This is a genomic window from Methylomarinum vadi (genome assembly GCF_000733935.1).
Taxonomy (GTDB): Bacteria; Pseudomonadota; Gammaproteobacteria; order Methylococcales; family Methylomonadaceae; genus Methylomarinum; species Methylomarinum vadi.
Genome location: NZ_JPON01000001.1, coordinates 1954972 through 2070314, shown reverse-complemented (window position 1 = coordinate 2070314; position 115343 = coordinate 1954972). Strand labels below are relative to the sequence as shown.

The window sequence follows — 115343 nt, the reverse complement described above, 5'->3', positions numbered from 1 at the left end:
ATCGCCAATCAAAAAGGGCTATTGCCTTTTTTACGCCAGATCGAGACGGTTAGGCAGTTGCCTGATGCGGTGGCGGAAAGGGTGAAGCTGGGGCAGCAACTGCATGCCGGCTAGAGTTGAGTGCATTTCATGCACCCAATTCTTAAAACAAGCCTAATTGCACTTGGGCGACTTCCGACATCATTTCCCGCGACCAAGGCGGGTCCAGGACGATCTCGACATTGACCGAGTCGACGCCGGGCAAGGCGCGGACCGATTTCTCCACATCGCTTTGGATGACCGGTCCCATGCCGCAGCCGGGGGCCGTCAGCGTCATCATGATATGCACATCGTTACCGCCCTTGTCGTTAGGCGTGACATTACAATGGTAAACCAGGCCCAAATCGACGATATTGACCGGTATTTCCGGGTCGTAGACGGTCTTCATGACTTCCCAGCAGTTTTTTTCGACGGCTTCGGGGTCGGTTTCGGAAACCAATGTGTGAAGTTCGTGCGATTCCTTGCCCAAGGCGTCGGCGTCGCTGCTGGCGATGCGTACCATGTGGCCGTGTTCGGTCACGACGGTAAAGCTGGAGCCCAGGGATTGATGGATGGTGACTTCATGGCCCTTGCTCAGGGTGCCGTGATTACCATCCGGTACGGTGATGACATTGACATCTCGGGTTAATTGGACAACTTCTCTTTCAGACATAACGCTATCGGGTTGTGAATGTTTGCGCATCGATGGTCTGGCCGCTAATTTCCAGGCTATCGTTGCTGAATAAATAAACGTATACCGCATCCAACGAATCCATCGCCGGTAGCCGGGTTTTATCCTCGGCGGGATAAACTTTCTTGCGCAACGGCGAATCGACCGGGCCGGGAACCAATGTGTTGACGCGGATTTTTTGACCGGCTTCCAATTCCTCGGCCAGGATTTTGGCGAAGCCTTCCAGGGCTATTTTCGCCACGCCGTAGGCGCCGCTGTAAGCTGGCGCCTTGCGGGCCGAGGAATCGGACGTGAACACGACCGAAGCATGTTCGCTCTTCTGTAGTACCGGCAACAACACCCGGGTCAACAGAAACGGCGCATTCAGGTTAACATTCAGGCTGTGGCCCCATTCCTGCGTCTTGATATTACAGACAGGGGAGTAAGCGCTCAGTTCCACCGCGGAATGCAGCAGGCCTTGCAGGGAACCGTATTGTTTATCGATGACCTCGGCCAGCTCAAAATATTGAGCTTCATTGGCGCCGGCGAGATCGAACGGGTACATGACCGGTTCCGGGCCGCCTTGACCAACGATGGCGTCGTAGACCTTCTCCATTTTGGGAATGCTCTTGTCCAGTAGGATGATGTGCGCGCCTTGCTTGGCCAATGCCAAAGCCGCCGTGCCGCCGAGGCCGCCACCCGCACCGGTGATTAAGATGACTTGATCTTTTAATAGCATGCTGATGATTGAATCCAGGAAGTCAGTTGTTCGGGAGACGAAATCAAGCCGTCGGCCCCCCAGGTGTCGGGGCGGTCATCGTCTTTCAGATAACCGTACAATGCCGCCAGCGTTTTCATGTTGGCATTTTTGCCGGCGGTGATGTCGTGGCTGGCGTCGCCGATGTAAAGGCAATGCTCCGGTTCCACTTGAGCGTGCCGGCAGGCGGTCAGCATCGGTTCGGGATGGGGCTTGCTGTTGGCCGTGGTATCGCCACTGATGATGCAGGCGGCCCGTTCGGTCAGTTGCAATGCCGCCATCAACGGCAACGTGAAGCGTTCCAGCTTGTTGGTAACGACCCCCCATTTCAAGCCGTTGCATTCGATGAAATCCAATGTTTCCGCGATCCCGGCGAAAAAACGGCTGTGCGCGGCGATATTGTTCTGGTAATCGTCCAGCATGTCGGCCAGCATAACGCGCTGCAGCCGCTCGTCGGACCCTGTCGCGGCCTGTTTGATCATGGCCGCGGCGCCGTGGGAGATAAAGGGCCTGATTTCGGCAACGTCGACCGAACGAAAACCGTGTTTGCCGATCGCCCGGTTCAGGCAAACGACCAGATCCGGCGCGGTATCGACCAAGGTACCGTCCAAATCGAATAGCACGCAGGCCAGCTTGAATTTTCGGCTCATGGTTATTCGGGACGTTGAAAGGCCGCGATGTAATTGACGTCGATGTCCTTGCCCAGACTGAAACGTTTGCTGAGCGGGTTGTATTCGATGCCGATCAGGGATTGCAGCTCGAGTCCGGCGTGACGGGCGGCCTGGCTCAATTCCGACGGTTTGATGAAGGTTTTGTAATCGTGGGTCCCCTTAGGCACCATTTTCATGAGATATTCGGCCGCGACGATTGCCAGCAAATAAGCTTTAGGCACCCGGTTTAAGGTCGAAAAAAACACCATACCGCCCGGCTTGACCAATTTGGCGCAAGCGCCGATGATCGAGCCGGGATCGGGGACATGCTCCAGCATTTCCATGCAGGTGACCAGGTCGAAGCTGCTCGGTTGTTGTTCGGCCAACGCTTCGGCGCTGATTTTCTGGTAACGGACGTTGACGCCGGATTCCAGACTATGCAAGTCGGCAATATCGATCAGGTCTTCGCTCAGGTCGATGCCCAGCGCGTCGGCGCCGTGTTTGGCCAGGCCTTCGGTCAGAATGCCGCCGCCGCAGCCGACATCGACGGCTTTTTTGCCTGGCAAATCGACATGCTGCTGGATGAAACGCAGGCGCAAGGGGTTGACGTCATGCAGTGTTTTGAATTCACCGTGAGGGTCCCACCAGCGTTCGGCCTGAGAGCCGAATTTATGTATTTCGTGGGCGTGTACGTTTTCTGTCACTGTCATAGGCTTGAGTGTTTTTGGTTGGCTATAGTGTACTATATTACTAGGTTTTTGTTTATTTGTTGTCGTCGGCAAACAGGCGTTGCTGCCAAACATCTATCCTGGCGCGGAGATCGTCGAGATCGAGCGTGGTCAGGCGCCTTTGTTTCAACAATTGCCGGCCGGCCACCCAGACATCGGTGACCTGGTGGCGGCTGGCCGAATAGACGATTTGCGCCAGCGGATGATATAGCGGCTGGGTTTCCAGTTCGCTAAGGTCGATGGCGACCACGTCGGCCGCCTTGCCAATCGTCAGCGACCCGGTCAGTTCGTCGATGCCCAAGGCCTTGGCGCCGTTGAGCGTAGCCATCTGCAGCGCGGTTTGCGCCGGAACGGCCGAGGCGTCGCCGCTGACGCCCTTGCCGAGCAGCGCGGCGCTGCGCATTTCCGCCAGCATGTCGAGATCGTTGTTACTGGCGGCGCCATCGGTGCCCAGCGCGACATTGATTCCGGCGTCCAGACATTGCGCCACCGGACAGAAACCGCTGGCCAGTTTCAGGTTCGATTCCGGGCAATGCACGATATGGCCGCCGCTTTCGGCGAAGCGGGCGATTTCAGCAGGCGTCAATTGGGTCATGTGCACCGCTAATAGCGAAGGACTGAGCAGGCCGAGTTCTTCCAGACGTTGCAATGGCCTGCGTCCGGTCTTTTGTTGTTGTTCCTCGACTTCATGCCGTGTTTCGTGTACATGTATATGCACCGGCAGGTTCAGTTCGTCGGCGAACATGCGTATTTTGCGTAATGGTTCGTCGGAGACGGTGTAAGGTGCATGCGGTGCAAAGGCCGTCGTGATCAACGGTTCATGGCGTAGTTCGTCATGCAAAGCCAGGCCCTTCTCGATATAAGCTTCGCTGTTTTCCGCCCAGGCCGAGGGAAAATCGACGGCGATCAGCCCGATGCTGGCGCGGATGCCGTGATGGATGGCACGATGCGCGGTGACCTCCGGGAAAAAATACATGTCATTGAAGCAGGTGGTGCCGCCGCGGATCATTTCGGCAATGGCCAGGTCGCTGCCGTCCCTGACGAAAGCTTCGCCGACCCATTTATGCTCCAACGGCCAGATGTGGCGTTGCAGCCAGTCCATCAGATGCAGGTCGTCGGCGATGCCACGCAACAGCGTCATGCTGGCATGAGTATGGCAATTGATCAGCCCCGGAATCAGCGCATGAGAATGAAGTTTGTGCACTTTGTTGGGCTGATAACGTAGTAATGCCGTTTCCTGTGGCAGTATCGCAATTATTTTACCGTCGTCGACGACCAGGCTGTGGTTTCTGTGGATTACGGACGCCGGTTCAACGGGTATAATCCAGCGTGCTTCGATAATGAGATCAACTTGCATGATGTGTTCCTTATAATGTCGAGCGGAATTATAACTTTTTGACGATTTTTTAAATACAATGAGCGAGATTAAGCAATTGAGCGTACAGGCGCTGGAATGGACCGGGAAGAGTTTGCGGGTATTGGATCAGCGTCTGTTGCCCGAACAAATCCGTTATCATGAATACCACGACGCCGAAACGGTCGCCGAGGCGATCAGGTCCATGCAAGTGCGCGGAGCGCCGGCGATTGGTATCGCCGCCGCCTACGGAGTAGTGTTGTCGGTAAAAAGGCATTATCGAGCCGATTGGCGGGAAAGAGTCGAGCGGGATATTCAATTGTTGGCCGAGTCTCGGCCGACCGCGGTCAATTTGTTTTGGGCCTTGGATAAAATGCGCGCGGCTCTGGCGGCGGCGGAAGACCCGCTGGTTGTCGCGACCGAGGCCGCCCTGCGAATACATCAAGACGACCTGGAAGCCAATCTGCGCATGGGGGAATTGGGCGCCGACGTGTTGGGCGAAGCCCGCGCCGTCATGACCCATTGCAATGCCGGTTCGTTGGCGACCGGCGGGTACGGTACCGCCCTTGGCGTGATTCGCAGTGCCTGGAGGCGAGGGCTCAAGACCGTTTATGCCGGAGAAACCCGGCCGTGGCTACAAGGGGCTCGCTTGACCGTGTGGGAATTGGCCCAGGATGGCATTCCGTCCACGTTGATCGCCGACTCGGCCGCGGCTTGGCTGATGAAGAACGGCGCGCTGGACTGGATCATCGTCGGCGCCGACCGGATCGCCGCCAACGGCGATGTGGCCAATAAAATCGGCACCTATTCGCTGGCGGTGTTAGCCAAACAGCATGATGTTAAGATGATGGTGGTGGCGCCGATGTCGACCATCGATTTCTCGCTGGCGAATGGCAATGGTATCGAGATAGAGCAACGCCATCCGGCCGAATTGCTGCCGGATTGTTATTTACAGAAGGGTTCCCTGGTCCAGGCCTGGAATCCGGTTTTCGACGTGACGCCCGCGCAACTTATCACGGCAATCGTGACCGAGCGCGGCGTGGTATTGAACCCGGCCGAACACGGCGGAGTGAGGAGTTTAAAGACATGATGAGAATGGCCGATAAAGGCAAAAACCCGGTTTACGCCCTTCAATGTTTGCTGAAGGGCTTGGCGATGTTGCCGCGTAAGGAATTGCGCAAATATTTGTTGATTCCCCTGCTGATCAATGTGCTGTTATACAGTACGGTGCTGGTGTTGGGCTATTATTACATGTCCGATTTGATCCAGCAGTTCATACCCGGCTGGTTGTCCTGGCTGGAGTGGATTCTGTGGCCGCTGTTTTTCGTCAGCTTTCTGATCACCGGTTTTTTTACCTTCACGATACTGGCCAACCTGATCGCCGCGCCTTTTTACAGCCATCTTTCGGCCCGAGTTGCCGAACTGTTGTCCGGTGATAGCATCGATGTCGTCGAACAGTCTTGGCCCAAAGTGTTGCTGGCGGAAATCAAACGCGCCGGCTATTTGTTGAGCCGGATGTTGCCGTTGCTGATACTGTTCATCATCCCGGTCGTGAATGTCGTCGCGCCGATCGTTTGGGCCTTGTTCGGCGCCTGGAGCATGGCATTGGAGTTTATGGCTTATCCTCTGGAAAATCGCGGATTGCTGTTCAGCGAACAAAAAGCACTGTTGAAAGAGGTGCGCATCGCCGGGTTGAGTTTTGGAGGCCTCACGGTATTGGGCTTGTCGTTACCTATATTCAACCTGATCGTGTCGCCGGCCGCGGTGATCGGTGCGACGGTGTATATTTACACGCTCGCTGAACAACAAGAGCAGTAAAGCATTGTTGACCCGATGCAAATGGTGATTTCGTATCAATTAGGTATTGTGGCGGCAAGTTTAATGCCGTTACAATCTTCGTATCGAGATACTGAACTGCCTTTAGCGGTAGCGAATCGACGAATATCGGCCCATCGATTGGAATAATCATCATGCATGAAATGTCGCTGTGCGAGAGCATTCTGGATATCATCGAGCAGCAGGCGCGGGAACAGCAATTCGCCAAAGTGAAAACGGTGCGGTTGGAAATCGGCGCCTTGTCGTCGGTGGAACCGGAGGCGATGCGTTTTTGTTTCGACGCGGTCATGCAAGGTTCATTGGCCGGTCAGGCGCGGCTGGAGATCATCGATGTTCAGGGACAGGCCTGGTGCATGCAGTGCGGTCACAATGTCGTCATCGAACAACGTTACGATCCCTGCCCAAGCTGTGGCGGTTTTCAGTTGCAAGTAAATGGCGGCGAAGAAATGCGAATCAAAGAGTTGGAGGTAGAATAATGTGTACCGTATGCGGATGTGGTGAAGGCGAAACCACGATCGAACACTCCCATGACCATGATCACAACCATAGTCATAGCCACTGTAGCAGTCATTCCCATTCTCACCATGAGCATCACCATGATGGGCATAGCCATAGTCACGATTACGGCCAGGGGCCGGCACACGCCCATGCCCCTGGCATGTCCCAGTCGCGGATGGTGCAGGTCGAGCAGGATATCTTGGCCAAGAACAATCAATACGCCGCAGCCAATCGCGATTATTTCGCCAAGCACGGCATGCTGGCACTGAACCTGGTTTCCAGCCCCGGTTCCGGCAAGACGACGCTGCTGACCGAAACCATCGCATTGTTGAAAGACGAATTGAGCATCGCCGTGATCGAGGGAGACCAGCAGACGACACAGGACGCCGACCGGATCAGGGCGACCGGCGTCAAGGCCCTACAGATCAACACCGGCAAGGGCTGTCATCTGGACGCCCATATGGTCGGCCATGCCTTGGACGAATTGAAACCGGAAGAGCAAAGCCTGCTGTTCATCGAAAACGTCGGCAACCTGGTTTGTCCGGCCAGCTTCGATCTGGGCGAGGCACATAAAGTCGCGATCCTGTCGGTCACCGAAGGCGAAGACAAGCCGCTGAAATACCCCGACATGTTCCATGCCGCCGATCTGATGATCCTGAACAAGACCGACCTGCTGCCGCACCTCGACTTCGACGTCGAGCAATGCATCGAGTACGCGAAACGGGTCAACCCGCGCATTAAAGTCCTACAATTGTCGGCCAAGACCGGCGAAGGCATGTCAACCTGGCTGCAATGGCTCAAAGCGACCCGCGCCCTGCATCTGATCGAATATCAAGCCGAAGCGGTGGCTTGAAGATAGTCAAAAAATGCTACGGCGCTGTAGCGTAATGCGCCGTATTTTTTCCCGGAAAAGGAATTGCAGTTTGTTCGAAAGGAATTGTTCGGCATTAATATCAAGCCTGAATTTATCGGAATTGTCGGTTCATCAAGGCAAACATGCCTGTTTTTACAGATACGCAGGCCAATTTTCCTGAATTAGCGATTATTATCAACTTATCAGGGAAAATTGACCTGATAATCAATGGTTAGCCTTGAAAAGCAATGAAATATGCAAATAGAGAATGGTGGTACGACTTCAGAGAAATACCATCAGCATTTCAGGAAGAAAAATGCGGATTGGTCGTGGCCAACATGCTCGCTCGATATAGCAAGATAACAAAAAGTTGGTCGCCCGAGCTGAATTCAGAGTGGTTGTGTAGAGCATACCTGGCCGCCAAATTGATTATGCAGTCAACCCTTACGATAAACTCCATGCACTATGCGCAAGAGAAAAATCTACGAGTTGTCGTTCCTTATCTAAGGTATTACTCAGCGCTTTCCCTCATCCGCGCAGTCGTTCTGATGCTGCCGGAACAGGCATGGAACAATGGTCGAATTATTACACTAGGGCATGAGAAGGTGCTAAACATTGTTATCGCACATATTGTCGAATTTGATCCTAACTTTGCTTCCTTTGTTAAAAATAATGTCCAATCGTTACGGGCATCTCGTGAGCTTATTTCATATCGTGCGCCATCATCTGGAGATGAAGCAATTCCTGATATAAAGGAGTTCTTAGGAATGTGTTCCTTTCTAGCTGAGCTAGCCCAGCTTGATTCAGAGCTAATAGAATCCTCAATAAATAAGAACGCTGATCCAAATGCCTTCGTTATACTACCTGAGTATATGTGCGAATTGGCAAATGTGTCTCTTGGCCCACACACGTTCGGAGATACGGAAGATGCGTATAGATTGGATTACTTCAGAAGAAAACAACCACATATGCTTAACATTCGCTTTTTAATGCGCGAAGGACATGTGGATGATTTCTTCGGCGCATGGTCAGATCCAGAAGAGACAGAAGGTGCATTTGATCCAGATGAGATGAACGGAGTAATTTTTGATATCCCATAGGCTAACAATCGGCTGCACAACGACGCCAAACTCTCCGCTGCGCTACGAGTTTGGCGCCTGTGAGCCGTGGCGTTATGTGTAAAAGGTGAAATACAAATGGGCTACGATTTCTCATTCTTGCGGTTTAAAAATAAGCCGAATTCATTTCCGTTTTCGCCAGATAAAGAATTTAAATTCCTTGAAGAAATTAAGGATGTGCTATCTCCAAAAGAAATAGTGAAGCATCTGGAATCCAAAGATGGATTTATACCAAATGGAAAGAATGATGATGGTGTTGTTTGGTATTGGTGGAACACACCAGATGGTGGGAATCTTGATATTCAAATAAGGCCAGATTGCACTGCAATCTTCGTAGACACCCATGCTCACTGGGCATATGTGCTTGAATTATTAAAATATCTCCAATTGATTATGGATGATTTGCTAGTGCTCGATAATCAAACGATGCTTATTTATAATAAAGAAGCATACCGAGACTTTATAGAAAGGATGCAAAATGAAACGAAAAACACATAACAAGGCGCTCGTGTGGGACGCTGCGCCGCATTGCGGCTCGCGCCCCACAGCTTGTCGTTGGGCGCCGCCAGCGACCTTTGGTATTGCGCCTGGACGCACTACAGACCATGCGCACCCAAGAAAGCAACCGTTTGCAGGTCGCTCGCGAAGCAGTACGCGAGGATATTGAGCAGCATCTGAATTGGTAAGACACTGCTATCCAGCAGTTGATTGACGCTATCAACGATCATATCGATCACCATCCCGGTCTAAAGCAACAACGCGATCTACTCGACAGCATTCCCGACATTGGTGAACGCACCAGCGCGATCATTTTAGCGTTTTACGCCGATACCTCGCGCTTTGCCAATAGTCGGCAGGCCGCGGCGTTTGCCGGGCTCGACCCCAGGCAATACAAATCGGGTAGCAGCATCAAGGGCTAGCCCAGGCTCTCTAAAATAGGCCACTCGTTCTTGCGAAAGCAATGTGTATGCCAGTCATGTTGACGCTGTATAAAACAGCCTGGGGAAAGCAGTTTAGAAGCCGACTAGCGAGTAACGGCAAACCCAATAAGTTGATCAGAGGCGCCATGATGCGAAAATTGAATCAGGTGGCGTTTGGTGTTCTAAAATCAGCTAAACCCTTCGATTCGTCTATTCATTTGACTTGACGTGGATAACAGTATCTTGCGTGATCTATACGGGGCATTGCCGGACTCATTGACTCAACCATGACGGCGGCGTGATAAAGCCAAACCCTCAGAAAAAACGCTTGATCGGGAAGGGAACTGATTCATCGCCTAATGTCATTTTGAAAATCTGGACGGTGTGAGTCGAAAATCGGTGACAGATCATTACAAACAAAAAAACCCAATAGCGCGGCAACGCAGGGGGGGGCTTAAAAGGAACAATGAAATCTAACATCAGCGGATTTGAAAAATATCGGAAGAAACCCTGTAAAGAGCAATTTCTTGATTTACATAACACTGATTCAATCTATCGGATCCTGCGGCGGAAGAAGCTTTGTACGATTCCCGGGCAATGAGGAATTTTGTCGGCATCGATCTGGGGGGGGAGAGGCGCCCCTGGACAAAACCTCGATCGGAGGAGCTTGACTATACATGCAGGGAGCCTTGGCAGTGGTTTTAGTGAGATAGATTGCTTCATTTCAATTGAGACAATGTGGGATTTGACGCAATCAAGATAAGTTATTTGCCGCAGTCTTTATTGTAAAAATTAAGTCTAGGATAAGGAAGCTTTATTTGTAAGCGCCTAACTATTTATTTTGTAATAAATTTATTACAAATAATCTCTAAATTAAATTTGGCATGATACTAGCTTGGTATTTGGCTCGCCTTAAATTCTAAAATTAAATTAGGAGATTTCATGCTTAAAAACAAAAAAACCAAGTTCACGGAAAAGAACTTAGCAATGCAGAGGTATTCCCTGGCTTTTGTGAGCCTGCTGATTTCACTACCGCTAAGCGCTCAAACCACTCTGATGCAATCAGATTTCGATAATGGCACCTACATTATTGACCAACCCGGCACATATGTTCTCGGCGAAGATATCTCATTCAACCCGCACCCCGTCGGCTCACTCGGGCCAGACGGGGTAACGCCACTTGATGCCTACACCGCAGGGCTTCCCTTTCCCCAGCAGCTTGGCATGGAATATGACCCTGCTGCTTTTGGTATAGGTTTTTTTGCGGCTATCACAATTGAAGCTGATAACGTCACCCTGGACCTTAACGGACACACCCTTGAGCAAAGCCCCGAACATGCGTTGCTGCAACGGTTTTACGCCAACATTGAACTGGCGGACCAGCCTTTTGTTCCATCACAGGGGCCCTCGGATTTTGGCGACGAACTGAAAGCGGCCAAGGAAGTGTCCATCATCAATGGCGTCATAGGCAGAAGCTCACATCATGGCATACATGGTAACGGTAACAGGAATCTTGTAATAAAGGACGTTAGGTTCAAGGACTTTGAAGTCGCGGCGGTTGCGCTGAACGGAGTTAACGGAGTTGATATTATCAATAGTACGGCCAGCAACCGGGAAGATGTGCCCATCATCGGCACCTTCTCAAATGCCCGTTTTATCTCTGCCTATGTTGACTGGCTGGTAATGAGTGGATCAACGACCACGCTTAAAGTCCAAGGCGTTGAGCTGAACGCTGGCGATATCCAGGCGGCATTACGCACTTCTATCAACAATGTCTATGATGACGTTATCACTAAAGGCCTGGGATTTATTGATGAGAACGCACACCCGGATGAATACGCCCTCTATCACAACAAGTTTGGTGTTATCGACGGTAATTCTTACGGGTTCCTGGTGAATCCACTGGGTGTTGCGGTGAATGGTTTTCCGACTTCCCCGATCAATATGTCCATGTATGTTAATTTCCGCAATGTAGACGTCACCAGCCAGAAAGCGTTTATTAATGAGGTCGTCGCACTTCAACAAGGCGGTAAAGCGGCCATTGATCCCATCGGAGCTGTTTTTATGGTGAGAAATGTGCATCCTGATACTGGATTACCGGTTACCACCTCCTCTTTAGATGAATCGGTAGCCACCTATAAGGGTAATGCACTGGCCAATGCACAGGCACTGGTTGCCAAAGCCGCATTAAACGGTGAATTTCCATCCTTCCTGGATGTAAGCCGGTTGAATATCACGCAAGACATGATTGACTGGATTGAAAACGAAAGCACGCTTGACTCTCTGGTATCGTCACCCGCTGATTATCTATGTAACGGCGATACGATGTTTCACGTTAATAAGGGTGTGATCGGCTTCAAATTGGACGGAGCAAAATTTGTCAGTGTAAAGAATTCAAGTGTAGATAACCTTGTGAATCTCGGTGCTGTCGGCTCCGGAGATTGCGGAAATTACGCCATCTCTCACCCAGCCGCAACACTCAATGGCTATGGTGGCGCCAAGGTTAGAGGCTTTTCCATTGCCGCTTCCGATGACGTCAGTATCATGAAGAGCTCGGCCACTAACCTGACAGCCTCTAATGGCAGTGTGATCGGTATCGATATTCTTACCGATAGTAAGGAAGTGGCAATCAAAGGTAACAACATCGGCAACATCGAGGCCGGGCTGTCTTTTAATGCCAATGGCGGGCCTAACGAAGCGCCGGATGCTGTTGGTGTACAGGTCGGCGCGGATGCGAATAACGTGTATATCTGGAACAACGACATAACCGGCTTGGATGCATTTGATGAAGCCGTGGAGATCAGAGATTTGAGTGGCAGCGCAGATTATTAGTCAAAATAAATCTGGAAAATCCGGCCGGGTAATACCCGGTCGGTACTGGCAATATAAACCTTTCAAATTGTTTGCCTCTTTTTTTGTGTCAATGTGTACTGACTTCAGGCCGGTAGGTATTCAACTTTTTCACGCATGTCTTAAGAAAAGTGTCGCAAGTTGCGACACTTTTACGATAGTTGATCGTTTATTAATTTCTCAAGCGGTTCAACAGAGATGATTTCCAAACCAAAGGAAAGCAAAGAGGGTAGGCTCGATTTTTAACCTTTCTGGCCCTTTCTGATGGCCTGTCCCCCTCGGCTTTGTTTTTTGCTTGACCGCTGTATAAGCCGTTCGATTTCCACCTGAAGGCGACCGTCTCCCAAAACCCAGGTTTTTTTGTCGCTTCCCGTCTCTCATTGAGCACCGAGTCCGACCAACGCCCCATCTCGGACAAAAAGTATCAAAGGGGTTAGGCTCGAATACTGCTTACTTAAGAGTGAGTTGTCTATAGTATTCAATGAGATAAGCCCGGTAGGATGATGCGCTGAGCAGCTTGAATAATTACGACATTCAACAAGCGGTATTGCCGTCAAGAAGCGATTTGGATGAAATCGACTTCGAGGTGCACAATGATTCCGCAAGTCGAACAGAATTGGCGAACAGTATCGAGATCGAACCGATTCAGCTGAGCGATGAGGAAATTGCATATTTGATCGAGTTCTTGCGCGCCCTGACCGATCCGGCCAGTCTAGATTTGCGTTCCACGGTTCCGACTAGAGTGCCAAGCGGGCTGCCGTTGAGAGATTAAGATATTAATTCGGCTTAATTGGCAAATAAGGAGCGGGAATTTTTCCCGCTCTTTTAGTTGATATGGCAGCTCGCTAACCCTCTCCGCAAGTCGGGCAGGCTGGATTTCTTCTCAGCTTCATCGTGTTCCACTCCATCGTCAAGCCGTCGAGCAGTAATAATCGGCCGGTCAATGTCTCGCCGATCGCCATGATGATCTTCATGGCTTCCAATGCCTGAATACTGCCGACGATGCCGGTAATCGGCGCGATCACGCCATTGGTCGCGCAGTTTTGCGGGTCTTCGCCATCGTGGTTGTACAGGCAGTTATAACAGGGGCTGTCGTAAAAACCCGGAGTAAACACCGAGACCTGACCCTCGAAACGGATGGCGGCACCGGATACCAAAGGTATTTTATGTTTAACGCAGGCCGCGTTGATGGCAAAGCGGGTTGCGAAATTGTCGCTGCAATCTAGCACGACATCGGCGTTTTTTACCTCCTGTGCGAGGCGCTCTCCAGTCAAGCGTTCATTATGAGCGACCGCTTGCGTATCCGGATTTAATTTTTTCAGGGTATTGAGGGTTGAAATTACTTTGTCCGTCCCTATATCGGAGGTGTAATGCGCAATCTGTCTTTGCAGATTCGACAAATCGACCTGGTCATCATCATACAACGTGATGTGACCGATGCCCGCCGCGGCCAGGTACATCGAGGCAGGAGAGCCGAGGCCTCCAGCACCGATAATTAGTGCCTTGGCGTCGAGCAGTTTTTGTTGTCCGGCAATATCGACTTGCGGCAGCATGATTTGTCGACTGTAGCGGAGTAATTGGTGGTCATTCATTTGTCATGTGAGGGCAATAAAATGGATGGGGAATGATGCCAAAGAACTTGACAGAGTGCAAAAGCTTATTATTATTAGCACTCATTACTAGCGAGTGCTAATAATTTTTTAAACCTTTGTTTTTAATGTTAGGAGATCTTGATGAAAATTCGTCCTTTGCACGACAGAGTGATTATCAAACGTGTTGAAGAAGAAACCAAAACCGCGGGCGGTATCGTTCTGCCGGGCTCGGCAGCCGAGAAACCAAGCCAAGGCGAAGTGCTGGCGGTAGGCAACGGCAAATTGCTGGATAACGGCGAAGTACGCGCGTTGGATGTCAAAGTGGGCGACAAAGTGTTGTTCGGCAAATATTCCGGCACCGAAGTCAAAGTCGATGGCGAAGATGTCATCGTGATGCGCGAAGACGACATCATGGCGGTTTTGAGCTAAGTCCGCGTTTTGAAAAATCATTTCGGTTAACATTAATTAGAGTTTAGGAATAAAAATGGCAGCAAAAGACGTAAAATTCGGTACTGATGCACGCACATTAATGGTGGCGGGCGTAAACATCCTGGCAAATGCCGTTAAGGTAACTTTAGGCCCTAAAGGTCGCAATGCGGTTCTGGACAAAAGTTTCGGTGCACCGACCATCACTAAGGACGGCGTGTCTGTCGCGAAAGAAATCGAATTAAGCGATAAATTCGAAAACATGGGCGCGCAAATGGTCAAAGAAGTGGCTTCTCACACTTCCGACGTAGCCGGTGACGGTACCACCACCGCGACCGTTTTGGCACAATCCATTCTGAACGAAGGCATCAAATCAGTTGCCGCGGGCATGAACCCAATGGATCTGAAGCGCGGTATCGACCAAGCGGTTTCTGTTGCGGTTAAAGCGATCGAAGAAGCGGCGACGCCTTGCGCAGACAGTAAGTCCATTGCCCAAGTTGGCACCATCTCGGCAAACTCCGACGAATCTGTTGGCAGCATCATCGCCGAAGCGATGGAAAAAGTCGGTAAAGAAGGCGTCATCACCGTCGAAGAAGGTTCGGGGTTGGAAAACCAACTGGACGTCGTAGAAGGTATGCAGTTCGACCGTGGTTATTTGTCACCATACTTCATCAACAACCAAGACAACATGAGTGTGGAGTTGGAAAACCCCTACATCCTGTTGCACGATAAAAAAATCTCCAACATCCGCGACATGCTACCAGTGCTGGAAGGCGTTGCCAAAGCAGGTCGTCCATTGTTGATCATCGCCGAAGACGTCGAAGGCGAAGCGTTGGCGACTTTGGTTGTCAACAACATGCGCGGCATCGTCAAAGTGGCGGCCGTTAAAGCACCTGGTTTCGGTGATCGTCGCAAAGCCATGCTGGAAGACATCGCGATTCTGACTGGCGGCACCGTCATCTCCGAAGAAGTCGGACTGGCTTTGGAAAAAACCGAGCTGGATCAACTGGGTACCGCGAAAAAAGTACAAATCAGCAAAGAAAACACCACCATCATCGATGGCGCGGGTTCAGAAGACAGCATCAAAGGTCGTGTTTCTCAAATTCGTGCGCAAATCGAAGAAGCGACTTCCGACTACGACAAAGAAAAACTGCAAGAGCGTCTGGCTAAACTGGCCGGCGGTGTTGCCGTGATCAAAGTTGGCGCTGCGACCGAAGTTGAAATGAAAGAGAAGAAAGCTCGCGTTGAAGATGCGCTGCATTCAACTCGCGCCGCGGTCGAAGAAGGTGTCGTTGCCGGTGGCGGTACCGCTCTGGTTCGTGCGTTGAAAGCTCTGGAAGGCTTGAAAGGCGCCAACCACGATCAAGACGTCGGTATCAACATTCTGCGTCGTGCGATGGAAGAACCTCTGCGTCAAATTGTTAAAAATGCGGGCGACGAATCTTCCGTCGTATTGAACGAAGTAGCGAAAGGCGAAGGTAACTATGGCTACAACGCTGCAACCGGCGAATACGGCGACATGATCGAAATGGGTATTCTGGATCCTGCCAAAGTAACCCGTACCGCGCTGCAAAACGCGGCTTCCGTTGCCGGTCTGATGATTACAACCGAAGTAATGGTTGCCGATGAGCCGGCTGACGAAAAAGGCGCTCCTGCAATGCCTGACATGGGCGGCATGGGCGGCATGGGTGGTATGGGCGGCATGATGTAATTGCCGGCTTCAAGCCTTTTAGCGGTAGGTTGCGCTAAGCGCAGCGCACCTTGCCAAGAGCCCCGGTTGCTTCGGCAGCCGGGGCTTTTTTATGGATGCTGGTTTGAGAGAAAATACGAAAGACGGAGGTAGTGGTGAATGCGCGGTTCTCGGCGCGAACAAAGATGTATAAAGAGACGCCTACCGGAAAATAGCTCCGGAGTTCGGATACATAGCCGCGGCATTTCCTCGATGATATCTCGATAGATGACTTCGTTCGAAGACTTTCCCCGTTTTACCAAGCAGGAATGTGGCAGTTATCTAGGGACGCGCTGAATAAATCCCTCCTGGATTTCTCCGGTCGTGCGCCTCTGCACTCCAGTAAATGCTGAATTAATCAGCATTTCCCTGGCAATCACCGGCGCTACCCAAATCTGTTGGTTCTCTATCTGGCAAATTGCGATAGAGCGCCTGGATGCTGTCGTTTTTTCGTAAGGCATCGATCACGACCGGTAAGGGACGTGGATAGATCTCGACGAAATCCCATTCCATTTGCTGAAAAATGTCAAACGCCAAATATTCTCGCGGAGGGTCGAAGCGGGCATCGACATCGGCCTTGTTGCCGCGCGGATCGACACGGTACCAACCATGTTCCTGCAAATAAACCGCAGTTAGGCCGTGCAGGCAATAGGGCGAACCGTTCCCTTCCAGACTTAGGCGTTGATAGCACAAACCGGCGGCAATGCCGTTCGCGCGAAGCAGGGCCGCCAGCAAATGCGCTTTGGCGTAACAAAATCCTGTTCCATGACGCAATACTTCCGACGCGCGGCAGGTAACAGGACCCTGGCGATAATCCCAGCTGTGCCTGATTTCGTCCCTGACCCATTCGAAACAACGCTGCGCGATAGCCTTCTCCGAATTCAAGGAGTTAGTCAACCGGCGAGCCTGTTCGAGCACTTGCGGCTGGCGCCAGTCGATGATAGCGCAGGGTTGCAGATAGGGCTTTTGATTGCTGGCGACAGGTTTAAGCTTCATGAGACATCACCCGTAATTCAGTTAAAATGCCATCGAGTATTTCGATCATGCGATCGATGTCCTCTGGGGCGACGTTCAATGCCGGCATGAAACGTAGGCAGTTAGGCCGTGGCGCGTTTAGCAGCAGATGCCTCTCCAGTGCCATTGTTACGATTTGCGTCGCATCCAGGTCTCGGGTTTCTAGCGCTAGCAACAACCCCTTGCCGCGCACGGTGCCCAATGCATACCGGTTTGATAGAACTTGCAGGTGCCGGATTAGGTAATCGCCTAGTTCGCGGACCCGGTGCAGAAAACCTTCCGCCAGCACTTCGTTGATCACGGCGAAACCGGCGGCGGCCGCTAATGGGTTGCCATTGTAGGTGCCGCCTTGATCGCCGAATTCGAAGCAACTGAATTCTTGTTTCGACAATAATGCGGCCAACGGCACGCCGCCGCCCAGGCCTTTGCCCAATGTCATAATATCCGGTTCGATGCCGAAATGCTGATAGCAAAACAGTTCGCCGCTGCGGCCGATCCCGGTCTGGATTTCATCGAAAATTAGCAACAAATTATTGTCATCGGCCAAGCGCCGCAGCGACCGGATGAATTCGACAGCGGCCGGCAGCACGCCCGCTTCGCCTTGAATCGGCTCCAGCATCAGCGCCACGGTTTGATCGTCGATCGCTTGTGCGACCGCTGCCGAGTCGTTATAAGGCACTTTGATGAAGCCCGCTACCTTCGGTTCGAATAGCCCATCCCAGCCGGCCTTGCCCGAGGCCGACATCGTCGCCAACGTGCGGCCGTGGAAACCGTTTTCGAACGTGATGATTTTATGGGCCCCGTTTTTATAACGGGCGCCCCATTTTCTCGCCAGTTTGATCGCTCCTTCATTGGCTTCCGCGCCGCTGTTGGCGAAAAAGACGTGGTCGAAGGCGCTGTTTGCGGTCAGTCGTTCGGCCAATTGCAACATCGGTTCGTTATAAAAAGCGGGGCTGGGATTGATCAGCGTTTGCGCCTGGCGTTGAATCGTCTCGACCAGAGCGGGGTGATTGTGGCCCAGCGTGTTGACGGCCCAGCCCTGGATAAAATCCAGATAGGTGTTACCGTGCAGGTCTTCGAGATAAGAACCCCTGCCGGAGACGAAAATGCAGTTCGGCCTTGGGGCGGTTGGCATGATTGCCGCAATGGATGGGTTCATGTGCTTGTTTTCCTGGTTAGTCATAGTTTTAGTCGCTCATTATTCGCAACATGTGCTTGGGGCCGATTTGAAACTCATAATCGACCCTTTCGATGTTGGCCTGCAAGCCTGCTTGCTTTAATTCCGCCAACACCGGCTGCAGGTGCGGCGACGTTTGGTGCGATAAGTCGAGCAGTGGAAAAATACGTATTTCTCGGGCGACTCGGTACAGCTCCATGACTGAACGCAGGTGAAACTCCTGCTCTAGCTGTTCGCTGTACAAAAACAGCAAATGCGAGCACAAGGCCAGATCGAAGCTATGGTCGGCAAAGGGGAGATCGGGGAATTCCGCGCTCAAATAGCGCCTTTCTCTCTTGCCGCCCTCGAAATCCCGTAAAAAGCGTTCCATCGCCCGCAGGCGCACTTGCCCCAGGGCGGCGGCCGAGCCGAATCGCTCCAGCCGCAAGTGTTCGGCATTGGCGGCGACCTGTTCGATCGTATCGTCATATATTTCCTCGATACGGCCGCGGATTTGCTCGCCGCTGAAAGCATAAACCGGATCGGCGGATAGCATTCTTCCGCCGCGCTCGTGGATTAGCGCGTTGAACGAAGCCGGGCCGTCGCCGATGCCGAGTATGAACTTTTGCAAGTCCACCTCGCTCAACGCGAACATAGCGACATATTCTTCGAAGGAGCGTCCCCACGGGACGACTTTTTCCAATGTAAACCCCATCATTTTCTCCAGGCGAAAAAAAAGGCCGCAGATTCGGGTGAACCTGCGGCCTTGGTGAGCGATCGTGTAGTCAGTTAGATCATTCAATCATTTTCAATGCGCACAGATTCACCGCCGGCATGCCGCGTCGCAGCCAGCGCCAAAAAGTCGGTCTGTGGTTGAATGAAGTCTTGATCATGGGGGGAAGTATCGATAAATTCATTCGATCGGTCAACAAAAAATGCCGAGGCTTGTCGTTTGTTAGCGGATTTTTCAAGATGGCGGCTTCTTTAACTCGGTTATTTGAAGACGTTGAAGAACCCGCGTAGGCTCTGTTAAAGTTGGGAACATGTCTTCATTCAAGGCCATTTATCAATTACTGCTCGGCATCGCGTTGATCATGTTGGGCATCAGCCTGTTGGGTACGTTGCTCGCCTTGCGGGCTCGCGCCGAAGGCTATTCATTGGCATTGACCGGCACGATTATGTCGAGTTATTTCATCGGCTATGTCGCCGGCAGCTTCATCGCTCCGCCCGTTATCAAACGTGTCGGTCATATCCGAGCCTTCGCCGCCTTCGCCGCGATGATTTCGGCCGTCATTCTCGTTTATGCCCTGTGGCTGGATCCTTGGGTTTGGGCCTTATTGCGAGTCGTCACCGGCATCGGCATGATCGGCATTTTTACGGCCATCGAAAGCTGGCTCAACGTGCTGGCACCGAATCGAGTGCGCGGTCGGATATTCGCCGTGTATATGACGGTAGTCTTATTGTCGCTAGCGGCGGGCCAATATCTGATACTGGTCGACGATATTCGTCATTTCACGTTGTTTGCAATCGCCGCGATGTTTATGTCGCTCGGCTTGATGCCGGTTGCATTGACCCGGGTCGAACAACCTCCCCCCGCGGAGGTGGCGACAATGTCGCTGCAACAAATGTTCGCTATTTCCGCGCTGGGCATGCTGGGGGTGTTTGTCGCGGGGTTGGTGGCGGGTGCTTTCTGGGGCATGGGGCCGTTATTTGCGGTACGCGTCGGGTTGAACGAACAGGGGGTCGCCGCTTTCATGGGCTTGTTCGTGTTGGGCGGAGCGCTATTGCAGTGGCCTATAGGCGGGTTGTCCGATCGTTTCGATCGACGCAAGGTGTTATTGATCGTTTCCCTGTTGGGAACGATGTTGTCCGTCGCTAATTTTTTTCTGGCCACGGATTCGCATCGTGCCATGTTGACCGTCAGTTTTTTCTGTGGCGGGGCTTTCTTCTCCACTTATAGTTTAAGTGTCGCTCACTTCAATGATCATTTGCAGTTGTCGGATGCGCTGGAAGCCAGCAGGGGGCTGTTGTTGCTTTACGGCATCGGCTCTGCGGTGAGTCCCGTGTTGGCCGCTTTTTTCATGGCTTGGCTGGGAGACGGTAGCTTTTTTCTCTATTGCGCGTTGGCGTTCGTAGTCCTGACGCTGATCGGTTGGGTCTTGCTGTTTTCCCGTAAACCCGAGGTGGTCCAAGAACAAAATGAATTCATACCGATGGTGCGGACCTCTGCCACCGCATTGGAAATGCTGCCCGAGACCGTCGCCGAGCAGTCGCAAAATACGCCTAAACAATAGTGGGGGCTGGAGGCCGGTTGAGGTAAAAAACGGCTTCCGAAGGAAGCGGGTCCAGTCAACTGCGTCGAATAATTATTCTGGGGGCTTAGTTAAGGCGGAGTGTCAGTAAACAATAATCGTTCTCATTTGTTGAGCTTTAGAAAAAAAAGAGTAGTCTGAGAATAGTGAAGAAAGAACAAAAGAGGAGGGTTGTGATGAACGGACAACTAGCAACAACAATGAAGAACGTGGCGATCGCCTTAACCTCGCTCATGCTCGGATTAGCCGCACTTGGCGCCGGTGCGAGCGAAAATTCCAGCTTAGCTGAGGGGACGCAATTGATCTATAACTCCCATTCGGCGAATCACGGCATCCATACTTATCCGAGCAATCTGGTTGGGGAGGTGTCTCTACATCCGGAAATTATATACGTCAGTCAGGCTTATGGGCCGGCCATTCATAGCTACCACCATACGGGCTCTGAAACTAGCGTGCCCTGGAATGTCGAGTATGTCGACACCGCCCATGGCCAGGCCATCTACAGCTATGAACGTGTTCGAGCCGAAGGCTCGCTGGAATTACTGCCCGTCGCCCGGTATTAAAAAACGACAGGTGCCGAAGACATTGCCTTCGGCACTTATGTGCCTCCTAAGGAAGCGCTGAATAAATCCGTCATGGAATTCTCGGCGCCCGGTTCGAGAAAATTCGATTTCCCTTGGCGATCGATTTTGTTCGCGCGTCCCTGCACTCAATGAAATACTGAAATAATCCGCATTTCCCTAGCGATCATTGTCGTAACAACGCCAGAATTTCCTCTGTTTTCTGTTCCATCAACGTATTGTCGCCCCTCGATTCGACATTCAAGCGGACGACCGGCTCGGTGTTGGACGAGCGCAGATTGAAGCGCCAGTCGGAAAATTCCAGGCTGATGCCGTCGGTCTCGTCGACAACCTGTGCATCCGTCTCGAAATGTTTCCTGACGCGGTCGATGGCCGCCGCAGGGTCAGTCAGCTTGGAATTGATCTCGCCGGACGACGGGTAGGCGGCGATGCGTTCGGCGACCGTTTCCGACAGTCTCTGCCCCTTGACGCATAACAACTCGGTGACCAACAGCCAAGGGATCATGCCGCTGTCGCAGTAGGCGAAATCGCGGAAGTAATGGTGCGCGCTCATCTCTCCGCCGTAAATCGCATCTTCCTTACGCATGCGCTCCTTGATGAAGGCGTGACCGGTTTTCGACATCACCGGAATGCCGCCGGCGGCCTCGACCACGTCGATCGTGTTCCAGCTCAGGCGCGGATCGTGGATGATCTTGCTGCCGGGCACCTTGTGCAGGAAGGCTTCCGCTAGCAGACCGACGATGTAATAACCCTCGATAAACCGTCCCTGTTCGTCGAACAGAAAGCAACGGTCGAAATCGCCGTCCCAGGCGATGCCCATGTCGGCTCGGTGTTCGATGACGGCGTCGGCGGTGTCCTGGCGGCATTCCGGCAATAACGGATTGGGGATGCCGTTGGGGAAAGTGCCGTCCGGCTGGTGATGGACCTTGATGAATTGGATCGGCGCTCCGGTCTGTTTGAGCCGAGCTTCCAGCGCATCGATCACATGGCCGGCGGCACCGTTGCCGGCATTGACGACCAGCTTCATCGGTTTCAGCTTGGCGACATCGATGTAGCCCATCAGGTGGTCGACATAGGCGTCCAGGTGGTCGAGACGTGTCAGTTGGCCGCGACGGCCAACAGGGCCGAAGGCATTGGTTTCGGCCAGACGCCGGATTTCGTGCAGGCCGCTGTCGCCGCTGATCGGCTTGGCGTTCTCGCGCACCAGTTTCATGCCGTTGTAATCCATCGGATTGTGACTGGCGGTCACTTCGATGCCTCCGTCCACGTCCAGTGCCTGGGCGGCGTAGTAGATTTCCTCGGTACCGGTCATACCGATGTCGATGACGTCGACGCCGGCGTCCATCAAGCCTTCGGCCAATGCCTGCTTCAATGGCTCCGAAGTCAGGCGCACGTCGCCGCCGACGACGATGGTTTGGGCTTTAAGATGTTCTCCGGTAGCGCGGCCGATGCGATAGGCGATGTCTTCGTTCAGCTCCGCGCCCAATTGGCCGCGGATGTCGTAGGCTTTGAAACAGGTCAGTTTTTCCATGATGTTAAGGGCATTTGGTTGTTAATAAAGAGTTGATTTTTCTCGTTCCAACGGTTTCCTCTTTATACTATTTTTTGGATGTCTCAAGATGCGTCGGTTTGGGATGAAGTCCGACACATTTAGACATTTCGGAAATGTTGGGCTTCGCTATCGCTCAGCCCAATCTACGGTTATTTGTGTATTACGAAAAGCGATCGCCGTAGGCGCGGTCGATTAGATTTATTCGGTAACTACAGGAATCTTGCCGATCTTCGCTTGCCACAACCTAGGCGCGCTGACGTGTATCGAATCGCCGCGGCTGTCGACCGCGACCGTGACCGGCATGTCCTCGACGACGAACTCGTGGATCGCTTCCATGCCAAGGTCTTCGAAGGCGATGACGCGGGCATGGCGGATGGCCTTGGACACCAGGTAGGCGGCGCCGCCGACGGCGATCAACGAGACCGCCTGGTGTTTCCTGATCGCCTCGATCGCCTGCGGTCCGCGTTCGGCCTTGCCGATCATGCCCAGCAGCCCGGTATGTTCCAGCATCGCCTCGGTGAACTTGTCCATCCGTGTGGCCGTGGTCGGTCCGGCCGGACCGACCACTTCGTCGCGCACCGGATCGACCGGGCCGACGTAATAGATGAATTTATTGGTGAAATCGATGTTCGCCGGCGGAGTCTCGCTGCGCTCGAACAGGTCGACCAAGCGTTTGTGCGCTGCATCCCGGCCGGTCAGCAGCGTGCCGCTTAATAGCAGCGTTTCGCCCGGTTTCCAGTCTAGGATGTCCTCCTTGGTCAGACTGTCCAGGTTGACGCGGCGCGCGGTTTCCCCTGCATCCCGGCTGATGATCGGCCAATCTTCCAGTTTCGGTGGCTGCAATTGCGCCGGGCCGGAACCGTCGAGGACGAAATGGGCGTGGCGGGTCGCGGCGCAGTTAGGGATCATCGCCACCGGTTTGTTGGCGGCGTGGGTCGGATAATCCTTGATCTTGACGTCGAGCACCGTGGTCAAGCCGCCGAGCCCCTGCGCGCCGATGCCGAGGGCGTTGACCTTGTCGAACAGCTCAAGGCGCAATTCCTCCAGGGCATTGTCAGGGCCGCGGGCGTGCAGTTCCTGGATATCGATCGATTCCATGCAGGCCTGTTTGGCCAGCAGCATCGCTTTTTCCGCCGTCCCTCCGATGCCGATGCCGAGGATGCCGGGCGGACACCAGCCGGCTCCCATCGTCGGCACGGTTTTTAACACCCAGTCGACGATGCTGTCGGACGGGTTGAGCATGGCGAATTTGGATTTAGCCTCGGAGCCGCCGCCCTTGGCCGCCACTTCGACCTCCACGGTGTTGCCCGGCACGACTTCCATGTGCACGACGGCGGGGGTGTTGTCGCCGGTGTTGACGCGTTTGCCGGCCGGGTCGGCCAGGATCGAGGCGCGTAGCACATTGTCCGGATGGGTATAGGCCCGGCGTACGCCTTCGTTGATCATGTCGACCACGCTCAGCTTCGCGTCCCAGCGCACGTCCATACCGATTTTCAGGAAGACCGTGACGATGCCAGTGTCCTGGCAGACCGGGCGTTTCCCTTCGGCGCAGAGGCGGGAATTGATCAGGATTTGGGCGATTGCGTCCTTGGCCGCCGGACTTTGTTCCTTTTCGTAGGCGGCGTGCATGGCCTGAATGAAGTCCCGCGGATGATAATAGGAAATGTATTGCAGCGCGTCGGCAATGCTGTCGATGAAATCGTCCTGACGGATTATGCTCATATTAAAGCTCTCAGATTGGTTCAAACTGTTATCCGTTATTTCGTTTTCCGCCGCGTCATGGGTGTTCGGCGATAAACCTTTGTAAAGTGGATTCGTCGAACGGCCAGCTCAATTCCTGCCCGCTGCTTAAGTGGTAAAGCACGGGAATGCGTATGCCGTAGCGCTCCAGCCATTCCGGGGTATCGGCGATATCTTTTTTCTGATAGGCGTCAGCGATGGCCGATTGTTCGAGCAACCGTTCCGCTTGTTCGCACAAGTGGCAACCGGCAGTCGAGAAAAGGTAATAGCCGCTCATTTATGCTTGGTCAATTTGTCCAGAAAGCCGAGCATCAATGCCGAGGTCACCAGTGTCAGATGAATGACCACATACCACAGCAATTTGCTGTTGTCGGTGTTTTGCACATTCATGAAGATTTTCAGCAAATGGATCGAGGAGATGGCGACGATCGATGAGGCCACCTTCATCTTCAACGAGCTGTAATCGTGGGTGCCCAACCACCCTAATTTTTCCGCATTGGGCCCGATGTCCATTTGCGAGACGAAATTCTCGTAACCGCTGAACATGACGATGACCGTCAAGCTGCCGACCAGGGTCAGGTCGATCAGGGTCAATAGTTTGAGGATCATCTCGGATTCATCGATTTCCAGAAAATGCGGCAAGAAATGGTAGAGTTCCTGGAAAAACTTGATCGATAAGGCGAGCAGTACGACGCTCAGGCCCAGGTAAATCGGCGCCAGAATCCAACGGCTGGCATACATGGCACGTTCCATCGAGCGTTCAATCACCTCTTTTGCTGCCATCTGCTCTTCCTCGGTGGTTATTGGTGCAAATGCGCCGCCAGCCAGCGTTCCGCCGCTTCATCGCTCATGCCCTTACGCCGCGCATAGTTTTTCAATTGATCCTGGTCGATCTTGCCGATGTTGAAATATTGCGATTCCGGATGGGAGAAGTACCAGCCGCTGACCGCCGCCGCCGGCGTCATCGCGTAGCTTTCCGTCAGTTCGATGCTGGTGCTTGGAGTCACGTTCAGCAAGGCGAACAATTTCCCTTTTTCGGTATGGTCGGGGCAGGCCGGATAGCCGGGCGCCGGGCGAATGCCCTGGTAGGCTTCGGCGATCAGGGCCTCGTTGTCATGCTGTTCTTCCTGGGCGTAGCCCCAGTACTCTTTTCTGACCACTTCGTGCAGGTATTCGGCGAAGGCTTCGGCCAAGCGGTCGGCCAGCGCCTTTAACATGATCGCGCTGTAATCGTCGTGATCGCGTTCGAATTCTTCCAGCTTTTTCTCGATGCCGATGCCGGTGGTGACGGCGAAACCGCCGATATAATCAGGCTTGCCGCTGTCGACCGGGGCGATGAAATCCGACAGGCAGTAATTGGGGCGTCCGGGCGCCTTGGCGTTCTGTTGACGCAGATGATGCAGGACTTCCCGTTGTTCGCTGCGGGTCTCGTCGGTATAGAGGATGATGTCCTCGTCGCGGCTGTTGGCCGGGAAAAAGCCGATCACGGCTCGCGCTTCCAGCCATTGCTCGGCAATGATTTTATGCAGCATCACCTGGGCGTCATCGAACAGCTTTCTCGCTTCCTCGCCGATGACCTTGTCCTCGAAGATTGCCGGATAGCGGCCGGACAGTTCCCAGGTATGGAAGAACGGCGTCCAGTCGATGTACCACACCAGGGTTTCCAGCGGGAAGCGATTGATCACCTTGGTGCCCAGAAATGACGGCTTGACCGGTTGGAAACCGTCGTAATCGAATTTATTGGCCCGGGCTTGTTCCAATGTCAATTGTTGGGTTTTGGCCTTGCGTCCCTTATGGTGTTCGCGGACCTGTGCGTATTCATCGCGGATTTTCGCGCTATAGGTCTCTTTCATGTCGGTGCTGAGCAGGGAGCTCACCACGCCGACGCTGCGCGAGGCATCGGCGACATAAACGGTCGGGCCGTGATAATTCGGCTCGATCTTGACCGCGGTATGGGCGCGCGAGGTGGTCGCGCCGCCGATCAACAGCGGGATGTCGAAGCCCTGGCGTTCCATTTCCTTGGCCATATGCACCATTTCATCCAATGACGGCGTGATCAGGCCGCTCAGTCCGATCACGTCGACCCGTTGCTCGCGGGCCGTTTGCAGAATCTTTTCCGCAGGCACCATCACGCCGAGGTCGATGACCTCGTAGTTGTTGCATTGCAGCACCACGCCGACGATATTCTTGCCGATATCGTGAACATCGCCCTTGACTGTCGCCATCAGTACCTTGCCGTTGGCCTGGCGTTCCTCGGATTTTTCCGCGTCCATGAACGGCATCAGATAGGCGACCGCCTTTTTCATGACGCGCGCCGACTTGACCACTTGCGGCAGGAACATTTTGCCGGCGCCGAACAGATCGCCGACCACGTTCATGCCGTCCATCAGCGGCCCTTCGATGACCTGCAGCGGCTTTTCCGCTTCTTGCCTGGCTTGTTCGGTATCTTCGTCGATATGATCGGTGATCCCCTTGACCAGGGCGTGTTCCAGGCGTTTGTTGACCGGCCAGCTACGCCATTCGAGATCTTCCTGTTTGGCGACACTGCTGCCGTCGCCGCGGTATTTTTCGGCGATTTCCAATAGCTTTTCGGTGGCGCCGGGATGTCGGTTCAGCACTACGTCCTCGACCGCGTTACGCAACTCTTCGGGGATGTCTTCGTAAATCGCCAGCTGGCCGGCGTTGACGATACCCATGTCCATGCCGGCGTTGATGGCATGATAGAGGAACACCGCATGAATGGCCTCGCGCACCGGGTTGTTGCCGCGGAACGAGAACGACACATTGGAGACTCCGCCGGAAACCAGCGCATGCGGCAGCGTGCGCTTGATCTCTTGGGTCGCCTCGATGAAGTCGAGGCCGTAGTTGTCGTGTTCCTCGATCCCTGTGGCGATGGCGAAGATGTTGGGGTCGAAGATGATGTCTTGGGCCGGGAATCCGACTTGTTCGGTCAAAATTTTATAGGCGCGCTGACAGATCTCGACCTTGCGCTCGAAGGTATCGGCCTGGCCTTGTTCGTCGAAGGCCATGACGATGACGGCCGCACCGTATCTGCGCACCAGCTTGGCGTGTTCGATGAAGGCCGCTTCGCCTTCCTTCAAGGAAATAGAGTTGACGACACCCTTGCCCTGGATACATTTCAATCCGGCTTCGAGGATTTCCCATTTCGAGGAATCCAACATCACCGGTACCTTGGCGATGTCCGGTTCGGCGGCGATCAGGTTTAGGAAGCGCACCATCGCCTGCTGGGAGTCGAGCATGCCCTCATCCATGTTGATATCGATGATCTGGGCGCCGTTTTCGACCTGTTGCTTGGCGACATCCAGCGCCGTTTCGTAGTCTTCTTCGACGATGAGGCGTTTGAATTTCGCCGAGCCGGTGACGTTGGTACGTTCGCCGACATTGACGAACAATGTGTCCGGGCCGATCGACATCGGTTCCAGGCCGGCCAGATGGCAACGTTTTTCCAGTTCCGGCACCTTGCGCGGCGCATGTTGTTGCACCGCCTCGACGATCGCCCGGATATGCGCCGGCGAGGTGCCGCAGCAACCGCCGATGATATTCAGATAACCGCTGGCCGCCCAGTCGGCCAGTTCTTGCGCCATGGCTTCCGGCGTTTCGTCGTATTCGCCAAATTCGTTGGGGAGTCCGGCGTTGGGGTGGGCCGAGACATGGGTGTCGGCGATATGGCTCAATTCTTCGATGTATTGGCGCAGTTCCTTGGCCCCCAAGGCGCAGTTGAAACCGATCGAAATCGGTTCGGCATGGCTGAGCGAGGTCCAGAAGGCCGCAGCGGTTTGTCCCGACAGGGTTCGGCCGGAAGCGTCGGTGATCGTGCCGGAGATCATTATCGGCAACTTGTAACCGATTTGTTCGAAATGTTGCTCGATGGCGAATATCGCCGCCTTGGCGTTCAGCGTATCGAATATCGTTTCGATCAGGATGATGTCGGCGCCGCCGTCGACGAGCCCTTTGACCGCCTCGCTGTAGGCCTCGGCCAGGTCGTCGAAGGTGATGTTGCGGAAGCCGGGGTCGTTAACGTCCGGCGACATCGAGGCGGTGCGGTTGGTCGGTCCCACGACACCGGCGACGAAGCGTGGCTTGTCGGGAGTTTGGGTGCTGACTTCCTGGGCAACTTGTTTGGCCAGTCGCGCCGATTCCAGATTGATTTCATAGGCCAACGATTCCATCCGGTAGTCGGCCATCGCAATGGTTGTGGCGTTGAAGGTATTGGTTTCGATGATGTCCGCGCCGGCATCCAGATAGGCCCGGTGTATCGCCTTGATGATGTCCGGTTGGGTCAGCGACAGCAGGTCGTTGTTGCCTTTTAGATCGCAATTCCAATCGGCAAAGCGTTCTCCCCGATAATCGTTTTCTTCCAGCTTATAACTTTGTATCATCGTACCCATTGCACCATCCAGGAACAAAATACGCTGCGCTAATTGCTGTTTCAGTAATTCGTGATTATTCATGTTGCTTTGATAAATCCGGGAAGCTGTTTTGATTCAAGGAGTTGTGTTAGAGGTATTGCCTAAGCGTTAATCAAGGTATATTATAAAATTCTAATATTTATTTGGGAGAGTGTTATGTCAAAACCAGGCATCCTACATGTCATCAAGAGCGTCATCGCCGCCGGTGTCGGTGTGCAGAGTAATAAAAACCGGGAAATCGATTTTCAGCACGGTTCTTTGGCTAGCTACATTGTCGTGGGATTTGTCGCGACGATATTATTCATCATGACGCTCGTGTTCATCGTCTCTCATGTTACTTCATGAAGGGAAATAACCGTCCGATTTTAACAAAAAAGCCCGGGTTGTACCGGGCTTTTTTGTTGACAGGCGTGCCTGCGTTTTATTCTGATGTTTTGAAGCTGTTTTTGATACTGGTGAACATTTCCTTGATGCCGCCGAACAGGTTGGCGACGCTCAGTGCTTCGTTTAGGATGAATTTCATGCGGACGAAGGCGACGGCCAGGAAACCGGCCAATGGAGGCAGCAATTCGTAAATGATGTTCAAAAACATGCCGCCGGAACCTTTTTCATTCAAGTTGCGGTCACCGACACTGGTCAGGGAACGGTCGTACTCGGCACCGATATCCTCACCTTGGTAGGTGTCGATGATTACAATGTTTAGTTGAACGAATAGCCATTGAACGGCAAAGAACAGAGCAACGCATCCGGCAACCCAAAACAAACCATGGGGTTTTTTAATTTGTAAAACAGCCTGGTAGACCCAGATTGCTGTCAGAACCATTATAATACCACCGATCATTTTTCTTCCTCTTTGTTGTTTATTATATAGTTATACAAGCAAATAAATGCTCATACTACTCATATTCGGAGCATAAGGCAATTTAGGAAATGTTCTTGCCAGTCCAAATTCCGAAGTAAAATGATGAGCCATTATAAATCGGAATGTTTGGGTATGGTCAAACCTCTCGATTTCATTGATCTACTGAAATGCGGTTTGATGACGGTAATTTCTTGATGTAGCCGAGCCAATAGTAAAGCGGAATCGATAGCAGAATGGCATTGCCGGGAGTAATGGTGCGGGAATTTAGATAAAATCTCGTAAAATTAACAGATTAGTGATTTCCGCTGGACGGGGCGGCATTGGTTTTAGTCGTTATGATGATCAGTTATCCGAGTCCTTGGGGGGGATTTAACTGACGAATTACTTGACTTTATATGGTTCTAAAGTAACATAGGGCCCTCGGATGCCATTGTTTTGGCACATTTATTTACAACAACTATTAAAGGTAGGACACTCATGGGAGCGATCTTAGACTTAACAGAAATGTTAAAAGAGCCAGCAGGTATGATTGGAGCGGTTGTAATTATCGCTGCAGGATATTTTTTCGTTAAATGGGTTTTCTCTGAGCCTAAAGACGAAGAATAAGCTAAAAGACTAGCTTTGAAAGTATTCTAAAAGGCCGTTACTGGCATCAGTAACGGCCTTTTTCATGTCTATGGCATAGCTCTTGTTCGGATAAATCCCTTATAATTTGTACATTTTTGTCTGTCTGTTAAAACAATGTACAAATTTCTCTACAGCCGTATCTGCAGTCTTTACCAGCAACAGGCGCCTGCGACGGGCGTCGGTTTGTTTCGTTTGTTGTTCGGCTTGGTCACGTTGCAGGAAACCCTGTTTCTGCTTTATTTCAATCATCTGATCTTTGATCCGATTCCGTATCTGGATGTCGAATTTCCGATGATCTATCTTTTTATCTGCTTTTGGGCGGTGGTCGCTTGTTGCGTCACGGTGGGGTACCGCTGTCAGCAATCCATTATCGCCAATTACATTTTCTGGCTCGTGTTCGTTAATTTTACGCCGATGCAGCGTGATTTTGACGGTGGCTTCGATCTGTTCATGATCGGAACTAATTTTTTTCTGATCTTCATGCCGACCGATAAGGCGTTCGCGATCGACGCGTTGAGAAAAAAATTAGCCCGCCCCTTTGTGCATTATTCGAAATATCCGCAAGAAACGGTATCGAAGCTGGCTTATTATGTGCCGGTCGCAATCTGTTTGGGATTTCTCTATTTCGACTCGGCCATACACAAAATGTTTGCGGAACATTGGCGCAATGGTCTTGGGGCCTGGCTTCCTTCCTCGATGCCTTACTATGTGTCCGCGCTGGATATGTCGTGGTTGTTGAACAATGAAATTCTGCAGAAAACCATCGGTTATACGATCATTGTTTTTCAATTTACCTTCATCTTCTTGTTTCATGTGCGTCGGTTGCGACCGCTTTATTTTGTCATCGGCGCCGGCTTGCATCTGGGAATAACGTTGACCTTCAATATTTACCCCTTCGGTTTGGGGATGTTGATTTTTTATACCCTGGTGGCGCCGTTTTCCTGGTATCGCATTGTCGGATCCTGGTTGCAGGCCGAAAGTCCCGCGTTAACGGTGTTTTATGATGAGCGGTGCCCGCTGTGCAATCGGACTGTGTTGGTTCTCAATCATTTCGATGTGTTCAAGTGCATCGATTTTAAAGGTGCGCAGACTTATGCGCAGCAGTTTCCGGCACTGAAATCCGTGAGTGAGGCGGAGTTGATGACCGATCTCTATGCGTTGGACGGGCAGGGGCATTTATATTCCGGGGTCGATACCTATGCCCAGATTCTCAGAAAAATGCGTTATACGTTTTTGCTGGGGTGGTTCATGCAGTGGCCGGGAATTTATCAAATTGCCCGAGGCTATTATCGAAAAATCGCCGATTCCCGGGCGCGTGTTGGATGCGACGAGAGTTGTCTTTATGAGAGCGAAGCCATTAAGGCTACATTGTATGATCGCTATTTTACCGCCAAGGATGCAAAAACCGTCAGACGTAGCTGTCATCGGCTCAGCAAGTTTTTGCTGTTGTTGTTTGTGCTGCAATTAAATAGCAGTCTTCACTACGGCATCGTTTATCGACTCGATTGGGGTGCCAAGCAAAATGCCTTGAGTCATGCGCTGGTCAATGCCAGTAATTCGCTGATTATGTTGTCGCAGACCTTCTTGGGTATCACCCCGCATGCGCTTTATCTGCATGATCATTTCGAAGGTTACAATCATTTGATCGCATTGACCTATCTCGATAACAATGGCGAGGAGCGTTGGCTGCCGTTCGTCAATGAACAGGGTAGGCTTTTGGCGCCAAACTGGGGTAGGGTGCATTCGATGTGGGCCAACATTGCCGTGACGCCGAATATCGATGATTTGCGCTTGCGTAAATTCATCATGAAAGTGACGGCGTTTTGGGGTATCAAGTCGGGCTTGAATTTGGATGCGACGACTTTTTTAGTGAAGTTGAAAAAAATCGACGCTCCTTTTACTTGGCGCAAGAATTTGCGCAACGATAATTTGTCCGGCACTTGGGATACGATAGGTAAGGTGCGATGGCAAGGTAAAAGGGTTGACATAAAGTTGCCCGAAAACATCAATTTGTTGTGATAAATAAATTGTTGCGTTGATCAATTAGCCATGTTATAAATTAGCCCGTGCTTAACCACTAGTACATAAATATAAAAAATAAAAACTTTTATTGGAGGATGTTATGAAAAAAGTATTGTCCCTATTAGCTATGACTTTAATGATCGCAGGTCTGACAGGTTGCATGGACGATCCAGACGGTTCTAAACAAAAAGTTTCAAGCTCTACCTCTTCTATTCAGCTTTAATTTCTGAGCTAGTAGATAAAAAAAGACCTGTCTATATGGCAGGTCTTTTTTTTGCCTAAAAGTTTTTAAAAAATTCAGGCTTCATTCGCCTTCCTGTTCGTTCTCGTCTTCTTCCTTATGGATTTCTTGCAAGGAAAGATTGGCCAAGCTTGAGGATTGACTCGATGCCTCCCCTTTTTCCTCCGTTGCAGAGCCACGGCCTTCGCTTAGATTGATTTTTAATTTCAGGTTATTGGGCGAGTCGGCATTACGCAACGCTTCTTCCAGCGAAATCGTGCCGGCTTTGTAAAGTTTCAACAAGTGGCTATCGAAAGTCTGCATGCCGATGTTTTCCGATTTTTCCATAGCTTCCTTGATGGCGTGTATTTCACCCTTGTGGATCAAGTCGCTGACCAGTTTGGTACCTAACAGGATTTCGATCGCGGCGGTACGTTTGCCATCGACGGTCGGTATCAATCGCTGCGAGACAAAGGCTTGTAAATTCAACGACAAGTCCATCAATAACTGACCGCGGCGTTCTTCCGGAAAAAAATTGATGATGCGGTCCAATGCCTGGTTGGCGTTATTGGCGTGCAGGGTGGACAGGCACAAGTGACCGGTTTCGGCGAAGGCCAGCGCATGTTCCATTGTTTCCTGGCTACGGATCTCGCCAATCAGGATAACGTCCGGCGCCTGTCTCAACGTGTTTTTCAAGGCGTCCTCGTAGGAGCAGGTGTCGACGCCGACCTCGCGCTGATTGACCAGGCATTTTTTGTGCGGATGCACGTATTCGATTGGGTCTTCGATGGTGATGATATGGCCCGAGGAATGGCTGTTGCGATGGTCGATCAACGCCGCTAACGAAGTGGACTTGCCGGAACCGGTGCCGCCGACAAACAGAATGAGGCCGCGTTTTTCCATGATCTTGTCTTTCAATATCTGCGGCAGACCCAAGTCGTCGGCGTTAGGAATGTCGACCTTGATGTTGCGGATTACCATGGCGTAGCTGTTACGCTGTTTGAAAATATTGACCCTGAAACGGCCGATGCCGGTTTCGGTGATGGCCAGGTTCATTTCCGGCACATGTTCGAATTGTTCGCGTTGCTCGGCGTCCATGATGCTATCGGCAATTGTTTTAATGCGTTCCTTGGTCATGATCGTGCCTTCCAGCGGTTTCAAGGCACCGTGAAATTTTGCCGCGGGCGGTGCGCCGACGGTCAAATAGAGATCGGAACCCTCTTTGTGGGCAAGGATTTTTAGGTAGTCTTTGAATTCCATCAATATTTTCCGTTTTAGTGTTAAGCCGCTTGAAGTTTAGTTAATAATGCGACAAGGTAAAGCCAGATGCATTGCAAATCAGTATAATAGTGCCATTTTTCTATAGGCTGTTTGCCGGTTTAGATTGTTAGAGATTATGAGTAAACAAAGAAAAGCGGTGGCGTTGATTTCCGGCGGGCTGGATTCGATGCTGGCGGCTAAAGCCGTGATGGAACAGGATGTACATGTCGAAGGTATCAATTTTTTCACGGGTTTTTGTGTCGAGGGTCATACGCATGCCATCAGACAAAAGGACAAAGCCAAGCCGAAACGCAACAATTCGTTGTGGGTCGCCGAGCAATTGGGGATCAAGCTGCATATCGTCGATATCATCGAAGAATATAAGGATGTGCTGATCAATCCCAAGCATGGTTATGGCGCCAACATGAATCCGTGCCTGGATTGCAAGATTTTCATGGTCAACAAGGCCAAGCAATGGATACAAGAAAACGGTTTCGATTTCATCATCACCGGGGAAGTGATGGGGCAAAGGCCGATGTCGCAACGCAAGGACACCATGCCGATCGTCGCGGCCGAATCGGGCGCCGACGATTTGTTATTACGGCCGTTGTGCGCCAAAAACCTGCCGCCCACGTTGCCGGAGCGGGAAGGCTGGGTAGACCGGGAAAAACTGTTCGATTTCAGCGGGCGCACGCGTAAGCCGCAGATGGCGCTGGCCAAACAATACGGGTTTGACGATTATGCCCAGCCGGCCGGTGGTTGTTGTTTCTTGACCGATGAAAAATATTCGAAAAAACTGGTCGACTTGTGGCAAGCGCGCGGAAGAAAGGATTATGATTTGGACGATGTCATGCTGTTGAAGGTCGGCCGGCATATTCGCCCGCAACAAAATTTTAAGGTTATCGTGGCTCGGGAGGACGGCGAGGCGCGTTTCATGCAAGGTTATAAAAAAGACTTTATCAATATGAATTGCGCCAGTCATCGCGGTCCGCTGGTATTGGTCGATGGTGCGCCGACGGAAGAGGATCTGCAGTTGGCGGGCAGGATCACCGCCCGTTATGGACAAGGCCGGGACGCCGACGTCGTCGGCATCGCTATCCGAGAGCCAGGCAAAGAGGAACGGGTTATCCAGGTCAAGCCTATTGCGGCGGACGAGATTCCACAGGAGTGGTTTGTATGAGCCAGGAAACCTTGAATGCAAGGCGCCTGTTGTGCCCCTTGCCGGTCATCCGCACCCAGGATAAGGTCAAGAGCTTGAAAAGTGGCGACCAGTTGACCGTCATTTGCACCGATCCGGGGGTGATGCAGGACATTCCCGCCTGGTGCCGGATCAACGGCCACCGGGTCGTCGAAACGCGAGCCGAGGACGGGGAATATATCATCGTTTTAGAGGTCGGTTGAGGTGGTCGCAAATCCTGGGGAAGATCAATTTGCCGGCATGAAGGCGCGTGTCACCTACGTCGCGGCGGCCGTCAACGTCTTCTTGACGCTGATCAAGGTCGTTTTCGGCATCTTAGGTCAATCCGCGGCATTGATCGCCGACGGAGTTCACTCGCTGTCCGACCTGTTGAGCGATTTGTTCGTCATCGTGGCGATCAAGATGGGCAGCCGCGAGGCCGATTATGAACACCCCTACGGCCATCGTCGTTTCGAGACGATGGCGACGGTATTGTTGGGGCTCGGTTTGGTCGTGATCGCCGGCGGCATCGCCTGGGATGTTTCGGAACGCATCCTGCATCCGGAAACCTTGATGATACCGAACCGCGACACCATGGCCATCGCAGTGATTTCGATCTTGGCCAATGAGTGGCTGTACCAATATACCAAACGTGTCGGGAAAAAAACCCGTTCTAAATTGTTGTTGGCCAATGCCTGGCACCATCGCAGCGACGCCATCTCGTCGATAGTCGTGTTGTTCGGTATCGGCGCGGTTCTGCTGGGCTACCCCTTCGCCGATGCCGTGGCGGCGATAATCGTTTCGTTGATGATCGCCAAAATCGGTTTGAAACTGGTGTTGGAGAGCATCAACGAATTGGTCGATACCTCGTTGCCTGAGCCGTTAGTCAAGGAAATCAGACGTGCGATCAAGACGACCGATGGCGTAAACGGCATCCATTTGTTGCGTACCCGTCAGATGGGTGAAGATGCTTATGTCGATGCCCATATCGTCGTGGATCCGCGCATTACGGTCTCGGAAGGCCATCTGATCGGCGATATCGTGCGGGATAAATTGAAAAATGAATTCGACGATGTTGTCGATGTGTTGGTACACGTCGATCCCGAAGACGATGAATTCAAGGTCGTCGACGACCTGCCGCTGACGCGAAAGGAAATCGAGACCCAACTGGAAGAATATCTGGGCGAACTAAGCGAATACATCGATGAATTCAGAATTCATTATTTGGACGGTCTGCTCGAATTGGAGGTGATGTTGCCGCCGGTTTTATTCGGCCAGCAGCAATTGATCGAGCAGATCAAGCAGCATTGCGCCTTGCTGGAAAAAAAGGTCGACCAGATCGCCAAGGTTTATGTTTTTTTCAAAGCCTGACTATTCAGGGGATAAATAGGAATAGGAAGTGAAATGGCAGTAGGAAATTGTGATTTTCCGCAAATGCATCCAGTCGAGGGCATTAAGCTGGGAACCTGTAACGCCGGCATCAAACAGGTCGAGCGCGATGATATATTGGTGATCGAAATGGTGGAAGGCGGCCGTTGCGCCGCGGTATTCACCCAGAATGCCTTTTGTGCGGCGCCGGTCCATGTGGCCAGGGAGCACCTGGGGCGTAACCCGCGCTGGTTGTTGGTGAATTCCGGCAATGCCAATGCCGGCACCGGCGAACGTGGCATGCAGGATGCCCGGCAGAGCTGCCAAAGCCTAGCTGAAATTGCCGGCGGTGAGGCGGACCAGGTGTTGCCTTTTTCCACCGGGGTGATTGGCGAGCATTTGCCTATCGAGAAGTTTGTGGCAGCTTTGCCGAAAGCGGTCGGTAACCTGAAGCTCGACGGATGGAAAGAGGCGGCGCGGGCCATCATGACCACCGATACCTTTCCCAAAGGCGCCTCCATGGTTATCGAACTGGACGGCGAACCGGTTACGATCACCGGTATTTCCAAAGGGGCCGGCATGATTCAGCCCAATATGGCGACCATGCTGGGCTTCATCGCGACCGACGCGAAAATCGCCCAACCGTTGTTGCACCGATGCCTGGCGCAGGCGGTGGAGCAGTCGTTCAACCGTATTACCGTCGACGGCGACACCTCGACCAACGATGCCTGTGTGCTGTTGGCCAGCGCGACGTCTTCCGCACCGGAAATCGAGCCGGACAGCGATCATTATCAAGTTTTTTCGGCCGCCGTGCTGGCTGTTTGCAAGCAGCTGGCCGAAGCCATCGTCAGGGATGGCGAAGGCGCGACCAAATTAATCCGCATCGTCGTCGAACAGGCCGCCGACGATGCCGAGGCGGTGAGGGTCGGTAAAACCATCGCTCATTCGCCCTTGGTTAAGACGGCCTTTTTCGCCAGCGACCCGAATTGGGGGCGGATTCTCGCCGCAGTCGGCCGGGCCGGAGTGGAAAACATGCTGTTGGAACGGGTCGAAATTTACTTGAACGATGTCTGTATCGTCGAACACGGCGGCCGCGCGCCATCTTATACCGAAGCGGCGGGGCAGGCGGCGATGCGCCAGGAAGAGATTACCGTACGGGTGCTGCTGGCGCGGGGAGAGGCAAGCCAGGAAGTGCTGACCTGCGACTTTTCTTATGACTATGTCAGGATTAATGCCGAATATCGTACCTGATCGCCAAACGCGGAACGATCCGCCCTTGCATGTCGCCGTCGGCGTGATTGTCGACGATGTCGGGCGGATTTTAATCGCGAAAAGGCCCGACCATCTCCACCTGGGCGGATTGTGGGAGTTTCCCGGCGGCAAGGTCGAAGCCGGCGAGTCGGTGAATGAGGCTTTGCGGCGCGAGTTGGCCGAGGAATTGGGCATTCGCACAAGTCATGCCGAACCGTTGATCAAGATCGGGCACCGTTATCCCGACCGTAGCGTCTTGCTCGATGTTTGGCGCATCGATGATTTTGCCGGCCTCGCTGTAGGCCTGGAAGGGCAGGAGGTCAGGTGGGTCGAACCTGCAGAACTCAAGGACTACGATTTTCCGGCCGCGAATCGACCGATCGTCAATGCGGCCGTCTTGCCATGCTTTTACGGGATTTTGGAAGGCAGCGATCAGACGCAAGTGCTGGACAATTTACGCTTAATGCTCGAGCGCGGTGTCAGACTGATACAACTGCGCCTGAAAGCCTATGAAACGGCCGTCACGGAACCATTATTGCAACGCATTGCGGCCGAATGTCGGGATTTTCGCGTCCAACTGCTGCTCAACTCGGCTTTGTCATGTAATTCAGGCGGCGTCGCTCAAGGCATTCATCTGACCAGCCTGGACTTAATGCGATGCAATCAACGACCGCCTGGATATCGATGGGTTGCGGCCTCCTGTCATAATTTGCAGGAGTTGCGACAGGCCGAGAAGATCGCTGTCGACTTCATCGTGCTGGCACCGGTGCGGAAGACCCGCAGTCACCCTTCAACCGAACCGCTAGGGTGGCGGCAATTCGCCGAGTTGACCGAGCAAGCAAAACTTCCGGTCTTCGCCCTGGGGGGGGTGCAACTGGCCGATCTTGAACGGGCGCGACTGGCGGGGGCGCAAGGCATCGCCGGAATCAGTACCTTTCAGGCTGGTTAAATGGTCGATTCGACCCAGCGGACAATTTCCGCGCCGCCCATCGCGCCCGATTGACGGGCAATTTCACGGCCGTTCTGGAAAACGATCAGCGTCGGAATGCTGCGAATGCCGTAACGGGCGGCGATCGTTTGTTCCTGTTCGGTATTCAGTTTGGTCAGGCGCAAGCGAGGTTCCAGTTGCGCTGCGGCTTGGGCGAAGGCGGGAGCCATCATTTTGCAAGGACCGCACCACGGCGCCCAGAAATCGACCAGCACCGGAATATCGTTGCGAGAGATATGACGGTCGAAATTTTGTCCATTCAATTCGAGGGGATGGGCGGTGAATAGGGCTTGCTTGCATTTGCCGCACTTGGCCGCATGCCGTATTCGTTCGGCATCAACGCGGTTAATTGTGTCGCAGTGTGGGCAGACGATATGAATGGGCTCCATGGTTATAATTTCCGGCAATTATTGTCAATGGAAAAAGCTATCCGGTTCGTCTTCGTTCGGAATGTAAGCCGGTTCACCTGGAATCTTTTTCTCTTCCGTCGCCCATTCTCCCAAATCAATCAATTTACAGCGTTCACTGCAAAACGGTCTGAATGGTTCTTGCTCATTCCAGGTGATTGTTTTCTGGCAGGTCGGGCATTTTACGGTTAACGGTTTATTCGTGTTCATCAGAACATGCAACGGGTCAAGGCAAAAGGAACGTCTTCGGATAGTTGGGTTGGGCGACTCTCATCGCTCGACGGTTTCATGAAGCGTATCGTAAAACGGTGCTTGCCGCCGCTGATTTCGGCAAAACAGGGAAGGTCGGCATCCACCAGTACCCGCAATAATTGCACGGGATGGGTGGTATCCAGGCTCATCTGAAAAAAGCCCGCTTTCGCCAGTTCCTGGGTAGGGTTGCAGCTTTGCCGGATGAAGTTCAGAATGAGGTCGATGGCTGTGCGAATATTCAGAAACGGTTGGGTCCAGCGTTTAAGGTCTTTCTCTTGTTCGTCGGTATCCTGTTCGAGCCAATAATGAAAAGCGGGCAGATCGAACGAACAACTGCCTCCCGGTATGGAATTACGCTGGGATATGCTCTGGAAAAGGTCGCTTTCCATGACGTTGATACCGATTTTGCCGCTGGCCTGATAAAGGTTCTTGCTGACTGTAGTGAGTTGGGCGAGTATTTGTTGTAATTTTTCGGTATCGACGCCTTGACTGTGGGAAACTTGATTCAACACTTTGATGTGCCGGTCCAATTCTTTTAACAGCTCCGATTTTAGGTCATTGCGGCTGAATATCATCAGGATGTCGAGTAAAACCGATATGGCAGCCCGTTTATCATAAATGGTGGGGCCGGAAATAAAATGATTGAGTTGTAGGAACAGCTGTTCCAATCGCATGAAGACGCGAATCCGTTCATTGAGCGGAAATTCGTAGATGGTCTGTGTATTCAAAGCCGGCTTTGCCCTAACAGTTAGCAATACAAATTGAATATTTCCACGGTTGTTTCACCTCATTGGTAAATGATGCCCATTCCGTTCAACGAAAAGGAGGCAGCATTCAAAAAATTTCGATGACTATGACCGCTTTAAGTATAAATTGTGAAGCTTTTTGACCTGTTCTGCAAGTTGGGCAGCTGGTTTTGAATTGTCGATGACGTCATCGGCGCAAGACAGTCTTTCTTCTCGAGAGGCTTGGCTGGCGATAATCGAGCGAATTTGTTCGTTGGGCAAGCCGTCACGATTCTTTACCCGCTCGATCTGAGTTTCTACCGGACAATCGATCACCAGTACCCGGTCTACAAGGGATGTCATCTTGGTTTCCAGTAACAGGGGAACGCTGAGGATACAGTAAGGACTGTCCAATTTTTCTATTTCTTCTTCAATCCTCCGGTAAATCAAAGGATGAAGTAGCTGCTCCAAACGTTTTTTTTGCGCCGGCTCGGAAAAGACCAGTTTTCTCAATTCGGCCCTGTTTAGGCGGCCATCCGCGTTGAGAAATCGTTCCCCGAAAGTCTGCGCCAATTGTATCAGGGCAGGTTGGCCCGGTTCCACGATTTGATGGGCGATAAGATCGGCATCGATGACCGGAATGCCGAGTTTCTGGAATAATTTGGAGACCGTTGATTTACCGCTGCCGATGCCGCCGGTCAATCCGATTCTAAGCATAAGGCTTATAGGCCAACCGTATGTAAATAAAGGCGATTGATGTCCTCGCCCCAAAGCATTGCTAGCCAACCGGCCGCAGCTAGGTAAGGCCCGAATGGTATTGGGGTGTTACGGTCGTGTTTGACCAGAATAACCATGGCGATGCCGATGACCGCGCCCACCAGCGACGATAACAGGATAATCAGCGGCAAATATTGCCAACCTAGCCAGGCGCCGAATAACGCCAATAATTTAAAGTCGCCGAAGCCCATGCCTTCTTTTCCGGTGACAAGTTTAAACAACTGATAAACCGTCCATAAACTTAGATAACCGGCGATAGCGCCGATGATGCTGGAGGCGCTGTCGGTATATACGGAAAACAGGCTCAAAAACAAACCCAGCCACAACATCGGTAAGATTATACTGTCTGGCAACAATTGTTGGTCGATATCGATAAAACTGGCCGCGATCAGGGACCAGGTTAGCAATAAGCCGAATAGCATGGCAACGCTAAAACCGAAATGCCAAGCAACCAGTGCCGAGCAAAAGCCGGTAAATGCCTCGATCAAAGGGTAGCGTATAGAAATAGGGTAGCCGCATTGAGCGCATTTGCCGCCTAGAAACAGATAACTTAAAACCGGAATGTTTTGATAAGGTTTAATTTCAGTTTGGCAATGCGGACAATGTGAAGCAGGTACCATCAGGTTGAATGGTTCGCTTTCTCCCGCTTCGGTTTCCAGTTCCAAGTATTCGCGGCATTCCTTGCGCCAATCGCGGTTCATCATGACCGGCAGGCGGAAGATTACGACATTGAGGAAACTGCCGACCATCAGGCCGAGAATAAACACACAAGAAATAAGCAACGTAGGCGATTGTTGCAGGGCATCTAATAATAATTGCATAGTAATAAGAAAAAAATAATGCCCCGACGATTCGTGGGGCACAAGGGGGAAATATCCGTATGGTTTTAGCCGATGGCGGCACCGAGTTTGAAGATAGGCAAATACATCGCGACAATAAGGCCGCCGACCAATATACCCAAGACTACCATGATCAGTGGTTCCATCAGGCTACTTAGATTATCGACCAGGTTGTCGACTTCTTCTTCGTAAAAATCGGCCACTTTATCGAGCATCGCGTCGATCGAGCCCGATTCCTCGCCGATCGCGACCATTTGTATCACCATGTGAGGAAATAAATCGGCCTGGGTCATGGAAAACTGCAGTTGTTGGCCAGTGGAGACGTCTTCGCGCATTTTCATGACGGCATCATGATAAATGATGTTGCCGGTCGCGCCGGCCACCGACTCCAGGGCATCCACCAGGGGCACGCCGGCCGCAGACATGGTTGCCAGCGTGCGGGCAAAACGGGCCACGGCCGATTTATCGAGAATCATGCCGACCACGGGGATACGCAGCAGCGTGCGGTCGAGAAAATGATTGAAGGCGCGCGAGCGCTTCCTGAAATACACAAAAACATAGGCCGCGATGCCGATAGCGCCGAACACCGCCCACCACCATTCCTGGGCCCATTCCGACAAGCCGATGACGAATTTGGTGAAAGAAGGCAGGTCGGCGCCAAAGCTTTTAAACAGGTCTTCGAATACCGGCACGACAAAAATCAATAAAATGGCGGTGACAATAAAGGCCACGACCAGAACGGCGATCGGATAGGTCAGCGCTTTCTTGATTTTTTTCTTGATCGATTCGGTTTTTTCCTTATAGGTGGCGATCTTATCCAGCAGGGTTTCCAGTACACCGGCCTGCTCGCCCGCTTCTACCAGGTTGCAAAACAAATCGTCGAAATACAGGCTTTTTCGGCGCAATGCCTGGGCCAGAGAGTCGCCGCCCTCGATATCGGCTTTAATTGACAACAACATTTCCGCCATGCTGGCGTTGTCATGACCCTTGCCGATAATCTCGAAGGATTGCACCAGCGGCACACCGGCTTCCAACATGGTCGCCAATTGTCGGGCGAAGACGGCGATGTCGGCGGAGGTGATGGATTTCTTCCGGGAGCCAAATAGCGGTTTGGGTTTGGGTTTGATTTTGACGACACGAACCCCGACGCGGCGAAGGTCCGCCCTGGCAACCGTTTCGCTTTTTGCGCTGATTTCGCCCTTGGTTCTCTTTCCCTGCTTGTCTACGCCTTCCCAAATAAAATCGATTTGCTCTTCTTTCTTTTCTGCCATGTTTATTCCTTAGTTACCCGGTCGATTTCTTCCAGGGTGGTGATGCCTTGCTTGACTTTCAGCAGGCCGGAGGCTCTCAAATCGTTGATACCTTCGCTTTTGGCCAGTTCAGCCATTTCCATCGCATTGCCGCCTCTCAGAATCAAGGCCCGCATTTGTTCACTGATCGGTAATACCTGATAAATCCCCACCCGACCTTTGTAACCGCCATTGCAGTGTTCGCAACCGACATGTGTATAGATTTGCATATCGGGAATCTCTTCTTTCTTGAATCCAGCATCCAGATAGACTTTTTCCGGATAGTCGGCCGGTTGTTTGCAGTGTTCGCATAAACGCCGGGCCAGCCGTTGTGCCATGATCAGATTAACCGCGGAGACGATGTTGAAGGGCTCGATTCCCATCTGCATCAAGCGGTTGATGGTTTGCGGAGCGTCGTTGGTATGTAATGTCGATAATACCAGGTGACCGGTTTGCGCAGCCTTGACGGCGATGCTGGCGGTTTCCAAGTCACGAATCTCCCCGACCATGATGATGTCTGGATCTTGCCGTAAAAAGGCCTTGAGCGCCTCGGCGAAGGTTAGGCCGGCTTTCGGGTTGACGTTGACCTGGTTAATGCCTTCCACGGTGATTTCCACCGGATCCTCGGCGGTGGAAATATTGCGTTCCATACTATTAAGAATGTTTAGCCCGGTATAAAGCGAAACCGTTTTACCACTACCGGTTGGGCCGGTGACCAGTACCATGCCGTAAGGTCGGTGAATGGCCTGGAGAAAGAGTTTCTGTTGTTCCGGTTCGAATCCCAGCTTCTCGATGCCGATCTGCGCGCTGGTCGGGTCGAGAATCCGCAATACGACCTTTTCGCCGAACAGCGTAGGGCACGTGTTGACCCGGAAATCGATCGCGCGGTGCTTGGATAATTGCATTTTGATCCGACCGTCTTGGGGCACCCGGCGTTCGGCGATGTCCATTCTGGACATGACCTTGATGCGGGAAATAATCCGGTTGGCGATGTTGGCGGGGGGGCTGGCAGCTTCGTAAAGAATGCCGTCGCCGCGGAAACGGATGCGGAATTTTTTCTCGAAAGGTTCTAAATGAATATCGGAAACGCCCTTTTTGATTGAGTCCAACAGGATTTTGTTGACAAAACGGACGATCGGCGCATCGTCGACATCGGAGGTCGATTCCTCCTTGGGCATTTCATCTTCGCCTGCTGAGATATCGATATTATCCAAGTCTTCGTCAAGCAAGTCCGACATCGAGGTGTCGGCAGCTTCAAGCGCCGTATCGATGGCCTTGCCCAGTTTATTTTCCTCGACCAGGATATTTTCGATATTTAGGCGGGTATGGAATTTTATTTCGTCCAGGGCCTGAAAATTGGTAGGATCCGAGGTAGCGATAAACAGTCGGTTGCCGCGTTTGAACAAGGGAAGGGCATGATGTTGCCGGATCAGCTTTTCCTCGACCAGTTTGATGGGGATAACGCTGAAATCCAGGGAATCCAGGTCGAAAAAAGGCACGCCGAATTCGACCGAGGCAAGGGAAGCGATGGTTGTGCTGTCGACATGATTATTATTGACCAAGTAACTGATTAACGGAATTTTTTGCTTTTTGGCCTCCTTAATCGCTTCCTGAGCGGTTTCTTCGCTGAGCACACCTTCTCTGATCAGGCATTTGGTCAATCCGCTGAATTGTAAATCACTGGCTACTGTCGACATGAAACGGAGTGTTCAAATTTGTTTACGTAAAGAAAAATATAGATGAAATAGGTATTTTGTCCACTACCCAACTCGCTGAGAATTGGCAGTTTGTGGATTTTGTCAAGAAAGCGCAACACTCAATTGAGCAGTTGCATGATGATATTTTTGATTGACGCCGGTTCGAAAGGTTTATCCAAAAGAGCGGACACTCCGGCTTTTTCCACTGCGGCCAGGCGGCCCTGATTTTGTTCGCTGGTGATCATCAGAATCGGTATCGATCGTCCGCTCGGTTGATGGCGAATATGTTGAGTCAATTGCAGACCGTCCATTTCCGGCATATTGAGATCGGTGACGATTAAATCGAAGTACTGGCTTTGTAGTATATTGACCGCTTGCCTGCCGTTTTCCGCAATGGTGATCAATTCAATACCCAAGTCATTCAGAATGCGACTGATGAATTGCTGTGATAAATGGCTGTCGTCAACCACCAAGACATTCAGGTCTTCGATATCGAAATGATCCAGCCTGACCTTGCGTGGATTGAGGTAGTCTAGTGTGGCGGAAAGGACAATATCCAGTTCCTGGGAAGTAAAAGGTTTGGGTAGAATGCCAATAGCTCCGGCTTGCCTGATGGGCTCAAGATAGCGGATATTGGTTTCGCTGGAGACCAACAAAAAAGCCATTTCATAGGATGAGTCGTGTTCACGAATGGCGTGAACCAATTCCACCCCGGTCATATCGGGCAGGTACATGGCGCTGATAATCAGATCGGGAGGGTTGTTTGCCAACATCGCAAGGGTGTCTTGCCCCGTTGTCTGGGTCAAGATGTCGACGATGCCGAAGTCGGTCAAATGATGTTTGATGATGAGCTGCTGGGTATGGGAAGGCTCTACCAGTATAACCTTGAGATGAATGAGTTCTTGATTAATCATGGTTTGCAAGGCTTCTCATGCGATAAAGGGCCAAGCCTATATTGGCTTGCTTGGCAAAGTGTTTGCAAGCATTAAATTCATCCTGGCTCAAGGGTTTATGTTGAATTGCGCGATCGCAATAGATCACGCCGATGATTTTTCGTTCGGTTTGCAAGGGCATGGCGAAGCATTCATTTGCGCCGATAAACCGGTTAATCTGTGAATCGAACAAATTATAGTGCATTCGAGGCTTGGCCCAGAGGCTTTTTCCGCTTTTGATGCAATGAAACATCAGATTCGTGTCCTGGTGGTGGTCGGCAATAATTATCTTGTCGTCGCTGCCGGGAGATTTTGACCAACCGAAGGAGGATTTTTCATGCAAAGTTTTTTTATCGGCGCTCAACAACAGAAACAGCGTCCTGTCCATGCCGACCCCGCGATGAATGCCTTCCAGTACCATTTCGAACAAAATGTTCAGGTTGATGGGGCCGCTGATGTGGTTGCTGATTTCCTGAAGAATGTCTATCTGTAGCTGTCTGGGGTCGGCTGTTGCCTCCGGATCTTTTTCCTTGGGCGGAGATTCCTCGGCATGGCCGGCAATGTATTTAGAGGCGTCGTGGGCGCCGAACTGGATGGCGATTTTGACCGCTTTATGAGTGTTTTGTTTTATACGGTCAGTTAACTGAGTTTCTTCGAGTCCGGTCAGGCGATGCAGTTCGCCAAGGCATTCTTGTAATGCAGTCTGGGGAGGTTTGCTTTTGGTCGCTTGACAAATCTGATGGCCTAAATTTACAAGCGCAACCCTGGGGTTGTTGGTTCGAGGCATGTTGATAGCTTGTTCGGTCAAGCCGCCCAGGTTCCAGGCATGGCTAAGTTGTTTGCTCAAGCGTCGCAGTGTGAAGCCCAAGACCTTTTTTTCGGCCTCGTTCGCCGTGTATTGGCCGGTGCTTAATAGTTCATTGATTCGTTTACCGTGTTGATGGTCGAAACACCAGAACGCGATATTGCCGATATTATGCAGTAGCGTGGCGATAAAGATTTCTTCCGGCGAGGGATCGTTGGTCATGACGGCAAGCTCCTTGGCTTGCACGGCGGCGTGGATGGCATCGCCGATTTCCCGGTTGGCATGTTCTTTGTTGTCCGGGGACAGGATAGATTCGAAAAATGCGCACGCCAGCGTTAATTCGCGGATGGTATTGGCGCCGAGAATGACGATGGCGCGCGAGATGGTGTTGATTTTTTGCCGGGACGGGTTGTAGTAGCTGCTGTTGCTCAGCTTCAGCAGTTTTGCCGTTAAATTGGGGTCTTGCAGAATGATGGAAGCCAGTTCCATGGCGCCCTTGTGCTTATCATCCAGCGTGGCATAGATGCTATTGGCGGTATGGGAAAAAATCGGCATTTCCCGCTCGGTCAGATAGCGGGTCCATTCGTCTAGTGAATTCGGAGTTTGCCTTGACGGTCCCATACCTCCATTCCTTTAAAGCGCCTTGATTTTTTGCAGCTGTTCGTTGAGATTGCCCAACGAGGATTGCAAGTTCGCCAATTTCTCCCTTTCCTTGGCGATGACCGCAGCGGGGGCCTTATCGATGAAGTTGGCGTTGTTCAGCTTGCCCTCAATGCGCGGCAGTTCCTTCTCGATTTTCTGGATTTCCTTGGTCAACCGGCTTAATTCGGCCTCCTTATCGATCAATCCGGCCATCGGAATCAGGATCTTCATGTCGCCGACCAGGGCGATGGCCGATTCCGGGGTCGCATCGTTTACGCCCAGCAACTCGATCGTTTCCAGTCGCCCCAGCTTCAGCAGATAGGTGCGGTTATCTTGCAACAAGGCTTGGTCGCCGGCCGAGTAGTTTTGCAGCAGCACGTTCAACGGCTTGCCGGGGGCGATGTTCATTTCGCCGCGAATACGGCGGATGCCGAGGATGAAGGCCATGATCCAGTCGGTAGCGGCGATGGCCTGCTCGTCGATTTGCGTATTGTCGGCCTCGGGGTAGGGTTGCAACATGATGGTTTCGCCGCTAATGCCCGCCAAGGGCGCGACCCGTTGCCAGATTTCCTCGGTGATGAAAGGAATCAGCGGATGAGCCACCCGCAGGATGTGCTCCAGTACCTGCAACAAGGTTTTACGGGTGCCGCGTTGCAGGGCCGGATCGTCCGATTGCAGCGAGATCTTGGACAGTTCCAGATACCAGTCGCAGTATTCGTTCCAGACGAATTCATAAATGGTTTGCGCGGCCAGATCGAAACGGTAGTTTTCGATCGCGTCGCGGGTCTGGGCGATGACCTGGTTCAGACGGGAAACGATCCAGCGATCGGCTTGGGAGAGCTCGCAGGCTTCGCCGGACAGGCCGTTATCCTGGCCTTCCGTGTTCATCAGAACGTAGCGGGCCGCGTTCCACAATTTATTGCAGAAATTGCGGTAACCCTCGGTCCTGGCCAGATCGAAACGGATGTCGCGGCCGGTCGAGGCCATCGAGGCGAACGTGAAGCGCAGCGCGTCGGTGCCGAAAGACGGAATGCCGTCGGGAAAATGCTTGCGCGTCGCCTGTTCGATTTTTTTTGCCAGATGGGGCTGCATCATGCCGGCGGTACGCTTGGCGACCAGCGATTCCAGGTCGATGCCGTCGATCAGATCGATGGGGTCGAGCACGTTGCCTTTGGTCTTGGACATCTTCTGCCCCTCGGCGTCGCGCACTAGGCCGTGGATGTAGACTTCGCGGAACGGCACCTGGCCTTGAAACTTCAGGCCCATCATGATCATCCTGGCGACCCAGAAGAAAATGATGTCGAAACCGGTGACCAATACGCTGGTCGGATAGTGTTTGGCCAGTTCCGGGGTCTGCTCGGGCCAGCCCAGCGTGGAAAAAGGCCACAAGGCCGAGGAAAACCAGGTATCTAGCACATCCTCGTCCTGCCTGAGAGGATAATCGGCCGCCAGCTGGTGCTGCTCGCGGATCTCCTGCTCGGAATGGCCGACATAGATATTGTCCTCGTCGTCATACCAGGCCGGAATACGATGTCCCCACCAAATTTGCCGCGAAATGCACCAGTCCTGGATATTGCGCATCCATTCGAAATAGGTGTTTTTCCAGTTGTCGGGAACGAACTTGATGTCGCCCTTTTCCACCGCTTCGATGGCCGGCTTGGCCAACGGTTCGATCTTGACGTACCATTGGTCGGTCAGCAGCGGTTCGATGACCGTGCCGGTGCGGTCGCCGCGGGGCACCATCAGTTTATGGTCTTCGATTTTTTCCAGCAGACCCTGCGCTTCCAGGTCGGCGACGATTTGCTTGCGCGCCTGGAAGCGGTCCAGGCCGATGTAGTCGTCGGGGATGACGGAGAAGCCGTCGTCGTTGGCTCGCACGGTGGCATCGGCGGTGAAGATATTGATCAGACCGCCATGGGGCAGGTCGGCGATCGCCGACATGTCGCGATGACGGGTCCAGACCTCGTAATCGTTGAAATCATGCGCCGGCGTGATCTTGACGCAGCCGGTGCCGAATTCCGGATCCACATAGTCGTCGGCGATGATCGGAATGCGGCGGCCGGTCAGCGGCAGCTCGACGAATTCGCCCAGCAGATGTTTGTAACGCTCGTCTTCCGGATGAATCGCGACGGCGGCATCGCCGAGCATGGTTTCGGGACGGGTCGTGGCGACGATCAGATGGCCCTTGCCGTTGGCCAGCGGATAACGCATATGCCACATCGACCCGTTTTCTTCTTCCGACAGCACTTCCAGGTCGGAGACCGCGGTATGCAGCACCGGGTCCCAGTTAACCAGGCGTTTGCCGCGGTAGATCAGGCCTTCCTCGTACAGTTTGATGAACACTTCGCGCACCGCCTTGGACATGCCTTCATCCATCGTGAAGCGTTCCTTGTCCCAGTCCAGCGAGGACCCCATGCGGCGCAATTGACGGGTGATGGTGCCGCCTGACTGTTCCTTCCATTCCCAGACTTTTTCGATGAACGCATCGCGGCCGTAATCGTGGCGGGTCTTGCCTTCGGCGTTGACCAGTCTTTCCACGACCATTTGCGTGGCGATGCCGGCGTGGTCGGTGCCGGGTTGCCACAAGGTGCTATGGCCCTTCATGCGGTGGTAACGGGTCAAGGCGTCCATGATCGTATCCTGAAATGCATGCCCCATGTGCAGACTGCCGGTGACATTGGGCGGCGGGATCATTATGCAGTAGGATTCGCCCTTCTGTTTCGCCGCAAAATAGCCTTTTTCTTCCCAGGTTTGATACCAGCGTTGTTCGATTGAATGGGGTGAGTAGGTTTTTTCCATGGATGTCTGCTGTGTTCTCTTGATGACTAAAAAAATTATTTTAACCGTAAAACAAGGTTTTCTCGTATCTGGCGGTCTTGGATTTATCCGCAGAAGCGGACGCCATCAGCCTTTTTGCATATTGTGCGTGGTAATGTCCAGGCCTTCTTGCCGATAATGGCGATAGCGGTTACGTCCGGCTTGCTTGGTTTCCTCGCTGTTGTCCAGTATTTCCAGGATGCGTTCGCACTGATCGAGTTGAGTCGGGGTGGTCGAGGACAAATTGACGACCACCTTCCGCCAGCGTTCGGGAATGCCGTCGTGGCCGATCAGGATGGTTTGCGGAAAAGCCGGCTCTTCGTCTCTATAGACTTGGTGCGGGACGAAGCTGCCGGGCCTGAAGGTCCACAATAAATCATCCACTTGCCGGCTTTGCCGCTCCGAATCGGTCAGGACGAAGCAGCTATGGCCGCTGCGATAGACTTTCTCGATCAGTTTGCAGGCGAACGCCTGCCGCTCCTGCTGCGATTGGCTCGGCAGGACATAAAACGTGGCCTCAGGCATGTGCCCGGTTGAGTAAATACTGCGTCAGCAACGGCACCGGCCGCCCCGTCGCGCCTTTGTTCTGGCCGGTGCGCCAGGCAGTGCCGGCGATATCGAGGTGGGCCCAGCGATAATCTTCGGTGAAGCGCGACAGGAAGCAGGCGGCCGTGATCGTGCCCGCATCGGGGCCGCCGATATTGGCCAGGTCGGCAAAATTGGACTTGAGCTGTTCCTGATATTCTTCCCACAGCGGCAGCCGCCACACGCTGTCGCAGGCTATTTCGCTGGCCTTGTTCAAGTCTTCGCAAAGAGCATCATCGTTGCCCAGCAGGCCGCTGGGAACCCGGCCCAGCGAGACGATGCAGGCGCCGGTCAGGGTGGCCATGTCGATAACGACTTCCGGGTCGAATTTTTTTGCATAAGTCAGCGTGTCGCAGAGGATCAGGCGGCCCTCGGCGTCGGTGTTCAAGACCTCGATGGTCTTGCCGGCCATACTGGTCAAGATGTCGCCAGGCTTGTTAGCGTTGCCGTCCGGCAGGTTTTCCGAGGACGGAATCAGGCCGATGACATTTAATGGCAGATTCATTTGAGCGACGGCTTGCAATACGCCGAGGACCGTGGCGCCGCCGCACATGTCGTATTTCATTTCGTCCATGCCGGCGCCCGGTTTCAGCGATATGCCGCCGGCGTCGAAAGTCAGGCCCTTGCCGACCAAAACGATGGGTTTGTGTTGCTCGTCGCCGCCCCGGTAATTCAACGTAATCAGTTTCGCCGGCTGGCGGCTGCCGCGCGAAACGGCCAGGAAAGCGCCCATGCCCAGCGCTTCCAGATGACTCTCTTCGAGTATCTCGCATTCCAACCGCTCGAATTTTTCCGCCAGTTCACCGGCTTGTTCGGCGAGATAGGACGGCGTGCAGATATTGCCGGGCAGGTCGGCCAGACGTTTAGTCAGTTCCATCGCCTGGGCGATGGCCAGGCCTTGTGTGAGTCCGGTTTCAATGGCGGTCTGCGATTCGCTTCCGGCAAGTATTTTGACCTCGTTCAACTGGACTTTGTTTTCATCACAATTTTTGGTGTGACTGTACTGGTAAATCCCGTCGTTGAAGACCTCAATGGTTTGCCGGGTTTTCCACGCTAGGTCGGCATCTTCTACGTCGATGTCGTGCAGGGAACTGGTGACGGACGTCAGTTTGCTTTCTCTGACCGTCTTGATGGCGGCAGTCAATGCCTTGCGATAGAGCTTGCGCGTGACCTTGCCCTTTTCGCCCATGCCCACCAACAGGACGCGTTCGATCGGGCACTCCGGCAAGTAATTGAGCAACAGGGTTTCGCCGTTTTTTCCCTGGATATCGCCGCGCTTGATGACTTTACCGATGATTCCCCGGGTTTGGGCGTCGAGCGTTAAGGCGGTGTTGCCGAACTGCTGATTCTGGTAGATGCCGGCAATCAGGCAACGACTTTCAAGTTTGTCGAGAGGATGCGTTTCTATAGAATAGTCCATAAGGGTCATCTGTTAGCTGTCATTAATTGGGATCGTCAAATTGCATAATACAGTAAACTATGTCTTTGAATTATACATTAGAATGAGGGGGAAAGTTGATTGAACGCAGGGGCGAGTAACGTGGGCGGAAGGAATTCGTTTCGCCTGGTATCGGTGTTGGATAGGATGATCTTCATGGATTTGTTGAAAACGGTGATGGCGGTGTTGTCCGTGATCGTCATTATTATCGTTAGCCGCAAGTTCATCAGGGTCTTGGGGAAAGCCATCGAAGGCAGTATTTCCAATGAGACCGTGCTGAGTATTCTGGGATTGAAAATGGTCGTCGCGAGTGCTGCTTTTTTGCCGGCGTCGATATTTATGGCGATTTTGATGGTGTTGGGGCGGATGTACCGGGATCAGGAAATGGCCGCGATTGCTTCCGCCGGTGGTGGGGCTGCCGCAATTTATCGCGCGGTATTTTTGTTGGTGTTGCCGTTGTCGCTGGTGGCGTCGGCGTTGTCGCTGGTGGCGTCCCCCTGGGCCGAGGCGCGTATGCAGATCATGACGGCCGAAGACGAGAGTTCGGCGGACATACGCGGTATTTCGGCCGGGCGCTTTACCGAATCCAGTAGCGGGGAGCTGGTGTTTTATGTCGAGGATATCGATTTCGGTGGCCGCATGAACAATGTCTTTGTGCAAAATCGCGAACATGGCCGGCTCGGTATCATTAATGCCAAGCATGGGCGACTGGAATATCGTCCTGGAGGATTGTATTTGATTTTAGAGCAGGGCGAGCGGATTCAGGGGGTTCCGGGACAGAAAGATTTCGTCATCGAGAATTTCGTCGAATACGGCGTGCGGATCGAAAAGAAAAGCCGCGCCGTGACATTGCATCGTGAAGCGATCAGTACCGAGGAACTGTGGAAATCGGACAAACCGTACGATATAGCCGAAATTCAAAAGCGTTTGTCGATACCGCTGGGCGTGCTTTTTTTAAGTTTTCTGGCCGTGCCGTTGGCTAAATTATCTCCCCGTGGCGGCGTCTATGGTAGCTTGCTGGTCGCCTTTGGAATTTATTTTGTTTACGGTAATTTGATCAGGGTTAACCACAGTTGGGTGGTGAAGGAGACATTGCCGGCCGACGTTGGCTATTTCTGGATATATCTGTTATTGCTGATTTTGGGCGGAGGGTTGTTGATCCGACTGTATGGTTGGCGATGGATTCAATTGAAATTGAGCGGGAAGGCCCAGGCATGAATGTTTTAACCGGTTACATCATCAAGGAAGTCGTCAAGGGTTCCTTGGTCACCGTGCTGCTGTTGTTGACTTTATTCAATTTGTTTACGTTCAGTGACGAGTTGAAGGACTTGGGCAAAGGAAGTTACGGCCTGAAGGAAATCCTGATGTATTTGGCCTTGACCTCGCCGCGTGTCTTTTATGAACTGATTCCTTCGGCGGCTTTATTGGGAAGTTTGTTCGTGGTGGGGTCCATGGCAAACAATCGGGAAATCATCGCGATGCGTTCCATTGGCCTGTCGGTTTTTTGGGTCATTCGTTCGATTATGCTGGCTGGGTTGGTCCTGGTGGTTATTTCGTTGGTGGTCGGTGAATTTGTAGCGCCAGCCGCCGAGCGAACCGCGCAACTAATCAGAACCACGGCGCAAAATCAAAAAGTCGTCATGCATTCGCGCTATGGCATGTGGCTGCGGGAAGGGAATGACTTTATCAATGTGCGGCAGATTCATGACGACGGTTATTTGGGTGATATCAGTATTTATCATCTGGGAGATGAAGGACGCCTTGATGTAATGAAGCATGCCGAGACGGCGCGCTATCTGGGGCAGCGGCAATGGCGTCTGGAGAATATCCGTTGGTCGGAAGTCGCCTCCAGGCAGGTTTTCGCGGATACGCTCGCCGAGCAAAATTGGAATACGTCGATTGACCCGGATTTGTTGAGTATCGTCGTGGTCAACCCCGATAATTTATCGTTATACGACTTGTTTATGTATATCGACTTTTTAAAGGAAAATAATCAGAAATCCCAGTCGTTCGAGCTGGCCTTCTGGAGTCGTTTGGTCAATCCGTTTGTTACCTTTGTCATGCTGATGGTGTCGGCGCCATTCGTCATTGGAATCAGGCGTGGAATAGGGACTGGCGGGAGGATGATGATTGGCATTATCATCGGCATGACTTTCAATATTTTCGACAAAATTGCCGGCCACCTGGGGCTGGTTTATGGTTTTAATCCGATGTTGATGGCAATACTGCCCAGCCTAGTGGTGTTTTGCGCGGCGTTGTTCGCGGTCAGCAAGGTGCGTTAATGAGGATGCTTACTGGTGTATGAGAATACACCAGTAAAATCGGGTTTTGCTGTTACATTTTGCTTAAGAAGTAATACAGATAGGTGCATTTTAGCGTCATGTTTTTGTCGGTCAGCTCGATAACGCTACAATTATCGTATTTTTCCCGGCCGGGAGACGTCTGTTTTTTAATTTTTCCGTCTTCGACGACGTATTTGAGGTTAATCGACATCATGCCGGTGCGGCCGCTGACCACGTCTTTTCCCGATGAAACGAGTGTGCCGTTATCCTTGAATTCCCATACCGAATCTTGGGCTCTTTTTTCCTTATGCAGGGCGGCAGCGGCCGCGTCGACATGCCATTTGCCGAGAATCTTGGAATTGTCTTCCAGTTTGATGGTTTCGGCATTAACCTGGAACGCGAAAAATACGGCGGCTAGAGATAAGTATTTTGTAGTTTTTTTCATTTTTGTAACACCCTTCTGATAGCGTAATGGTGAAATTGGATTATAGCATGGGTTTTACCGGCTATTTTAGCTAGCGGAAAATAGTCGGTAGAAAGCCTTTCATTGATAGGGTTTTCAATGGTAGAGTGGAATTTCACTAAATAATAATAACGTAAGGTGAATAGAAGGTGAATATTATGAATTCTAGAATAATCAGCTTGATCGCTTTGTTGTCTTTTCCTTGTTTTGCCTTGGCGACTAATGTCGATGAATGGGTTTATAAGGAAGTCACCGGCAGCCTGAAGTCAAGCCCGGGATGTGTGGCGAAAGAAAAAGCGATAGAAAAAGTGAAGAAAAAACCCGATTCGTATAAGGGGTATAGCCGCTTTCAAAAATATTCAAGGATATTGTGCGAAGAGGAAGGCTATGGCTGGGCCCTGGATTCGGTGGTTGACGAAGGCGAGGTGGTGTGCGAGGAATGTGGCGGCGATTATGCCGGCAAGTATCGTTGCCATGTCAAGGATGTTGTATTGAGATGTAAGCAAGTCGTCAGATAAGGCGAATTATCGACGAGGCGCGTCCATTCATGGGTCGCGCCTTGGTTCGTTTCTCTCGACAAATATGAGTATCGTTCCCGAAAGACGGTCGTGCCAGGCTAGTTTTTTTTTATCGACCAGAATCCAGAGAAATCCCATGCCTAAAAACAACCAGGAAATGCATGCGCCGGCGAAACGCAGCAAGGCGTGTTTCCAGGTCAATGGCCGATGAGTGTTGGTCACTAATTTTAGTTTCCAGCTGCGCAGCCCTAGCGTCTGGCCGCCATGCGTCCAGAACCAGCCGTAAAACAAAAAACCAACGATCAACAGATAAGCTGGATAATAGGCTTGTCCGGAGGTAAAAGCTTGGCCGGAATTTAGCGGTAGGACTAAAGCCGTGGCAAAAAACAATACGGCTAATAATAGGAGTGAATCGTAAAGAACGGCTACCATGCGACGCCAAAAGCCCGGCGCCGCCATGTCGGTCTGGCCGGGATTTTTCGTCGATCGAGAGTTTCGCAATTTAGTTTTTAAACAGCGCCAGCTTTTGTCCGAGATACATGCTGATCGCGACCAGAGCGCCCAGCATCAGGAACGAAAAAATAAAAGGGGGTTTATGGAATAACAGGATAACCAAGTCAACAACAAAGATGCTGGTCAATAAAGGGTGGTCAATCAAACTGTCGATAATCTTTTTTAACATAAGTTTCCCCGGGGGCTAAACGCTTAAAAACAGGCATACGGCTTAGGTGTTCGCGTACCTTGCAGTCGGCCGTATCAATGCAGCCATAGTTGCTGGCGGTATTAAAACAGATCGTCGAATTTTACTATATAAAAAAGTGCAATGTAAAAGAAAGCTGCTGATTGAGCGTCAATCCGTGGGAATGCTATTATATGCAAATGGTCGTGCCGAGTGTTGTTTTTCTATATGAATAAAGATATTCGAACCGGTAGCATCGATGGGTTTACCGGCTAATAGCTAACGAAAGCAAACGGCGGTAGCTGTGCTTGGGCGTAATGCGAATAGATGGAGCGACCGGGTTTGAATTAATATTAGTGAAACAAAACAATGATTTCGCATCGTTATTGGAAATCGAGCGGATAATTGTGCGGACAAAGGGAATAACAGCCATTTTAAACTTTTTCAAAAAAATTCTGGGCGCTGCCTCCCAAACACAGCAGAAAAAGACCTCGCGTGTCGGTAAGATCTATTCGCGCTCGGAACATAATATTTCCCGCTCTCAAATCAGTGAAAATGCCCTGAAGGTGTTGTATCGCCTGAAAAAGGCAGGCTTCGACGCTTATTTGGTCGGTGGTTGCGTACGGGACTTGTTGCTGGGTAGAGAGCCGAAGGATTTCGATGTCGCGACCAATGCCAGCCCCGAACAGGTAAAACGAACTTTTCGTAATTGTCGCTTAATCGGGCGACGATTTCGCTTGGCGCATATCTATTTCGGTCAAGAAATCATCGAGGTAGCGACTTTTCGTGGCGGTGAAGCGGAAGAAGACAGCGGGCAACAGGTGGTACACGAGGATGGGCGCTTGTTACGAGACAATGTTTTCGGAACTATCGAGCAGGATGCCTGGCGACGCGATTTTACGGTGAATTCGCTGTATTACAATATCCGTGATTTTTCCGTGGTCGATTATACGGGCGGCATGGAAGACCATGCCAAGGCAGTGTTGAAACTGATTGGTGACCCCGTCACCCGGTATCGCGAGGACCCGGTCAGAATGTTGCGGGCGGTACGTTTTGCCGTCAAATTGGGTTTTTCCATAGATCCAGAGACTGAAAAACCGATTTATGAGTTGACCGAATTATTACGAGGTATCCCCGCTGCGCGGCTGTTTGACGAAACGCTGAAGTTGTTCATGTCCGGATACGGGCTGCAAACATTCGAGATGTTGAGGCATTACAACTTGTTTGCTGTATTGTTTCCCGATTCAGACAAGTGCCTGGAAACCGAGGACCACGATTTTCCACGTGTGTTTTTGGTAAAAGCTTTGCAAAATTCGGATAATCGTGTCGCTGAGGGCAAAACGGTGATGCCTTATTTTTTATTCGCGGCATTTCTCTGGGAGCCGTTGCAACTTGAAGCGAAAAGGTTGATGGATAGCGGGGAGAATGAGGCTTTTGCCTATCAACATGCCGCTAGCGGGATACTAAACCGGCAAGTCAAGGTTACCGCGATACCTAAGCGAGTCACGCAGTCGATGAGGGAAGTATGGCTGTTGCAATCGCGTTTCACTAAGCGCAGCGGTGTCAGGCCTTATCGTTTGTTATCCCACCCGCGTTTTCGGGCGGCCTATGATTTTCTATTGCTCAGGGCACAGGCCGGTGATGTGGATGCGGAATTGGCCGATTGGTGGAGCCGTTTTCAACAGGTCGACGAAGCCGAGCAGAAAAAAATGACCCGTCCGGCAAAAAACAGTCGCCACAAAGGAAGAAGTCGGCGTAGCGGAAAATTTCGCAGTAAAAAAACCAAGTCGAATACGCATGAGTAATCCGGAGCCAATGGCGGATGTCGCTTATATCGGTCTGGGAAGCAATCTGGCCGAGCCGGCAGAGCAAATAGATTCCGCCCGCCAGGAAATCAAGGCTCTGGATCGGGTCGAAGAAATCGCATTTTCCAGTATGTATCGCAGCCCGCCCATGGGCCCGCAGGATCAACCCGATTATATCAATGCGGTGATGGCGGTGCGCACGAGCTTGACTCCCATCGAGCTGCTCAGGCAATTACAGGCAATAGAAAATCATCACGGCCGGGTCAGGGGAAAGCGCTGGGGCGCCAGAACCCTGGATTTGGATTTGCTGCTGTATGGTAAACGGCAAATCTCCGAAGCCGACCTGGTGGTGCCGCACCCCGGCATCTCGGAGCGGGCCTTCGTTCTTTATCCATTGCAGGAAATAGCCGAAGCGGATTTGTTGATTCCCGGATATGGGGTCTTGAAGGAATTGGTAAGACAATGTCCCTTGGCCGGCTTGCATAAAATAAAATCATGACGCTCTATACTACCCCGAATTTGAATAAAGCGTTGTCGGTGGTCGATTTGGCCGAGATGAAGCGGGCCGGAGAAAAGATTTGCTGTCTGACCGCCTATGACGCCAGTTTTGGCGCCTTGCTGGATCGGACCGGTATCGACCTGATTTTGGTTGGCGATTCCTTGGGGATGGTGGTCCAAGGACAAGAGAGCACCGTGCCTGTGTCGGTCGAAGACATGGTGTATCATTGTCGTTGTGTCACTCGGGCGCGAAAAAGAGCTTTCGTGGTGGCGGATTTGCCCTTTATGAGTTATGCCACTGTCGAAATGGCGGCGCAAAATGCGGCCCGCTTGCTACAGGCGGGGGGCGCACAAATGGTAAAATTAGAAGGCGCTCATATCGAGATCATCCGTTTCTTGGTCGAACAAGGCGTGCCGATTTGCGGTCATTTGGGTTTGTTGCCGCAATTCATCAATCAATTGGGCGGCTATCGGGTGCAAGGCAAGCAACCGCAAGTGGCCGAGCAAATGTTGGCGGATGCGCATAAGGTCGAGCAGGCGGGTGCCAGTTTGTTGGTGCTCGAATGCGTGCCGGCGACGTTGGCGGCAAGAATCGCCAGGGAATTGACGATTCCGGTGATCGGGATTGGCGCCGGCGCCGACTGCGATGGGCAGGTCTTGGTGCTGTACGATATTTTGAATATCGATGTCGGCAGAAAACCGCGTTTTTTCAAAAATTTCATGACGGGCGTTGGCAGTATCGAAGAGGCCGTCAGGCAATACCGGCACCAAGTCAAGGCCGGCATGTACCCCGCTCCCGAACACTGTTATTAAATGCAAACTGTAACGCGAATTGAGCAATTAAGAGCGATTATTCGGCAATGGCGGCGGCAAGGGCAAAGTATTGCGTTGGTGCCAACCATGGGTAACCTGCATGCCGGCCATATCGCGTTGGTCAATGCCGCCCGCCGGCGCGCCGGCAAGGTAGTGGTCAGTGTTTTTGTCAATCCGACCCAGTTTGGCGAGGGGGAGGATTTCGAGGCTTACCCTCGTACCGAACAAGAGGATGTCGAAAAATTGCAATTGGCACGGACAGACTTGTTGTTTTTGCCAACGGTGGCGGAAATTTATCCGCAGCCTGCCTTGGTCAATGTTGCGGTAAGCGGGTTATCTGAGCGCTACTGCGGGGCGAGCCGGCCTGGGCATTTCGACGGTGTTGCAACAATTGTGTGCAAACTGTTCAATATGGTGCAGCCGGACTTGGCTTTTTTTGGGCAAAAAGATTTTCAACAACTCGCTATCATCCGGCGAATGGTAGCCGATCTTGATTTTCCAATCCAAATCTGTGCCGTACCGACCGTGCGCGAGGCGGACGGTTTGGCGATGAGTTCCCGTAACGGTTATTTGACGGCTGAACAAAGAGCGCTTGCGCCTCGGCTTTATCAAAATTTGTGTCAAATCCGCGATGCTATTCTGGCTGGGCAGACAGATTATCGCGAGTTGGCCGACCAACATTTACGGCAATTAAGCGCGGCCGGATTTCAACCCGATTATCTGGCGGTCTGCCGGCCTTCCGATCTTCTTGAGGCGACGCCCGCCGACCGGGAGTTGGTCATTCTGCTGGCGGCCAGGTTGGGCCGGGCCCGCTTAATCGATAATCTTTCTTTCACGCGATAATCCTACTGATGTTGTTACGCCTATTATTGTTGTTTTCGTTCGTGCTTTGTTCTTCCGCCATTGCCAAGGCGGATTCGAGTCAGCAACAGATATTGGCGGCGGTTGACAAGCTGGAGGCTCTGAATGAGCACCTGATTCAGGAGCGGGACGAAGAGGTCATCAGCGCGTTGCTGGAGCAGCAGGCTGACCAATTAGAGCGTTTGCTGCGGCAATTGCGGACAACCACGCTGGCGCGTTTGCCCTCCGCTATCGATGTGAAAAGACAAAACCTGCTGGAATCGCGCATGGCGATCAACCAGGAGCGAGGCAACAAAATTGCGGTATTGCGGGATATGGCGGAATTGGAAACGGCTAAGACGCGCCAGGCCGTTCGCTCTTATTTGGAATTTCTCATTCAGGCTTCCGCGAACTATGTCGGGATCGATGAAATCGTCGCCGCTTCGCAGCGGTTGTTGGAAAAAAGTAGGCAACGTGCCGAAACCTTGAAATTGCCTGCAGTTCCGGTAGAGGGGCAGATATTTGCGGCATTCGAACACAATCAGCAGCAGTTTACGCTGGTCAATACGACGTTTCAGGACATATTGAAATATGTCGTCAACAATCCCCGCCAGATCGCATCCACGCACTGGTTTCAGGAATTCTCGCTGTTATCGATCATTTCCTATATCAACCATTTCGATGTCTTGCGGGGAATCAATCATAAATTGATTCCGTTTAAGATCGACGTAGGTGGCGTAAGCGTATCTCTTGCCATCATTTTATTGGTCTATTTCAGCTATCCTTTTTTGTTCAAATTCACCAGTTCCTTCATCAAAAAATATGTCATCGATGAGGAAGTGGATCTTCAGACCCAGATTTATCATGAGATCAGAAAGCCGGCACGTGCCTTGCTTATATTTTTTGGAATAGATTTGGCGACCTATGCGTTTTTTTACAAAACCGATTACAGGCCGTCGATCGAGAATATTACGTTCGTCATTTACAGCCTGATCATTGTCTGGTTGATGTTCAAGATTCTCGATACCGTGGTGCTGGTGCAGGTGCGCAAGATCAGTCAAAACAATACCGAGCTGCGGAAAGAATTGATCAACCTGGGCGTGCAAACAGGCAAAGTATTGATATTGGTCGTTGTCTTGGCGATCGGTTTGAATCATTTCGGCATCAGCATCACCGCCATCATGTCAACCTTGGGGATCGGCGGCTTGGCCTTCGCCTTGGCGGCGAAGGACACATTGTCGAACTTGTTCGGCGGCATTACGATTTTATTCGATAATGTTTTTCGCATGGGCGATTGGGTGAAGATAGGCGATGTCGAGGGGACTGTTGCCGAAATAGGCTTGCGCAGTACGACCATCAGAACCTTCGATAATGCCTTGATCACGATTCCCAATGCCCAAGTGTCGGTTTCCAGCGTCATGAACTGGAACCGAAGGGTTGTAGGGCGGCGTATAAAAATGCATATCGCCGTGACTTATGAAAGCAATATGGATGATATTCGCAACGCATTGAATGACTTGCGGGAAATGTTGAAGAGTCATCCCGGCATCGCCAATCCAAAACAGAAGCTCGCCTCCGGACATCGTCATTTTAAATTGTCTTCACTGGAAGATGTGAAAGGGATTAAAGCGACCCAGTTGGTTTTCATGGACCGATATAATGACTCGTCGATCGATATTTTGATATATTGTTTTTCCAAGACGGTCAATTGGGCGGAATGGTTGGCGGTCAAGGAAGATGTAATGTTTAAAATTGCCGAGATATTGCGGAAAAATCATCTGGAATTCGCCTATCCAACGCAGGTCAGGATTCATCGAGCCGAGATGAAAGCACCTGCCTAATAAAGAGGCCGGTCTTCATGTGGATTGGTTTTTTTCGGTTTGATCATAGGCGTAATTTCAGGCAGAATACTGGGTTCTCTAAAATTCGAGATTATTGATATGCAAATTACCATGCTTAAAGCCAAGTTGCATCGAGCCACCGTGACGCATTCCGAACTGGATTACGAAGGTTCTTGTGCGATTGACGGAAAGATTTTAGATTTTTCGGGCATCAGGGAGTACGAGCAGATTCAGATATACAATATCAATAACGGCGAACGCTTTACTACCTATGCGATCCGCGCCGAAGAAGAGTCGGGTATTTTTTCCATCAATGGGGCTGCGGCCCGCCTGGCATGTCCGGGCGACTTGATTATTGTTTGTTCTTTTGCGCAATTGGACGAAAAAGAGTTGGCCAACTATAAGCCTACTTTGGTTTATTTCGACGAAAATAATAGAATCGCCCGCTCCAGTCACTCGATTCCGGTGCAAGCAGCCTAGCTAATTCCGGCAGAGTTGTTAACAAGCGCATTCATTATACAGCTCTTTTGGGTCGCCTTCCGGTCGGGCGCATTTGTTTCATAATGCGCCCGACCGATAATTTGTCTTGTTAGTGATATTTTTGCGGCAAATCGGACAAGTTTGCTGATCGTCCTGAATTTGCAAAACCGGAAAACGATTAATCTTACGATTCGGCAAGCTCTATTTCGCTGTTTTTTTCCGTCAGCGTAATACTTTGCTCCACATCCAGAAGCATCTTTTGCAGGCCAATGCGACTGCGGCTGTTGATTAGCAAGGGCGATCTGATCGATCCTTTTACGGTAGGGCGATCTTGGTTTTCGTCCTTGTGCAGCATTATCAGAATCAATAAATCCTCGTCGCTGTCCAGCGCCAGTAGTTTTTCTTCATCGTCATCAAGCGCGAAACTGTAGCTAATATGGAAATGACTGGGATGGGTGACCGAAAAGGTCAGGTCCTCATCATCCAGGGACTGTAGCCAAAATACGATATCGCTTCCTTCTTGATGAAATAACTTGAAGCGCTTTTGATCCTCGAAACCCGGGATGCCATTGGGAAAGTTAATGATGGTGTTTGGGTCTATTTGCTGCTCGCCCAGAAATCTTGATTTGATTTTCATTGTTGCTTAGTTGAAGCGATGGGTTCAATTAAGGCAGCCTCTAAAAATAACGTTATGCGAATTTGGCCATCCAACATTTTCAAAAACTTACAGACATTTAAATAGCCAAATTTTGAATTATTAGGGGGCTGCCTTAAATAAATAGCTGATTAAAATATAACATTAATTTGATCGTTTACAAGGCGTGCGCCAACATTTTGCGGCACGATACATCGCCTTTTTCAACGGGCGATTTCGTCCATTGCAACGCGGTCGGCTTCTGTGTATTCTGCATGCCCATGCAAATACAACTCATTTCTGTAGGAAACCGAATGCCCGGTTGGGTACAGCAAGGGTATAATGAATACGCCAAGCGATTGCCGCGCGATTGGGAATTAATGTTGAAGGAAATCGTACCAGGCAAACGCGGCAAAAACAGCGATATTGCCCGGATCGTCAGGGAAGAGGGCGAGCGTATGCTCGCCGCCGTTCCCGACAAGGCCCATATCGTTACCCTGGATATTCCCGGCAAAGCCTGGACTACGCCGCAATTGGCCGAAGCCATGCGGCGCTGGCAGGAAAACAGCTCTCCGGTCGCATTGATGGTGGGAGGGCCGGAGGGGCTGGCGCAGGCGGTCAAGGATCGGGCGCGCGAATCCTGGAGCCTGTCCAAGCTGACATTGCCCCATCCCCTGGTCAGGGTCGTGGTCGCCGAACAAATTTACCGAGCCTGGACTATTCTTAACCATCATCCCTATCACCGCTGATCATGACGAAACAGATCATATTGGCCTCGGCTTCGCCACGCCGTCGGGAATTGCTAGACCAAATCGGTGTTTCCTATCGTGTGCATGCGGTCGATATCGATGAAACCCCGAGGTTGAACGAATCGCCGCTCGCCTATGTCGAACGGGTTGCCGCCGAGAAATCGGCGATTTGTCGCGAGCGATTGCAAAGTGACCTGCCGGTGCTGGCGGCCGATACCGCCGTGGTGTTGAATGGCCGAATCATGGGTAAACCGCATGATTTCGAGCATGGTAGGGCGATGTTGGAGGCGTTGTCCGGCAAGACCCATCGGGTGTATTCGGCGATTTCGCTCAGAGGCAGGGGGCACGATCAGGCAGTCAGTATTACCGAAGTTAGTTTCAGAGAATTGGCTGCCGCTGAAATCGAAGCCTATTGGCGTACCGGGGAGTCGCGGGATAAAGCGGGCGCCTATGCCATTCAAGGGCATGGGGCGGTTTTTGTTCGCTCCATCACCGGCAGTTTCTCCGGCGTGGTAGGTTTGCCGTTATTCGAAACGGCCATGCTGCTGGAAAAGCAGGGAATCAATATATTAGATGAGTGAAGAAATATTAATCAATGTGACGCCGCCTGAAATACGCGTCGCCGTTATCGAGAACGGTGTATTACAGGAGCTCATTATCGAGCGTTTCCGGCAGAAAGGCCTGGTTGGTAATGTTTACAAAGGTGAAGTGTGCAGGGTACTGCCGGGCATGCAGGCGGCCTTTATCGATATCGGCCTTGAGCGTGCGGCTTTTTTGCATTTATCGGATCTGAGCGGCAAGGACCTGGAAAAAAAAGGTTCCGAGAATATCGAGCATTATCTGCGCGAAGGGCAGAAACTCATCGTCCAGGTGACCAAGGACCCGATCGGCAGCAAGGGTGCGCGCCTGACGACCGAAATTTCGATCCCTTCCCGCTATCAGGTATATATGCCCTATGCCGTCAATTCCGGGGTTTCCCAGCGTATCGATAGCGAAGCCGAACGAATCCGTTTACGAGCCTGTATCGAGGCTTTCAAGCAAAAACACGAGTGCGGCGGGTTTATTGCGCGTACGGCGGCCGAGTGTGTCGAGGAGGCCGTTTTGTTTTCCGATATGACCTTTCTGATGAAGCTGTGGGAAGCGATTGTGGAAAAAAGCCATAAGGCCGAAGCCAAGACCTTGATTCATGAAGACTTGCCGCTCAGTATTCGCACCCTGCGCGATCTTTATAAGGAAGGCATCGAAAAAGTCAGGGTCGATTCGCGCGAAACTTATCAGAAATTGTTGGAGTTCGCGCAAGTCTTTGTGCCGGAAATCGTTCCGGCCATAGAGCATTATTCCGGCGAGCGGCCGGTGTTCGATATCTATAATGTCGAGGATGAAATTACCAAGGCGCTTGACCGCAAGGTCAAGCTCAAATCCGGCGGCCATTTGGTGTTCGACCAAACCGAGGCAATGACGACCGTCGATGTCAATACCGGGGGTTATGTCGGCGGCAAGAACCTGGAAGAAACCATTTTCAAGACCAATCTGGAAGCGGCCCAAACGATTTCCCGCCAGCTGCGTTTGCGGAACCTGGGAGGGATCATCATTATCGATTTTATCGACATGCAGAGCGAGGAGCACAAAAGGCAAGTGTTGAACGCCCTGCAACGCAATCTCGATAAAGACCACGCCAAGACCAAGATCACGGAGGTTTCGGCGTTGGGCTTGGTCGAAATGACCCGCAAGCGTACCCGCGAAAGCCTCGAGCATATCCTCTGCGAACCCTGCAAGGCATGCGGGGGGCGTGGGGTATTGAAAACGGCGGAAACCATTTGCTTGGAAATATTTCGCGAAATTATTCGCGAAGTCAGGCAATACAATGTCCAGCAAATCCTGGTGCTGGCTTCCAATGAAGTGGTCGAGCGGTTGCTGGACGAGGAGGCCGACATGTTGGCCGAACTGGAGGTGTTCCTGGGGGTGTCAATCAAATTTAGGACCGAAACCGAATATAATCAGGAACAATACGACGTGGTGTTGTTATAGGTAAATAGAATTCTGTGATCCATCATTTCAAGCGGGCGACGCGGCTGCTGATATTCTGGCTGCTGGTCGCAAGTGCCGTAGGTATCAGCGGTGCGCGGATCTTTTTGGCGGGGATCGAAAACTATAAGGCCGGATTGGAAAATAAGTTCCGCGAACTGACCGGTATTCATTTGCACATAGGTTCGCTAAGCGCCGGTACGAGAGGACTCAATCCGGAAGTCATATTGCAGGATATCGATATTCTGTCGGTCGACGAGAAAGGTCTGCCCGCCGCGACCTTGACCGAAGTTCGCGTCGGCGTGGATGTCATGCAATTGCTTTTAAGCGGTGACCTGTTGTCCTCGAGTTGGTTGACGCTGGTCGGCGTAAAAGTGGCGGTCGTGCGCCATGAAGACGCTAGTCTTAGTATCGAAGGGCTTAACACCGACAGTAACGAACGGCCGTTATGGTTGGCCCAAACGGGTAAATACGAAATTTTGCAAAGCGAAATCAGTTGGCTGGACGAAAAACGCGCCGGCGAGAAGTGGGTCTTTCGCAACCTTGATTTAATGATCAAAAACCATAACAGCCATCATGAACTTCATTTAATCAGCGAATTGCCGGAGCAATTCGGCGAGTCATTGAAAATATCGGCGGCGCTGACCGGAGATATCCTGGCCGGCGGCAACCTTGGCGGCCGGCTGTATATCTCGGGACGCGACATCCATCTTGCCGAGTTGCCGGTAGACGTGTTGCCTTCCGGGATTGCTGTCGTCAGCGGCAGTGGCGACCTCGAATTGTGGTCTGATTGGTCGGACTCGAAACCTAATCGACTGAGCGCCGATATTCGTGTGAAGAACATCGCTTTCCGGCAGCAAAACGGCAAGACTTTGACTGTCGATAGCATGAGCGGATTGCTGGATTGGTCTTCGGTTGACGACGGCTGGCGTTTCGATGCCAGTAATTTGCAAGTGGCGGTTCCTCAGCGGAAATGGCCGGCCGCCGAATTTCATATTGAAGTTAAACAAGATAATGAGTTCTCAGCCTGGATTCCTCGGGTGGATCTGCGGGAACTAAGTGAATTGGGGACATTCTTTTTGTCGCCGGAGCAATCGGCCCGCTTGCCTAAAGACATTACCGTGGCCGGCGAGGTAAACGATATGGCCTTGTTTGTCAGCGGTGATCGGCACCGTTTTGCCGTCAATGGGACATTTAGCGATGTTGTTGCGACTTCTGCGGATGATATGCCGCAATTTTCTGGGCTGAGTGGCTATATTCATGGCTGTGACGAGGCTGGGGATCTGTCATTAGACAGCCGGGCGGGTAAGATCGTTTTTCCGGGATTGTTCCGTGAAGGAATAGCATTGGAACGGCTTGCCGGCCAGATCGAATGGCGACAAGACCCGGGCGGTTGGATCCTGTCTTCCCCCTATTTAATTGCCAATAATAACGATCTGGAAACCCAGTCCAGATTTACCCTTACCGTCCCCGAGGGTGAACAGCCGCTTATGTTAAATATGCATATGGCCTTCGCGGGACGTGGCGATGCTAGCCGGGCACCCGATTATTTTCCGGTCGGAATCATGGATGCCGACGTGGTCGACTGGTTGGACCATGCCTTTGTTGCCGGCCGTGTCGCCAACGGCGAAATGCTGTTATCGGGCAGGCTCAGCGAATTTCCCTTCGAATCCGGGCAAGGTAAATTCGAGGTGAAGTTCGATGTGGCGGACGCTACCCTCAATTATCATCCGGAATGGCCCTCATTGCAGCAACTCGATGCCGATGTGCACTTCTTTGGCGACAGTCTGCGTGTCAAGATAGGTCATGCCGAATCTAGCGGGGTTCGAGTGCAACAGGCGTTTGTCGACATACCGAAGCTGAGTGATGCCGATTATTTGATGGTGAATGGTGCATTGAGGGGGCGTATCGCCGATGGCTTGGGGTTCATACAACAAACTCCTCTGCATGCGACAGTTGATGGCGTTCTGCAAACGGCGGAAATAAAGGGAGCGACCGACGTCGATTTGGCGTTAAAAATTCCATTGACCGAGAACTTGCCGGAAACTGTGAATGGCACTGTCCATTTAAGACAGGCAGGCATGACGGTGAAACCCATTGCGTTACAGATCGATGAACTGACTGGCGATTTACGTTTTACCGAGCAGGGGCTTTTTTCTGAGCGACTCGATGGAAAGGCGCTGGGGTTTCCAATTCAAACTAATATCGCGACGGCGGACGGCATGACCCGCATCGAGATCGAAGGAAAAAGCGATATGCGGCATTTGCAAGAACAGTTTTCCTTTCTACGAAACGATAAAGCACGTGGGAAGCTTACTTATGTTGCGCAACTGGAAATACCCGTTGCCGAAGACGAAGCGCCGAATTTGCATATTCAAAGTGATCTGCGAGGCATGGCGTTGGATTTGCCCGAACCTCTGGGTAAATCGGACAAGCAAGCCAAAAAGCTGCAAATCGATATGACGATAGCGGAAAACGGCCGTTTGCCGGTGACGATCGCCTATGATAATGCGCTGAATTCGGCATTGCTGATAGACCGGGAGACAGAAACCCTCTATGCGGGGAATATTCTGTTCGGCCCCGGCCAGGCGAATTATCCCAATGAAGCCGGGTTGAAGCTAGTCATAAGTCAGCCTATCTTTGATGTGTCCGCCTGGTTCGACTCGCTGAGCGGGGGGGCTGGGGAGCAACGGTCTTACGGGTCAAGCCTGAATGAAATTTCTGTCAATATCGGGCAGCTGCGCTGGGAACAGCGTTTTTTAGGAAAATTACAATTGGACCTCAAGCGGATCGATCAACACTGGCAAGGAAATTTGACCAGTTTGCCGGCTCAGGGTGCCGTCAGCATACCCGTGAATTCGGCTGATGGCGATAAAACAACGTTGCACATGGCCTATTTGGATTTGAGTAAGCTGAGTGAGTTGGATTTGCCGGTAGCATGGCTGAGTAGCGAAAAGGTGCCATTAATCGAAATATTCAGTGAACATTTGCGTTGGCGAGGTGTCGATTTGGGCAAACTGGAACTGGAAACGGAAAGGCGGCAGCAAGGCGTGCATTTCAACAAAATCCGCCTGATCGGCCCCGACAGCCGCATCGATTTGACCGCCGATTGGTTCCGTTCCGGGGACGAGGACATGACTCAGTTCAAGGGCCGCCTGAATAGCGACGATTTCGGTAAATTGTTGGGCAAACTGGGCTATAACGATGATCTTTGGGGCACGGCAGCGGCCATCGATGTATCCGGCTATTGGCTTGCCGCGCCTTACCAATTTTCATTGGAGAACTTTTTTGGCGAATTCGAACTAATGCTGACGGACGGACGGATTTCCAGTATCGAACCGGGTTTCGGCCGTTTGTTGGGATTGATTGCGATGGAGCAATGGGTCAAACGCTTTTCCTTGGATTTTAGCGATATCTATCAGCAAGGTTTGGCTTTTAACCGCATCACCGGTAAATTCTTTATCAGGGAAGGTAAGGCCTATACCGATAATTTATTGATCGATGCGGTCGCGGCCCGAGTCAAGATATACGGCGTCGCCGATTTGCTAAAACATACCCTGAACCACAATGTGCTGGTGGTTCCTAAAAGTTCAGGCGCCGTGCCTATTGCTGGTACAATTGTGGGCGGTATCGCTTCGATAGTTACCCAAGTCTTTACCGATGATTACAAGGAGGGGTATTTCTTCGGTTCCGAATACAAAGTGACGGGAAGTTGGGATGACGCGCAAATTACTCCGTTGCACGATCGCGACGGATTGTTGAAAAAAACCTGGAGCGAATTGACCGATTTCCCCTGGCTGAAATCGGATGCCAAATAAATTCAATGCGCGCATGTGCTCGCAGCCCGGATATTCTAAACAATAGAGAAAGAGATTTACGCATGACAATCTGTGCCGCCATACAAATGGCATCAAGCCCCTATGTCAGCTCCAATTTGCTGCAAGCGGAAAAATTGATCGACGAAGCCGCCAAAGCCGGCGCCAAATTGATCGCCTTGCCGGAAAATTTCGCCATCATGGGCGTGAATGAATACGACAAGGTCAAGGTTCGTGAGCAAGATGGAGACGGCCCGATTCAGGATTTTTTGTCCTCCACGGCAAAAAAATACGGTGTTTGGCTGGTGGGCGGTACGATTCCCCTGGTCGCCAACGCCGACAACAAGGTCAGGGCGGCCTGTTTGGTCTATGACGATCGCGGCGAACGTGTCGGCCGTTACGATAAAATTCATCTGTTCGATGTCAGTGTTCCAGATTCCGACGAGGTTTACCGGGAGTCGGATTTTATCGAGCCGGGCGACAAGGCCTTGGTCCTCGATTCACCGTTCGGTAAATTAGGGATAGCGGTCTGCTACGATCTGCGGTTTCCGGAATTTTTCCGCTCGATGGCGAAGGAAGGCCTGGATGTCTTGGTGGTTCCGGCCGCCTTTACCGCCGAAACCGGGGCCGCGCACTGGGAAGTATTGTTGAGAGCGAGGGCCATAGAAAATCTGTGCTACGTCGTGGCGCCGAATCAAGGCGGATTTCACCTGAATGGCCGCAAAACTTTCGGCCATAGCATGATCATAGACCCTTGGGGCGTGTTGCTCGACTGCTATAAGACAGGCAGTGGTTTCGTCAGCGCCGATATCGATATGGAGCGGCTGCAAAAAACCCGCCAATCCTTCCCCGTTTTGGAGCATCGCCGATTTTTTTGCGCTTGATTATGACTGTGAAAGCACTTCTGTTGGCTTGTTTGTTATTGGCTGTATCGGCGTGTTCGTCAGGCAAGAAATACCGAGATACGACAAAGCTGGAAACGCCACCCCGTCTGGCTATCGTTGAGCACGCTCCTGGTCGTACCGAAGTCGAAGAGAAGCAGACAAAAAAATCCTTGGCCGATAGCGTCTTCCTGGACGATTTGGAAAATCCGACGGTCTTGAGCATCAAGAAATTGTTCGACCGGTCATGGGATTTGGTCGGGCAAGCCCTAGACAAGAAAGGGATTGAAATTACCGACAAAAATCGCGAACAAGGCGTGTATTATGTGAAATACGATGCGAGTATCGATTCGGGCAGTCAAATCTTTGGCAACGTTAAAATTTTCATTTTCGAACAAGAATACGCCGAAGCCGAATATAAGCTGACCGTAGCGTGGCATGAGACGGCCACGGAGGTACGAGCGGAAATGATCAACAAGGACAAGGCGGTGAACGAAGACGGCGAAGAGTTGGGAGACGGCTCACCTAAACTGTTGAAGGCTTTGTATGATACGATCATCAATGAACTGGCTGATTAGGCCTTAGTCAATTCTTTCAATCCTAAAGAACATATAACTCGATGGCATTATTAAATCAGGTTACTCAATCCATTTTGGCTCCGCATGGTATGCAAGCCGGCGATATCGACCAGGTGATGGCGAAACTGCTCAGTGTGCCGGTGGATGCCGCCGATATTTATTTTCAATCCAGTCATTTCGAGTCATGGCTTTTGGAAGGCGGTATCATTAAGGAAGGGAGCCATAATATCGACCATGGTGCCGGCGTCAGGGTGGTATCCGGCGATAAAACCGGTTTCGCCTACAGCGACCGCATCGAGTTGCCGATTTTGCTGGAAGCGGCCAATAACGTCAAAGCGATCGTCAGACAAGGGCAGAGCAGAAGGACCCAGGTCGCGGCCGGCGGAGACTGGCCGCAACTATATGCGCCGTTGAACCCGTTGGCCTCGTTGCCGGATCGGGAAAAAATAGAGCTGTTGCATAGAGTCGACCAGTACACCCGTCAGCTCGATCCGCGTATCGAGGAAGTCATCGTGAGTTTGGCCGGCGTCCATGACAATGTCTTGATCGCCAACCAGGACGGTTCGTTGGCGGCCGATATCCGGCCATTGGTCAGAATGAACGTCAGCGTCATCATGGTGGAAAACGGGCGCCGTGAACGAGGTAGCATGGGCGGCGGCGCACGCAGCGATTACAGTCATTTCCTCAATGAGGACGCCGCCTTGGCCTATGCGCGCGAGGCGGTCAGGCAGGCCCAGGTCAATTTGGAAGCCGGCGAAGCGCCGGCCGGCAACATGACCGTCGTGCTGGGGCCGGGCTGGCCCGGCATTTTGCTGCACGAGGCAATCGGCCATGGATTGGAAGGGGATTTCAACCGCAAAGGTACTTCTGCCTTCAGCGGAAAAGTCGGTCAGAGGGTGGCGTCGGATCTGTGTACCGTCGTGGACGACGGCACATTACCGGGACGGCGCGGTTCGTTGAGCATCGATGACGAAGGGACGCCGAGTCAAAATACCGTGTTGATAGAAAACGGCATACTGAAGGGCTACATGCAAGACAAGCTGAATGCGCGGCTGATGGGCGTCGACGCGACAGGTAACGGCCGCCGTGAGTCCTATGCTTATTTGCCGATGCCGCGCATGACCAATACCTATATGTTGCCTGGTCCGCACGATCCCGCTGAAATTATCGGTTCGGTCAAGCAAGGATTGTATGCAAAAAATTTCGGTGGCGGACAGGTCGATATCACTTCGGGTAAATTCGTGTTCTCCGCCAGCGAGGCTTATCTGATCGAAAACGGCAAGATCACTCGGCCGGTCAAGGGGGCGACATTGATCGGTAACGGTCCCGATGTGTTGACCCGGGTTTCCATGGTCGGCAACGACCTGGAATTGGACAGCGGCGTCGGTACCTGCGGCAAGGACGGGCAGAGCGTACCTGTCGGTGTCGGACAGCCTACCTTGAAGATCGACGGTTTGACTGTCGGCGGAACCAGCGTTTAATCGTAATAAAGGCTCACAATTGTGCAAAACGAGGAAGAAATCAATCGCTTGAAAAATATAGTCCAGGATCTGCTGGACGAGGCCAAAAGGCAAGGGGCCAGTGGCGCCGAGGCCGGCTTGAGTGTCGATAACGGCTTGTCGGTGACCGCGCGTCTGGGCGAGGTGGAGACGATCGAATACCACTGCGACCAAGGCTTGGCGGTGACGGTTTATTTCGGGCAGCGGAAAGGCTCGGCCAGCAGCAACGATCTGTCGCCGGATGCCTTGAAAGAAACCGTCAAAGCGGCCTGCAGCATAGCCCGCTATGCCAGCGAGGACCCCTATGCCGGTTTGCCCGATCCAACATTGCTGGCTTCCGAATTTCTCGATCTCGACTTGAATCATCCCTGGCAATTGGATGCCGAGCAGGCCATCGATCTTGCGATCGAATGCGAGAATGCGGCGCGCCGTTTCGATGCCGAGATCACCAATTCGGAAGGCGCGAGCGTCAACAGCCACCAGGGTGTTCGGGTCTTGGGGAATTCCCTGGGATTCCTGCATGGTTACCGTTCCAGCCGCCATGCGCTGAGTTGTTCGGTGTTGGCGCAGCGCGACGACAAGATGCAGCGCGATTACTGGTACACCGTTGCTAGGGATCCGCGCTGCCTGGAGTCGGCGCGAAGCGTCGGAGAAATGGCGGCGCAAAGAACGATCCGTAGGCTTGGCGCGCGCGGCTTGTCGACCCGCCAATGCCCGGTGCTGTATGCGGCCGAGGTGGCTTCCGGTTTGGCCGGTTCGTTGATCGGGGCGGTCAGCGGCGGAAATCTGTACCGCAAGTCGTCATTCTTGCTGGATGCCTTGGATACGCAAATATTGCCGGAATTCGTGCGTATACATGAGCAACCTCATCTGAAAGCCGGGTTGGGCAGCGCCAATTACGATAGCGAGGGGGTTGCGACCCGAGAGCGCGATATCGTGGCCGACGGCGTTTTGCAATCTTACGTATTGAGTACCTATTCGGCCAGAAAGCTGGGGATGCAGAGTACCGGCAACGCCGACGGCGTACATAATCTGACCGTCGAGCCGGGCGGCAAGGATTTTGCCACCATGCTGCGGCAGATGGATAGAGGGTTGTTGGTGACCGAATTAATGGGGCAGGGTGTCAACATGGTGACCGGCGATTATTCGCGCGGCGCCTCCGGCTTCTGGGTGGAAAACGGCGAAATCCAGTATCCGGTGGAAGAAATCACCATCGCCGGCAATTTGCGCGATATGTTTCGGCATATTGTCGCCATCGGTAACGATGTCGATCTGCGGGGCAATATTCGCACCGGTTCGATTTTGGTCGAGCAAATGTCGGTAGCAGGGGAATAGGCGAACGTTAACCCGCTTCGCAGCTTGCTGCAAAAATATGGCGGCCGATGCTTTATATTCATCGTTCGTGAAATTTTGGCACAGGGGGCTCTATCAGAGGACGCCATAAATCCTTCCGTGGAAGCTTTACGACAGCATCCCTGCTGTCAAACCTCTGCTAAAAACCCCTGTGCCGTATTGGATAAATGCCGAAATTCGAAGTGCGAACAGTATACAGTCAAATTCGGATAGCCAGTGGGCTATGTATAGCTGTTACATCAACTCGCTATATTGGTTGCGGCTACGGCCAGCAATATAGCGATTACTGAAAGGCCAATCACAAAAAATACCGGCTTGAGCCATGGCCATTCGAAGCGCCGGTCTGAAAACATCGGCTCATAGGTAAGAAAGTGTTCTATTCGTTCGCTTCGTGGCGGTTTGCTTTCGACTGGAATTAATTTTCCATTGAAATATACGAGCACATAGTTAATGGTTAAGCATGCGACCAAAAAGCTCAACGCGAGCGTTTCGAAGAGAGAAAGTTGCCAATGCGTTCTCTGCAGAACGCTTGCCTCGGTCCCAAAAAAGAAATAGAAAATCATCCATCCAAGCAGAAGCAAAAAATTTTCCATCGCAAAGCGATTTTTATCCAGTTTGTAGTATTCGCCGCAATACGGGCAAGTTCGTTTTCTAAAATACGATTTGATATTTTCGATTCGTGCTAATTCATGAAGACAAGTAGGGCAGCAGGGCATATGAATGTTTTCGGCAAATGAGATGTTGTTATCTCTGCAAGGTAAAAACATCACGCTTCTTGATTTTCAGTAAGAATAATGTTGAAGGATAGTTAATTACCCAATACTGTCAACGTGACGATGAATTTTTATTCGTTTGGCATTCGGCTCGAGGACAGCCCTGACGCGTTGCCGCACGCGGGTCGACAAGAAACGCCGAACTTCGATAAACTTTCTTGCATTTTATAGGTCTATTCGGGTTATAATTTCGCCATTTATCAGCCCCGCACGTTCGGGGCTTTTTGTTTATGTAGATTAGCTGGAGTATCTACGGCAAGATGACACAAAAACTTTATATACAGACCAATGGCTGCCAGATGAATGAGTACGATTCCGATAAAATGCGGGACGTGCTGCAAGCATCGCACGGGTTGGAAATGACCGAAAACCCGGAAGAGGCCGATGTTCTGTTGTTGAATACCTGTTCAATTAGAGAAAAAGCGCAGGAAAAGGTCTTTTCCGCGGTTGGGCGTTGGAAAAAAATCAAGGATAAGCGGCCCGGCATTATCATCGGGGTCGGCGGTTGCGTCGCCAGCCAGGAAGGCGAGGCGATTCAGAAACGCGCGCCTTACGTCGATATCGTCTTCGGCCCGCAAACCCTGCATCGTTTGCCGGAGTTGCTGAACGAAGCGCGCAACGACCACAAAAAAGTGGTCGATATTTCCTTTCCGGAAATCGAAAAATTCGATTCCTTGCCCGAACCGCGCGCGGAAGGCCCCAAAGCCTTCGTTTCGGTGATGGAGGGTTGCAGTAAATATTGCACTTATTGTGTCGTCCCTTATACGCGTGGCGAGGAAATCAGCCGTCCGCTCAACGACGTGATTGCCGAAATCGAGACGCTGGCGCGGCAGGGCGTGCGCGAGATCAATCTGCTGGGACAAAACGTCAACGCCTATCGCGGCGAGATGGAAGACGGCGATATCGCCAGTTTTGCCTTGTTGTTGCATTATGTCGCCGCTGTCGAAGGCATCGACCGCATACGCTTTACCACGTCGCATCCATTGGAATTCACCGACGACATCATCGAGGCGTTCGCCGAGATACCGCAACTGGTCAATCATTTGCATCTGCCGGTACAAAGCGGCAGTGATCGCATTCTGGCGGAAATGAAACGCGGTCACACGCGTGCCGATTATCTGGAGACCATCAATAAAATCAAGGCGGTGCGCCCTGGTATCAGCCTGTCTTCCGATTTTATCGTCGGCTTCCCGGGTGAAACCGATGAGGAATTCGACGACACGATGGCGCTGATCGAGGAAATCGGATTCGACTTTTCCTACAGTTTCATCTTCAGTCCCAGACCGGGAACCCCGGCGGCGGATTATCCCGATCCGGTCGATATGGTGGTGAAAAAGCAGCGACTGGCGCGCCTTCAGACGCGCCTGGAGGAAATGGCGCAGGTCATTTCCCAATCCATGGTCGACACTGTGCAGACCGTATTAGTGGAAGGTGTTTCGAAAAAGAGTCCGTTGCATATGACCGGACGCACCGAAAATAATCGAGCGGTTAATTTTATCGCGCATCCCCGCTTGGCCGGACAATTTGTCGATGTGCTGATTACCGAAGCCTTGCCGAATTCACTACGAGGCCGCTTGGTCGAGTCCTCGGTTGCCAAAATTGTTCAACACGCCTGAAGATTCCTTTGTCCAGTTCCAATTATTCCCGGGAAATTACGCTGTTACCGGCCGATAACCAACGTTTGTCTAATCTATGCGGTCAATTCGACGCACATATACGCCAGATCGAGCAGCGCCTGAAGGTTGAAATTGCCAACCGTGGCAACCATTTCAGGGTGAGCGGTTATGACGAGGCGGTCAATGCGGCTTGTGCCGTGATTGAAAAGTTATTCGAGATCTCCGAACACGAGGAGATCAATCCCGAGCAGGTGCATCTGGCGCTGCAGGATTCAAGCATCGACCAAATTTTGCAAGTTTCCGCCGAGGCTCCGCAGGAGGCAGTTTTTATCAAGACCAAACGCGGCGTCATAAAGGGGCGTGGACCCAATCAGCAGGACTATCTGCATAAGATTCTGACGCACGATATCAATTTCGGCGTCGGACCGGCGGGCACCGGCAAGACTTATCTGGCCGTGGCTTGTGCCGTGGAAGCCTTGCAACGGGAAAAGGTCAGGCGTATCGTGTTGGTTCGGCCAGCGGTCGAGGCAGGCGAGAAGTTGGGGTTCCTGCCCGGCGATATGGCGCAAAAAGTTGACCCGTATTTACGGCCTTTATATGATGCGCTTTATGAAATGTTGGGTTTCGATCGGGTCGAAAAATTGATCGAAAGGAATGTGATCGAGGTTGCGCCGCTGGCCTTCATGCGCGGGCGCACGCTGAACGACTCTTTCATTATTCTCGACGAGGCGCAAAATACCACGACCGAACAGATCAAAATGTTCCTGACCCGGGTGGGTTTCGGCTCCACGGCTGTCGTTACCGGCGATATCACTCAGATAGACTTGCCCGATGAACGCAAGTCCGGCTTGATTCAGGTATTGAAGGTGCTCAAAGATGTCGAAGGCGTAAGTTTTACTTTTTTTGGGGTGCGGGATGTCGTCAGGCATCCTTTGGTGCAGCGTATTGTTTCGGCTTATGAGCAATATGAACAGCGCCAGGGACAATGAAGCTGGACACGAATGAATCTGCTGGAAATACAAATCGCCACCGAAATGACCGAGTTGCCGGATAGCGATCAATTTCAGCAATGGGTGGATGCGGCGCTCGGCGATAGCGAAACCGATAATGAAATCGTCATCCGTGTCGTCGATGAGGACGAAAGTTCTCAACTCAATCAGCAATACCGGCATAAGTCAGGCCCGACCAATATCTTGAGTTTTCCGTTCGAAGCGCCGCCGGGCATGGAGCTCGAATTGCTGGGCGATTTAGTGGTCTGCGCACCGGTCGTGGCCAGGGAAGCGAAACGGCAACAAAAAAAATTATTGGATCATTGGGCCCATATCATTGTGCATGGGGTCCTTCATCTGTTAGGTTATGATCATATCGATGATGCCGACGCCGAGCGGATGGAATCTTTGGAAATCAATATTCTTCAACAACTTAATATACGAAATCCTTATCTGGAGGAAAGCGAACCATGAACGACGATAACCCCCCGAGTAGTCAGTCACAACATAAGAGTTTTATCGACCGAATCGGTCAAATGTTGTCCGGGGAGCCGCAAGATCAGGAAGACTTGCTGGAAATACTGAGGGAAGCACAGAAAAAACGTTTATTGGATTCCGACGCCTTATCGATGATCGAAGGCGTGCTGCAAGTCAGTGAAATGCGGGTCAGGGATATCATGATTCCGCGTATTCAGATGGTAGTCGTGCCGAAGGATGCCGAATTGGAGACTATTTTTCCGTTGGTGCTGGAGTTCGGCCACTCTCGTTTTCCGGTGATCGAAGACGATCGCAGTAAAGTAGTTGGAATATTGATGGCTAAGGATTTGCTTGCCCATGCATTGCAGAATAAGACCAAGAAGGTGGAGGAGATCATGCGTCCACCCAGTGTCGTTCCGGAAAGTAAGCGTTTAAACGTACTCTTGAAGGAATTTCGTACCGAACGAAATCACATGGCGATTGTGGTCGATGAATACGGTATGGCGGCAGGATTGGTCACCATAGAAGATGTGTTGGAGCAGATCGTCGGCGAAATCGAGGACGAACACGATTCCGGAGAAGAAGAATATATCCATCAGCGCAGTAAACGCGAATTCACGTTGAAGGCCTTGACCCCGATCGAGGAGTTTAACGATTATTTTGGCGCCGAGCTGGACGATGAGGAATGCGATACCATCGGCGGCTTTATCGTTCAGCAATTGGAACGCTTACCCAAAAAAGGGGAAAAATTGGAATTCGGCCGTTTCCGCTTCGAAGTATTACGGGCCGATAACCGCAGGATACATTTGCTCAAATTGAAGCTGAAAAAAGATAAGCACCTGGATTAATCGAGCGAATCCAACGCAAAAAGGTGGCGGTCTCTCGATAACGTCGGCGCGAATCAGGCGCTTCATTCCGTGAATGCCTAATTCGCGTCCTCGTTAGCCATATCGCGGTCTATAATACTATGACTTCAAAGCGACAATCTCGGTACGTCCGCTGGAAGCAAATGTCAACTTTCCTTCCTGAGCCAGCCAGCCAATGCTGCGCTGGATGATTTTTTCTTCTTCCGAGATTTCCTTGAGCAATGTCGAAACGGATGTTTCTCCATTCTTATCCAGATAATGCCAGATGTCGCCTGCTGTCAATCCAACCCGCTCGGGTATGGAGATGGGTGCAGCAGCCTTGACGGATTTGCCGGCCGCCGGTTGGCTTTTTTTGCTGGCGGTCGGCTTCGCACTTGGCTTATTGGTTTTAGCTTGCGTCGTTTCGGTTACGATATCTTTTTTGCTCCTTACTTCTGAGCTTGGTTTTACGGTCGTTGTTTTGGGTTTTTTCATACTAGCTACTCATTAGGGTAAAAGGGAACTATTAATCGTGTTGATGAAAAGCAGTATTTTCTTAAGTTTGGATTTTAGCCGAGTTTCTGTGAATTTGTGAAAAACTAGAGCATGATATACGGTAAAAATGACAGAAACGGGTAAGTTTTAAGCCAATCGCGCTGCTGCATGTTTTAGCCTTTTGTAAAAGGAGTTGTCAAAACGTTTTGCTTTATTGTCATTCGATGGCAATCAGGCTGAAGCATTATCATCTTCGCCTAATCGGCCCTATCGACTTTAATCAAGATGTGTAGAGATTTCTGCCTAGTGCTACGGCTATGCCGGAGAAAGCCTTGATCTTGATTTTGTTCTTTTTGATTGATCGACCCCATTTCCACCCAGCGCCCTAGTTTTGTGCGAATATTGCTATGAGCGCTTTGCGTATCGATGCCTCCGCGCCAGTTCATCGTATCCATCCACGGCGAGATTTCGAGTATCACTTCATCTTGGCCCGATAATCTGGGAACAACCATGAAGCCGCTTGTCGCTTCTATGTATTGGGTGTTGCTGGAAACAGAAGGGTAGCCGTAGCCTGAGTCGAAAATGCTGATGTTGTCGACTGGATGCAAGCGACCGGTTTTGATATGAGCTGGATGGCCTTCCAGCGTGCGTAATATTTGCGTTTGTTCTCCTTCTTTGAAACGGTCGGTATTGGCCAGGTAACCGTGCATCGCTCCGCGGCTTCGGCCGAGATGGTCCTTTGGGATCGTTACGCCTACCGCCGCGCCCGCGTTTAAATCGTGCGCGGTTTTTGTGCTGCTTTGAATTACGGTTATCGTTAGATTGGCTAATTTTATATCAAGTTTGCCTATTAAGGTTTTAATTGCCGGTAATCGATTTTTTGTCGCTTTGATAATCAGGCTGTTGCCATTGTCGATGGCTTGCTCGGAAGCTTCCAGGAAGGGGGTGACGAGGGGGAGGATTTCGCTCCCCGGCCGATGCTGTAAGCGGATGAGTTCGATCGCGGTGTCATCTGCGAACAAGGCGCTGCTGAATAAAAAAAATACGCTTAGAAAGATTTTTGTATTCAGCAGAGGGCGCATTTTACAGCTCGTTGTAGAGAGCCAGGTATTGGTTGGCGCTATTTTCCCAGGAAAAATCTTTTTTCATCGCGCTTAGTTGGATCTTTTTCCAGAAATGTTTGGTTTCGTACAGAATCAAAGCACGCTTGATCGCTTCCATTAGCGCTCCGGGAGAGGCGTCGTTGAAACTGATGCCGGTGGCCGTGCCGTCGGCAATGGTGTGGGGCAGGGCGTCTTCAATCGTGTCCGCCAGTCCTCCGGTTTTTCGGACGACGGGGATCGTGCCGTAGCGCTGGCTATACATTTGGTTGAGGCCGCATGGTTCGAAACGGGAAGGCATCAGGAATATATCGGCTCCGGCTTCGATCTGGTGAGCCAGTTGTTCGTCGTAGCCGATGGTGATCGCAACCTTGTCCGGATAGAGGTGGGCGAAATTCTGGACTTTCAACTCGATGCTCTTGTCCCCGCTGCCGAGCAAGACAAATTGCAAGGGCAGTTTAACCATATATGGTAGGCAGGCCAGCACCAGATCAATGCCTTTTTGTTCCACCAATCGACTGATCAAGCCGAATACCGGGATATTTTCGTCGACCGGCAAGGACATTCTTTCCTGCAGCGCGGTTTTGTTCACGAGTTTTTGCTTAATGGTGCGCGCCGTGTAATTGCTGGCGATATGCGGATCGGCGGCCGGGTCCCATTGTTCCAGGTCCATACCGTTCAAAATGCCGCTCAACACAGTATGCTTGTGACTGAGCAGCCCTTCCAGGCCGTATCCGAATTCGGGCGTCTGGATTTCATTGGCATAGGTCGCGCTGACGGTGGTGATACGGTCGGCATAGGCGAGGCCTCCCTTCAGAAAAGACAGCATGCCGTGAAACTCAACGCCATCGGTATGCCACAATTTATTCGACAGGTTCAGGGCGTGGAAGGTGCTGCTGGGGAAAATGCCCTGATAAGCCATGTTATGAATCGTGAACACGGTGGCCGGGGAGTTTTCTTCCAAGGACAACAACGCTGGAACCAGGCCGCTTTGCCAATCGTTGCAATGAACGATATCCGGGCGCCAGTCGAGATAGGCGCGGTCCATCGCGACTTCGTTGACGACGCGGCAAAAAAGGGCGAAACGATCGGCGATGTTGTGCCACGGATTGCCGTTTTCGTCGACATATGGGTTGCCGGGGAAATCGAAAAAAGGACGATAGTCTACCAGCCAGACTATGACGCCGGAGCCGGGCAGGTGGGTTTCGAGAATGTTGACATCACGGTTATCGACCCGTAGGGTACAGATATAGCGTGGATGCTCCTCGTTCTTGATGCCCTGGTAGTTTGGCATGATCAGGCGGATATCCTGCCCCAGTTCCGCCAGCGCCTTAGGCAGGCTGCCGGCGACATCGGCCAGACCGCCGGTCTTGATCAGCGGGTGAGCCTCGGAGGTTGCAAAGAGTATTTTTTTCATAGCTTCCGCAGCATTAGAGTTTGAAAATGATGCCGGCCAATGGCGGAACCGTGATCGAAATAGAATGATCCAGGTTCATCCAGGGAATCGGCTCCGACAAGGCTGTGCCGTTTCCGATATTGCCGCCATCGTAAAAACTGGAATCTGAATTGAAAATTTCGATATACGTGCCTTCCTGGGGGACGCCGATGCGATATTCTTCCCGCGGAATCGGCGTGAAGTTCAAGACCACGATCAGCTCCTCGCTTTCCGTCTTGCGGCGATAGCTGATTACCGACTGGTTGACATCGTGGCAATCGATCCAGTCGAAGCCCTGATGTTCGAAGTCGTGTTGAAAAAGCGCGGGGTGTTTAACGTATAGCTTGTTAAGGTCTCTGACCAAGGTGCGTAGGCCTTCGTGATTTGGGTAATCAAGGACATACCAATCCAAGGCCTGATTGTAATTCCATTCCGTACCTTGTCCGAATTCGCAGCCCATGAACAGTAATTTTTTGCCGGGATAGGTGAACATGAAGGTATAAAGCAGCCGGAGATTGGCAAACCGTTGCCACTCATCTCCCGGCATTTTGTTCAGCATCGAGTTTTTGCCGTGGACGACTTCGTCATGGGAAAAAGGCAGGATGAAGTTTTCCGAAAAGGCATAAAGCATGCCGAAGGTCAATTGGTCATGGTGGTATTTGCGGTTTACCGGATCTTCCTGCATGTAAGAAAGAATGTCGTGCATCCAGCCCATGTTCCATTTCATCGAGAAGCCCAGTCCTCCGGTCCAGGTCGGGCGGGTGACTTGCGGCCAGGAGGTCGATTCTTCCGCCATGATCACCGTACCGGGGTGTTGTTCATGAGTGACCGAATTCAAATGGCGCATGAAATCGATGGCTTCCAGGTTCTCGTTGCCGCCGTACATATTGGGAATCCAGTCGTTTGCCTCGCGTGAATAATCGAGATATAGCATGGAAGCGACCGCGTCCACTCGAAGGCCATCGATATGATATTCCTCCAGCCAGAAAAAGGCGCTAGCCAGCAGAAAATTTTTGACTTCGTTACGGCTGTAGTTGTAGATCAGTGTGCCCCAGTCCCTATGTTCACCCTTGCGAGGGTCCTCATGCTCATAGAGCGGTGTGCCGTCGAAACGGGCCAGCGCGAAGTGGTCCTTGGGAAAGTGAGCCGGAACCCAGTCAAGCATGACGCCGATGCCGTTCTGGTGGCAAAGATCGACGAAATAACGGAAATCGTCCGGTGCGCCGAAGCGGCTGGTCGGGGCGAAATATCCGGTAGTTTGGTATCCCCAAGAGGCATCTAAAGGGTGTTCGGTGATGGGTAGCAGTTCGATATGAGTAAACCCTATGTCCTTGACATAATCGACAATTTGCTTGGCCAGTTCGCGGTAATTGAGAAAATTGCCTTGCGCATCGCGTTTCCATGAACCTAAATGGACTTCATAAATAGACATCGGCTCTCTGAGCCAATCATGCTGTTGCCGCCTTTCCATCCATTTGCCGTCCTGCCATTGGTAATGATCTTCCTTGCAGACGACTGCGGCGGTCTGCGGGCGAAATTCGAACTGTTGGCCGTAAGGGTCGGTTTTAACCATGATATCGCCCGAATGGCGGTTGCGCAGTTCGAATTTATAGAGACAGCCGGCGTTGAGGCCCGGTATGAAGATTTCCCAGATACCGCTCCCTCCCAGGTTGCGCATCGGGTGACAACGGCCATCCCATTGATTGAAGTCGCCGACTACGCTGGCGCGTTCGGCGTTTGGCGCCCAAACGGCAAAATAAACCCCCTTGATGCCATCTATAGTATGAAGGTGTGCCCCCAGTTTTTGATAGATATGCCAGTGTCGGCCTTCAGCGAATAAGTGCTGATCGAATTCAGGCAGCACCGGGCCAAAATCATAAGGGTCATATTGGGTATGGCTGTTACCATTTTTATCTATCCAGTTTAATTGGTAATGTTCGGATGGGTCTAGCTCGGTGACATCGCAAATAAAAACATCGGTATTCGGGATGCGTTCGAATTTCGGCCCTTTGACGCCTAGACGGACTGTTTCCGCATACGGTAAAAAAACTTTGATAATATCTTTACCGTCGACTGTGTGTGGACCTAAGACAGAGAACGGATCATGGTGCTTTGCTTCTATTATTCTTTTAGTATCCGAATCAAGCGTGATTTGCTGGATATGCTTGTTCATTTTGCAATGCCTCAGTATAGTAAGTGTGGTTTCCACGGAATGTTAACAAATTCAAGGATGGGAATGAAATAATGTTATTTGGCCCGGATCACCAGATATCATGCCGGATTCGCAGGTCGTATATGTTTTCAGCTCTGGAAAAAAGTTCCGCCGGATTTTTAACTGATTGATGCAACAATAAAAAAACTAGTGTGTAGCCACAAAGGGGAAAATAATGTCAGACGATAATAAACAGCAACCAGAACGTTTTGTCAGTCACTTGACCCGTAATACCATTGCGCTGATTCTGGCGGGAGGGCGCGGTTCCCGCCTTAAACAAATGACCGATTGGCGGGCAAAGCCTGCGGTTCCCTTTGGCGGAAAATTCAGAATTATCGATTTTCCCTTATCTAATTGCATCAATTCGGGCATCAGAAAAATCGGCATTCTCACTCAATACAAAGCGGACTCATTAATCAGGCATATTCAGCAAGGCTGGGGGTTTTTGCGTGGCGAATTCGGCGAATATGTCGATTTGATGCCGGCCCAGCAACGGCACTCCGAGCATGATTGGTATCTGGGAACGGCGGATGCTATTTATCAGAATATCGATATTTTACGCCATCGTAATCCCGAATTTATCCTCGTGCTGGCCGGAGACCATATTTACAAAATGGATTACGGTGCTATGCTGGCCGATCATGTCGCTAACCAGGCGGACCTGACGATTGGCTGCTTGGAAGTGCCGTTGGAAGATGCCAAGGCATTCGGCGTCATGCATGTCGACGATAACCGGCGGGTCAAGGCTTTTGTCGAAAAACCGGAAAATCCGCCGGTGATGCCGGGCAAGACCGATAGTGCCCTGGCTTCGATGGGAATTTACGTTTTCAATGCCAATTTCTTGTTCGAACAGTTGATCAAGGATGCCGATACCAAGGGGTCGAATCGCGATTTCGGTAAGGACATCATCCCTGCGGTGATCGAAAAGTACCGTGTCAACGCTTACCCGTTCCTGGATATGCAAAGCGGTGGGCAAAGTTACTGGCGTGATGTCGGAACCATCGATGCCTACTGGGCCGCCAATATGGAGTTGATCGGCGTTAAGCCGGAATTGAATCTCTATGACAAAACCTGGCCGATCTGGACCTATCAAGCCCAAACCCCGCCGGCTAAATTTGTTTTCGATGACGATGACCGACGAGGGCAGGCGATCGACTCGATGGTGTCGGGCGGCTGCGTCGTCTCCGGCTCGACGGTAAGGCATTCCTTGTTGTTTTCGCAAGTCAGGGTCAATTCCTACAGTGTGGTGCAGGATTCCGTCGTCTTGCCCGATGTGAATATCGGGCGTCATTGCCGCATCACCAAGGCCATTATCGAAAAGGGTTGCGATGTGCCGGAAGGCACTATTATCGGTGAAAACCGGGAAGATGATGAAAAGCGTTTTTATGTCAGTCCTGGTGGTGTCGTACTGGTGACTTCCGATATGTTGGGCCAGAGACGGCATTATGTCCGGTAGAAAATTGAGGCTGGTGCTTTGTTGGCATATGCATCAGCCTGAATATAGAGATAGGCAAACGGGTAAGTTCATGCTGCCATGGACTTACCTGCATGTGATAAAGGATTATGTGGATATGGCAGCGCATCTAGAAATGGTTCCGAGTGCCAAGGCCGTGGTAAACTTTGCCCCGATCCTCTTGGAGCAAATCGAAGACTATCATCATCAAGTCAAGCATTTCTTGCTCGAGCATAGTGACATCAAGGACCCCTTATTAGCGGCGTTGGTTGATGACTCGGTTCCTGCCGATATTGTCGCTAGGCAGAAACTAATCGACAAATGCAAACGAGCTAATCGCGAAAGACAAATAAACCGTTATCCATTATATGCCCGATTGGTTGACATGGCCGATTGGCTGGAACAGCGACCCGATGGGGTCGGCTATATCAACGAACAATTTTTTTTCGACCTATTGGTCTGGTACCACCTCGCCTGGTTGGGGGAAACAGTCAAGTTACAAGATTCTCGTGCCCGGAGGCTTATTGAAAAAGGGACCCAGTTTACCCATGCCGATCGAATTGAATTAATCGAAATTATTCACGAACAATTACAGGGCGTGGTTGGTCGTTATAAGGCATTAGCGGACGAAGGACGGATCGAGCTATCGGTGACGCCTTATGCGCATCCGATTATGCCGCTGATGTTAGATATTAAAACGGCGCGCGAGGCTATGCCGGATGCGAAATTACCGGAATTAGAAGTTTATCCAGGCGGAGAAAATCGGGTAAAATGGCATCTACAGAAAGGCATCGAGACATTCCAGCGCTTTTTTGCTTTCAAACCCTCCGGTTGTTGGCCATCCGAAGGTAGTGTTAGTACCAGGACTTTGGAAATTCTAACGGAGTTCGGTTTTAAATGGGTTGCCAGCGGCGGCAGTGTATTACATAACAGTTTGCATGGACAGGGAATGGATTCCGAGCCCGTGCATCGGCCGTTTAAAATCGATTCCAGCGATATCGCCTGTTTTTTTCGTGATGACGGCTTGTCCGATTTAATTGGTTTCGAATATTCCAAATGGCATGCCGATGATGCCGTGGCCGATTTGATTAATCATCTGGAAAATATTTCCGCTCAGGCAACCGAAAATACTGTGGTTTCCATTATTATGGACGGTGAAAATGCCTGGGAGTATTTCCCTGAAAACGGTTACTACTTTCTTAGTGCATTGTATCGAAGGCTGAGCGAACACCCCTCGATTGAGCTGACCACTTTTTCGGATTGTCTGGCTAGCGGCGAGGTCGCAGTCAAAAACTTGCCGCGATTGGTTTCCGGCAGTTGGGTTTACGGTACTTTTTCCACCTGGATCGGTAGTGCCGATAAGAATAGGGGGTGGGAAATGCTGGGTGATGTCAAGCGAGCATTTGACAAAGCAGTTTCTTCCGGTAGATTGAATGAACAGGCTATAGCCGATGCCGAATACCAGCTCGCTGTCTGCGAAGGTTCCGATTGGTTTTGGTGGTTCGGTGATTACAATCCCGGCGAAGCGGTCAGCGATTTCGAAAAACAGTATCGGATGAACCTAACCAATTTATACCGCTTATTGGGTGAAGAACCGCCTGCTTACCTTGGTTCGACTTTCACTTATGGAAATGGGACGCCAGCCTTGGGCGGGGCTATGCGGCGAAGTAAAAAAAATTCCTGATTACGCCTAAGTTTCAGCCACCAAAAGGGCTTTACATAACACCACGAAATTAAGATGGAAATTTCTATTTTCATTAATGAAATATTTCAATAGCTTACAAAGGGCCGTCTAAACTGGCTGAGTGTTCTACGTAATCAAGAAAAAATTAATATTGTTAGACAAAAGCGGATAATGAGTAACCATTTGAATAGACGCCGTGCCGGCATTCTCCTCCATATTACCTCCTTGCCCGGTCCTGGCCAATGCGGCGATTTTGGGGAGGAAGCATATAACTTTGTTCGTTTTCTCAGCGATGCGGGAATTTCCGTATGGCAGACTTTGCCCCTAGGGATTCCCCATGGCGATGGTTCGCCTTATCAATGCATGTCAGCGCATGCCGGCAATCCTGCATTGATCAGTATTGAATGGTTGGAGAAACGCGGATGGTTGCAACGTACCGAGCGCTCCGAAGTCAATTATGATTCCGGTTATGCCATTGCCATTAGCGGATTGGTCAGAAAGGCGTTTCAAGGTTTCAGTGAATTGGCTTCGGCTACGGAACAAGAGGATTTTATCGGTTTCTGCACGGAAAAGGCCTTTTGGCTGGATGAGTTTGCGCTATTTTATGCGTTGCACAGGGAATTCGGCGGGCGCTGTTGGAATCAATGGCCAGAGCCGCTGAAGCAGAGAGAATCCAAGGCTATTCTGGAGGCTAGGCGTCGTTTGGGGCCTATTATCGAAAACATCAAATTCGAACAGTATGTGTTCTTTAAGCAATGGCAGGAATTAAAGTTATTTGCCGAGCAGCATGACGTGTTGCTGTTCGGCGATATTCCGATTTTTGTTTCCTACGACAGCGCCGATGTCTGGGCCAACCGGGATGTCTTCAAGCTGGATAAGGATGGCGAAATGTCGGTGGTGGCGGGCGTGCCGCCGGATTATTTTTCCGCCACCGGGCAACGTTGGGGTAATCCCCATTATGACTGGGATTATCTGTTGAAAACCGATTTTAAATGGTGGTTGGAGAGAATCAAAACTCAGGATGAGTTATTCGACATATTACGTATCGATCATTTTCGCGGCTTGGAATCGGCCTGGGAGATTCCGGCGGACGAAGACACGGCCATCAATGGACAATGGATCGCAGCGCCGGGACACGCTTTATTGAAGGCAATCGATCAGGAATATCCCACCCTGTCCTTAGTGGCCGAGGACCTGGGAATTATCACCGAAGAAGTCGAGGCTTTGCGAGACGATTTTAAATTGCCCGGCATGAAGATTCTGCATTTCGCCTTTGGAGGCGGCGCGGACAACCCCTATTTACCGCATAATTGTACTCAAAACAGTGTGATTTACACCGGAACTCACGATAACGACACCACGTTGGGCTGGTTCAATTCGCTCAATGATGGCGAGAAGTACCGTGTCTATGAATACCTTGGCTTCTCCCGCACTGAAATGCCTTATACCTTGATCGGAACTGCTTTTGCTTCCGTGGCCAACCTGGCTGTCGTGCCGATGCAGGACGTGCTTTGTCTTGGCGGAGAGCATCGCATGAATACACCGGGAACGATCGAAGGCAACTGGAAATGGCGTTTCCAATGGGAGCAGTTGACGCAAGAGCGCACCGACAGACTAAAGCATCTGGTCGGTCTGTTCGGTCGTCGATGTGATTAGGGCTGTGCTACAAGATAACTGGCCGGCAAGCTAAGTGCTTATTGGAGAACTGGAGATAGATACGGTGAATCCTGTTTTGGACTCACCGTTTTTATTGGCGAGTAATAGACGGTTTTTAATCGTCGTCATCATCCCTGTGGGCTTGCGCCGGGATGGGTAAGACAGGGATATTATAGCTCTTGATTATTTCCTGGATATGAGCCAAGTTTTTGTCGATCAGCCCTTCCAAAAGCTTCAATCTTTCATTATCCCCATAACGGACTGCCATGGCCATGGAGAAGTCGAATTTCAGGCTAGGAGATGAGCGTAAAGGGATCATGGTATAGCTGTCGGCCGGGCTTTGCGTAGTGATGTAGCCGGCCATCGGACCCCACAATATCACCATGTCGATCACGCCCGCCTTGAGATCTTTTTCAATCTGCATCGCAACATTGTTTTGGTCGTCACCGGTCATGCTTTGATAGGGAATGCCCTGGTCCAGCAGGCCCTGTTTCTGCAGCCATGCCGTACCGGGGCCGCGGTCGAACATGGCGATTTTTAGCGCTTCCTGGCGCTGCAAAGGCAAATTCGCCAGTTGCGAAGGATCCTTGATATCGTCCCAGCCTCTGCCTTTTGCGATTAGGAATACATAGGTCGAATGGAAATAAGGTTTGGTCGTTTTAGCAAAATCGAACCCGACCGGAACTCCCATAACAACATCGCATTTGAATTGGTCTGTGTTCTCGATTTCGGCTTTCAATGTGTTGCGGATAAAGCCGATACGTTGAGGAAACCAGTAATATTCCAGTTTTTGTCCCAATTGGTCGGCAAACAATTGCGCGATTTTATTCTCGTAGCCGGTTTGTTCTTTGGTCGAATAAGGAGGGTTGAGCGGGTCGGCGCAGACCCTGAATGTTTCCTCGGCATGGCTTCCGGCAGACCCAAGTAACAAGCCAATGCACGCCAGTGCTTTTAATGAATCGGAAAAAGCTTTCATAATTCTCCTCTTTGAAAGTATGAATCGTTGTTTGGCGGATATTGTAGCCCGGATGCAGCACGGCTGAATCCGGGAAGAGTATTTGCGGCTAATCTGTGTTTTTCAGATTGCAGAGCGACATTTTATCAGCAAAAAAAAGCCCCGGCCGAAAGATTCGGCCGGGGCTCTCTTTACAGTCTTACTATAAAGTCGGACTGATTATTTTCCAGGCAGAGCGAATACGGTCAGAGTACCACCCAGTTTGGTGAAGGAGCTCAGGCTTCTGTATGCGCCCACTGCACCCAAACCTTCCGAGTTGGAAGACTCGTCGCCGCTATCCAAGCCAGCCGCGATACCAATACCGGCCCAGCCGCCGATACCTGACAGAACGCCAACGTATTGTTTGCCGTTGTATTCCCAAGTATTGACGTTACCGATGATGCCGGAAGGCGTTTTGAACCGGTACAACTCTTTACCGGTTTTCGCATCAACCGCTTTCAGATAACCTTCCAATGTGCCGTAGAAGACGACGCCGCCAGCGGTGGCAACAGAACCGGACCAGACAGAGAATTGCTCTTTATTAGACCAAGCGATTTTGCCGGTGGTCGCATCCCAAGCGGTGAATTGGCCCAGGTTGTAAGAGTTATCCGGTTTGCCGGTCATTACGTCGCCTTGTGCCGGACGCATGGTCAGGGTAGCGCCTACGTATGGTTGGCCGGCTGTGTAAGAAACTTCGAATGGTTCGTAGTTCATGCACAGGTGGTTACCTGAGATGTAGAAGTAACCTGTTTGCGGTGAGTAAGAAACCGGTTGTTGGTTCTTAGCACCCAAAGCCGCAGGACAAATGTCGGTAGTGTTTTCGTCTTCACCGTTAAATTCGGTTGAGTAACGATCGACCACTTGTGGGCGGCCGGATTTCATATCGACATGGGTTGCCCAGTTGACGGTTTTGTCGAATTTTTCGGCAACCAACAATTCACCAGTTTCACGATCCAGTGTGTAACCGAAACCGTTACGGTCGAAGTGAACGGCAGTTTTACGCATTTTGCCGTTGATTTTTTGGTCAACCAATACGACTTCGTTGATGCCGTCATAATCCCACTCATCGTGTGGAGTCATTTGGTAAACCCATTTCACTTCGCCAGTGTCAACATCACGCGCCCACAAAGACATGGACCATTTGTTGTCACCTGGACGTTGTACCGGGTTCCAGGTAGAAGGGTTACCTGAGCCGTAATACACCAAGTTCAAATCTGGGTCATAGGTGTACCAGCCCCAAGTGGTGCCGCCGCCGATTTTCCATTGGTCGCCTTCCCAAGTGCTGGTGCTTGAGTTAGGGCCAACTTTTTGGACTTTGCCGTCTTTCCAAGTGGTAGTTTTGTTAGGGTTGATCAATGTGTCTTCATCTGGACCCATGCTGTAGCCTTTCCAGACCAATTGGCCGGTACGGATGTCATAGGCCGCCAGGAAGCCGCGAACACCGAATTCACCGCCAGAAATACCGGTGAAAACTTTGTCTTTGATGACGACAGGGGCTTGCGTGTTGGTCATACCCAGTTTTGGGTCGCCGTTTTGTACACTCCATACGCGTTTACCAGTTTTGGCGTCCAGCGCAGTCAGTACGGTATCGGACTGTTGCAGGAAGATTTTGCCGTCGCCGTAAGCCAAACCGCGGTTTACGGTGTCACAACACATCACAGGAATGGTGACGTCGGCATCCATGGTTGGAGTGTATTCCCAGATGACCGATTGCGTTTTTTGGTCGATTGCGTAAACAGTGTTAGGGAAAGGAGTGTGTACGTACAAGATGTCGTTAACAACTAAAGGACCGCCCTCATGGCCACGCAGTACACCAGTAGAAAATGACCATGCTGGTTGCAGATTTTTTACGTTTTTAGTATTGATTTGGTCCAGTTTACTGTAACGGGTACCGGCATAGTTGCCGCCCCAAATTGCCCAGTTAGCTGGGTTTTGTGTCAGTTTTTCAACGCCGCTGTTAGCAGTAGATACAGTTGGTGCAGCAAGTAAAGCAGCTACAGTTGAAGCAAGCAGCCAGCTTTTTACAGGCTTCTTCATATGTTTCCTCCTGGTATTCTGTTAATTAGACAGAGTACGATTTTGTGTTATTAAGACTAATATTAGTTTTAAAGCTTTTTTATGGGATGGCTTTACTTTTAACTCATCATATGGTTAATCCGAAGCTAACGATTACGGCCATACCAGATGCGTAAATTGAATGATTTTGCCTTAAAAGTCAACTATAAATAGCCTTTCCTGACGGATTTGCGCGGCCTTCATGCCACCCGCATTTTTTTACTGTTTGTGATAAGTATATGAAATTACACCGTTCTACGTTAGCCCCGCGGAAATGCGAAAAGACACCGGGTTCCTCGGGATGTGCCGAATAAATCCATCCCGGATTTCTCAGTCCCGGGCAAGGAAAGTGTGTTTTCTTAAGTTTTCAGTAAATCGATCAATTACAGCGATTGATTGGGTTTAGTTATCCCTATAATTTTGGAAATACTGAATCAACCAGCATTTACATAGCTTTTCCAACAAAAAAACGCGATATTCAGATAGCGTCCGATGCTCGGATTACATTGATACTATACTCTTGAAGCAGTTTATTCTTCCCTCGTTTTATGCTTGAGACCGTCTCGATGAACTTATCGGAAATACTTTTTATAACCTCTTGTTTGCTGTTTCTGGCAATGGTCATCGCTAGTCTCAGTAGGTTGTTCGTCATGCCTTATACGGTAATGCTGGTGGTGCTGGGGTTATGCATCAAACTGGCCGAACCCTATGTCCAGTTTTTGTCCGTTCTCAATGATTTTCATATCACCAGCGAGCTGGTTTTTTTCATGTTTCTGCCGGCATTGATTTTTGAGGCGTCCCTGAGAATAGATGCCAGGGAATTATTGCAGAATATATGGCCGGTTTTATTGTTAGCTATTCCCGGTATGCTGATTTCGATGGCATTGGTTGGTTTTGGATTGTGGACCGTGCTCGATGTCAATTTAGCCGTGGTCATGTTGTTTGGTGCGTTGATATCGGCCACCGACCCGGTTGCCGTGATTGCTATTTTCAAGGACTTGGGAATAGCGAAACGGCTAACGTTATTGGGTCGAAGGCGAATCGTTATTCAATGACGCCACAGCCATCGTACTCTTTAATATGATATTAAGCATGATCTAGCTGCCCGAATTTTCTTATGGCACGGCCTTGCCGGCGGTTCCCGAGTTTTTTCGCGTGTTTTTAGGCGGCATCGCCGTAGGCGTTTTGATCGCCATACCTACCAGCGAATTGATGGTCAAGCTGTACCACGAGGATTTGGCCATACCCGTCGTCTTTTCCATTGTTATTCCCTATCTTTGTTTCGTTTTGGCGGAACATGCCTTTCAGGTGTCAGGCGTCATGGCGGTATTGACTGCGGCTATCTGCCTAAATGCGACCGGCTTGATGCGTCTTTCCGCCGAAACGACGGAAGCCGTTTACACAACCTGGGATGTCATCGTATTGATATGTAACTCATTGTTGTTTTTGTTGATCGGCATGTCCATCGATATCATTACCCTGGCCCACTATTGGGAAGCGATACTTTACGCCGTTGTGGCTGTGGCCATTGCCCGCGCCATCAGCGTTTATCTGTTTCTGCCGATGACGACCAAGTTGTTTAAATTTCCCGCCATCGACATTAGCAGCCAGCATATTATGTGGTGGGGCGGTTTAAAGGGAGGTTTGGCGATTGCCATCGTATTAACTATTCCGGATTCATTGCCGGCAAAACCCTTGCTGTTCGAATTGACCTTAGGCGTGGTGCTGGTCAGTTTGTTAATGAATGCGTCGACCATTCGCTACTTGATTTCATGGTTGAAAATCGACACCTTGACGTTTCCCGAAACGGTGGAATTGAGACACAATCTGGAAAGAGTGAACACGGCCGTCGATGCTGTATTGCACCAATTTTCGCAAATGCATTTGCTGGATAAGGAAATAAAACACACGATAGGGAACTCCATGCAAAAAGAACTGGAGATCAATATTAAGGAGTTGACGCCTTCCCAGCGCTTGGAATTCGTGCGCAAAAACGCCATCCATGCGGAGCGGGAAGAATTGGAATTTCTGCATGATATCGGCTTGTTGAATTATTACACCTATCTGACCTACAGGGATTTGCTGCACCACGACTTGGAACGCAGTTTCGAGGAACTACAGCAACTCAAGAAAAAAACTGTCCCGAAGAAAAACATTTTTATCCGTATGGAATGGCGGATCATTCAGCTGTTAGGGCAGTATGATTGGACTCAACCGATATTGATCAAGTATCAGAAACTGCGGTTCGCCAACAAAGTTCAGCATAATATAGCCGGCGTTTTGATGGCCCATGCCGGCTTGAAAGTCATCAAGGAATACGAACGCTCACTCGATCTGTTCCAATATTATCAACTCAAAAAGGTGTATCAAAACCGCTTGCGCTCCAGGCAGATGCGTTTGCTGGAATTCTCCAAATATTACAGCGATTTCTATCATCAGTATGATTATTTGTTGTTTCAAAAGATCGCGTTGAAATATTCACTCAGGCTGATCAACGAAGAACACGAGGCAGGAAAAGTCAGTACCAAGGTCTATAAACGTATCGACGAGCGTTTGCGCGTCGCCTTGAAGAAATTGCCGATCGTGAAGGCGGTATTAAGTCTGAATAGGCGGGACGATTGGATTAACAATGTGCCGTTTTTCCAGGGGTTGCCGGAACAAGAGCTGAAAAAAATGGCTGGCAGCGCGCAGTACATAAATTTCTTACCCGGCGACAATATTTTTCATCAAGGCGATAAAGGCCATTCCGTTTACATCTTGGTCGGCGGCCGGCTGGACGTCTATAAGCGGAACCGGCATGGGGAACAAGAACATTTGGCCGAATTGCGCGAAGGCTGCGTGGTCGGCGTACACGCTCTATTGCAAGACACGAGGCGCTCGGCGACGGTCAAGGCCAAGACTCATGCTACTTTATTACGCTTATCGGTTAAAGACATCGGTCGGTTGAGTAAAATTCTGCCGGAATTGCAACATCGTTTGCGTATCATCGACAGCGAGCGTATCGAGAACGTCGAAATGTAATAATCCTATGACGTATTTCAAGGACGTAACCGTTCTGTCAGGAATGGCGTTCGGCAAACTCGATCAGTTCCCGGCGCACCGCTTCCCGAATCGCTGGTTTATCGTCGACCGGAATCCGATAACGCTCGGCCAATTGTTGGTAGTCCTCGGGCGTCAGCGACACGGTCAGGCGTGGCCGCTTGGGTGGTTTGACGTCGAGCTGAATGATCTTACGGATTTGATCGGAAGTGCTCAAGCCGTTCCGGTTGGCTTCCCGGCGTATGCGCTCGGATATGCCGGCGCCGAATTCGAAGGCGATTTGAATCGCGCGCAGGCTCTTGTCGGATTTCTGCCAGTTTTCGGGAAGTTCGCGTTTTGCCATCGGGGTAGATTCAAATGCTCGCTGCTTAAAGTGCTATTTTAGCCAGTTTAAGGCCTAAAAGAATAATTTCCGCTGGAAAGACGAAACACCGAACTTGTAGTGAAAGTTTCAACTGTTAGTTTGGATTGAAACTAAAAATAATAGATTCAGTTCGGCCATATTAGTTAGTGTTGCTATTGCGAAGTCTGGGCGCTGTATTGGCAGACGTTACCCCAGGTATCAAAGTGGCAACGGGTGGTCAGTGGGCTGTTGCCGTCGTAGACGAAGGCTTCGAGGACGCCGATTGAACGACCAATCGAGGACGACCCTTTTGATGCGCGACCCTTTTGATGCGTTTTGTTGCGCGACTCTTTCGATTCCAAGTTGACGGCGGTGGGTAAAAATCACCGTCCGCAATCGGTTAATATTCCCCACTTTGTTTGCTGGGAGTGCAGATGAAGTTATAACCAATTGATTATTATCAGAATAAAAATTGGTACGCACATTGCTTAGTTGAGCACACATTGATTGGCTGATGGTTTTGGTTCCGCCGACCGATAACCATGGCCGATCGATCACTGACTCAATCAATCACGGATGCCATAAGCATGAATAAGCTCGTCGTAATCGCCTTACGCAGGCCCTATACATTCGTTGTGTTATCAATTCTGATCGTGTTGTTCGGAATTCAATCGGTATTAAAAACGCCCACCGACGTTTTTCCAAACATCAAGATTCCTGTGACTTCGGTCGTCTGGGCCTACGACGGTTTGTTGCCGAAGGACGTCGAAGGACGCATTACCTATATTTTCGAGCGCTTTTTAACCTCGACGGTGGAAGGGATTAAATACATCCAGAGCCACTCGTATTTCGGCAGCAGCATTATTAATATTTTCATGCAGGACGAGGTCGAACTGGCCGGTGCCGAGGCCGATATTGCCGCGATCGCGCAAACCGTGGTCAAAGCGCTGCCGCCGGATATTTCGCCGCCGATGATCATGCGTCTGGCGCCTTCTTCGGTCCCGGTGGCGACGCTGCAAATCACCTCCGATAAATTGACCCCGGCCGAGCTGTTCAACCTCGCCATCATGCGTATCCGGCCCTTGTTGGTCACGGTTCCGGGGGCTATTTTGCCGCATCCGTACGGCGGTCAGGACATGCAGATCATGGTCAATCTCGACCAGCAAAAATTGCTGGCCCGCCATCTGACGCCGGCCGACGTGCACAAGGCGCTCAGTTCCCAGAACCTGGTGTTGCCGGGCGGTGATCAGAAAATCCAGGCCACCGACTGGATTGTGTTGACCAATGCCTCGGCGCTCAAACTCGAGGATTTCAGCAACATTCCGATCAAGCGCGAAGGTAATGCATACATTTACTTGCACGACGTCGCAGATGTTCGCCTTGCCGGCCGGGTGCAAACGAACTCGGTGCTGGTGGACGGCAAGCAGTCGGTGATGATTGTTGTGATGAAAAGCAGCGAAGCATCGACGCTGGAAGTGGTCGACGGGATTAAGGAGATGATCCCGCGTATCGAAAAAGTCGTCCCCGAAAGCGTGAAAATCAAACTCATCAACGATGCTTCGACTTTCGTTAAGGATTCCATTTCCGATGTCGTCCACGAAATGTTAACTGCGGCTGCGCTGGTAGGGGTTATCGTGTTGCTTTTGCTGGGTTCCTGGCGGGCCACCGTGATCGTGGCGGCCACGATTCCGCTTTCCATTCTGGCATCGCTCATCGTTTTGCACGCCATCGGCCAGTCGATTAACGTCATGACCTTAGGCGGTCTGGCTCTGGCGGTCGGGATTCTGGTCGACAACGCGACGGTCATGATCGAAAATATCGATACGCATCAGGCCATGGGCAAGCCGCTTGAGACCGCCATCATCGACGCCGCCAACCAAATCGTGTTGCCGACGTTCGTGGCGACGTTGGCTATCGCCATCGTTTGGTTTCCGCTGTTCGAACTGAGCGGGGTCTCGGGATGGTTGTTCATGCCGATGGCCGAAGCCATTATCTTCGCGATGTTGGCGTCATTTCTCTTGTCCTTTACTCTGTTGCCGACCATGGCGAAGTACCTTTTGGTCGATCACAACGCTCCGGAGGCGCATCCCCACCCCGGGCACCCCGAGTACGACAAGGATGCCGAAGCCGTATACGAGCTGACCAACCTGGAATCCGAGGAAGAGGCTTTGGCCAACATACGCGGCACCCATTTCGCTGAAGCCCTGCCGGATCCCGAATACGAGGAGGAGCGTTCCCACCATTTTTTCGGCCGTATCCAGCAGCGATTCGAAGCGGGATTTAACAGGTTCCGCGAGCGCTATAAAAATCTTCTCGAACGAACCATCGCCCATCGCGGCACCTTCGTATCGGTCTCACTGGTGCTGGCACTGGTTTCGTGTGTGCTGTTCTACTTTAACGGCAGAGACTTTTTTCCCGAGATCAAATCGGGAGCCTTGCAGATGCACATGCGCGCGCCGTTGGGTACCCGTATCGAAGTCTCCAGCCGCATTGCCTCGCTGGTGTCGAAAGACATTGCCGAATTGCTGCCGGGCAAGGTCGAAGGCGTTATCAGTAATTGCGGACTCCCGGTCGGGCCGCATAATCTCGCCTTCATCCCGACCCCCACGATCGGCTCTCAGGACTGCGATTTGACCATTTCGTTGACGGACGAGAAGTCGCCGGTCTGGGATTATCGGCGAATTCTCCGGCAAGGCCTGAAGGAGCGTTACCCCGGTACGGAATTTACCTTTCAGCCGTCCGATTTGACCGCGAAAATTCTGAATTTCGGGTCCCCGGCGCCGATAGACGTGCAAATTAACGGGCCCGATATGGACGACAACTACGAATTTGCCCGCAAACTGGCCGGCAAGCTCCGGAAAATACCTGGCGCCGCCGACGTGGTGATCCAGCAGACGATGCGGACGCCAACCATGCTAGTTAAGGCCAACCGTTCGTTCGGGCTGGGGCTTAACCTGAGCCAGAAGGATTTCGGCGACAATCTGCTGATGACAACGGCCGGCAGCCAGCAAGTCGATCAGCAGTATTGGCTTGACCGCAGCACCGGCATGTCCTATCGGATCAATGTCTACACGCCGCAAGCGCAGCTTACCAGCCTGAACGATTTGTTGACCGTGCCGGTGGACAAGGATGAAGGTGGGGCCTCGAAACAGGATCCGGAACTGCTCGGTAATGTCGCCAAGCTGTCGGCGGTCGGAACGCCGGGAGTGGTCACGCATGGCAACATTATGCCGTTGTTCGACATATATGTGTCGCCCGAAGGCCGGGATCTCGGCGCCGTGCTCGAGGATGTCGAAAAAATCGCGCACGAGATGGAGCCCGACATGCCGCACAGCGCCGAACTTGCCGTGCACGGGCAGGCCGAATCCATGCGCAATACTTTCGGAGAAATGGGGATCGGCTTGGTTGCGGCAATCGTGTTGGTGTACCTGTTAATCGTGATCAACTTTCAGTCATGGCTCGATCCTTTCATTATTATTTCGGCCTTGCCCGGCGCACTGGCGGGCATCGCCTGGATCTTGTTCCTGACCCATACCAATCTTTCCACGCCGGCGCTGACCGGCGCGATCATGACCATGGGGACGGCGACGGCCAATTCCATTCTGGTCGTCGCCTATGCCCGGGAACGCTTCGAATTGCACGGGGACGCGCTGAAGGCGGCTATTGAAGCCGGCGTTGCCCGTATTCGCCCGGTGTTAATGACCGCCTCGGCGATGATTATCGGCATGTTGCCGATGGCGATCGGAAATTCGCAGAACGCGCCGCTAGGACGCGCAGTCATGGGCGGGCTTGCGGTCGCCACCGTGTTTACGGTGCTTTTCGTACCTTGTGTGTATGCCATCATTTACAGCCGGCGTCCGGCCCGTCAACAGGAGACTTGTTAATATGAATTCGTCAAAGAAAGCACAGTTTTTGCGTGGGAAAGGATTTATCGTCGCAATATTACTGGTCGTCGCATACTTAGGCTATCGGGCATTCGAAAGCAAACTCAATGCGGCCGCGTTACGCGAGGAAACGCTGAAATCGTCAATTCCGACGGTTGCCGTTACCTATGCCACGACGACCGAGCCGACCGAGACCATTACTCTTCCGGGCAATATTCAGGCTTGGTTCGAGGCCCCGATCTACGCTCAAGTCTCCGGCTACGTCCACATGTGGTACAAGGACTACGGCGCCAAGGTTAAAAAGGGCGACGTGCTCGCCAAAATCAATGCGCCGGCGCTGGATGCGCAATTTCGCCAAGCCAAGGCCGACTTGGAGTCGGAGCGTGCCAAATATTCCCTGGCGGAATTGACGGCCAAACGCTATCTCAACATGCAAGCGTCTCACGCCGTCTCGGAGCAATCGATTTCGGTCAAGGTCGCGGAAGCCAAAGTCCAGGCGGCGGCGGTCAAGGCGGCCGAGCAGAACGTCAAAAATTTCGAAGCGATGATCCGCTTCAAAACGATCGTCGCGCCCTACGACGGCATCGTCACCGTGCGCAACATCAACGTTGGCGACTACGTCAACAAGGAAGGAACCATTAGTACGCCGGGCGCGATCAGTAACCTCTTCACCGTGGCCGACATCCATCGGATGCGCCTATTCGTGAACGTTCCGGAATCTTTCGGACCGTTCCTGCAGCCGGGGCTTACCGCCGATGTGACGGTGCCGCAATTTCCCAACCGGCATTTCACCGCCAAATTTCTGACCGTGGCGCGCGGGTTCGACATCAATACCCGTACCGCGGTGACCGAATTTATCATCGATAACCAGGACCAGGCGCTCTGGCCCGGCTCTTACGCCTCCGTGCGGTTGACCGCGCCGACCGAGAAAAACATGCTCATCATCCCGTCCAGTGCCATGGTGTTTCAGGAACAAGGGGCGGCGGTGGCGGTGGTGACCGACGACAACCGGATCCACTTCAAGCCGATCAAGGTAAGCAAGATTTTGGATGCCGCTTTCGAAATCAGCGAAGGCATCGCCAAGACCGACCGGATTGTCAACAATCCCAGCGCGGCTTTGCTGGAAGGCGACAAAGTGCGCATCGTTAAACCCGCGCCCGGATACATCGTCTCCGCCCGGTCCGATCAACAAGCGTCGGCGCCAGGAGCGGTGGAGGGCCCTGAACCGGAGGAAACGGAATGAAGCGGTTTGCAACAAGCAAAGCAATTGGCGCGCGCCGCAGCGTACAGTATGGGCGGTTGGCCGCGGCCATGTTGCTGGGGCTGTCCCTGACGGCCTGCGTAAACGGTCCGGCATTCGACTTGGCGCCGTCTTATCAACCGCCGCAATTCGTCGTGCCGGATTCCTGGCAGGGCACAAGTCCCTTTGTCAAAGCCGAGCCGGCCGACAATAAATTGCGTAAGGATTGGTGGCGAGTCTTTAACGATCCTGTGTTGAATCGGCTGGAAACGGAGGCGGTCGCGACCAATCCGGATTTGCAAGCCGCCGCAGAACGCTTCGTCCAGGCCCGCGATGTCATGATGAAAGTGCGTTCGCGCTTGCTGCCGCAAATCGGCCTGGAATTTAACGCTTCCAACAATAAGGCGTCGGAACACACTTTGTTCCGTAGCGAGGACGACCCCATTCACGATTCGAGCGTCTCAAGCGGCGGCATCGCCTCCTGGGAGCCGGATTTCTGGTCGGCGATCCGCAACGAGACCCGGGCTGAAACCTACCGCGCCCAACAGCGTGCTGCCGACTATGCCTTGGCCCGTCTCAGTCTGCAGGCGGAAATCGCCGATACTTATTTCACTTTGCGCGGCTACGACGCCCAGAGTGCTATTTATCGCCGGTCGATAGCCTATTATCAAAAATCCATGGAGATTATTAAAACCCAATTCGAAGGCGCCATCGCTTCGGCGGTCGACGTTGCCCGTGCCCAATATTTGCTTTCCAGTACCCAGAGCAAGGCGCTGAAAATTCAGGCCAGTCGCCAAGTGACGGAACACGCACTCGCGATTCTGGTCAACCGGGCGCCGGCCGGTTTTCACATAGAACCGGTCGATCGCTTGCAGTTGGTCGATTTCAACGTTCCTAAGACATTGCCGGCCCGTTTGTTGGAGCGCCGTCCGGACATCGCCGCCATGGAGCGCGAAATGGCCGAGGCCAATCGCGTAATCGGCATCGCCCGCGCCGCGTTTTTTCCCAATGTTTCGTTTAATTTCGGCGGTGGCTACGAGAGTAACGGTTTTGATTTAATTATCCATCATAAGGTTTAAACCACCGGCTTTAGCCGGTCAGCTTTAGCTGCGATAATTTGCCCAAGGAGGTGGCGATGGACTATAGATACGGCAGCCATACGGTTTACCAAATTGAGTATCATTTTGTTTGGGTTACGAAGTATCGTTATAAAGTGCTGAAGGATGAAATAGCCGAACGAGTGAGAGACTTGGTGCGGCAGACATGCGAAGCCTTTGAGATACGGATTATCAAAGGTGTCGTGAGCAAAGATCATGTGCACATTTTGGTGAGTGCGCCGCCGACTATGGCCCCAAGCGAAATCATGAGGCGAATCAAGGGACGAACTTCGAGCTATCTGTTCGAAGAGTTCCCGCACTTGAAAAAGCGATATTGGGGTCGACATTTTTGAGCCCGCGGTTATTTTTGCGCCACAGTGGGGCAAATGACTGATGAGATGATAAAGCAATATTTGGAGCATCACTTTGAACCTAATCCAAACGATAATTTCAAGATGGAGCCCGACTAAGACGCGTCGTTTAGTCGACGCGTATCCGGACTTTCAGTCCGTTATTGGAACCCACCCGCTTGAGCGGGTGGTTGTTTAGTTTTTCGTAGACCTGAACAATATCAGGGCCCTTTTTACCAGCCTTGAACTGTTGTGCAGCCTGATGAAATTTGCCGTTCTCGGTAAGCGTGCCACCGGGTTGCCGTTCAGGTTGATCGAGAGATTTTGGATCTGAAACGCCCTTGCGTTTCGGTTCATCATGCCCTTCGTAGATGAGCACGGCCCCGTCATCTTGCACCTCGTCACGATACGGGGAATTGGGGCGAACGGACATAAGGATGACCGAATGGTGTCCTTTCAGACGGAAATTCATGCCACGCTGAAGGCTCGTGCCTTCTTTCTGGCACATCTCAATGTAGGAGATGACGTTACCTCTCACGCTTCAAATCCGGGTAGAACATATCGCCCAAATAACGCGTCGGAGCGTAGCGGAGATCGCAGTTGATTTTGTGGTTATACATTTTTGAGGAAACTATCATGGCAGACAAAGAGGCTCCTGACTTCGGATTCAAAGACCGGATAACCATAGATGAATTTATTGAAGCTAGTGCAAGGCAACATGAATACTATCAGAAGCGTCGAGAAGAAAAACAAAAGAGTGCGGAAGCCGAAGTACAAAAACTCTCTGATTCTTTGGATTTTCTATTTCAATTTCGATGTACGTGTGGTGTGAAGCATCTACTTTTACACCGTCAAGATATAAGAAATCATTTTCTTGACCAGACGATATGACTTTAAAATACTTGGAAAGTAATTTTCGTTCCCCCGCTGGAATGTCCGAACGTAGGATTATGGTGTGCACTCCGTTAAATTCGCTCATTTTCGCTCCTATCGCTACGATGTATATCGCCAAGGGTAACTTGACGGCAAATGCTTTGCGACGATAGGAGCGAAGCGTTTGACGGTCAAGTTGACCCGCAGGTTAGGCCAGCTCTTGGCAAAAATCACAACCATACCCAGTGATTCGCAGACTGCGGTTCTACTTCCACAGTTTGATACCAGAACTGCCGCAGTGCTGTGAATGTTCCTATCGCAAGAGGGTGCGCAGCGTTCGGATTGTAGTAAACGGCTGACCTATCAAGACTTAGTCCAATGCGCCCATCCATCACTTTGCGCTCAACGTAAATAAGAGCGGACAGCTCGACAGGAAGATCTTGGAACCCACATTGCTTACCAAGTAAATAGCTCGCCAAATACATAAATAGCTGAGTACCATATCCACTCCATATTGTGTAATCGAATAGCACTAAACAGCATGGCCTTCGCTCGACACTCGCGAAGGCGATCTGTTCGCATTTGTCGTTGGTGGATTTGAGCAAAATGCGACGGAGAGTTTCCATGTGATCAAGCGGAACAGCTCCATCAGCTTCTAACTTCTTCTTTTCACTGTCAGAAATATTCAGAGTTGTTACTTCGATGAAGAACTCTGTCGGTGTAAGCACCTTAAAATCAGGACGTGGACTGGTTGTAGTAGGCACTGGTTCTGCGCCAAGATTGCTACTCAGCAGAAATTTCCACCACGATAGCTCATTTACTCCGCCAAGGTGATCTACATTAGAGAAACTCTCGATACGTTGCTTTAATGGCTTCTTTTGCTTATTTGTTGTAGGGAACTGCTCACACCAAATACGTAGCGTATTGAGATAAATGCCACCTGTAGTATCTATGCTGCGTATAACGTTATAAGCCCACGAATCAACATCCGTGACTTTTTTCGCCCTCTCTATCCACTTCTCTCCGAAAACTTCCATCTTGTGGTCGATCCTGTGTTGTCTACACGGCCCAAGTTATTATCTAGGTCTGCATATCTTACAGGCTAGATAGCAGTCTGAGAACAAAATTTACTGGACGCCGCATTTATCTAAACGGGATAACTTACATTTTTGACATGTTAACCAGATATGGATAACTCCAACGTTTAAATTATCATTGTCTGTTGTTCGTTCAATTGCGGCCATTCAGAATTTTTATCGAACTAGCCGCAACGGATCGAACCGTGATATTTATGGCACATGACTCATTTGACGGGTTGTCAAATGAAGTTCAAATTTCCGCATTATCCATCGCCTTTTCGCTCCTTCAAATTCTTGCGCAAGGCATCGAATTCCTCGTTCAATTCCTTAACCCGGTCCCAGATGTCGTGTTCCATCTTGATCTTGTGTTCCATCGCCGAGAACACCGGCATGAAGGCGACCTCGAACAATTCGGCCATTTTCTGTAGCGCCTGGTCGACGCCGGGTTGCGGATGATTGATCACCTCGACCTGCATGTCCTTGCGGCCCAGTTGCTCGCGCAGCGCGGCGACTTCCCGGTTCAGCTCGAGCATAGGGGAAGGGGATTGCAGGCGTTCGCCGATCGCGGCCAGTTTGTCGCTGATATAGGACAACTGATTGACCAACTGTTGAGCCGGATCGTCGGCGTCGCCAAGCCGGTTGCGGCGGGCGTATTCGTTTTTGATGGTTTCCCAGCGCACGCTTTCCTCGTCCGATAGCACGCCGCGAATTTGCTTTAGCTTCAACAGGTTTTCCTCGGCGCCGCGCGTCAGCGTCTGCGCCTCGCCGACGTAATGGTCGCTGATGATCGCCTGCAGTTCCTCCTCGTTCAAAATCGCCGTGATTTTTTCCGCCATCTTGTTCATGTTGCGGTAGCTGCCCTGTAGCTTGAACGGCGGTTCGCTGCGATAGCGATCGTCCTGGGCCGCCGAGGCGATGTACTGTTGATTGACGGCCAGCACGACGTCGCGGACCTTCAGCAGGTTCTTCAGCACGGCGACGATCTCGTTGCTCTCCGAACCGGAATAACCATGCTCGAAATCGCTGCTGGCGATGTTTTCCCCTTGCGCCAGGCGAATGAAGCGGTAGACGTCGGCCATCGAGCGCATCGCCAGCGGTTGCAATACGGCGTTGGAGGTCAGGCTGTTTTCCAGGTAGCTCTGCGCGAAAACGGCGTCGTTGCCGGACAATACGTCGCCGAGATTGTAGATGTCGGCGCGGTTGGCCAGCATGTCGGGGATCTTGAACACCTCGCCCGATTCGGTGTAGGGGTTGCCGGCCATGATCACGCAGAATTTCTTGCCGCGCAGGTCGTAGGTCTTGCTCTGTCCTCGCCAGACCCCCTCGATGCGCCGCGAGCCGTCGCACAACGAGATGAATTTCTGCAGAAATTCGGCATGGGTATGCTGGATGTCGTCGAGATAGAGCATGACGTTGTTGCCCATTTCCAGGCCCAGATTGAGCTTTTCCAGCTCCTGCGCGGCGGTGGCGTTGGGCGCCTGCGACGGGTCCAGCGAATGCACCTGGTGGCCCAGCGAGGGACAGTTGATTTTCATGAAAATCAGGCCGAGGCGGTTGGCTACATATTCCATCAACGTGGTCTTGCCGTAGCCGGGCGGGGAGATCAGCAACAGCAACCCCATCAGGTCGGTGCGCTTGTTGTCGCCGACCGTGCCCATTTGCTTGGCCAGGTTGTCGCCGATCAGAGGCAGGTAGACGTCGTTGATCAATTGGTTGCGCACGAACGAGGTCAACGGCTGGGCGCGAAAACTGTCCAGATGCAGCGTGGCCCGTTGCCGTTCGGTCAGGCTTTGGCGTAGATCTTGATACTGGCGGAAGCCGGGACAGATGACCTCGCGGTGATGGCTGAGGCGGGCGCCGAATTCGTCGACGCTGAGCGTCAGCTTGCGTTCGCGGATGCGCGGGTGCTCGCCAATCAGTTCCTCGATAGTGCAATCGAGCGCCGCGGTGTTGTGTTGGCGTTCGATCGTGTTGTCGGCGAGGACGATCATCACCGCTTCCGGGATGAAACGTCGCAGATGATCGTCCTGTCTCTGTTCAAGCAGGCCTTGCAGCCAGGCTTCGGTCAGCCGCCACTGCAGCGGCAATCGGCTTTGCGCATGTTGTAGCGCGGCCTGGTATTCGGCGCGGTGGCCGATGTTGCCGAGGTGCTCCAGCAATTGCTCGGCCAGCTTTCGGCCCGACTGACTGGTGGCGAAGGCGGTCACCGATTCGGACAATTCGGCGCATAAATACTCGGCGGCCGCGTCGCATTCGCCGAGCGGCAGCGCTTGCCACTTTAGAAATTCAGCGATCGCGGTAGACAGTTCCTGGCTCAATACTTCCAGGGCCTGTCGGCTGCCCAACGATTGTAGCAGTCGCGCGGCGCTTTGCGCCTGGCGCTGCCAGTTTTGTTTTTGTTCGTCGTCAATTCCGGCGAAACGCCAGAAGGCCAGGGCCAGCGCCCGTTGCTCCGGCGTGTAGCGCAGCAGGCCGACGCTTTGCAACAGCGGCAGCAACAGTTTCAGGATCGCGCAGGCGTCGCTGTCGTGGATGCCTTTTTCGTAACCTTCCTGAAAGCGCGGTGTGGTGTATTGGCGCACGATCCGCAACAGCTCGCCTTCCACCGGCAGGGCCGTGTAAAGCGTGTCCAGGCTCAAGCCGTCCCGGCTTTGCTCGGCGCTGTGCAAAATCGACGCGGCGAGGAATTCGCCGCGATAGACCCGCTCGGTTTCCGAAATCAGGCTTTGTTGCCAGAAGTCGCGCAGTTCGTTCAGGCGCGGTTCGTCGGCCGCCTGATAGAAATCGGTGCCGATCAAATGCCAGACCAATTGCCCCTGACGGTTGATCAGGGTCAGGTCGAGGTTTTGCCGGTTGACGCTGAAACGATGTTTGCCCAGCCGGATGACGTTGCCGTCGGCCTCGAAGATGTCCTGCCGGTCGCGCAGCGAGCGCAGCGCCAGCTCTTGGATCGTCTTCAACTTGGCTTCGGCGTCGTCGGCCTGAACACTGGCTTCCAGCTCGCGCAATTGCTCGATCAACTGGCGCAACTTCAGGATCATCGGGTCCGAGGCCAGATAGGTGTTCAGGGCGTCGGCTTCCTGAAAGCTTTGGCTGCGGCGGCGCACGGTGTCGAGGATGCGCTCGATCGCCGTGCCGATGTTCTGGCTGCGCCGCTGCCTTTCGTCCAGCAAGGCCTGTTTGCGGCTTTGGAAGGCTTCGAACAGTTGCTCGCGCTGGCGCACGATGTCGCCGAGAAATTCGTCGAAATCGGCGAAACGGCTTTCCAGTTCTTCCAATTGGGTCGACAAGCGCGACAGTTGGTCGTCGCATTGCAGCGGCGTCGCCACCGTTTCCAGCGCGCTGTTAATGCTTTGCGAGAACAGTTTGAATTGCGCGGCGAATTCGGCGACCGCCTCCTCGGAGCGGAAGCTCTTGCTCTTATGCCGGGTCTGCGCCTTGGCCTGATTCAGCTTGCCGTACAGCTCCGACAGCGCTTGCAGAATAGCCGTGCGAACCTGGGTGTCGTGGACCTTGATGCCGGCCAGCGTTTCGTTGAGCAGGTCCAGAGCGACGCTCATCTGCTCCAGTTGCTCGGCCAGCGGTTCGATATCGATCGTGGCCTGGGCCTTGTCCAAGCGCTGCAGACAGTCGGCGATGGCGTCGTGATAGACCTGTAGCGCGCTCGCCTCGCTCAAAAACTTGACCGTCGCCTGGCCGACCCGGTCCAGCGCGGCGTCGATTTCCTGGCGCAGTGTTTCGACCGCGGCCAGATCGATATAACGCAGCTCCTTGATCGTATTCAGGTGGCCCAGTTGCCGGCGCAGGCCGTCGAGGGCGTCGACGTATTCCTGCGGCTTTCGCCAGCTGTCGATATACAGGTTGTCGAGCAACTGCTGCTGGCGCGTTTGCGCCTCGGCCAGCGCCTGTCCGCTCTGCTTGCGGATGCTGCTGACCTTTTCGAATTCATCCAGCACCAGTTCGGCGGTCTGGCAAAGGGTTTGTATATCGTCGCCGATCGCCTCGACTTCGGGTGCATGCAGCCAATGGTAGGCGTCGAACATGCGCTGGCCGGCGGCGATCAGGTCCTCGTAATGGGCCGTGCTGACCTGCTGGGCGTGGATCGCGTGAACCAAGCTATATGCATCCGAGATGCCGCGCACCAGTTCGCTGTTGCCGATCTTGCCGAAAAACGATTGCCCGACCGGCTGCTGCAGTTGGTATTCCTCATGGAAATACGGCGTCTGCCAGACCTGCATCGGATGAATCCGGGTGGGTTCGTCGTCCTCGGCGCGAAAGGCGAGCATGTGGCCGTCGCGGAACAGGCAGCTGCCGTGGGCGATGATCGGGTTCTGCAGGGTCTTGTCGATCAGGTTATAGGAAAATAGCGCGCTGATGCCGGCTTCCGGTTCGTGGAACACATACAGCACGTCCTCGCCGTTCGGCGAGCGGACGCTGTAGGCGAAACGTAGTCCCTCCGACGCATTGTCGAACACCTTATTGTCGCCGTTTTGCAGGTAATAACCGCCGGGGAAAACCAGGCCGTGATCCTCGGGCAGTTGCACGCAGGATTGGCCGATCGCATCGATGCGGTCGACTTGTTGGGTGCGACTGTTGAATACCAGATAACGACAATGTTCCTCGCGATAAGGCTTGATCTTCAACAGGATCAGCGATCCCAGCTCGGCGTAATGGATTTCGGCATCGGCCAAGGATTGATGCTGGTCCTCGACCGGCTCGCGGTAGATGCCTAGCCCGTCTTCGGTATTGTTCTCGACCTTGATGGTCAGGTCGCCGCCGATGGTTTCGACGAACACCTTGTCGAGTATGCTGATGTGCGGATGGCTGCCCTGGACATGGTCCTCGCGGCGGGTCGGGGTCCATTCGAAGTCGAAGCGCGGCGGGGTAGGGCGGTCGCGCTCGCCGCGGTTGTCGATGTAGTTGACCTGATCGCCGCTGATCTGCCAGCGGAACACGCGCACGTCCTCCAGCTTGCGGCCGATCTGGAACACCGCCAGCAGGCGTTCGTTGACGACGTGCAGCGACAGCAGGCGGGTGTCTTTATAGTATTGATACAGCTCCTTGAAATCGGCGACGAATTTTTTTTCGTTCAGGAAGCTGCCGCTGTCGTTAAAAGGTTCGACCTCGAAGCCGTCGCCGTTTTCGACCAGGCGGTACAGGTTGAACACGTCGCCGACCTCGGTTTCTTTCTTCAGACCGAGGAAGACGTTGTAACCGAACAGAATCAATTTATTGCCGACCCGGACGATGTCGCGCGGCACGCAGTTGTTTTCGGTGCGCACCCGCACCCGGCCGACGACGCTCAGTTCGGTTTGGCCGAATTCGGCGGCGCGGGCCTCGTTGAGCCGGTTGATCTTGGCCTGCAACTGCTCGCCTTGCTGCTCCAGACGCTTGCGAATGACGTCGTAGGCGCCGCCGGCGGCGACGGCCTGTTGAATGTCGGATGAAGTTTGCTCTGTCGCCATGATGAATATGTGTTTAGGAATGAAAATTTATTAATTTGTATATCATTTAAAAATTTACGAAAACGTGTAGGGTGGGTTAGACGCGCTACACAATGAACCTTAATTTATCCTCTTATCGTTGGGCGCGTCGTAACCCGCCGTTGATAATCCGAAATATTTAAGTTATTTAATCTTCATTCCTTAGCGAAATGTGGGAACGATGGTGGCGGTTAAAGGCCGGCTTCGCGGTTCAGGTAGTCCAGAATTTCGCGGCGCTGTGCGTGTCCCGCCAGCCAGTCACGCAGCCGTTTGATTTCTTCATAATCTTTGCCAAATAAGGTCTTGAACTTGTCTTCCTGCAATGCGGCATGGTGCTCCTGTTTGATCTGCAATTGCCAACGGTCGTTGAAAAAACGGGTGAATTGCTCGGTCAGGGACAATGCCTGAATCAGCTTCCATTCGCCGTCGTCCAGCCAGACTTCGTTGCAGCGCACGCACAAGTCGAGACGTTGCTGCGACTGGGCCGAGAAGCGATATTTGGTCATGATGCCCCCGCATTTCGGGCAATTGAGCGCCGTTTTCGTATCATTGTCGTCGATTTCGGCGGTTTGCTTTGTTGCTTCGGTAAATTTCGCTGCTAGCGGATGACGTTCTTGCCAGTCGCGATAGGTCAGCAACGCGACCAGCGCGCCGTGACATTCCTGGCAGCCTTCCGCTGGCAATCCGGCGGCCAATTTCGTAGGTTTCAGGCGTGGCGTTTGGCATTTCGGGCAATTCATCGATGGATTTCCTTGCGTTGTATTCCAGTTGACCGGCGGACGGGACGATGTCCGCCGGGGATGGCGTCTTATTTGGACAGCGATTCCAACAAGGCGCGCACCTTGGCCTTGTCTTCGGCGCTGCCCTGAGTCATCAGCTTACCGAGGAAGGCCGATACGGTCAGGTTTTGCAGGCCGTCGGCGCCGATGTTTTGGGCGATTTCCTTGAAGTCCTCGATCAGGTTTTGCTTGCCGCTCAGGTGCTCGCCCAAGGTTGTTTGCAGCAACTCGCTCTTGCTGACGGCGCCGTCTATCGATTTGCCGACCGCCAGGGCGCGCATATAGCGATCGAAGAACTCGCCGTCGCCGCCGACGATGTCGATATTGGCCTCTTTGACCGCTGCGGCGAAGATTTCGGCGTTCAGATTCGCCGCCTCGCGGCCGGCCTCGATCGCCGCCATCGTTTCGTTGTGGCTGTTGTCCATCTGCAGCCTGAATTCCTCGTGGCTGCGGGTTTTCTCGTCCATGCTGGCCATCGCCGCGAATTTTTCCTGCAAGCCGTCGGCCTCGGCCTTGAAGTGCAGACGAATTGCTTCGGCCTCGGCTGCGCCGCGGCGTTCGATCGCCTCGGCCTCGGCGACCTTGATCTTGACCGCCACCATCGCTTGTTTTTCCTCCGAGTCGGCATCGGCGTCCTTGATTCGCACTTGCGCCATGCCTTGCTCCTCGTCGCCTTCGGCTTGGGCGCTCATGCGCTCGCGCAGCACCTTGGCCTCGGCCAGGCCTTGCGCGGCCTGTTCGGCCTGGATGCCTTCGGCCAGGCGGATTTTCGCTTGCGCCTGTTTTTCGGCGGCGGCGAACTCGGCATCGGCTAGCACCAGGGTTTCCTTGGCCTTAAATTGCGCGCTTTGCTCCGAGGCTTCGGCGGCCTTGACCCGTTTGACCAGGCTTTCCTGCGCCTCGGCCTCGGCGGTGATGACGGTAGCCTGGCGTTGTCTGTCGGCTTCCGAGACTTCGCGCAATTCCTTGATGCGTTCTTCTTCCTCGGCGACATGTTTTTCCACGGCGATGCGGCTGCGGATGACGTCGGCGATTTCCTTCTTTTGTTCCTCCAGCGCTTTTTCCTTGGCGATACGCTGCAGTTCGACTTCCTTCTCGCGGTCGATCACTTCCAATTGGCGGACCCGCTCGACTTTTTCCGTTTCGATCGTGATCGCTCGTTCGCGGTTTTTCCGTGCGACCTCGATCTCGCGTTGCTTGTTTTCGTCGTCGATGCCGATGATTTGCTCGGAGGCGATGCGTGCCTGTTCGGCCTTGGTGTGTTCCTCGGCCTTGATCTTGTCGGCCTCGGCCTGTTCGCGGGCCTGCACCGACTCGATTTCTCGTCGCTGTCTGGCTTCGGCGTCGGCCTGCTGGCGCTCGAGTTCGAGGATCATTTCCTGGGTTTCGACATCCTTTTTCTTGATCTTCATCTGCTCGTCGCGTTTCAGCTCGTTGGTATGCACGTGCTGTTCCGTGGTCAACGCAGTGATCTTGCGGATACCCTGGGCGTCGAGGATGTTGTTTTCGTCGAGCTGGTTCATCGGCGTTTGCTCGAGAAAATCGATCGCGGCGTCTTCCAGCACATAACCGTTCAGGTCCTGGCCGATGATGCGGATGATTTCGTCGCGGAAATGGTTGCGTTCGCGGTACAAGTCCTCGAACTCCATTTGCTTGCCGACCGCTTTCAAGGCCTCGGAAAATTTGGCGTTGAACAATTCCTCGACGGTGGCCTGGTCGGAAGCGCGGTCGCAGCCGATGGCCTGGGCGACTTTCAACACGTCCTCGCGGGTCTTGTTGACGCGGACGAAGAACGATACGACGATGTCGGCACGGATATTGTCCTTACAGATCAGTCCCTCGCCGCCGCGGCGGTTGATTTCGATGGTTTTCAGCGAAATATCCATCTTCTCGGCGCGGTGCAGCACCGGGATCACCAGGCTGCCGGTGAAGGTGACTTTCGGTTCGGCGCGCAGGGTGTTGACGATCATCGCCCGGCCCTGGTCGACCTTGCGGTACATCGACGCGAACACGATCAGCGCGCCGATGATGATGGCCGCCAGTACGCCGGCTATAAATAGAACGGTTTCCATGGGATTGACTCCAGAGTTATTGATCCAGTTTAGAAATATAGTAGACGTTTTGTTCGGCTTCGTAGTCGTAGATCAGGGCCTTGTCGCCATGCTTCAGCATGTCTTCGCCATCGCTGCGCACCGAGATGACCAGGCTGGCGCCGCCGTCTTCTACTCTAGCTTGGCCGAAATCCTCGCTGACCGTCTGCGATGTAACGACACAAGATTGCCCCAACAGAGAACGGTTGCTGCGCGCCTCGTGGGTGACGAACAAGCGGCTCAACGGCCGGGTGATCTTGCCGGTGATGATTACCGCCAATACAAAGCTGAGCAGGAGAACGGCAATACCCGCCAGTTGCAGGATGAAACCGATCGGCAGCAACGGCAGCAGCCAGGTTACGCCGCTCAGGCACAGCGCCCAGGCGAAGAAGAATAGCAGGCTCAAGGAAAGCGTGATCGGCACGCCGGCCAGGCCGAAGGTGGCCAGCAGGCCGGGGAAGCCGGTATCGGCGTCGATGTCGACATCGAGAAAGTCGGGATCGAACAAGCCGATGATTCCGACGATCCAGAATATCAGGCAGACGGTCAACGGCACCGTGTAGACCACGGTCGGAAAGCTAACGATATGTTCCAGTACGGAATCCATGGTGGTTGCTCTTTAGTCGGATGAGGTAATATGTAAGATGCGCTGAGGACACGAAGCGCATCAATCGCGAACGATGCGCTTCACTTTGTTCAGCACATCCTACGGGTTTTGTTATGCATTTGGGCAGGTAGGATGCGGTGACGCCAGGAACCGCATCGATCAAGTCATTCACCTGCCGCGATGTCGGAAACATCGACACCATCTCCCCAATTCATTGGATATATTCCTCGTTCGCCGCGCTTTTCCCGGCTTTTCGAGATTGTTTCGCATTTTTCGATATGACGGGAAAAATAAGCCTTGATTAATCCCCAGCGGCAGGAAAAGTCGTTATCGCCTTCCGGTAACGTCAGAACGCAATGTGAATGTTCTGGCAATATCACCACCGCATTTATTTGATAGGGGCGTTTGTTTTTCACATATAAGAAGGACTCGCGCAGCAAATTGAAACGGTTAACTAGGAGTCGATTATTATGTCGTTCGGCTAAATTGACCGTGAAAAACCAAATCGTTCCCGGATGTTTAAATCGGCGATATTCGGTCATTCTTTGTTTCTTGATCGATGCGGTTCGTACCTCACCGCATCTTACGAACTGCGCTTGGCTTTCAGTTTAGCCAAAATACTGTCGGCCGAAGCGTCTGCGGTGACGATGCCGGCTTGTTGCAGTTTGCTTTGCAAGTCTCCGCCTTGCTCTTCCTGTTGCAGATCGAAGGCGGCCTGCATGCGGTCGTTGCGTTTTTGTTGCTTGGCCTTGATGCGTTCCAGCGATTCGGTGGCCGAGCGCAGGGCGGAGTCGGTGCCGGAAAACTTGGCGGCGATCGCGGCGTTGGCTTTTTGCACGCTGTCGGTGGTCTTGACGATGGCCAATTCCCGCTCGATGGCCTGGATGTTGCGGTCGGTTTGAGCGATGGTTTGTTTCAGTGAAGAGATCTGCGCCGTGTAGTTTTCCAGCATCGCGCTTTGCGCTTCGTGTTGGTTGGTCAACTCGGCGATTTTGCCGGAGATCTCCAGCGCCAAGGCCTCGTCGTTTTTATCCAGTGCCTGGGTCGCGTAGTCTTCATGTTCGGCGATGTCTTGATCCAGTCTTTTCACTTCCCGCTTGGCGGCCATTTGTTCGGCCAGAACCTCGGTCAGGTTTTCCTTGGCGTAGTCGAGGCTTTCGCGGGCATCGCGGATTTCCTGCTCCATGATGCGGATGCCCTGGCTGTCGATGATGGCCTCGCCGGCCTCGTTGCCGACGCCACGCAAGGCGGTGATCAGTTTGGTCAATATGTTCATATCGATACTCCGTGGGATTGTCGTTGCGATTTATTTCAGGTAGTCGACCAGCAGTTCCAGCGCGTCGAGGGTGTTTTGGCTCAGCGCCTCGATTTCATGGACGATGTCGGCGATGTCCGAATTGACGTTCAGCGCGCCGAAAATGATGTACTGGTTGCCCAGCTTGGAAAAAGAGGAGAGCGGCATCGGAAGATTCAGCGTTAATAACGTATCCAATAATTCGCCGCGTTTCTCGGCGATGACTTCCTGATCCTTCCATAGATAACTGACGCAAAGGATTTGGCTGTCGTCGATCGTCACGTAGATAGGAAATTCCTCTCGGCTTTCTATCAAGATCTGCAATACTGGCGCCTCGCCGTCGATGATCTGTGTCGACAGGCTCAAGTCATCGGCGATGTTAGTTCCGTGCAAAGCATCGGCAAGCTGGTCCAGCGTGATGAGAGTCTTCATGATGGCTCCTTCTTTCCAAGGTTGAGGTAAGCATAGGACAAGCCCCATATTATGTCAAGACATAATATGGGGTTTTGTGCCGTTACCTATAAGCATAGACTCTTTGCGGTCTTGTGGTGACCTGCTGTGTCGGCAATTGTCTATTCCAATGCGACTTGAATATCCCCGATGCGCCTTATCCAGGGTTTGCTTGATTTGAACAGCCGGCCTTCCTTGCTTGCTTTTTGCCGGTTCGAATAGCGGCCGTAAATAATGGCGTATTGCGCTTTTCCGGGTTGACGATAAATTGCATAATTGCCGGGAATTTTTTGCTGGCTTATAAATGATTTGGCCGCTTTATAGGAGCTGAAAACAGCCAATTGCAGCGTAAAGTGATTCTTGTTCTGACGCTTTATCCAGCTTTCGCGGTGAATCAGTTGTTTGGCTTTAGGGCGAGAATGTTTAAGAGAGGGGGACGCAGTTTTTTTTCGCTCTTGAGCGAGAAGGAGGTGCGCTCCTTTGCCGCCCAGGCATTCGGCGACAGCGAGTTCCTTGCCCTGTTTTACCGACTGATATTTTTTATGGAAGGACTGGTCGATGATTCTTTGTGCCTTGGGGGCTTTGTTGCTGCGATAGCGTCGGACTTGTCCCGGTCCGCCGTTATAGGCGGAATAGGAAGCCCGGGCCAGATTGTCCAGGCCGCCGCGATGCTTGTGCTCGCCTTGTTTCAATGCGTAGCGGGTCAGGTAATTAAGCAGAATGCGACTGCCGGACTGGATATTGTAGGCGACTTCCCAGCGTAATTTGTGTACGTCGACGAATCCCCGCCAGACCCGCTCGTTGACCTGCATGATGCCGGTGTCGCCGGTGGAAGAGCGCAGCGGCACGATCTTGTCGTTTTCGACGACATATTGGCGCCAGCAGCTCTCCTGCCAGGCGGTCGTCATGACCAGTTTTCTGAAAATATCTTGTTGGGCACCGGTTAATTGCGCCTGGCGCAGTTCGCGTTCGGCGCTGGCGAGTAATAATTTCTTGATTTTATTCAGATAAGGCCTTAGTTCGCCGGGCTTGGCAACCCATTCCGCCAGGGGGCGGTCGACTGCCGCAAGCGCTTCCCGGATGGGCCAGAGATTGATGCGGTAATGGCTGTCGTTGTCAGCGTTAGCGGGTGGAAATCGAAACAAGCGCATTAATTCCGGATCGAGCGTTTCGTCGTATTGCAACGGATCGATGCCGGGCGTTTCATTCAACAGTCTGGCCAAACGGCGCAAACCGTCCATCGAAATATCCAGCCCGAAAGTGGGGCCTAGCTTGTCCAGCGTTTGCAGGGCGTCGCTGGCGGTGATCAGCGTCAACAAACCTAGGGTTGCATGGCGCGGGTTTTCGGCGCTGATCTGATGGAGTACCGGAATCAGTTGCGCCCAGCTTTGGATGAACCAGTGTCTGACGGGATCTTCTCCTTGTTCCTGGGCG

Annotated in this window: 103 protein-coding genes and 1 pseudogene (2 of these 104 only partly in view); 54 read left to right on the top strand and 50 right to left on the bottom strand. The window is 52.1% G+C overall.

Going from position 1 to position 115343, the window contains the following annotated elements; all coding sequences use genetic code 11:
• A protein-coding gene (locus tag EP25_RS0110375) for an alpha-L-glutamate ligase-like protein (RefSeq protein ID WP_031433813.1) crosses the window boundary here: on the top strand, positions 1-114 show its 3' portion. It extends 843 nt beyond the left edge of the window; only the last 114 of its 957 coding nucleotides appear in the window; its start codon lies off the left edge, out of view; its stop codon occupies positions 112-114.
• A 28-nt stretch (positions 115-142) separates the two neighbouring features.
• On the opposite strand, the gene sufT is transcribed toward EP25_RS0110375, so the two are convergent.
• From sufT to EP25_RS0110350, 5 genes are read right to left on the bottom strand one after another with little or no spacing between them, the layout of a single operon-like run.
• Positions 143-691 carry a putative Fe-S cluster assembly protein SufT gene (gene sufT / locus EP25_RS0110370; protein WP_031433812.1) on the bottom strand — a complete coding sequence of 183 codons (549 nt, stop codon included), beginning with the start codon at positions 689-691 and terminating at the stop codon, positions 143-145.
• Positions 692-695: 4 nt separating this feature from the next.
• Positions 696-1427, bottom strand: coding sequence for an SDR family NAD(P)-dependent oxidoreductase (locus EP25_RS0110365; protein WP_031433811.1), 732 nt, complete (start codon positions 1425-1427; stop codon positions 696-698).
• A complete protein-coding gene (locus EP25_RS0110360) occupies positions 1418-2095 on the bottom strand; it encodes an HAD family hydrolase (RefSeq protein ID WP_031433810.1) in 678 nt (225 codons plus the stop codon). The genes EP25_RS0110365 and EP25_RS0110360 overlap by 10 nt, the downstream gene beginning before the upstream one ends.
• Before the next feature lie 2 nt (positions 2096-2097).
• Positions 2098-2805 (bottom strand): bifunctional 2-polyprenyl-6-hydroxyphenol methylase/3-demethylubiquinol 3-O-methyltransferase UbiG, encoded by a 708-nt coding sequence (gene ubiG, locus EP25_RS0110355; protein ID WP_031433809.1) that lies wholly within the window; start codon positions 2803-2805, stop codon positions 2098-2100.
• A 52-nt stretch (positions 2806-2857) separates the two neighbouring features.
• A complete protein-coding gene (locus tag EP25_RS0110350) occupies positions 2858-4180 on the bottom strand; it encodes a TRZ/ATZ family hydrolase (protein WP_031433808.1) in 1323 nt (440 codons plus the stop codon).
• 58 nt (positions 4181-4238) lie between these two features.
• Here EP25_RS0110350 and mtnA point away from each other — a divergent pair, with 58 nt between their 5' ends.
• The 9 genes from mtnA to EP25_RS0110305 all read left to right on the top strand — a co-directional run bounded on the left by mtnA (position 4239) and on the right by EP25_RS0110305 (position 13024).
• Positions 4239-5267 carry an S-methyl-5-thioribose-1-phosphate isomerase gene (gene mtnA / locus EP25_RS0110345; protein WP_031433807.1) on the top strand — a complete coding sequence of 343 codons (1029 nt, stop codon included), beginning with the start codon at positions 4239-4241 and terminating at the stop codon, positions 5265-5267.
• A complete protein-coding gene (gene cysZ, locus EP25_RS0110340) occupies positions 5264-5995 on the top strand; it encodes a sulfate transporter CysZ (protein ID WP_327036927.1) in 732 nt (243 codons plus the stop codon). Before mtnA ends, cysZ begins: the two co-directional genes overlap by 4 nt.
• A gap of 152 nt (positions 5996-6147) precedes the next feature.
• Positions 6148-6489 (top strand): hydrogenase maturation nickel metallochaperone HypA, encoded by a 342-nt coding sequence (gene hypA / locus EP25_RS0110335; protein ID WP_031433805.1) that lies wholly within the window; start codon positions 6148-6150, stop codon positions 6487-6489.
• Entirely contained in the window at positions 6489-7364 is an 876-nt protein-coding gene (hypB, locus tag EP25_RS0110330) for a hydrogenase nickel incorporation protein HypB (RefSeq protein WP_031433804.1), read from the top strand. The genes hypA and hypB overlap by 1 nt, the downstream gene beginning before the upstream one ends.
• Before the next feature lie 458 nt (positions 7365-7822).
• Positions 7823-8464 (top strand): hypothetical protein, encoded by a 642-nt coding sequence (locus EP25_RS0110325; protein WP_152555630.1) that lies wholly within the window; start codon positions 7823-7825, stop codon positions 8462-8464.
• Between the two features lie 96 nt (positions 8465-8560).
• Positions 8561-8980: a hypothetical protein gene (locus EP25_RS0110320; protein WP_031433802.1), complete on the top strand. Its 420-nt coding sequence runs from the start codon at positions 8561-8563 to the stop codon at positions 8978-8980.
• A 206-nt stretch (positions 8981-9186) separates the two neighbouring features.
• A complete protein-coding gene (locus EP25_RS23605) occupies positions 9187-9402 on the top strand; it encodes an IS110 family transposase (protein WP_051906553.1) in 216 nt (71 codons plus the stop codon).
• 942 nt (positions 9403-10344) lie between these two features.
• Positions 10345-12234, top strand: a complete 1890-nt coding sequence (locus EP25_RS0110310) for a hypothetical protein (protein ID WP_031433801.1) — start codon at positions 10345-10347, stop codon at positions 12232-12234.
• A gap of 535 nt (positions 12235-12769) precedes the next feature.
• Positions 12770-13024, top strand: coding sequence for a hypothetical protein (locus EP25_RS0110305; RefSeq protein WP_031433800.1), 255 nt, complete (start codon positions 12770-12772; stop codon positions 13022-13024).
• 73 nt (positions 13025-13097) lie between these two features.
• On the opposite strand, the gene EP25_RS0110300 is transcribed toward EP25_RS0110305, so the two are convergent.
• The gene (locus EP25_RS0110300; RefSeq protein WP_031433799.1) at positions 13098-13844 is read right to left on the bottom strand and encodes a HesA/MoeB/ThiF family protein; all 747 of its coding nucleotides are present in this window, start codon (positions 13842-13844) and stop codon (positions 13098-13100) included.
• 141 nt (positions 13845-13985) lie between these two features.
• On the opposite strand from EP25_RS0110300, the gene groES reads away from it, so the two are divergent.
• Positions 13986-14273, top strand: a complete 288-nt coding sequence (gene groES / locus EP25_RS0110295; RefSeq protein WP_031433798.1) for a co-chaperone GroES — start codon at positions 13986-13988, stop codon at positions 14271-14273.
• Between the two features lie 55 nt (positions 14274-14328).
• Positions 14329-15981, top strand: a complete 1653-nt coding sequence (groL, locus tag EP25_RS0110290; protein WP_031433797.1) for a chaperonin GroEL — start codon at positions 14329-14331, stop codon at positions 15979-15981.
• Between the two features lie 372 nt (positions 15982-16353).
• Here the strand turns inward: groL and EP25_RS0110285 are convergent, their stop codons facing one another.
• The 3 genes from EP25_RS0110285 to EP25_RS0110275 are packed head-to-tail and all read right to left on the bottom strand — an operon-like array spanning position 16354 to position 18971.
• Positions 16354-16995, bottom strand: a complete 642-nt coding sequence (locus EP25_RS0110285) for a transglutaminase-like domain-containing protein (protein ID WP_031433796.1) — start codon at positions 16993-16995, stop codon at positions 16354-16356.
• The gene (locus tag EP25_RS0110280; RefSeq protein WP_235185878.1) at positions 16985-18196 is read right to left on the bottom strand and encodes an acetylornithine transaminase; all 1212 of its coding nucleotides are present in this window, start codon (positions 18194-18196) and stop codon (positions 16985-16987) included. Before EP25_RS0110280 ends, EP25_RS0110285 begins: the two co-directional genes overlap by 11 nt.
• Positions 18197-18200: 4 nt before the next feature.
• A complete protein-coding gene (locus EP25_RS0110275) occupies positions 18201-18971 on the bottom strand; it encodes a class I SAM-dependent methyltransferase (RefSeq protein WP_235185877.1) in 771 nt (256 codons plus the stop codon).
• Positions 18972-19212: 241 nt separating this feature from the next.
• On the opposite strand from EP25_RS0110275, the gene EP25_RS0110265 reads away from it, so the two are divergent.
• Positions 19213-20463, top strand: a complete 1251-nt coding sequence (locus EP25_RS0110265; RefSeq protein WP_036300446.1) for an MFS transporter — start codon at positions 19213-19215, stop codon at positions 20461-20463.
• 194 nt (positions 20464-20657) lie between these two features.
• Positions 20658-21044: a hypothetical protein gene (locus EP25_RS21915; RefSeq protein WP_084191008.1), complete on the top strand. Its 387-nt coding sequence runs from the start codon at positions 20658-20660 to the stop codon at positions 21042-21044.
• Between the two features lie 184 nt (positions 21045-21228).
• Here the strand turns inward: EP25_RS21915 and cpsG are convergent, their stop codons facing one another.
• The 5 genes from cpsG to metH all read right to left on the bottom strand — a co-directional run bounded on the left by cpsG (position 21229) and on the right by metH (position 28826).
• The gene (cpsG, locus tag EP25_RS0110250) at positions 21229-22593 is read right to left on the bottom strand and encodes a phosphomannomutase CpsG (RefSeq protein ID WP_031433790.1); all 1365 of its coding nucleotides are present in this window, start codon (positions 22591-22593) and stop codon (positions 21229-21231) included.
• Positions 22594-22812: 219 nt separating this feature from the next.
• Positions 22813-24336 (bottom strand): fumarate hydratase, encoded by a 1524-nt coding sequence (locus EP25_RS0110245; RefSeq protein WP_031433789.1) that lies wholly within the window; start codon positions 24334-24336, stop codon positions 22813-22815.
• Positions 24337-24391: 55 nt separating this feature from the next.
• A complete protein-coding gene (locus EP25_RS0110240) occupies positions 24392-24631 on the bottom strand; it encodes a glutaredoxin family protein (protein WP_031433788.1) in 240 nt (79 codons plus the stop codon).
• Positions 24628-25137: a TIGR00645 family protein gene (locus tag EP25_RS0110235; protein ID WP_200875022.1), complete on the bottom strand. Its 510-nt coding sequence runs from the start codon at positions 25135-25137 to the stop codon at positions 24628-24630. Before EP25_RS0110235 ends, EP25_RS0110240 begins: the two co-directional genes overlap by 4 nt.
• A 17-nt stretch (positions 25138-25154) precedes the next feature.
• Positions 25155-28826, bottom strand: a complete 3672-nt coding sequence (metH, locus tag EP25_RS0110230; RefSeq protein ID WP_031433786.1) for a methionine synthase — start codon at positions 28824-28826, stop codon at positions 25155-25157.
• A gap of 114 nt (positions 28827-28940) precedes the next feature.
• Here metH and EP25_RS0110225 point away from each other — a divergent pair, with 114 nt between their 5' ends.
• Entirely contained in the window at positions 28941-29129 is a 189-nt protein-coding gene (locus EP25_RS0110225) for a DUF2970 domain-containing protein (RefSeq protein WP_031433785.1), read from the top strand.
• Between the two features lie 76 nt (positions 29130-29205).
• Here the strand turns inward: EP25_RS0110225 and EP25_RS0110220 are convergent, their stop codons facing one another.
• The gene (locus tag EP25_RS0110220) at positions 29206-29625 is read right to left on the bottom strand and encodes a hypothetical protein (protein WP_031433784.1); all 420 of its coding nucleotides are present in this window, start codon (positions 29623-29625) and stop codon (positions 29206-29208) included.
• A 498-nt stretch (positions 29626-30123) separates the two neighbouring features.
• On the opposite strand from EP25_RS0110220, the gene EP25_RS24055 reads away from it, so the two are divergent.
• The 3 genes from EP25_RS24055 to EP25_RS24050 all read left to right on the top strand — a co-directional run bounded on the left by EP25_RS24055 (position 30124) and on the right by EP25_RS24050 (position 32518).
• Complete coding sequence (locus tag EP25_RS24055; protein ID WP_268745414.1) at positions 30124-30252, top strand: hypothetical protein; 129 nt, start codon at positions 30124-30126, stop codon at positions 30250-30252.
• Positions 30253-30387: 135 nt separating this feature from the next.
• Positions 30388-32292, top strand: coding sequence for a DCC1-like thiol-disulfide oxidoreductase family protein (locus EP25_RS0110210; protein WP_031433783.1), 1905 nt, complete (start codon positions 30388-30390; stop codon positions 32290-32292).
• Between the two features lie 103 nt (positions 32293-32395).
• Positions 32396-32518 (top strand): hypothetical protein, encoded by a 123-nt coding sequence (locus tag EP25_RS24050; RefSeq protein ID WP_268745413.1) that lies wholly within the window; start codon positions 32396-32398, stop codon positions 32516-32518.
• A gap of 81 nt (positions 32519-32599) precedes the next feature.
• Here EP25_RS24050 and EP25_RS0110205 read toward each other — a convergent pair whose 3' ends face one another.
• A complete protein-coding gene (locus tag EP25_RS0110205) occupies positions 32600-33775 on the bottom strand; it encodes a PilT/PilU family type 4a pilus ATPase (protein ID WP_031433782.1) in 1176 nt (391 codons plus the stop codon).
• 136 nt (positions 33776-33911) lie between these two features.
• Here EP25_RS0110205 and EP25_RS0110200 point away from each other — a divergent pair, with 136 nt between their 5' ends.
• Genes EP25_RS0110200 through EP25_RS0110180 form a run of 5 tightly spaced genes read left to right on the top strand, consistent with a single transcriptional unit; the run spans position 33912 to position 38520 of the window.
• The gene (locus tag EP25_RS0110200; protein WP_031433781.1) at positions 33912-34955 is read left to right on the top strand and encodes a tRNA (5-methylaminomethyl-2-thiouridylate)-methyltransferase; all 1044 of its coding nucleotides are present in this window, start codon (positions 33912-33914) and stop codon (positions 34953-34955) included.
• Positions 34952-35176, top strand: a complete 225-nt coding sequence (locus EP25_RS0110195) for a sulfurtransferase TusA family protein (RefSeq protein ID WP_031433780.1) — start codon at positions 34952-34954, stop codon at positions 35174-35176. Before EP25_RS0110200 ends, EP25_RS0110195 begins: the two co-directional genes overlap by 4 nt.
• A gap of 1 nt (position 35177) precedes the next feature.
• Positions 35178-36323 (top strand): cation diffusion facilitator family transporter, encoded by a 1146-nt coding sequence (locus EP25_RS0110190; protein WP_031433779.1) that lies wholly within the window; start codon positions 35178-35180, stop codon positions 36321-36323.
• 33 nt (positions 36324-36356) lie between these two features.
• Positions 36357-37571, top strand: coding sequence for a bifunctional glutamate N-acetyltransferase/amino-acid acetyltransferase ArgJ (gene argJ, locus EP25_RS0110185; protein ID WP_031433778.1), 1215 nt, complete (start codon positions 36357-36359; stop codon positions 37569-37571).
• Positions 37552-38520, top strand: a complete 969-nt coding sequence (locus EP25_RS0110180) for a Nudix family hydrolase (RefSeq protein ID WP_051906550.1) — start codon at positions 37552-37554, stop codon at positions 38518-38520. The genes argJ and EP25_RS0110180 overlap by 20 nt, the downstream gene beginning before the upstream one ends.
• Here the strand turns inward: EP25_RS0110180 and trxC are convergent.
• The 12 genes from trxC to EP25_RS0110120 all read right to left on the bottom strand — a co-directional run bounded on the left by trxC (position 38517) and on the right by EP25_RS0110120 (position 51746).
• Positions 38517-38948, bottom strand: coding sequence for a thioredoxin TrxC (gene trxC, locus EP25_RS0110175; protein ID WP_031433776.1), 432 nt, complete (start codon positions 38946-38948; stop codon positions 38517-38519). The two genes, EP25_RS0110180 and trxC, sit on opposite strands and share 4 nt — an antisense overlap.
• Positions 38949-38972: 24 nt before the next feature.
• The gene (gene yacG, locus EP25_RS0110170) at positions 38973-39176 is read right to left on the bottom strand and encodes a DNA gyrase inhibitor YacG (protein ID WP_031433775.1); all 204 of its coding nucleotides are present in this window, start codon (positions 39174-39176) and stop codon (positions 38973-38975) included.
• On the bottom strand, positions 39176-39946 hold the full coding sequence (zapD, locus tag EP25_RS0110165) for a cell division protein ZapD (protein WP_031433774.1): 771 nt from the start codon (positions 39944-39946) through the stop codon (positions 39176-39178). Before zapD ends, yacG begins: the two co-directional genes overlap by 1 nt.
• A gap of 123 nt (positions 39947-40069) precedes the next feature.
• The gene (coaE, locus tag EP25_RS0110160; protein ID WP_031433773.1) at positions 40070-40660 is read right to left on the bottom strand and encodes a dephospho-CoA kinase; all 591 of its coding nucleotides are present in this window, start codon (positions 40658-40660) and stop codon (positions 40070-40072) included.
• Positions 40661-40665: 5 nt separating this feature from the next.
• Positions 40666-41541: a prepilin peptidase gene (locus tag EP25_RS0110155; RefSeq protein ID WP_031433772.1), complete on the bottom strand. Its 876-nt coding sequence runs from the start codon at positions 41539-41541 to the stop codon at positions 40666-40668.
• 65 nt (positions 41542-41606) lie between these two features.
• On the bottom strand, positions 41607-42830 hold the full coding sequence (locus tag EP25_RS0110150; RefSeq protein WP_031433771.1) for a type II secretion system F family protein: 1224 nt from the start codon (positions 42828-42830) through the stop codon (positions 41607-41609).
• Between the two features lie 2 nt (positions 42831-42832).
• Positions 42833-44545, bottom strand: coding sequence for a type IV-A pilus assembly ATPase PilB (pilB, locus tag EP25_RS0110145; RefSeq protein WP_031433770.1), 1713 nt, complete (start codon positions 44543-44545; stop codon positions 42833-42835).
• A gap of 119 nt (positions 44546-44664) precedes the next feature.
• Positions 44665-45459, bottom strand: coding sequence for a response regulator (locus EP25_RS0110140; RefSeq protein WP_031433769.1), 795 nt, complete (start codon positions 45457-45459; stop codon positions 44665-44667).
• Positions 45452-46903: an HDOD domain-containing protein gene (locus tag EP25_RS0110135; RefSeq protein ID WP_031433768.1), complete on the bottom strand. Its 1452-nt coding sequence runs from the start codon at positions 46901-46903 to the stop codon at positions 45452-45454. Before EP25_RS0110135 ends, EP25_RS0110140 begins: the two co-directional genes overlap by 8 nt.
• A gap of 12 nt (positions 46904-46915) precedes the next feature.
• Positions 46916-49723, bottom strand: a complete 2808-nt coding sequence (locus EP25_RS0110130) for a valine--tRNA ligase (protein ID WP_031433767.1) — start codon at positions 49721-49723, stop codon at positions 46916-46918.
• A gap of 105 nt (positions 49724-49828) precedes the next feature.
• Complete coding sequence (locus EP25_RS0110125) at positions 49829-50266, bottom strand: DNA polymerase III subunit chi (RefSeq protein WP_031433766.1); 438 nt, start codon at positions 50264-50266, stop codon at positions 49829-49831.
• Positions 50259-51746, bottom strand: a complete 1488-nt coding sequence (locus EP25_RS0110120) for a leucyl aminopeptidase (RefSeq protein WP_031433765.1) — start codon at positions 51744-51746, stop codon at positions 50259-50261. The genes EP25_RS0110125 and EP25_RS0110120 overlap by 8 nt, the downstream gene beginning before the upstream one ends.
• A 120-nt stretch (positions 51747-51866) precedes the next feature.
• Here EP25_RS0110120 and lptF point away from each other — a divergent pair, with 120 nt between their 5' ends.
• Positions 51867-52982, top strand: coding sequence for an LPS export ABC transporter permease LptF (lptF, locus tag EP25_RS0110115; protein WP_327036926.1), 1116 nt, complete (start codon positions 51867-51869; stop codon positions 52980-52982).
• Positions 52979-54046 (top strand): LPS export ABC transporter permease LptG, encoded by a 1068-nt coding sequence (lptG, locus tag EP25_RS0110110; protein ID WP_031433763.1) that lies wholly within the window; start codon positions 52979-52981, stop codon positions 54044-54046. The genes lptF and lptG overlap by 4 nt, the downstream gene beginning before the upstream one ends.
• A gap of 52 nt (positions 54047-54098) precedes the next feature.
• Here lptG and EP25_RS0110105 read toward each other — a convergent pair whose 3' ends face one another.
• The gene (locus EP25_RS0110105) at positions 54099-54491 is read right to left on the bottom strand and encodes a hypothetical protein (protein ID WP_031433762.1); all 393 of its coding nucleotides are present in this window, start codon (positions 54489-54491) and stop codon (positions 54099-54101) included.
• 176 nt (positions 54492-54667) lie between these two features.
• On the opposite strand from EP25_RS0110105, the gene EP25_RS21910 reads away from it, so the two are divergent.
• The gene (locus EP25_RS21910; protein ID WP_036300433.1) at positions 54668-55027 is read left to right on the top strand and encodes a hypothetical protein; all 360 of its coding nucleotides are present in this window, start codon (positions 54668-54670) and stop codon (positions 55025-55027) included.
• Positions 55028-55054: 27 nt separating this feature from the next.
• On the opposite strand, the gene EP25_RS0110095 is transcribed toward EP25_RS21910, so the two are convergent.
• Both EP25_RS0110095 and EP25_RS0110090 read right to left on the bottom strand, forming a co-directional pair.
• Positions 55055-55486: an RDD family protein gene (locus tag EP25_RS0110095; RefSeq protein WP_051906545.1), complete on the bottom strand. Its 432-nt coding sequence runs from the start codon at positions 55484-55486 to the stop codon at positions 55055-55057.
• A gap of 43 nt (positions 55487-55529) precedes the next feature.
• Positions 55530-55709: a hypothetical protein gene (locus tag EP25_RS0110090; protein ID WP_031433760.1), complete on the bottom strand. Its 180-nt coding sequence runs from the start codon at positions 55707-55709 to the stop codon at positions 55530-55532.
• 419 nt (positions 55710-56128) lie between these two features.
• On the opposite strand from EP25_RS0110090, the gene pcnB reads away from it, so the two are divergent.
• From pcnB to panD, 6 genes are all read left to right on the top strand, one after another.
• A complete protein-coding gene (gene pcnB, locus EP25_RS0110085) occupies positions 56129-57511 on the top strand; it encodes a polynucleotide adenylyltransferase PcnB (RefSeq protein WP_407661372.1) in 1383 nt (460 codons plus the stop codon).
• Complete coding sequence (gene folK, locus EP25_RS0110080) at positions 57504-58010, top strand: 2-amino-4-hydroxy-6-hydroxymethyldihydropteridine diphosphokinase (RefSeq protein ID WP_031433758.1); 507 nt, start codon at positions 57504-57506, stop codon at positions 58008-58010. The genes pcnB and folK overlap by 8 nt, the downstream gene beginning before the upstream one ends.
• Positions 58007-58822, top strand: coding sequence for a 3-methyl-2-oxobutanoate hydroxymethyltransferase (panB, locus tag EP25_RS0110075; RefSeq protein ID WP_031433757.1), 816 nt, complete (start codon positions 58007-58009; stop codon positions 58820-58822). Before folK ends, panB begins: the two co-directional genes overlap by 4 nt.
• A complete protein-coding gene (gene panC / locus EP25_RS0110070) occupies positions 58823-59665 on the top strand; it encodes a pantoate--beta-alanine ligase (RefSeq protein WP_031433756.1) in 843 nt (280 codons plus the stop codon).
• Between the two features lie 8 nt (positions 59666-59673).
• A complete protein-coding gene (locus EP25_RS22455; RefSeq protein WP_051906543.1) occupies positions 59674-61503 on the top strand; it encodes a mechanosensitive ion channel domain-containing protein in 1830 nt (609 codons plus the stop codon).
• 99 nt (positions 61504-61602) lie between these two features.
• Positions 61603-61983: an aspartate 1-decarboxylase gene (gene panD / locus EP25_RS0110060; RefSeq protein WP_031433754.1), complete on the top strand. Its 381-nt coding sequence runs from the start codon at positions 61603-61605 to the stop codon at positions 61981-61983.
• A 184-nt stretch (positions 61984-62167) separates the two neighbouring features.
• Here panD and fliW read toward each other — a convergent pair whose 3' ends face one another.
• The gene (gene fliW, locus EP25_RS0110055; protein WP_031433753.1) at positions 62168-62620 is read right to left on the bottom strand and encodes a flagellar assembly protein FliW; all 453 of its coding nucleotides are present in this window, start codon (positions 62618-62620) and stop codon (positions 62168-62170) included.
• Positions 62621-62898: 278 nt separating this feature from the next.
• Between fliW and rlmH the strand changes: the two genes are divergently transcribed.
• The 8 genes from rlmH to pmbA all read left to right on the top strand — a co-directional run bounded on the left by rlmH (position 62899) and on the right by pmbA (position 73499).
• Positions 62899-63366 (top strand): 23S rRNA (pseudouridine(1915)-N(3))-methyltransferase RlmH, encoded by a 468-nt coding sequence (gene rlmH, locus EP25_RS0110050; protein ID WP_031433752.1) that lies wholly within the window; start codon positions 62899-62901, stop codon positions 63364-63366.
• 2 nt (positions 63367-63368) lie between these two features.
• Positions 63369-63947, top strand: a complete 579-nt coding sequence (locus EP25_RS0110045; RefSeq protein ID WP_031433751.1) for a Maf family protein — start codon at positions 63369-63371, stop codon at positions 63945-63947.
• On the top strand, positions 63940-65394 hold the full coding sequence (gene rng / locus EP25_RS0110040) for a ribonuclease G (protein WP_031433750.1): 1455 nt from the start codon (positions 63940-63942) through the stop codon (positions 65392-65394). Before EP25_RS0110045 ends, rng begins: the two co-directional genes overlap by 8 nt.
• A 14-nt stretch (positions 65395-65408) precedes the next feature.
• Positions 65409-69209 (top strand): YhdP family protein, encoded by a 3801-nt coding sequence (locus tag EP25_RS0110035; RefSeq protein ID WP_031433749.1) that lies wholly within the window; start codon positions 65409-65411, stop codon positions 69207-69209.
• A 62-nt stretch (positions 69210-69271) separates the two neighbouring features.
• Complete coding sequence (locus EP25_RS0110030) at positions 69272-70090, top strand: carbon-nitrogen hydrolase family protein (RefSeq protein WP_031433748.1); 819 nt, start codon at positions 69272-69274, stop codon at positions 70088-70090.
• Positions 70091-70092: 2 nt separating this feature from the next.
• Positions 70093-70665: an outer membrane protein assembly factor BamC gene (bamC, locus tag EP25_RS0110025; protein WP_031433747.1), complete on the top strand. Its 573-nt coding sequence runs from the start codon at positions 70093-70095 to the stop codon at positions 70663-70665.
• A 41-nt stretch (positions 70666-70706) separates the two neighbouring features.
• Positions 70707-72146 carry a metalloprotease TldD gene (gene tldD / locus EP25_RS0110020; protein ID WP_031433746.1) on the top strand — a complete coding sequence of 480 codons (1440 nt, stop codon included), beginning with the start codon at positions 70707-70709 and terminating at the stop codon, positions 72144-72146.
• A 21-nt stretch (positions 72147-72167) separates the two neighbouring features.
• Positions 72168-73499, top strand: coding sequence for a metalloprotease PmbA (pmbA, locus tag EP25_RS0110015; protein WP_031433745.1), 1332 nt, complete (start codon positions 72168-72170; stop codon positions 73497-73499).
• Positions 73500-73756: 257 nt separating this feature from the next.
• Here pmbA and EP25_RS0110010 read toward each other — a convergent pair whose 3' ends face one another.
• Positions 73757-74284, bottom strand: coding sequence for a hypothetical protein (locus EP25_RS0110010; protein ID WP_031433744.1), 528 nt, complete (start codon positions 74282-74284; stop codon positions 73757-73759).
• Between the two features lie 266 nt (positions 74285-74550).
• Between EP25_RS0110010 and miaB the strand changes: the two genes are divergently transcribed.
• From miaB to EP25_RS0109990, 4 genes are read left to right on the top strand one after another with little or no spacing between them, the layout of a single operon-like run.
• Entirely contained in the window at positions 74551-75906 is a 1356-nt protein-coding gene (miaB, locus tag EP25_RS0110005; RefSeq protein WP_031433743.1) for a tRNA (N6-isopentenyl adenosine(37)-C2)-methylthiotransferase MiaB, read from the top strand.
• 8 nt (positions 75907-75914) lie between these two features.
• A complete protein-coding gene (locus EP25_RS0110000) occupies positions 75915-76895 on the top strand; it encodes a PhoH family protein (RefSeq protein ID WP_031433742.1) in 981 nt (326 codons plus the stop codon).
• 18 nt (positions 76896-76913) lie between these two features.
• Entirely contained in the window at positions 76914-77369 is a 456-nt protein-coding gene (gene ybeY / locus EP25_RS0109995) for an rRNA maturation RNase YbeY (RefSeq protein ID WP_407661370.1), read from the top strand.
• Entirely contained in the window at positions 77366-78220 is an 855-nt protein-coding gene (locus EP25_RS0109990; protein WP_031433740.1) for an HlyC/CorC family transporter, read from the top strand. Before ybeY ends, EP25_RS0109990 begins: the two co-directional genes overlap by 4 nt.
• Before the next feature lie 117 nt (positions 78221-78337).
• On the opposite strand, the gene EP25_RS22935 is transcribed toward EP25_RS0109990, so the two are convergent.
• The 4 genes from EP25_RS22935 to glgB all read right to left on the bottom strand — a co-directional run bounded on the left by EP25_RS22935 (position 78338) and on the right by glgB (position 83420).
• Positions 78338-78712 (bottom strand): winged helix-turn-helix domain-containing protein, encoded by a 375-nt coding sequence (locus EP25_RS22935; protein WP_084191006.1) that lies wholly within the window; start codon positions 78710-78712, stop codon positions 78338-78340.
• 257 nt (positions 78713-78969) lie between these two features.
• Complete coding sequence (locus tag EP25_RS0109980) at positions 78970-79794, bottom strand: hypothetical protein (RefSeq protein ID WP_031433738.1); 825 nt, start codon at positions 79792-79794, stop codon at positions 78970-78972.
• 1 nt (position 79795) lies between these two features.
• On the bottom strand, positions 79796-81229 hold the full coding sequence (gene glgA / locus EP25_RS0109975) for a glycogen synthase GlgA (RefSeq protein ID WP_031433737.1): 1434 nt from the start codon (positions 81227-81229) through the stop codon (positions 79796-79798).
• Between the two features lie 13 nt (positions 81230-81242).
• Entirely contained in the window at positions 81243-83420 is a 2178-nt protein-coding gene (gene glgB, locus EP25_RS0109970; protein WP_031433736.1) for a 1,4-alpha-glucan branching protein GlgB, read from the bottom strand.
• 214 nt (positions 83421-83634) lie between these two features.
• Here glgB and glgC point away from each other — a divergent pair, with 214 nt between their 5' ends.
• The 3 genes from glgC to malQ all read left to right on the top strand — a co-directional run bounded on the left by glgC (position 83635) and on the right by malQ (position 88252).
• A complete protein-coding gene (glgC, locus tag EP25_RS0109965) occupies positions 83635-84915 on the top strand; it encodes a glucose-1-phosphate adenylyltransferase (RefSeq protein ID WP_031433735.1) in 1281 nt (426 codons plus the stop codon).
• On the top strand, positions 84905-86596 hold the full coding sequence (locus EP25_RS0109960) for a glycoside hydrolase family 57 protein (RefSeq protein WP_031433734.1): 1692 nt from the start codon (positions 84905-84907) through the stop codon (positions 86594-86596). The genes glgC and EP25_RS0109960 overlap by 11 nt, the downstream gene beginning before the upstream one ends.
• Before the next feature lie 171 nt (positions 86597-86767).
• On the top strand, positions 86768-88252 hold the full coding sequence (gene malQ / locus EP25_RS0109955) for a 4-alpha-glucanotransferase (protein WP_031433733.1): 1485 nt from the start codon (positions 86768-86770) through the stop codon (positions 88250-88252).
• Positions 88253-88367: 115 nt separating this feature from the next.
• Here malQ and EP25_RS0109950 read toward each other — a convergent pair whose 3' ends face one another.
• Positions 88368-89228: a quinoprotein dehydrogenase-associated putative ABC transporter substrate-binding protein gene (locus EP25_RS0109950; RefSeq protein WP_031433732.1), complete on the bottom strand. Its 861-nt coding sequence runs from the start codon at positions 89226-89228 to the stop codon at positions 88368-88370.
• A gap of 198 nt (positions 89229-89426) precedes the next feature.
• Positions 89427-91283, bottom strand: a complete 1857-nt coding sequence (locus tag EP25_RS0109945; protein ID WP_031433731.1) for a methanol/ethanol family PQQ-dependent dehydrogenase — start codon at positions 91281-91283, stop codon at positions 89427-89429.
• Between the two features lie 584 nt (positions 91284-91867).
• On the opposite strand from EP25_RS0109945, the gene EP25_RS24045 reads away from it, so the two are divergent.
• Together EP25_RS24045 and EP25_RS24040 are read left to right on the top strand one after the other, a co-directional pair.
• Positions 91868-92356, top strand: coding sequence for a cation:proton antiporter domain-containing protein (locus tag EP25_RS24045; protein ID WP_031433730.1), 489 nt, complete (start codon positions 91868-91870; stop codon positions 92354-92356).
• A gap of 73 nt (positions 92357-92429) precedes the next feature.
• On the top strand, positions 92430-94322 hold the full coding sequence (locus EP25_RS24040) for a cation:proton antiporter domain-containing protein (protein ID WP_031433729.1): 1893 nt from the start codon (positions 92430-92432) through the stop codon (positions 94320-94322).
• 37 nt (positions 94323-94359) lie between these two features.
• Here the strand turns inward: EP25_RS24040 and EP25_RS0109930 are convergent, their stop codons facing one another.
• Positions 94360-94683 (bottom strand): hypothetical protein, encoded by a 324-nt coding sequence (locus tag EP25_RS0109930; RefSeq protein ID WP_031433728.1) that lies wholly within the window; start codon positions 94681-94683, stop codon positions 94360-94362.
• 587 nt (positions 94684-95270) lie between these two features.
• Between EP25_RS0109930 and EP25_RS0109925 the strand changes: the two genes are divergently transcribed.
• The 4 genes and pseudogenes from EP25_RS0109925 to tnpA all read left to right on the top strand — a co-directional run bounded on the left by EP25_RS0109925 (position 95271) and on the right by tnpA (position 101374).
• Complete coding sequence (locus EP25_RS0109925) at positions 95271-98567, top strand: efflux RND transporter permease subunit (RefSeq protein ID WP_031433727.1); 3297 nt, start codon at positions 95271-95273, stop codon at positions 98565-98567.
• A gap of 1 nt (position 98568) precedes the next feature.
• Positions 98569-99810, top strand: coding sequence for an efflux RND transporter periplasmic adaptor subunit (locus tag EP25_RS0109920; protein ID WP_031433726.1), 1242 nt, complete (start codon positions 98569-98571; stop codon positions 99808-99810).
• A complete protein-coding gene (locus EP25_RS0109915; RefSeq protein WP_084191004.1) occupies positions 99807-100886 on the top strand; it encodes an efflux transporter outer membrane subunit in 1080 nt (359 codons plus the stop codon). Before EP25_RS0109920 ends, EP25_RS0109915 begins: the two co-directional genes overlap by 4 nt.
• 56 nt (positions 100887-100942) lie before the next feature.
• Positions 100943-101374, top strand: a pseudogene (gene tnpA / locus EP25_RS0109910) (IS200/IS605 family transposase).
• 10 nt (positions 101375-101384) lie between these two features.
• Here the strand turns inward: tnpA and EP25_RS0109900 are convergent.
• On the bottom strand, positions 101385-101792 hold the full coding sequence (locus tag EP25_RS0109900) for a hypothetical protein (protein ID WP_051906539.1): 408 nt from the start codon (positions 101790-101792) through the stop codon (positions 101385-101387).
• 98 nt (positions 101793-101890) lie between these two features.
• On the opposite strand from EP25_RS0109900, the gene EP25_RS0109895 reads away from it, so the two are divergent.
• Positions 101891-102145, top strand: a complete 255-nt coding sequence (locus EP25_RS0109895) for a hypothetical protein (protein WP_031433723.1) — start codon at positions 101891-101893, stop codon at positions 102143-102145.
• A gap of 212 nt (positions 102146-102357) precedes the next feature.
• Here EP25_RS0109895 and EP25_RS0109890 read toward each other — a convergent pair whose 3' ends face one another.
• The 9 genes from EP25_RS0109890 to EP25_RS0109850 form a co-directional block, all read right to left on the bottom strand.
• On the bottom strand, positions 102358-103164 hold the full coding sequence (locus EP25_RS0109890) for a hypothetical protein (protein WP_031433722.1): 807 nt from the start codon (positions 103162-103164) through the stop codon (positions 102358-102360).
• 305 nt (positions 103165-103469) lie between these two features.
• Positions 103470-108671: a DNA repair ATPase gene (locus EP25_RS0109885; protein WP_031433721.1), complete on the bottom strand. Its 5202-nt coding sequence runs from the start codon at positions 108669-108671 to the stop codon at positions 103470-103472.
• Positions 108672-108880: 209 nt separating this feature from the next.
• Positions 108881-109429: a TFIIB-type zinc ribbon-containing protein gene (locus EP25_RS0109880; RefSeq protein ID WP_031433720.1), complete on the bottom strand. Its 549-nt coding sequence runs from the start codon at positions 109427-109429 to the stop codon at positions 108881-108883.
• Between the two features lie 68 nt (positions 109430-109497).
• Positions 109498-111540 carry an SPFH domain-containing protein gene (locus EP25_RS0109875; protein WP_031433719.1) on the bottom strand — a complete coding sequence of 681 codons (2043 nt, stop codon included), beginning with the start codon at positions 111538-111540 and terminating at the stop codon, positions 109498-109500.
• 16 nt (positions 111541-111556) lie between these two features.
• Entirely contained in the window at positions 111557-112165 is a 609-nt protein-coding gene (locus tag EP25_RS0109870) for an OB-fold-containig protein (protein ID WP_031433718.1), read from the bottom strand.
• A 164-nt stretch (positions 112166-112329) separates the two neighbouring features.
• Entirely contained in the window at positions 112330-112707 is a 378-nt protein-coding gene (locus tag EP25_RS0109865; RefSeq protein ID WP_051906538.1) for an REP-associated tyrosine transposase, read from the bottom strand.
• Positions 112708-112748: 41 nt separating this feature from the next.
• Complete coding sequence (locus EP25_RS0109860) at positions 112749-113441, bottom strand: PspA/IM30 family protein (protein WP_031433716.1); 693 nt, start codon at positions 113439-113441, stop codon at positions 112749-112751.
• Positions 113442-113471: 30 nt separating this feature from the next.
• Positions 113472-113891, bottom strand: a complete 420-nt coding sequence (locus EP25_RS0109855) for a DUF2170 family protein (protein WP_031433715.1) — start codon at positions 113889-113891, stop codon at positions 113472-113474.
• 140 nt (positions 113892-114031) lie between these two features.
• A protein-coding gene (locus EP25_RS0109850) for a transglycosylase SLT domain-containing protein (protein WP_051906535.1) crosses the window boundary here: on the bottom strand, positions 114032-115343 show its 3' portion. Its footprint extends 857 nt past the window's final position; the window shows 1312 of its 2169 coding nt (coding positions 858-2169); its start codon lies off the right edge, out of view; the stop codon is at positions 114032-114034.

Bases quoted from the DNA above. Each gene is read 5' to 3' on its own strand.
- EP25_RS0109920 (WP_031433726.1), top strand. From the start codon at position 98,569: ATGAATTCGTCAAAGAAAGCACAGTTTTTGCGTGGGAAAGGATTTATC.
- EP25_RS0109870 (WP_031433718.1), bottom strand. From the start codon at position 112,165: ATGGATTCCGTACTGGAACATATCGTTAGCTTTCCGACCGTGGTCTAC.
- tldD (WP_031433746.1), top strand. From the start codon at position 70,707: ATGGCATTATTAAATCAGGTTACTCAATCCATTTTGGCTCCGCATGGT.
- EP25_RS0110320 (WP_031433802.1), top strand. From the start codon at position 8,561: ATGGGCTACGATTTCTCATTCTTGCGGTTTAAAAATAAGCCGAATTCA.
- EP25_RS0110095 (WP_051906545.1), bottom strand. From the start codon at position 55,486: ATGGCGGCGCCGGGCTTTTGGCGTCGCATGGTAGCCGTTCTTTACGAT.
- EP25_RS0109860 (WP_031433716.1), bottom strand. From the start codon at position 113,441: ATGAACATATTGACCAAACTGATCACCGCCTTGCGTGGCGTCGGCAAC.
- rng (WP_031433750.1), top strand. From the start codon at position 63,940: ATGAGTGAAGAAATATTAATCAATGTGACGCCGCCTGAAATACGCGTC.
- EP25_RS0110155 (WP_031433772.1), bottom strand. From the start codon at position 41,541: ATGCAATTATTATTAGATGCCCTGCAACAATCGCCTACGTTGCTTATT.
- groES (WP_031433798.1), top strand. From the start codon at position 13,986: ATGAAAATTCGTCCTTTGCACGACAGAGTGATTATCAAACGTGTTGAA.
- EP25_RS0109890 (WP_031433722.1), bottom strand. From the start codon at position 103,164: ATGGAAGTTTTCGGAGAGAAGTGGATAGAGAGGGCGAAAAAAGTCACG.
- groL (WP_031433797.1), top strand. From the start codon at position 14,329: ATGGCAGCAAAAGACGTAAAATTCGGTACTGATGCACGCACATTAATG.
- mtnA (WP_031433807.1), top strand. From the start codon at position 4,239: ATGAGCGAGATTAAGCAATTGAGCGTACAGGCGCTGGAATGGACCGGG.
- EP25_RS0110285 (WP_031433796.1), bottom strand. From the start codon at position 16,995: ATGAAGCTTAAACCTGTCGCCAGCAATCAAAAGCCCTATCTGCAACCC.
- EP25_RS22455 (WP_051906543.1), top strand. From the start codon at position 59,674: ATGTTGTTACGCCTATTATTGTTGTTTTCGTTCGTGCTTTGTTCTTCC.
- hypB (WP_031433804.1), top strand. From the start codon at position 6,489: ATGTGTACCGTATGCGGATGTGGTGAAGGCGAAACCACGATCGAACAC.
- EP25_RS0110030 (WP_031433748.1), top strand. From the start codon at position 69,272: ATGACAATCTGTGCCGCCATACAAATGGCATCAAGCCCCTATGTCAGC.
- miaB (WP_031433743.1), top strand. From the start codon at position 74,551: ATGACACAAAAACTTTATATACAGACCAATGGCTGCCAGATGAATGAG.
- sufT (WP_031433812.1), bottom strand. From the start codon at position 691: ATGTCTGAAAGAGAAGTTGTCCAATTAACCCGAGATGTCAATGTCATC.
- EP25_RS0110350 (WP_031433808.1), bottom strand. From the start codon at position 4,180: ATGCAAGTTGATCTCATTATCGAAGCACGCTGGATTATACCCGTTGAA.
- EP25_RS0110310 (WP_031433801.1), top strand. From the start codon at position 10,345: ATGCTTAAAAACAAAAAAACCAAGTTCACGGAAAAGAACTTAGCAATG.
- EP25_RS0110280 (WP_235185878.1), bottom strand. From the start codon at position 18,196: ATGACTAACCAGGAAAACAAGCACATGAACCCATCCATTGCGGCAATC.
- EP25_RS0110195 (WP_031433780.1), top strand. From the start codon at position 34,952: ATGAGCCAGGAAACCTTGAATGCAAGGCGCCTGTTGTGCCCCTTGCCG.
- EP25_RS0110365 (WP_031433811.1), bottom strand. From the start codon at position 1,427: ATGCTATTAAAAGATCAAGTCATCTTAATCACCGGTGCGGGTGGCGGC.
- EP25_RS0110210 (WP_031433783.1), top strand. From the start codon at position 30,388: ATGTACAAATTTCTCTACAGCCGTATCTGCAGTCTTTACCAGCAACAG.
- EP25_RS21910 (WP_036300433.1), top strand. From the start codon at position 54,668: ATGAATTCTAGAATAATCAGCTTGATCGCTTTGTTGTCTTTTCCTTGT.
- EP25_RS0109945 (WP_031433731.1), bottom strand. From the start codon at position 91,283: ATGAAGAAGCCTGTAAAAAGCTGGCTGCTTGCTTCAACTGTAGCTGCT.
- EP25_RS0110120 (WP_031433765.1), bottom strand. From the start codon at position 51,746: ATGGACTATTCTATAGAAACGCATCCTCTCGACAAACTTGAAAGTCGT.
- rlmH (WP_031433752.1), top strand. From the start codon at position 62,899: ATGCAAATACAACTCATTTCTGTAGGAAACCGAATGCCCGGTTGGGTA.
- EP25_RS0110135 (WP_031433768.1), bottom strand. From the start codon at position 46,903: ATGGGACCGTCAAGGCAAACTCCGAATTCACTAGACGAATGGACCCGC.
- EP25_RS0110150 (WP_031433771.1), bottom strand. From the start codon at position 42,830: ATGGCAGAAAAGAAAGAAGAGCAAATCGATTTTATTTGGGAAGGCGTA.
- EP25_RS0110360 (WP_031433810.1), bottom strand. From the start codon at position 2,095: ATGAGCCGAAAATTCAAGCTGGCCTGCGTGCTATTCGATTTGGACGGT.
- malQ (WP_031433733.1), top strand. From the start codon at position 86,768: ATGAGTAACCATTTGAATAGACGCCGTGCCGGCATTCTCCTCCATATT.
- EP25_RS0110180 (WP_051906550.1), top strand. From the start codon at position 37,552: ATGCCGAATATCGTACCTGATCGCCAAACGCGGAACGATCCGCCCTTG.
- EP25_RS0110205 (WP_031433782.1), bottom strand. From the start codon at position 33,775: ATGGAATTCAAAGACTACCTAAAAATCCTTGCCCACAAAGAGGGTTCC.
- EP25_RS0109930 (WP_031433728.1), bottom strand. From the start codon at position 94,683: ATGGCAAAACGCGAACTTCCCGAAAACTGGCAGAAATCCGACAAGAGC.
- EP25_RS0110010 (WP_031433744.1), bottom strand. From the start codon at position 74,284: ATGTTTTTACCTTGCAGAGATAACAACATCTCATTTGCCGAAAACATT.
- argJ (WP_031433778.1), top strand. From the start codon at position 36,357: ATGGCAGTAGGAAATTGTGATTTTCCGCAAATGCATCCAGTCGAGGGC.
- metH (WP_031433786.1), bottom strand. From the start codon at position 28,826: ATGAATAATCACGAATTACTGAAACAGCAATTAGCGCAGCGTATTTTG.
- EP25_RS0109950 (WP_031433732.1), bottom strand. From the start codon at position 89,228: ATGAAAGCTTTTTCCGATTCATTAAAAGCACTGGCGTGCATTGGCTTG.
- EP25_RS0110090 (WP_031433760.1), bottom strand. From the start codon at position 55,709: ATGTTAAAAAAGATTATCGACAGTTTGATTGACCACCCTTTATTGACC.
- EP25_RS0110245 (WP_031433789.1), bottom strand. From the start codon at position 24,336: ATGAGCATAATCCGTCAGGACGATTTCATCGACAGCATTGCCGACGCG.
- EP25_RS21915 (WP_084191008.1), top strand. From the start codon at position 20,658: ATGAACGGACAACTAGCAACAACAATGAAGAACGTGGCGATCGCCTTA.
- panD (WP_031433754.1), top strand. From the start codon at position 61,603: ATGCAAATTACCATGCTTAAAGCCAAGTTGCATCGAGCCACCGTGACG.
- glgC (WP_031433735.1), top strand. From the start codon at position 83,635: ATGTCAGACGATAATAAACAGCAACCAGAACGTTTTGTCAGTCACTTG.
- EP25_RS0110130 (WP_031433767.1), bottom strand. From the start codon at position 49,723: ATGGAAAAAACCTACTCACCCCATTCAATCGAACAACGCTGGTATCAA.
- EP25_RS0110265 (WP_036300446.1), top strand. From the start codon at position 19,213: ATGTCTTCATTCAAGGCCATTTATCAATTACTGCTCGGCATCGCGTTG.
- folK (WP_031433758.1), top strand. From the start codon at position 57,504: ATGAGTAATCCGGAGCCAATGGCGGATGTCGCTTATATCGGTCTGGGA.
- lptG (WP_031433763.1), top strand. From the start codon at position 52,979: ATGAATGTTTTAACCGGTTACATCATCAAGGAAGTCGTCAAGGGTTCC.
- EP25_RS0110240 (WP_031433788.1), bottom strand. From the start codon at position 24,631: ATGAGCGGCTATTACCTTTTCTCGACTGCCGGTTGCCACTTGTGCGAA.
- EP25_RS22935 (WP_084191006.1), bottom strand. From the start codon at position 78,712: ATGAAAAAACCCAAAACAACGACCGTAAAACCAAGCTCAGAAGTAAGG.
- bamC (WP_031433747.1), top strand. From the start codon at position 70,093: ATGACTGTGAAAGCACTTCTGTTGGCTTGTTTGTTATTGGCTGTATCG.
- EP25_RS0110325 (WP_152555630.1), top strand. From the start codon at position 7,823: ATGCACTATGCGCAAGAGAAAAATCTACGAGTTGTCGTTCCTTATCTA.
- EP25_RS0110125 (WP_031433766.1), bottom strand. From the start codon at position 50,266: ATGCCTGAGGCCACGTTTTATGTCCTGCCGAGCCAATCGCAGCAGGAG.
- pilB (WP_031433770.1), bottom strand. From the start codon at position 44,545: ATGTCGACAGTAGCCAGTGATTTACAATTCAGCGGATTGACCAAATGC.
- EP25_RS0110300 (WP_031433799.1), bottom strand. From the start codon at position 13,844: ATGAATGACCACCAATTACTCCGCTACAGTCGACAAATCATGCTGCCG.
- trxC (WP_031433776.1), bottom strand. From the start codon at position 38,948: ATGGAGCCCATTCATATCGTCTGCCCACACTGCGACACAATTAACCGC.
- EP25_RS0109925 (WP_031433727.1), top strand. From the start codon at position 95,271: ATGAATAAGCTCGTCGTAATCGCCTTACGCAGGCCCTATACATTCGTT.
- glgA (WP_031433737.1), bottom strand. From the start codon at position 81,229: ATGAAAAAAATACTCTTTGCAACCTCCGAGGCTCACCCGCTGATCAAG.
- EP25_RS0110220 (WP_031433784.1), bottom strand. From the start codon at position 29,625: ATGATCGGTGGTATTATAATGGTTCTGACAGCAATCTGGGTCTACCAG.
- EP25_RS0110140 (WP_031433769.1), bottom strand. From the start codon at position 45,459: ATGATTAATCAAGAACTCATTCATCTCAAGGTTATACTGGTAGAGCCT.
- EP25_RS0109915 (WP_084191004.1), top strand. From the start codon at position 99,807: ATGAAGCGGTTTGCAACAAGCAAAGCAATTGGCGCGCGCCGCAGCGTA.
- panC (WP_031433756.1), top strand. From the start codon at position 58,823: ATGCAAACTGTAACGCGAATTGAGCAATTAAGAGCGATTATTCGGCAA.
- EP25_RS0109960 (WP_031433734.1), top strand. From the start codon at position 84,905: ATGTCCGGTAGAAAATTGAGGCTGGTGCTTTGTTGGCATATGCATCAG.
- fliW (WP_031433753.1), bottom strand. From the start codon at position 62,620: ATGAAAATCAAATCAAGATTTCTGGGCGAGCAGCAAATAGACCCAAAC.
- coaE (WP_031433773.1), bottom strand. From the start codon at position 40,660: ATGCTTAGAATCGGATTGACCGGCGGCATCGGCAGCGGTAAATCAACG.
- yacG (WP_031433775.1), bottom strand. From the start codon at position 39,176: ATGAACACGAATAAACCGTTAACCGTAAAATGCCCGACCTGCCAGAAA.
- EP25_RS0110200 (WP_031433781.1), top strand. From the start codon at position 33,912: ATGAGTAAACAAAGAAAAGCGGTGGCGTTGATTTCCGGCGGGCTGGAT.
- EP25_RS0109990 (WP_031433740.1), top strand. From the start codon at position 77,366: ATGAACGACGATAACCCCCCGAGTAGTCAGTCACAACATAAGAGTTTT.
- EP25_RS0109885 (WP_031433721.1), bottom strand. From the start codon at position 108,671: ATGGCGACAGAGCAAACTTCATCCGACATTCAACAGGCCGTCGCCGCC.
- EP25_RS0110045 (WP_031433751.1), top strand. From the start codon at position 63,369: ATGACGAAACAGATCATATTGGCCTCGGCTTCGCCACGCCGTCGGGAA.
- EP25_RS0109875 (WP_031433719.1), bottom strand. From the start codon at position 111,540: ATGGAAACCGTTCTATTTATAGCCGGCGTACTGGCGGCCATCATCATC.
- EP25_RS0109865 (WP_051906538.1), bottom strand. From the start codon at position 112,707: ATGACCGAATATCGCCGATTTAAACATCCGGGAACGATTTGGTTTTTC.
- hypA (WP_031433805.1), top strand. From the start codon at position 6,148: ATGCATGAAATGTCGCTGTGCGAGAGCATTCTGGATATCATCGAGCAG.
- cysZ (WP_327036927.1), top strand. From the start codon at position 5,264: ATGATGAGAATGGCCGATAAAGGCAAAAACCCGGTTTACGCCCTTCAA.
- EP25_RS0110105 (WP_031433762.1), bottom strand. From the start codon at position 54,491: ATGAAAAAAACTACAAAATACTTATCTCTAGCCGCCGTATTTTTCGCG.
- EP25_RS0110225 (WP_031433785.1), top strand. From the start codon at position 28,941: ATGTCAAAACCAGGCATCCTACATGTCATCAAGAGCGTCATCGCCGCC.
- EP25_RS24050 (WP_268745413.1), top strand. From the start codon at position 32,396: ATGAAAAAAGTATTGTCCCTATTAGCTATGACTTTAATGATCGCAGGT.
- EP25_RS0109895 (WP_031433723.1), top strand. From the start codon at position 101,891: ATGGCAGACAAAGAGGCTCCTGACTTCGGATTCAAAGACCGGATAACC.
- EP25_RS0109855 (WP_031433715.1), bottom strand. From the start codon at position 113,891: ATGAAGACTCTCATCACGCTGGACCAGCTTGCCGATGCTTTGCACGGA.
- EP25_RS0109880 (WP_031433720.1), bottom strand. From the start codon at position 109,429: ATGAATTGCCCGAAATGCCAAACGCCACGCCTGAAACCTACGAAATTG.
- EP25_RS0109980 (WP_031433738.1), bottom strand. From the start codon at position 79,794: ATGCGCCCTCTGCTGAATACAAAAATCTTTCTAAGCGTATTTTTTTTA.
- EP25_RS24045 (WP_031433730.1), top strand. From the start codon at position 91,868: ATGAACTTATCGGAAATACTTTTTATAACCTCTTGTTTGCTGTTTCTG.
- EP25_RS24055 (WP_268745414.1), top strand. From the start codon at position 30,124: ATGGGAGCGATCTTAGACTTAACAGAAATGTTAAAAGAGCCAGCAGGT.
- cpsG (WP_031433790.1), bottom strand. From the start codon at position 22,593: ATGGAAAAACTGACCTGTTTCAAAGCCTACGACATCCGCGGCCAATTG.
- EP25_RS0110235 (WP_200875022.1), bottom strand. From the start codon at position 25,137: ATGGCAGCAAAAGAGGTGATTGAACGCTCGATGGAACGTGCCATGTAT.
- panB (WP_031433757.1), top strand. From the start codon at position 58,007: ATGACGCTCTATACTACCCCGAATTTGAATAAAGCGTTGTCGGTGGTC.
- glgB (WP_031433736.1), bottom strand. From the start codon at position 83,420: ATGAACAAGCATATCCAGCAAATCACGCTTGATTCGGATACTAAAAGA.
- ubiG (WP_031433809.1), bottom strand. From the start codon at position 2,805: ATGACAGTGACAGAAAACGTACACGCCCACGAAATACATAAATTCGGC.